Origin of the sequence: Nitrosomonas cryotolerans ATCC 49181 (assembly GCF_900143275.1) — a bacterium.
Classification (GTDB): domain Bacteria; phylum Pseudomonadota; class Gammaproteobacteria; order Burkholderiales; family Nitrosomonadaceae; genus Nitrosomonas; species Nitrosomonas cryotolerans.
The window spans coordinates 2,768,226-2,871,606 of sequence record NZ_FSRO01000001.1 but is presented as its reverse complement, the minus strand read 5'-3'; the positions used below and the strand labels follow the sequence as shown (position 1 = coordinate 2,871,606).

The following is a 103,381-nucleotide window of genomic DNA, read 5'->3' as shown; positions in this document are numbered from 1 at the left end:
TTATAGACATTCCAGTAGACAACATGACTAAGAATCCATAGCTGGTACAGGAATATGGAATAAATAAGTATAAAATAAACCGCCAGATCCAGCGCTTGAGAGTTTTTCTTCCGTATGTTTTATGGGGTTGTCTCGTAATAGAATTTTCCAAAATTTTAATTGTTAATAATTAATTTGTTGTATAGTAAAAGATGGATAAATTCCATATTACGAGACAGTTCCCTTATGTGATATCAAATTTCACAGAAATGAGCTTGTTGGTGGCGGCGAATAACCCAGATCATAGCAGGTGAAGTTATTGCTTATCTCAAACTAGAAATGGCATTAGTATGTCATGTTGACAGGGGGCAGATGGGTACGGCATATGGGAAAATATGATTCTTCGGTTTATGTTTTTAGCTTGAGTATTTCTATTATGCTGTTTGTTTCTGGCCTGACCCCGCGCCATAAAAAAAACGATTCAGCTGCTTGTTCAACCAGCATGCCAATCCCATCTGCCAGATATCGAACGCCTTGCTCTTTAGCAAACCTTAAGAAAGGGGTAGGTTCGTTGCTATACATCATGTCATAGGCTAATGATTCCTCTGTGAAGTTATTGGGAGATAATGGCGGTAATTTGTCATGTAAGCTGGCAGAAGTCGAATTAATAATAATGTCAAAACCCTGATCTGAAAAATCCGGATAGTCGCCAGATGCTATATTTCCATAGGTAATGAATTGTTGATGTAACCTGTTTGCTTTATGTTTCGTACGGTTGGCGATAACGAGTATGGCTGGTTTTTGTTCCAGCAATGGTAAAATCGTGCCACGCGCAGCCCCCCCTGCACCCATTAATAATATTCGTTTATTTGTAATGGGCATGCCTAGGTTGACTGCAATATCACGTACCAATCCAATGCCATCGGTATTGTCACCCAGAATTTCATTATTATCGAATTTAAGCGTATTAACTGCCCGAGCTAAGCTGGCTCGTTCAGTTAAGCGGGTCGGTAACTTGTATGCTTCTAGTTTAAAGGGGACGGTGATGTTTAAACCTTTTCCGTTTTGTTGATAGAAGTGTTTGACGGCTATCTCAAAGCCATCTAATGGTGCAAGAATTGTTTGATAATGCATCTCTTGACCGGTCTGGTGGGCAACTGGGTATGAATGAACGGTGATTTGCTATGAGAAACTGGATTGCCGATAACAGCATATGAATCGATCATGGGCCTAGGATTTTATGTGTTAAACAAGAACCAAATAAGCTAAAGCTTAGTGAGTATGTGATTAGAATTTATTAAATCGGCTGGTTGAAACCTTTGTAAAACCTCAATAGATGAAAATTAACTATTTACAATCAATAGGTTAAAATTTGTAGCGAGAGCTTTTGCAAAAGTCTCCATAAATGAAACCGAAGTTCTTTTATGATGCAATGCTGTAAAATCCCGTGAATCTTCTGAGACCTGATAGTAAACGGATTTACTTATACATTCAATCAACGGTAGCCGACTATTATTGGCTGAGTAATTGATCAGAGCGGGTAAATACCCAGGTACGTGTAATGTGCAGAATATCTGTATCATGGCTGATATCGGGTGGAAAAGATGCAAATCCGTTTTGGCCTGCAAGCCTCACGATACGTATAGCAGCCTCATCTAGAATTTGTTCTCCTGATGAGCGATTGATACAATTGATTCCAGGCTGCCATCGGATCGAATGCCAACGGTAAGCTGTAAGCTGCCATAAAGCTTGCCTTTTCTGGCTTCCTCAGGGTAATTGAGGTTGCCTATGCGTTCTACCTTAATACGCCAATCTTCAACATAACGTGCGAATCGATACTCTTTGGTATGTGCACCGATAAACTTTCGCTTTGGGCGTTTTTGATAGGTATCGTAATCTTGTGAGATTTGTGCCTTTAAGCGAGCAATATCAAGGCTGCGTTGGAGTAAATTGCTGGTATCCGATACATGATTTTTATCGGATGAGTTTGTCTGTGAATCGGGTTGATCAATATGCTGCATACTTTCTGTAGCCGTTATTAATTGCTTTGCTTTCTGCTCGAGTTGTTTAACTTTCTGCTGAGAAGTTACATTATCTATTAGAGGCTTGCTTTTAGGTAATGCCGGAAAAGGTGTTTTGGCACGACGATTATCATCAGTATTTCCACCGCCCTCTAAATTTTCTTGCGCAAGTATTTTAGTTTGGGTTGGTTCTGATGAGGACTTGTTATTAACCAGGATGACTTCTAAAGATGTGGCAGTTTTATTAAAGCTCGAGTCTGGGAATCGAAAAGCGACGCCAAATAATATAGCTGCATGCAGCAACAGCGAGAAAAATATTGCTACAAGCAAGCGATTCTTCTGTAAGCGCTGTTGATTATGAAATAAAGAAAATAAAGGCTTTAGTATATTGAGGATAGTTGCCAACGGATAACACCTTGAAAGTTAAATCTTGGAATATCTCATTATATTTATTAAGGATAGCAACTGGTTATTTGTTTCAAGGTTAATAGCCTGATTTCATGATTCTTGCTTGTGTAAAAATTGTGCATGCAGGCTACGTTCAAGTAAATCAATTTGAGATATTTTCAGTTTAACGTAGGTGCCGGGTAATATTTCCGGTAATGATGGAACACGAGCGACCAAGGGTAAATGATCGAATCTCACCAGGTTTTCTTTAATTACCTGCGCATCAATCGTGTGTACATTTTCCTGTAGCAGCCAACGTAAACACCAATAACGTTCCATTCCTCGCTGAAAATCACTGTAAATAGCATATGCTTGTTCAAAATCCCGCATGGGAATCAAGAGTGCATCACTTCCTTTAGTATAGGGAGGTGCTTCAGCACGTAGCAATGCAATTAACTGGCGTTGATTGATTAAGTCGACATATCGGCGTAGTGGTGAGCTGCTCCACGCATATTGAGAAACACCTAGACCCTGATGTGGCGCGGGAGAGGTGCTCATCTTTACTTTACCACCGCCTTGATTGCGATAAATTCCTGCAATGCTGGCGTCAGCCAATTGTTTACCCCACTCTGTGTTAACGTAAATCATCAATTCTGAGACCAACTTGTCTATTGGTGACCCCCGGCGCCGTTCACTAATGGTAACGCGATCATTTTTAATACTGAAGTTATAATCAATTTTCTCATTATTAAGATCGCTTGCTTTACCGCGCAGTATCTCCATTTTGCAAGAAAAATCCCATAATAGTCGTAATTCCTTACTAAATGGGTGATTCAAGTTGTTGTTTCTTAATGTGGTCTCATTAAAATATTCTTCTAGCGCCTCATGACGTAAATTAGTTGTAATCTTTATTCTTTCAATGCAACTCTCAGTGGAGACCACCGTAAAATCATCGGCTACATTCAGATAGAGGGAAAGCACTGGGCATAATCGTTCTTCACCTAGGGTATAGTGGTCAATTATGGTGGCTGGTAACATGGTAATTTTGTTGCCAGGTAAATAAACGGTGGAGAGTCGTTGTGCCGCTATTTTGTCCAATGATGATGCAGGCGTGATGCCAAGTGCAGGCGCAGCTATATGGATACCTATTCGGAAACTGCCCAATGTTAGTGGCGTAACTGAAAAGGCATCATCAATTTCTGTGGTTGTAGCATCGTCTATGCTAAATGCCGTAACATCTGAGATGGGTAAGTCTTGTAGATTGTCCCGGTTATTTTCTGGATTGACCTCATCAAAATCTATACCCTCTGGGAAATGCTCCCAAAGAAATTGATTTAAATGGTAGTCATGGGTAGATGGAATGGCACCACACTTCTCTAATAATTTCGATGGAGTAAGTTTTGTTGTAGCACAAGTGGCTTCGAGTGCCTTCCATTCGATGGAGTTTTTATCTGGGCTATAGAGTAAGCTTAATAATTGTGGTCTAAATGCCTCAGGTAAAGTAAATGCACTTAGTTGTGCTATATAAATCGCTTGTTGTTCTGCCTGACGCTGTTTTCTCTCCCGACTAGCCAAAGCTGCCTTAAGTGCTTCTGGCGGGGCAGCCTTATAGCGTCCTCGACCTTTTTTATAAAAATATATGGGTGCATCGTGCAGCATGATCAGGATTGCAGCTGCTTCTATTGGGCTGGGCGAGTGGCCAAAATAATCTGCTGCTAGAGTATTGCTGGCAAATTCAGTGTCGCTTTCACAGCATTCCCAAAGAAAGTCGGGATCTAACCGATCTGCTGTTTCCTGAGCATGGTTCATGAATTCGGATAAGGGTGGTGTGTCAAACCGGAGCAATACTGATGTCGCCTTAATTTTAGAGCGCTTGCCGTGCGAAGCTTCTATTTGCAAAGATGTGTTGTTGTCAATGAGTATCGAACCGACTTTGAATGCTCCTGCTTCTTCGTAAAAAACATTCATAAGATTGTTTTTATCGATATGGTCAGATGGTAAAACGAAAGTAGTTGAATTAAAGGAGAATTAGTTTTCATCAAAAGTATTCTTGGCTTTTATACGCAGGGCTGTGGTGAGCAAAAATTAATAACGTATGGAAGCATAAAAAAATTATATTATATACGAGCGGTCTGGCGAAGATGAAATATGGTTAGAATAAATTACTTGGTGCTTTGAAATGGAGTAGTGTTATGTTCTTTTATTGAAATAGTAAATCGGTGACTATTTGTAGTTGTTAGGAGTCCTCAATTAAGCTAATTTTTCATGCGTGCCTGGAAGGCACCGGCCTGTAAGATATAAGTTCCTTTTCGTGATAGCCCTTTATTTGTCGTGGAGTTTTCGTTGTTTTTCTAATAATAACTCGATAGCATGTCGGAGCACTGAATTAGGTAGTTTTTCGGCTAATTGGCTGAGATGTTTTATTCCCGCCTGGCTCATGAGTAATTTTTTTTTAGGAGTGCAATCGCTTGGAAAATTTGCTGTGTTCTTAGTAAAGTAATCTGCTTGCACAGTGATTTGAATTGCAGTAATCTGCCAATTGATTTTCTGTAATTTCAATAATAAGGATGGTGAAACTTGCTTCAGTTTTGTTGCGATTGATCCATTTGCGGTATATACAATTAGTGTTCCATTGGAGATTCGGCCTAACGTACATTGTTTTGCTAAGTAAGGCGGAACAACTGCCATAAAAATTTGCTGCATTTTGTTTAATTCATTGATTTTAGTAAATAAACCCTGATATTTAGGTGTTCTACCAAGAAGATTAAGGTAACTGTTTACTTTGCGCGTGGTCATAATTATATAAAACTAGCTAAAGCAAAAGGCAAAAGATGAACATTATTCTGATTTCTAATAAACTGGCGCGAACAAAGAGTTTGACTCTGACAGGTACGCATTTTTTATTGATAATCAGCGTTTTCTTTATCATAATCGTATTATCGTCATTAGGGTTGAATTATTTGTCATTGCGCTATGCAGATGGGATAAAATCTCCTCTTTTAAGAACATTGTTAGTTAATCCCCAAGAAGAAAGGCATCGTAAAATTCAGTTGCATCTACACAATAACCTGAATGTCATGGCGATTAAGCTCGGACAAATGCAAGCGCAGTTATTGCGATTAGACGCTTTGGGCGAACGATTAACGGAGTCATCGGGTATTCAGTCGCAAGAATCTTCGATTAACCATGTGCCTGGGCAAGGTGGCGGACATGCCGTCTTGCCTACTGAAGAGATAACTTTTAGTGAATTTAATCGGAAACTCCAAGCATTATCGTACGCGCTGGATGAACGGGCTGATAGACTAGGTGCATTAGATTCTTTATTCCGTTATGGTCGACTTGCGGAACGTGTACTGCCTTCTATTATGCCCGTTGATACAAAATGGTACTCCTCTGGCTATGGCTATAGAATTGATCCATTTTCGGGGAAGCGTGCTTTTCATAAAGGTGTTGATTTTGCAGTTAAAGCAGGAACCCCAATCAGAGCTAGCGCGGGTGGTGTGGTAGTCTATTCTGATCGTCATCCTGAATATGGTAATATGATTGAAATTGATCATGGAGATGAACTGATCAGTCGCTATGCCCACGCCTCCAAGCGTTTGGTTAAACTCGGGCAAGTGGTCTTGCGGGGACAGATAATTGCCAAGGTTGGCAGTACAGGTCGTTCTACTGGCCCGCACCTACATTTTGAAATTAGATATAAAGATGTACCGCAAAATCCATCGAGATTTTTAAAAATGTCTGGCTGAACTATATTAAAAATTTATCGTGGGGTGAGGTCAAAGATCTCACCCTTTGTTTTTTCCTGGTTGTTTCAACAAAAAATTTTCGAAACTTTATGCTAAATAATCTACTCAAAAAAGTCTTTGGTAGTCGTAATGACCGAATGATTAAGCAATATTTTCAGGTCGTTCGCGATATCAATGGATTAGAGTCAGGTATTGAAAAACTATCTGATGCTGATTTACGTGCGAAAACGGATGAATTCAAGCAACGGATTGCTAACGGAGAGACGTTGGATGCCTTACTGCCAGAAGCTTTTGCAGTTGTGCGAGAGGCAGGTAAGCGCGTACTGGAAATGCGCCATTTCGATGTTCAGCTCATAGGTGGCATGGTATTGAACGAAGGTAACATAGCCGAGATGCGTACGGGCGAAGGTAAAACACTGATGGCGACATTGCCTGCCTATCTCAATGCTTTGACAGGGAAGGGTGTTCACCTGATAACGGTGAATGATTATCTGGCCAAACGTGACGCTGCTTGGATGGGGAAGATTTATCAGTTTCTCGGTGTTAGTGTCGGCGTTATTTTTTCACAAATGGCGCATAGTGAAAAACAGGCGGCGTATGCTGCCGATATCACCTACGGTACCAACAATGAGTATGGTTTTGATTACTTGCGCGACAACATGGTGACGCATCCGTCTGAACGTGTGCAGCGCGTGCTTAATTATGCCATTGTTGATGAGGTGGATTCAATTCTGATTGATGAAGCGCGTACTCCCTTGATTATTTCTGGTCAGGCAGAGGGTGATACAGATATATATATTCGTATCAATGCATTGATTCCAAAGTTGATTCGTCAAGAAACAGAGGATAGCCCTGGCGACTTTAGTGTGGATGAAAAATCTCATCAGGTTTTATTGAGTGAATCAGGTTTTGAGCATGCAGAGAAATTGCTTGCTGAAGCTAAGCTTCTGGCACCTGGATCGAGTCTTTATGATCCAACTAATATTAATCTGATTCATCATCTTAATGCGGGCTTGCGCGCACATGCTTTGTATTTCCTGGATCAGCATTATGTGGTGCAGGATGATGAAATCGTTATTGTTGATGAATTTACTGGGCGGCTTATGTCAGGCCGGCGTTGGTCAGATGGATTGCATCAGGCGGTGGAGGCAAAGGAAGGTGTTGCTATTCAGAAGGAGAATCAAACGCTTGCTTCAATTACTTTCCAGAATTACTTTCGCATGTATCAAAAATTAAGTGGTATGACTGGCACTGCTGATACTGAAGCGGCTGAATTCCAGCAAATTTATGGGTTGGAGACGATCATTATTCCAACTCATCGGCCAATGATTCGTGATGATCGCATGGATCAGATATTTCGTACGATGAAAGAGAAAAATCAGGCTATTGTTGAAGGTGTTAAGGAATGTTACGAGCGGGGGCAGCCTGTTCTGGTTGGAACGACTTCGATTGAGAATAATGAATTATTATCCAGGTTATTAACGAAAGAAAAACTGCCCCATCAGGTTCTTAATGCAAAGCAACATGCCAGTGAAGCCGATATTATTGTACAGGCTGGGCAGCCTAAGATGGTTACCATTGCCACTAATATGGCAGGGCGAGGCACCGATATCGTGCTGGGTGGTAATCCAGAGCCTGAAATTCATCGTATTAGTCAGGATGAAAAATTGAGTGAGGAAGAGAAGGCTGCATGTATTGCTGAGCTGGATAAGCAATGGAAAATACGCCATGATGAGGTATTGAGTAAGGGGGGCTTGCACATTATTGGTACAGAGCGGCACGAATCACGGCGTGTTGATAATCAATTACGTGGACGTTCTGGAAGGCAAGGGGATGCTGGATCAAGTCGTTTCTATCTTTCTCTTGAAGATCCACTTTTGCGTATATTCGCATCTGATCGTGTGGCTAATATCATGACACGCCTTAAGATGCCAGAAGGTGAAGCCATAGAACACCCATGGGTGACACGGGCGATTGAGAATGCCCAACGCAAGGTAGAGGCACGAAATTTTGATATCCGTAAGCAACTGCTAGAGTACGATGATGTAGCGAATGATCAACGTAATGTGATTTATCAACAGCGTAATGAGTTGCTAGAAGCACCGCAAAACATTTCAGAAACAATTAGCGCAATTCGAGAAAGTGTACTGAGCACTCTTTTCAGTCTTCATGTTCCACCGCAAAGTGTAGAAGAACAATGGGACATCCCGGGTCTAGAGAAGGCGCTGGCGGTCGAATATCAATTACATTTACCGATACAGGAATGGTTAGAGAAAGATCCCGATTTACACGAAGAAAGCTTGCAAGAACGCATTATTAGTTTTGCGCGTGATCACTATCAAAGCAAGGTTGATCAGGTGGGTGTTGATGTGATGTATCAGTATGAGCGGGCCGTGATGTTACAAAGTGTGGACACGCACTGGCGAGAGCATTTGGCAGCACTAGATCACTTGCGTCAAGGGATTCATTTGCGTGGTTACGCGCAGCAAAATCCTAAGCAGGAATACAAGCGTGAAGCTTTTGAATTGTTTGGAAATATGCTGGAAGAAATCAAAAGTGAAGTAACTAAAATTTTGATGACAGTACAGATAAAAAATGAACAGCAAGTTGAAGCGGTGTCTGAAACATTGCGATCACCGACAAATATGCAATATCATCATGCGGCTTATGAAGAAACTTTGAATGAAAAATCGGTAGATGAGGAAACCCAAGAAGATAAGCCTCAGCCATTCGTGCGTGAAGGCGATAAAGTTGGCCGCAATCAGGCATGCCCCTGTGGATCTGGTAAGAAATATAAACAATGTCACGGTAAAATTCGCTAGTTATCGCCAGAAAATCCCGATGAAGCTTGGATTTTTATGGATGAATTAATTTTTTAGGTTGGCGTATAAAGGATTATGTCCAATATATTGGAGCATGGTTCAACTCATGTATGAAATATGGGAATAATGCATTATGGGTTGATGCTTTCCCATTTATTCTATAGACGAATGATGCCGATGTACGATGTGTAGCGTACTTTACACTATTACTATGAAAGAGTACTTTTGTGGTTTTAGCATATGGATGCTTGCTTGTGTATAGCACATTTTATGTAGACGGTTTTTGCATTTTTTTGATGAAAATTGGCTTACTTGCAGTATAAACTCGACTGAAATGTTTGAGCGTGTTGAGCGAACATGATTAGGGATGAGAGCGAGCATTTGTAATTATTGTGATTATATTTCAGGTAGATATGGTTTTTTCTGGAATGCTGTTTTGTGTTTATCAAATAGCGCGTAAAACTTCGTCCTTCAGGGCGGAGATATAAGCGCACAGGCGAAGCCTGTTTAATGCGGTCTTTGCTGTTGTTCAATATATTGCTTAATAATCGAGAGTGGTGCTCCACCACAACTACCCGCAAAATAGCTTGGACTCCAAAGCATATTACCCCAAAGCTTATTTTTAATTTCGGGATAATTCTTTTTGCGAATGAGTCGGCTTGAAACGCCTTTCAAACTATTTACCAAGTTAGAAATAGCAATTTTTGGTGGATAGTTAACTAAAAGGTGAATATGATCATGCTCACCGTTAAATTCCACCAATTCTGCTTCAAAATCCAAACACACGTTTTTAAATATTTCTTCCAAATCAATTAATACCCTTCCGGAGAAAACATCTCTACGGTATTTTGTTACAAAGACCAAATGAACATGAAGATTAAAAACGCAATGTCTTACTGTTCTTACATCGTTATTAACTTGCATAGACCAATTCCTTTTTGTATAATTATAACCATGAAGCAGATTATACGCAAAGCCTTTAAATCTCGACTCAATCCAAATTCTGACCAAGTACAGAAGATGGTTGAGTTTGCGGGTGCTAATCGGTTTGTTTGGAATAAAGCCTTAGCAATGAATCTGTTCAGATTAGAGCAGAAACAGCCATTGCTTTGGTACAACGAGTTGTCATTTTGGCTAAAGCTATGGAAATCCTCAGAAGATTATGGATTTCTAAAAACCGTTCATTCTCAACCGTTGCAACAAGCCTTAAAAAACTTAGAAAAAGCGTTCAAAGACGGTTTTGATAAACAGCCTTTAAAACGGATTCCAAAATTCAAGAAAAAAGGTTTGAATGACAGCTTTCGTTATCCACAAGGATTTAAGCTGGAGCAAGAGTCTAACAAAGTGTTCTTGCCTAAAATCGGTTGGGTGAAATATCGTAATTCACGCCAAGTCATTGGTGACGTTAAAAATATGACGATTTCCCGTAAAGGCGGTTATTGGTACGTGTCGATTCAGACTGAGTACGAGACCGAGCTAAAGCGTCATAGCTCAACCAGTATGATTGGTGTTGATATGGGCGTTACCCGCTTTGCAACCTTGTCAGACGGCTCATACGTAGAACCTTTAAACAGTTTCAGAAAGTTATCAAAGAAACTGGCTTTTGAACAGCGTAAGTTGTCTAAAAAAGTCCGTTTCTCTGCTAACTGGAAAAAGCAGAAACAAATCATTACCCGACTGTATGAGCGTATTGCCAATGCTCGTTTAGACTTCTTACACAAAACCTCAACCGAAATCAGCAAAAATCACGCAATGGTCGTAGTTGAGAATTTAAAGATAGGAAACATGTCTAAGAGTGCCAAGGGCAGTGTTGAAAAGCATGGTAAAAACGTCAAAGCGAAATCGGGTCTAAACAAATCCATTCTTGACCAAGGATGGGGAATGTTCGTTTCGTTTTTGGAGTATAAACAGGCTTGTTCAGGCGGGGATGTATTGAAGGTAAACCCTCAATACACCTCTCAAACCTGCCCTGGATGTCAACATGTTAGTCGTGACAATCGCAAAAGCCAAAGTGCTTTTGAATGTACAGAATGTGGATTTAAAGCCAATGCCGACTTGGTAGGTGCCTTGAATGTACTTGAGCGAGGACATCGCTTGTTAGCCTGTGGAGTTGAAACGTTAGTTTCGTCTAAGAAGCAGGAACCAGTAGGCAGTAGCAATACAAACCTACTCTTAACGGCTTAATAAGTCGCTAGGAATCCCCTTCGTTTAGGAAGGGGAGGATGTCAAGAAGATAAGATAAACAGGATCAGTTTTGTCACTAATTGATTTAAGGGGTTACCCTATTAAAGTTAAGGCTATGATATAATTTTAGTTCAAGTGAATTAAAACTTATAACTGCAAAAGGTAGGAAGGTTTATTAGAGTTACTTACTATTAATCAGATTTAAGCTATAATGACCGGCTTTTGCTTTTTACATGAAAAATAAAATCAGGCGGAATTGTGAGATATGACAGATAGCGATAGTGTCAGCAACAAAAATGAAATGAACAGCCGAAGACGGTTCTTGGTCGCTGCAACTTCTGTTGCGGGCGGTGTTGCTGGTGTTGCCATAGCAACACCTTTTATGTTGAGCATGATGCCTAGTGAGCGGGCCAAAGCGGCGGGAGCACCGGTTGAAGTTGATATTTCAAAACTTGAGCCGGGTATGTTGTTGATGGTGGAATGGCGTGGCCGGGTTGTGTGGGTGTTGAAACGCACTCCAGAAATGTTGGCGACTCTCAAAAAAGTTGAGGATGAATTGGCGGATCCGAATTCAGAAAAGGATCAACAACCAGAATATGCACGGAATGAGACGCGCTCCATTAAACCGGAAATTCTGGTGGCAGAGGGTATATGCACACATCTAGGTTGTTCTCCCGTGTTCAGGAAAGAAATTGCACCTGCAGATCTTGGTCCTGATTGGTTAGGCGGTTTTTTCTGTCCTTGTCATGGTTCTAAATTTGATCTGGCTGGCCGTGTTTATAAAAGTGTACCGGCTCCAACAAATTTGGTTGTTCCACCTCATACCTACTTGAGCGACAATCGTCTTTTAATTGGATCAGATAGCAAGGAATCTGCATAAAATGAGCAAGCGATTAAATTCAATAATTGAATGGGTTGATGAGCGTTTTCCATTGACTGCTAATTGGAGAGCGCATCTTTCTGAATATTACGCCCCAAAGAATTTTAATTTCTGGTACTACTTTGGTTCGTTAGCCATGCTAGTGCTGGTAAACCAGCTGATTACTGGAATTTTTCTTACCATGAACTACAAGCCGGATGCTAGTCTGGCTTTTGCTTCAGTTGAATATATTATGCGTGATGTGGATTACGGTTGGTTGATTCGCTACATGCATTCAACAGGGGCATCTATGTTTTTTGTGGTTGTATATCTGCACATGTTTCGTGGAATGATGTACGGCTCCTATCGTAAGCCACGTGAACTGCTGTGGTTGGTAGGTATGGCAATATTTTTTGTGTTAATGAGCTTGGCTTTTACTGGATATATACTGCCATGGGGACAGATGTCCTATTGGGGAGCACAAGTAATTGTCAGTATGTTTGGAGCAATTCCATTTATTGGTGAGACGCTTTCAAATTGGCTGTTAGGCGACTTTACGCTTTCAGATGCTGCGCTCAACCGTTTTTTTGCTTATCATGTGGTGACACTTCCTATCTTATTAGTGACCTTGGTGTTGGTACATATAATAGCGCTGCATGAGGTTGGATCGAATAATCCCGATGGTATTGAGATTAAGGCCAATCGTAATCCGGAAACTAAGATTCCCGTAGATGGAATCCCGTTTCATCCTTATTACAGCGTAAAAGATATCATGGGTGTCGTGGTATTTCTGATGGTGTTTTGCGGTATTATTTTCTTTGCGCCAGAGATGGGCGGCTACTTTTTGGAATATAATAATTTTGTTCCGGCTAATACACTACAGACCCCTGATCACATCGCACCAGTATGGTATTTTACGCCCTACTATTCAATGTTGAGGGCAGTGACTGTTAATTTTCTTTGGATAGATGCGAAGTTGTGGGGTGTGATACTAATGGCGGCTTCAGTAGTCGTATTCTGTTTCTTGCCTTGGCTGGATAAGAGCCCAGTAAAATCTATTCGTTATAAAGGACCTTATTTCAAATTTGCACTGACACTTTTTGTTATCAGCTTTTTTGTTTTAGGCTGGCTTGGAACAAAAGCGCCGACACCTTTATTTACCTTGTTAGCGCAAATATTTACAGTGATTTATTTTGCTTTTTTCATTCTGATGCCATGGTATAGCAAGATAGATAAGACTAAACCCGAGCCAAAAAGAGTAAAATGATGAATAAAATTAAGATCCTTTTGTTTATTCTGTGTATGGGTACACAGGCTGTATTTGCTGCAGAATCCGGTATGGAATTGGATAAGGCACCAATCGATTCAACTGATAATGATTCATTGCAGCGGGGTGCAGAGAGCTTTGTTAATTACTGTTTGACGTGCCATGGTGCTAGTTATATGCGATATAACCGGCATCGTGATATAGGACTTGGTAATGACGAAGTTCTGAATAGGCTTGTCTATACGGATCAGAAAGTGGGCGATCTTATGCTGACTGCTATGAGAAAGAAAGAGGCCGAGGAATGGTTTGGAGTAACGCCTCCGGATCTATCAGTAATTGCACGCTCTCGTGGTGCAGATTGGTTATATACTTATCTGCGTGCATTTTATCGTGATGATGCCACAGTTACAGGTTGGAATAATCTTGTATTTGATAGAGCTGCGATGCCTCACGTATTATACGAATTACAAGGAGAGCAGCGCCTGAGTATAGAAACGGTCAATACGGATGCAGGGGGCAAGCAGGTAATTAAGAAACTGGAAATTGACGTACCCGGCACACTTTCAAAAACGGAATATGATCGTTATGCCGCTGATTTGGTTAACTATCTTGTTTATCTGGGCGAGCCTGCCGCTAATGATCGCAGGAGCTTAGGTATTATCGTAATGATATTCTTGCTGGGCATGTTAGGCCTTACCTATGCATTGAAGCGTGAGTATTGGAGAGACATTCATTGACTACTTCATGCTGGCTATTAAATAAATGCATCGTGTATAAGTCAGACAGTAAATAGTTATGATGACATTATATTCAACCATCACGTGTCCATATAGTCATCGTTGCCGTATCGTTTTACACGAAAAGGACATGGATTTTCATATAATTGATGTTGATCCGAACAGCAAATCTGAAGATTTGGCTGTGATCAGTCCTTACGGTAGAGCACCTGTTTTGGTTGAGCGTGATTTGGTGTTATATGAATCAAATATTATCAATGAATATATTGATGATCGCTTTCCGCATCCGCAACTGATGCCGGCTGATCCGGTTATGCGTGCTCGCGCTAGATTATTGTTGTATCGATTTGAACAAGAATTATTTTGCCATATTGATGCGATTGAAGGTTCAGACCAGAAAATAGCAGACAAAGCACGGGCAGCTGTTTGTGATAATCTGACTGTGATTGCCCCAGTATTTGAGAAGCAAAAGTATATGCTGGGTGATGAATTTTCTATGCTGGATGTAGCAATTGCCCCCTTGTTATGGCGACTGGATCATTATGGTATTCGTCTGCCCAAGCAAGCAGCACCATTACTGAAATTTTCTGAGCGGCTTTTTAGTCGTCCATTGTTTATTGATGCGTTGTCTGCATCTGAAAAGATAATGCGGAAATGAATGTGAGTGCTACAAAACCTTATTTAATTCGTGCAATTTATGAATGGTGTATTGATAATGAATTCACGCCTTATATATCGGTAAATGTTGATTCCAGGACGCATGTTCCAACGGAATATATAAAAAACGGTGAAATCGTTCTTAATATAGGCCATAGCGCAGTGGAAGATCTTGTCATCGGTAATGATATGATCAACCTGATGGCTCGATTTAATGGTATTGCAAGAAAGATGGAAATACCGGTTGATGCAGTTAAAGGCATATTTGCGAAAGAAGTAAATGAGGGAATAACTTTTATTCAGGAAATTGAAAAAGCTATAGCTGAAAGTACGCGTGATGAAAATGAGAAGATATCAAGTTCTGATTCACCAAAGCCATTACCACCGAATAATAGTAAGCCCCAACTACGGATTATTAAATAATCGCTATTTTTACTGTTAATATTTTGCCGGCATAGCTCAGATGGTAGAGCAGCTGATTTGTAATCAGAAGGTCCCGAGTTCGATTCTTGGTGCCGGCACCATAAAAACAAGTAGTTATGCAACGATAATGCTAGCAGCAACTATCCGGTGCCACGGCATAAATAAAAATAAACAATAAAAAACCCGCCATTTGAATACAAATTAACGGGCCATACTTGCAACAGGTCTGACGGATATACTAAAGGGTAAACTCTGCATCTTTACCTAATACAGCTATAATCCTTTAATCGATGATTGTTGATTTAAATAAAAAAAGCCTAGGGTGTTTGCCTAAACTATTAAAAGATAATCGCTTATACGTTGATCTAATGAGCTTGTTTACTGCGCCCTAACTGTTTTTGGTTAGGATTAAGGATAAGAGTGATCAGAGCGGTACCAGTTATTCACTTCTCCAAAGATTTGCAGATTAGTACCAAAAATAACGGGAAGCGCTTGGTGCACCCTGCGAAAAGTCAAAGCGAAACATGGCAATACAGTATATTCATAATTAGAACGCTATTAACAAGCCTTTGCAAGTTGATTTAATGTCAAACGTTCTTCATTGCTAAAACGTAGCCCGTACTTATTCTTAACACGCTGCCACAATTTCCCATACTCACACCAAAATGATTTCATAGGTGGTAGCCATTCATGCGGCCCTTTGTCTGATTTGGCCTGATTGGTTGCATCATGAACCACGAGAAGGTTTTTAAAATCGTTTGCAAATGTTCGGCCGCTGCTTTCTCGTCCAGTTATCAGCACCGTGCCTGTGTGCATGTGCAAGCGGGACTATATGATCAATATCAACATCTGAAGCTTTGGTAAATTTTTGGCCGGTATAGACTCCATACCATTCACCATGTTTGACTGTGCAATTTTTTTCCTCCGTAAACTGCACTGGTACTTTACTCATAGCAATCAATAGTTCTTGTCTGGTATTTTGACAATCTCCGAGACTTTTGCAAAAGTCCTCGATAGAAGCTTTATACTATTGATTATAAATGGTTAATTTTTCAACTATTGGGGTTTTGCAAAGGTCTCTCTCTCCATCTCCATCTTCATCAATCCAATGTGGCCAATCTTTCCGGTTATAGACTCTGCTATGTGTGCCCGGTGCTTGTTCGTAAAGACCACTGCATAACTGTGTTTTCGAGCTTTTCTGATTACTTGCAGCATCGATAAATCAAACACTTAAAAATCTTGCCCAGCCCGAGATAACCAGTTATGCAGCGGTCTTGGTGGTTTTTCTAGCATGTATCAAGCCCCACCTTAATTTAAGTTTCTCTTATTGTTCTACTCTAAAAACTATATTCATTATTGGCTCACCTTGGTTTCTTTCCATAATTAAAATAGTGCTTTGACCCCCTATGCTTGAATTCCGGATATGAAAATTTATGCATAGGGCGGTACCTTCGGCTTGATGCTCTAAAGATTCAACCTAGGCGGGCAAACATGAGATAATTTATTTATTCATGAAGAGCTTTGTAAAACCCCAATAGTTGAAAAATTAACCCTTTATAATCAATAGCATAAAGCTTCTGGCGAAGGATTTTGCAAAAGTCTCAGCTTATAGATATAACCACTATTTAGTCACTGTTTACGCAGCATCCAGACTATTATCTTAAAAAACAGTAAATTTTTTGCATCAAGGCGCAAGTAATTTAATTACGTGACAGCCCCTTACAATATCGAGGTTAGTATGTATGACATACCCTGCCGATGAGTCAAATAAAGACAGTTCGAATTCAGTGGCAAAGAATAAGCAACTGCTGACAAGACTCGAACGCGTCACCGGCACGCTTAGAACCTTGAGCGCTGGCAACCACATTTTATTGCATGCCTCGGACGAGCAAGAGTTGCTGCATGACATGTGTCAAGTCATCGTGAAAAAAGGTGGTTACCGTATCGCTAGCGTCGCATATGCGCAACATGATAAAAGCAAGAGTCTCCAATGGATGGCAAGTATCGGTGTAGATAAAGCGTTTTTAGAAGCGCTTCATTTCACATGGACCGACGATACGGAAACAGGCCGTTCCGCAGCGGCCACCGTGATCCGCACCGGCCAGCCTTGCGTGGGTAGGCACATTCTTACTGATCCAGCCTATGCCGCTCCTGCTTATGCTCCCCTTCGCGAAAATGCAATCAAGTTCGACTATGCTGCAGTTACTGCGTTTCCACTTCATGTGAATGGACAAGTGCTCGGCGCCCTGGTGATGGGTGCGATCGAACCTGACGCTTTTGATGAAGAGGAAGTCAAATTGCTCAGCGAATTAGCTGATAATTTGGCTTATGGCATTTCTAACCTACGTATTCGCATCAAGCATCAGGCAGCCGAGGCTACCATTGCGCGTTTGGCTTATTATGATCCCCTAACCGAATTACCCAATCGCACCTTCATGCTTGAGCGCTTGAAAGATGCTATTCATACTGCAGATCAACGCCGCCACGCCCTTGCGCTCTTGTATCTGAATATTGGTCACTTGCGTGGAATCAATCAAGTCTTAGGTTATGACTCGGGTGATCAATTGTTGCAACAGCTAGCTCAGCGTTTGACAAGCAATCTGAAGGAAAGCGATTTCTTGGCGCGAGCGGGGGAAAGCGAGTTTGCCTTGCTTTTGCCTAGTGGAGGGGCGGACTATGCCATTCAAATTGCGCAACGGCTGGCCGCCGTCTTGCGTAATTCTGTGAAGGTGGCAGGTTTGATGATCGATCCGCGTGTCAGTATAGGCATTGCGTTTTATCCTGGGCATGCTGCTGAAGCTGAAACCTTGTTGCGGCGTGCCAATGCCGCTACGAATAATCTCTGTCCTGCTCGAGGAGGCTATGCTCTCTACACTGGGGGGCAGGAACAAGAATGCACTCGGCGCCTCTCCTTGATGGGAGATTTACGCAAAGCCATCGAACAAAATGAGTTATTGCTGTATTGCCAGCCCAAGGTCGACATTGCGTCGCGACGCGTGTGCGGAGCGGAAGCCTTGGTACGCTGGCAGCACCCGGTGCATGGCATGCTCGCAACTATGGAATTCATCAAACTCGCTGAGAATGCAGCTTTAATTACCCCTTTGACACATTGGATGCTCGACGCGGTTTTCAGTCAAAGCTATGCTTGGCGTGAAGCGGGGCAAGAGCGAGCCTTGTCAGTAAATTTGTCCGCGCATGATTTGTACGATCCTCTGCTCATCGACCGCGTTCAAGGATTGTTTTCCACTTGGGGTGTTAGACCGGAGCTAATCCAGTTTGAGTTGACCGAAAGTGCCTTAATGGAAGAACCATCGATGGCATTAGAAGCATTGACCAAGTTAAAGAAACTCGGTATCCGATTATTCATTGATGACTTTGGCACGGGGTACTCGAGCCTGAGTTATTTGCAAAAGTTGCCAGTAGATTCAATTAAGATTGATCAGTCGTTTGTCATGCCAATGGTGGAAAGCAATGATTCGGCTGTGATTGTGCGTTCGACCATTGAACTTGGACATAATCTAGATATGGAAGTAGTGGCGGAAGGGGTGGATAGTCAGGCTGTATGGGATCTCTTGGCAACATTGGAGTGCGATGTGGCACAAGGATATCTGATGAGTATGCCGATGCCGGCAGAGCAATTTAGCGATTGGGAAAGTGAATGGGAAGGACATTTGACGAAAGGGAAGTTATAGTCTGTTAAGTGATGTAATCACGAAATAAAAAAGGAATTTCAGATATAAAGGAGAGCAGTCGGCGACTAGATAATTAAGCCACTATGTTATAAACAGGACAGATATTAGTGCAAAATATGAAACCTTTAGCTCAGCTAATTTAGTACCGTATGACAGCTAAGAAGTGAGCGGGGTCGTTTCAGTGATATATTATTCTTCACCACTTACACTTTGTACTATGACTTATAATGCGCGTGTATATTATCAAATGCGAAACTCTGGGCTGACCCGCTTTATTTTATACTTGGTGATTTTCACGCTCAGTGGATGCTTTTCTGAAAAAAACTGGCATGTCAAAGAAGTGGTCGGACACCTGCCTGATCTGCAGTTTTCATTGACATCAGATAGCGAGCGACTGGTAACGGCAGAAATGTACAAAGGCTATGTATTACTAATGTACTTCGGGTTCACCAACTGCCAAGCTGAATGCCCGGTTTCAATGGCTAAATTAAGCCAAGTCATGCAGATTCTTGGGGACGATGCTGACCGCACACGCATTTTGTTTGTTACGCTTGACCCTGGGCAAGATAATCCGAAAGTCTTACGGCACTACATTGCGCAATTTGATCCTGAACACGTAGTCGGATTGACGGGCACAGCAAAAGATATCCAGAATTTAACAAAGCGTTATCGGGCTGCATACCGCCCTCGGTCAAAGAATACCGAGCAAAGCGGAATTGTTCATGGGGATGCTATCTATATTTTTGATTCACAGGGTCACGCCCGCCTTCTGGCAACTTCAACCGATTCAATAGCAGGCTTGGCGCAAGATATTCGACACCTATTGGACAGGGTCTATTAGTTGGCGCTGATTATGAAAGGCATTACTCGAAAAATCTAAAATCCTATAGCTGCGATTCTGTAACAGCGAAGTCTTATAGAGCCCAATTATGATGGATGTATTTTATTGGTTCACGCCTTGGGAAGAGTCGATTATAGTCGTGATTGCGATAAGTATCGTTGCTATTCTGTTCTTAAGAGGTTGCGTCAATAGTAAGCCATCATTTCCCCAAAAACTATATTTTTGGACTGGGCTTATCCTTATATACCTGGTTTCTCATACGCAGTTTGATTATTATTCCCAGCATCAATTCTTTATTCATAGACTTCAACATCTCGTATTGCATCATCTCGGACCTTTTTTAATCGTATTGAGTAGTCCGTTACCCATACTCCTTAGTGGCGTACCTAAAAAAGCAAGCCGTTTTGGTAAACTAGCAGTCCGCTGGAAGCCACTACAATTAGTAATCTCATTCCTATGTAATCCTATTTTGGCTGTTATGCTTTTCAGTGGCCTTATTGGCTTCTGGTTATTGCCTTCGATTCACTTTACAGTGATGATTGATTGGCGTTTATATCGTTTGATGAACTGGAGTATGCTCATCAACGGGTTGATTTTCTGGGGCCTTGTGTTAAATCCTACTGTTGGTTACCTAACACATTTATTACCTGGTACTCGCATTGCCATGATGCTTGCTGTCATACCGCCACAAATCGTTATAGGAGCAATGATTTTTTTTGCTTCGGAGGAACTCTATCCCATTTATACTGTTTGTGGTCGGGCAATAGGGGGGTTAAATGCTGTTGAAGACCAACAAATTGGTGGCATAATTCTCTGGATACATGGAGCAATGATGAGTGCAGCCGGGATTCTTATTGTAATACGAAAAGAATTGATGTCACATAATTCGTATACCAAGAGTCAAACGGGTTGAGTCATATTATCTAACAGAGAAATAGTCGAAAAGCATCAAAATATCAATGAATATTTCATGGCAAACGTTAGTTCTTGACACAACATTTCTGGCGCACTAATGACACTTCGCGTGGTGTGACCGGAGCCGCCGAATTGCCCCAGCTATTACGTACAAAAGTAAGCACATCAGCAATTTCACGATTAGAAAATTTCTTCGCAAAGCTTGGCATTTCTTTCGGTTTTGGTCCTGTTATTGTCAACGGCCCTTTGCCTCCTTCCAGCACAAGCCGAATTATGGAGCTGGCATTATCGGAGAGCACCATCGAATTTCCGCCAAGCCGTGGAATTTTTGGAGCTTTCCCTGTGCCACTATCGCCATGGCATTTAGCGCAAAATCCGGAATATAAGCCTGCACCAGGAAGTTCAAATTTATTGATTCCAATACTGACTACTCCAGGCAAGACCTTTTGATCCTGATTAACAGGAGGCTTGTAGGATGATTTATTCTTTTGGCCTGGAAGGGATTTAAGATAGTGCGCAATGGCGTCCAAATCTTCTTTACGTAAATGCTGGGTACTGTTCTCAATCACGGTCACCATGCTGCCAAATGCGACTTCATGCCCGCTATGCCCTGTTTTCAGAAACTCGGAAATTTCTGCTTTAGACCATCTGCCCAGACCAGATGCCTTGTTACCAGTCAGATTTGCGGAAAACCAATTATCCACCATAGCACCGCTCAAATAATTGGGCGAAGATTCTGAATATGTTTTCTCCTGGAAAGCCAGCCCCCTCGGCGTATGGCAAGCACCACAATGACCGAGGCCCTGCACCAGATAAGCGCCACGATTCCATTGGGCATCACGATCGGCACGCGGTTTATATGTTTCTTGGGTGGCAAACGCCGCATTCCAGAACATCAGCGTCCAGCGCTGATTAAACGGGAAAGGCAATTTGGTTTGAGGTGGTGTGTAATTGACTGCCTTTACCCCTTTCATAAAATAAACGTAGAGTGCCTCTATATCACTATCCAGTGTCGCTGCGAACGAGGCATAGGGCATTGCCGGATAAAGGTGTTTGCCATTTTTGGCAATGCCTTGCCTAAGTGCTCGGCTAAAATCATCATAACTATATTGTCCGATACCTGTGATCGGGTCGGGTGTAATATTAGTTGAGTAGATTATTCCAAATGGAGAATTGATTGGTAAACCACCAGCAAAAAGATCACGATCCGGCCCGGCAGTATGACAGCTTTCACAATCAGCAACCTTGGCAAGATATGCGCCACGAGCGATTAAGTCAGGATCAGCAGCGTGTATGTTTGCTGCAATCATCCATACTAAAATTATCCATGAATAATGTGTCGTTTTGCTTAGCTTCATATTTTTGCTTAGCTTCATATTACAGGCATTGATGAATAAAAGATTGCTACCATCTGAGTCAAGTCCAGGCACTGCAAGGCGATACTAATAAAACAGCACAAGTTGTAAATAATATTGCAACGATGAATATAAAGCTCGACATGACTCCCAGCATCGCTAGAAATTTTGTTTGCCCTTCATCATTTTTGACTTCCTTATTAGCATCGAACTGAGTAAATTTTCCCCATGCATTCCATGCGACATGTCCAGAAATCAAACCACCCGCTAGACAGATCAAGCTAATCGCAATGAGGATTGCAGATAAGTTAACCCAAAGTGGTGCAGAAAGTGGAACCTGATGCGGATAACAAGCATACGCCGCAAGTGGTTCGCTTAAAGACACCTGGATGAACCACGCCGAAGGTGCTCCAAATAATGCTAGCAATGTTTTAAATGTACTCATAGCATCAAAAAAATATTTTCCAGAAACACTCTTGAATAATGAGACTTATTTCAAATTCTAAAGATACGGAAATAGATACAAGGAAGCAAAAACAAATAACCAGACTACATCGACAAAATGCCAGTAAGCGCCTCCAATCGTTACGGCCGCATATCGTTTATCATTAAAATAATTAAGCGAGATCCAGACCAATAATAAAAACAAAATGGCCAATCCGATGATGACATGGAATAAATGAAATCCCGTAATCGTAAAATACAGCGACCCGTATAAATTCGAGGTGATATCAAAAGATTTTTCGCTCCACTCTATGAGTTGAATTTTTAAAAAACAAAAACCAAGCGCGACCGCCATTAGCATCCCACCAATACTCCAGTATTTTTTTTGATGTCGAATTCCATACTCGCTAACCCAAACAGAAACACTGCTTGCGAGTAAAATCGCTGTATTTATAGTTGGCATCAGCAAATTTGGCAACCCCTCTGGTGGCCATTGCTGTTCGGTCTGAGCTGACAAATAGAAATAGGCAAAGAGCAGAAATCCAAACAGGGATCCCTCGGTTACAATTAACGCTAAAATACCCCACCATCCCATTGAAAGTTTACCGTCACTGCCCACGGGTAAAGGCCGTTGCTCGAAGTGAATAGCTTTATTCATGGGCCCCCCGTCTGACATGAGCCGTTTCCGGAGTTATCCTCTGAACCAGCGTCTTTCGCGGCCACATCCATATCCCTAAAGTGATGCAGCATGCTACAGCTGTTATCCCCGTGAAATACCACCAATGCAGCAGCAATCCGACAAATAGTAATGAAACAAATAATCCGACAAAAAATGGTGCGAAAGAATCCCCCGGCATTTTAAGGATAGATACTGGTTTAGCATCAATGGGCGAAGTTCCGATGGTTTCATGACCTTCCATAAGTAAATATCCCTGCGTAAGACTAGAACGGTTGGAGTTTTCGTTAAGTCGATCTTCCCATAATGGGTGACGACTCGCGATAACGGGGATAACAGCAAAATTATAGGCCGGAGGTGGCGAAGACGTTGACCATTCGAGCGTCGCTGCATCCCATGGATTCGAACCAGCCAATGCACCTCGTTTGAGACTGATTAGAACATTAATCAGAAAAATCAGAATGCCAATAGCGAAAATGAAAGAACCAATAGACGTAATCATGTTGACACTATCCCATCCCATTCGGGATGAATACGTGTAAATGCGTCTCGGCATCCCCAGTAAGCCGGCTATATGCATAGGAAAAAAACCGATATTAAAGCCAATGAACATAACCCAAAAGCTCCATTTGCCTAATATTTCGCTCATCATGCGGCCAGTAAACTTAGGAAACCAATAATAGATACCACCAATGACTGGAAATACATTAATGCCTAGTAAAACATAATGAAGATGGGCGACAATAAAATAGGTTTCGTTAAGCTGCAGATCCAGCGACACAGCCGCTGTCATTACCCCTGACATGCCGCCTACCACGAATAAAAAGATAAACCCAGCGAAAAATAAAAATGCTGTTTTGAAAACAGGCCTGCCTAACCAGATGGTCGCGATCCAGGCAAATACAGCAACAGCACTCGGGACTGAAATGATCATGCTGGCAGCACCAAAAATTGATAAGGCAACGGTGGGCAAGCCCGTGGCAAACATATGATGAATCCATACTTGAAAACCAAGCAACATGGTTGCCATGGTAGCCAGCGCTACCGCCGTATAACCAACCAAAGGACGCCGGCAAAATGTTGGCAGTGCATCAGAGACAATACCCATTGCAGGAAGTACGATTGCATACACCCATGGATGACCGAAAATCCAAAACAAGTGTTGCCACAAAAGCGGTTTACCGCCATTAGCGACATCAAAAAATTGAGTACCCATCTGGCGATCTAGCCATAACAGAAAAAAAGCGAGACTGACCGCGGGAATGGCAATAAGATTAGCTACAGAGGCGGTGAGTGTGCCCCAGACAAGGATCGGCATCTTATTAATTGTCATGCCTGGCGCTCGCATTCTGAATAACGAGACGATAAAATTAATTGACCCGACAGTCGTTGAAATTCCTAAAAGAACCATTCCAAGGGCGAAGACGTCGATATTAGGACCGGTGTTGTAAATAAGCCCAGAAACAGGAACATAATTAAACCAGCCCGCATTCGGCGCTTGGCCAAACGGAAAACTCGCATACAAGAAAACACCTGCAAACAGGAATATCCAATACGAAAGTGCATTGAGGCGTGGAAAGGCCATGTCACGAGAGCCCAGCAACAATGGCCAAAGATAATTGGAAAAACCGGACAATATCGGCAAGGCATAAAGAAATATCATCGTCACGCCGTGCATCGTGAATAGTTGATTATATTGTTCCGGTGTCAGTAATGATTGTTCCGGCAGAGCGAGCTGTACACGCATGATCAGTGCTTCAACACCGCCTATCAACAAAAAAATAAATGCTGTAACGAGATATCGCAGACCAATTGTTTTATGATCCACGGTGGAAAACCAACCACGCCAGCCTGGCGTTGTTTCCCATATTTTCGTAAGCCGGATTTCGGCATCAGAACCTACGGGAGCATACCCAAAATCGGGTATGCGTTCCAAACGATCATCAGGGTGATTAGGTTTCGTGTCAGTGGAAGTCATGCTAGTCCAATGTTGATAAGAATAATGCGAGTGCTGAAGCTTCGCTCTCTGACAACTTAAAGCCAGGCATGCGTGATCCTGGCTTAAGTTGTTGTGCATTGCCGATCCATTTCATCAAATGATCAGGTGTATTGGTTAATACACCCGCTGCAAGACGGCGGCGCGAGTTCAGATGGGTTAGATCCGGGCCGTGCTCACCTTTAGCATCCGTACCACGCACAGTGTGGCAACCTGCGCAACGATCCATGAATAATTTGTAGCCTGTATCCTGTTCCGCCATGAAGGCCTGTTTTGCAGGTTGGCGCTGAGTATTTTGCCATTTCTCGAAATCTTCGGCACTCTCAGCAACTACTTCCAGATTCATATGTGCATGACCAGCGCCGCAAAATTGCGTGCATTGCCCAGTATAAACCCCGGGCATATCAGCCTGAATCCATTGTTGATTTATGAGGCCCGGAATCATTTGGGTTTTTCCGGCAAGCTTTGGTACCCAGAATGCATGAATCACATCCGCACTTTTCAATTTAATCAATACAGACTGACCCACAGGAATATGAATCTCATTTGCAGTGATAAAACGTTTCGCAGGATCATCGTGCTCGTATTCGGCTTTCCACCACCAGTCGTATCCAGTAACCGTCATGCTAATAGTTGGCGTCTGTGAAGGCTTGGCAACTTGATTCAGAACCATTAGCGAATAAATTACCAAACCGAATAAAATTACGGTGGAAATGCCTGTGCCGATATATACCCATTGAAGGCCTTTGCCTTCATTTTCAATTTTGTGTGGATTTGATGGATTTCGTCTGCGAAAAATTGCGGTCAATATCAATAGCGCAATGATGAGACAGATAACAACCGACAGTCCTGCAAGGAACCATCCTAAATACATGGTCGGTTTTGCTGCAGGGCCATAGCTATGCAAAAAATAATTCAGCGGTGCTTCAACAGCACCTGGCACTAATGTATTCAACACACCCAAGATGAATATATGATTCATGAGTACACCCTAGATTAAATGTTTAATCGTTTATTGCTGAATTTGTTTTTCGCTCATTGTCTTTCGATATTAATCCTCTGCTCGCTGGCGTTCAAGCTAAATTCGTGCTTGAATATCGCCCTGTACCCGATTGCAAAAATTGTGACAGCCAAAATAGTACTCTCTGATAGCGTTGATTATGCGGTGTAAAAACCCAATTGTCTTCCAATTAATCTTCCAATTAAATTAATTTCTCCAAAAATCCACGCCCGTGTTCCCATAAATTCATCGGCTTTCTTGAATGTCAGTGCAATTTCATAAGAATGTGTAAAATAAAGTGCTAATCCGCCTGCAGCCTAGATAAATTCTTAGCACCTATTTACGCATGGGTGTGCACAGCATCCTTAATATTAGGTCTTTCTAAGACAAGTGACTAATCAGGATGAATTATGGCAAATCACCAGATACTATTATCTCTGATGGTTTAAGCCTAATCACTATAAAAATAATCCGCGTCGCTGTTTTCTACTTAGTGATATGTTTAGCGGATTGATTAGGGTGTTCCAGTGTTAAGATTCACTATTATCCTGGAACGATTAATGATTATTCAGCCGATCAAGCGTACTCTCGATCACGTTTTTCAACTTATCGATAGCGCCTTGGACGGCTAGATTCAGGCTTTCCGCTTGGTGAGTAACCGCGATAGGTTGGCGACCTTCCAAACGAGCTTCCATCAAGCAACGTTTGTCATTCATGCCACCTTTGTCGCTGTTTTCGTCGCTGATATGTACTTCAACTCGGGTGACGTGTTTGCTGAAACGATTCAGCGCATCCTCTATCTTGGTTTTGACTTGACCGGAAAATTCCTCGTGACCCTCAACATTATGGCCGGTATTGACTTGTATCTGCATGATTTTCTCCTGTAATTGTGGCTAATTTGAAATATCAAGGATTTAAAGTCGTTCGGGTAGGCGAGTGCGCAATTCTTCAGGTCGGAGCGCCGTGTAATCTTTGTCTATTTCCAGGGACAGCAAAGAGCTGAGAGGGGTATTGAAGTTAGCCCGTAGCAGGCCAAGAAACGCGGGTGCCGCTACTACTACGAGGCGTTCAAATGCATTCTCCACGCGTCCTTGCTCAAGCCGATCAGCAATTAACTTGGCGAAACGAATCTGTTCCTGTTCCTTGGGTTCGACTTCAACCGCCATAGCATGGCGGCCTTCGCCGTGGCTATCGAAGCTGCGCCCCGCGCGATCACTGCTGAGTTCCATCTGTTTTGCGCGTGCGTGGGGATTATCAAAGTTCATTAATTCGGTCAAAGCTGCTGTCGGCGAGTCTGCGGTAAAGAGTGTAGCATTGCCGCTGTTCGCGGTGAGAACCCAGATCTTGGTCATAATGTTTATCCTCTAAATTTCACTTGAAAGTTAAATATATTATGGATTTGCAAAAAACCGACATGAAGTCAGTCATCATAAATTATTCTGAGATGAAAGACCAGATGCTTTGAAAAATCAAGCCATGATTACCGCAAATGGTGGAGATGAAGTGGCACCACAAAATTAGACAAGTCGTTAAGCTCTGGTACGAGATAAATAGAGAGCCACGAATATGAGTAAGTCAGCAGCAGGTTCGATTAAGCTGCCAGGACGAAGTGTCAAAGCCAAAGTGGGCTTCAACAAATCGATTCTCGATCAGGACTGGAGTGAATCCCGCCGCCAGCTGGAATACAAGCAAGCCGGACGTGTCCGGCCTGCGGCCATGTGTCCGCCGAGAATCGCGCAACGCAATCCAAGTTCGCGTGTGTCGAATGTGGGTACACAGAAAATGCAGACCTCAACGTGGCCATCAATATTCTAAGGGCAGGACATGTCCAGCTCGTCTGCCAAGTGAACGATGCGGTAATGTCGTCAGCAAAAAGAACTCACCGAAGTCATCTGCTTCATTCCGGGGTAGAGACAGCAGGAATCCCCTGTCTTTAGGCGGGGGAGGATGTCAATGTGACTTTCGTTGTCAGTAAGCATCAGAAACTCATAGATCGGGCTCATTAACTTATCTCAATAATCCTTCTACAATGAATCTCGGTTCTGGGTGGGGAGAGTGTTAAATGAATCAGGAGTGACGATAATGGATATAGAAGCAGGAAAACTAGAGGCGCTTAAATTTCTCACTAACACGTATGCTAAAAATGTATGGGTATCTACTGGTATACATCTTGTTGCATTAGGCTGGTTATTGTCTGTTGAACGAATACACACGCTGATAATAGAAGAAATATTCATTCAAATTGGCTTAACTTGCATTTTGTCATCACTAGAATGCCTTCGTTGGTTTTTAAACGCTTCGATTTACCGCCGAATAAGATTATTGGAAGTGGAGGTGGCTAAGAAAATTAATACAGCACTTGCAAATGCATATACGGTTAAGCCTTATAGGTTTATATGTAGCGAGCTCATCATTTCCTTGTTGACAGTCTTTTCCATCGTTTTTATATGGCTTTATCCGCATTTGTGAAAGAATAAAGCAGTTTTAGCCGGTCAATTGGGGGCAAATGAAGTTTTTTGTATGGTAAGTTAGCTGAGTAGAGTAGTTTGCAAGATTATCTGGTTTTGTCTGGCCTCGATAAATGGCCCTACACTCAAGGCGAGGAGTTATACCATGCTATTTGATAAACCATTATTACCCGTTGATTCATTACGTGCTGCAGTTCAAGCCGCTTACCTGCTGGATGAATCCACGTGTATTAAAGCGCGTTTACATGCTGCCGCATTGCCTGTTCAAATGCGTCAACGCGTCCAAGAGATTGGAACGAGTTTGTCTGAGGGTATTCGTGAGCGCTATCCGCATGCGGGCAGTCTTGATGCTTTTATGCATGAATATGATTTGGCGAGTCATGAGGGAGTGATGCTGATGTGCCTTGCAGAGGCATTATTGCGCATTCCAGATGCAAAGACGGCTGATTTGTTAATCGAGGATAAGCTTTTTCAGGCGAACTGGGCCGAGCACATGGGCGCATCTGACTCCTTACTTGTTAATGCATCAACTTGGGCATTGATGTTAACCGGGCGTATTGCAAAACCGCATGATCGTGATCAACAACCTGGCTTTGAAGCCACATTACAGAGTTTAGTGGCCCGAAGTGGTGAAGTCGTCGTGCGACAGGCGCTTGTGCAAGCCATGAAAATCATTGCCCGCGAGTTTGTTATGGGGCGTACGATCGAAGAAGCACTTGCCCGGGCAGAAGAATCTGAGCAACGGGGTTATCGATATTCTTACGATATGCTGGGTGAGTCCGCACATACCCAGGCTGAAGCTGAAGATTATTTTGAATCCTATATGCATGCGATTGAAGCGATTGGAAAATATTCGGATGGTCGCGGGCCGGTTCAAGGCCCGGGTATCTCGGTGAAGTTATCGGCATTGCACCCACGTTATGAATTCTCGCAGCGTGAACGTGTCATGGCGGAATTGGTACCAAGATTAAAAACACTGCTGTTCAGAGCACGAGATTATGATATCGGTTTGACCATAGATGCTGAAGAAACAGAACGCCTGGATTTGTCGTTGACGCTGGTAGAAGCCGTTTTTTCCGATTCCAGACTTGCCGGGTGGGCCGGATTCGGGTTAGCTGTGCAGGCTTATCAGAAACGCGCTTTACCCGTGATTGACTGGCTGGAAGGGCTAGCCAGGCGGTATGAGCGAAGATTAGCTGTGCGACTCGTTAAGGGTGCGTATTGGGATAGGGAAATTAAACAGGCACAGGCCTTGGGCCTTCCTGGCTACCCTGTCTTTACCCGCAAAGCAGCCACAGATGTTTCGTTTGTTGCCTGTATGAAACGTTTATTTTCTGCCTCGCATTATCTCTATCCCCAATTTGCGACCCATAATGCTCACACAGTAGCTTCTGTGCTGGCAGTCGCAGGTGATGAGCATACCGATTTTGAGTTTCAGCGTCTGCATGGCATGGGAGAGATGCTTTATGATCAGATTGTGGGCGAGAGTGATAATAAGCAGGCATGTCGCGTCTATGCGCCGGTTGGTAGTCATGAACATTTGTTACCTTATCTGGTAAGACGATTACTGGAAAATGGCGCCAATACTTCTTTTGTTAACCACGTGCTGGATAAACAACGATCGATTGCTGAGATTATCGCTGATCCTATCGCGAAAATGATGGACCTTGAGGAAAAGCCGCATCCGCATATTCCGTTACCGCAGGATCTTTATATGCCCGATCGGGAAAATTCAAAAGGAATCGACCTTACGGATCCCATGATGTTGCAGAATTTAATGCACGAGCTGCAATCGTTTACTTCGTTAGCACCATGGACAGCGAATCCCTTAATTAACGGTATTGTTGAAGCGGATGGTGATGAGCGGCCAATCTATAACCCGGCAGACCATCATGATACGGTTGGATTAGTCGTTGAAGCCAGCGTTGAGCATGCCAAGAAGGCGATTGGAATAGCACAGGAAGCCCAACATAAATGGGACGCCACCCCCGTAGATAAACGTGCCGCCTATTTGCAGCGTGCGGCTGACTTATTCGACTCTAATCGAGCTGAGTTGATGGCATTGTGTATGCGGGAAGGCGGTAAAACGGTCGATGATGCCGTTGCAGAGATACGTGAAGCGAGCGATTTTCTGCGTTATTATGCCATGATGGCTTGCCAGGGATTTGCACAACCATCGATATTTCGTGGTACTACCGGTGAATATAATGCCATGACACTACACGGGCGCGGTGTGTTTGTCTGCATCAGTCCGTGGAATTTTCCATTGGCAATTTTTACAGGTCAGATTGGAGCAGCACTGGCTTCGGGTAATGCGGTGATTGCAAAACCGGCTGAGCAAACACCGTTGATCGCAATGCGTGCAATACAACTTCTACATGCGGGCGGCATCCCGTTTGAGGTGCTGCATTTCTTGCCTGGATCAGGAAAAAGGGTGGGTACAGCACTGGTAAGTGACGCGCGCATTGCCGGTGTAGTTTTCACAGGTTCAACCGAAACGGCACGAGCAATCAATGGCGTATTAGCAAATAAGCCTGGACCCATTATCCCGTTAATCGCTGAAACAGGTGGCCAGAATGCCATGATTGTCGATTCTTCCGCTTTGACTGAGCAGGTAGTGCGCGATGTAATCAGTTCTGCCTTTCATAGTGCGGGGCAGCGTTGTTCAGCACTCCGTGTATTGTATTTACAGGAGGAAGTGGCTGACCGTATTATAGAAATGCTGACCGGCGCAATGGCTGAATTAAACATTGGTAATCCGTGCCTGCTATCAACGGATATCGGCCCTGTTATTGACAGTGTTGCGTTGGAAAAACTGAAATGCCATTATGAAATGATGTGTCATAACGCGCAGCTGCTTTGTCAATGTTCGCTTCCGGAAGGTACGGAAGAGGGGACTTTCTTTGCGCCCTGTGCCTTTGAGATCAAGGATATGAGTTTGCTGACGCACGAAGTATTTGGTCCAGTCCTACATATCATACGTTATGCTTCTCAAGAGCTGGATAACGTAATTGAAGCGATCAATAATACTGGCTATGGCCTGACGCTGGGTATTCATAGTCGTATTGACTCAAGGGCGGATTATATTCAGAAGCGGGTTAAAGTGGGTAATATCTATGTTAACCGTAACCAAATAGGAGCAATAGTTGGTGTGCAACCTTTTGGTGGTGAAGGGCTCTCGGGGACCGGTCCGAAGGCGGGTGGACCACATTATTTATATCGTTTTGTAACTGAACGAATGGTAACGATTGACACTACTGCGGCGGGAGGTAATACCACACTGGCAACGCTCTCTGATTGAGTCAATAGAGGATTTATCAAATAGCGCGTAAAACTTCGTCCTTCAGGGCGGAGATATAAGCGCACAGGCGAAGCCTGTTTAATGCGGTCTTTGCTGTTGTTCAATATATTGCTTAATAATCGAGAGTGGTGCTCCACCACAACTACCCGCAAAATAGCTTGGACTCCAAAGCATATTACCCCAAAGCTTATTTTTAATTTCGGGATAATTCTTTTTGCGAATAAGTCGGCTTGAAACGCCTTTCAAACTATTTACCAAGTTAGAAATAGCAATTTTTGGTGGATAGTTAACTAAAAGGTGAATATGATCATGCTCACCGTTAAATTCCACCAATTCTGCTTCAAAATCCAAACACACGTTTTTAAATATTTCTTCCAAATCAATTAATACCCTTCCGGAGAAAACATCTCTACGGTATTTTGTTACAAAGACCAAATGGACATGAAGATTAAAAACACAATGTCTTCCTGTTCTTACATCGTTATTAACTTGCATAGACCAATTCCTTTTTGTATAATTATAACCATGAAGCAGATTATACGCAAAGCCTTTAAATTTCGACTCAATCCAAATTCTGACCAAGCACAGAAGATGGTTGAGTTTGCGGGTGCTAATCGGTTTGTTTGGAATAAAGCCTTAGCAATGAATCTGTTCAGATTAGAGCAGAAACAGCCATTGCTTTGGTACAACGAGTTGTCATTTTGGCTAAAGCTATGGAAATCCTCAGAAGATTATGGATTTCTAAAAACCGTTCATTCTCAACCGTTGCAACAAGCCTTAAAAAACTTAGAAAAAGCGTTCAAAGACGGTTTTGATAAAAAACAGCCTTTAAAACGGATTCCAAAATTCAAGAAAAAAGGTTTGAGTGACAGCTTTCGTTATCCACAAGGATTTAAGCTGGAGCAAGAGTCTAGCAAAGTGTTCTTGCCTAAAATCGGTTGGGTGAAATATCGTAATTCACGCCAAGTCATTGGTGACGTTAAAAATATGACGATTTCCCGTAAAGGCGGTTATTGGTACGTGTCGATTCAGACTGAGTACGAGACCGAGCTAAAGCGTCATAGCTCAACCAGTATGATTGGTGTTGATATGGGCGTTACCCGCTTTGCAACCTTGTCAGACGGCTCATACGTAGAACCTTTAAACAGTTTCAGAAAGTTATCAAAGAAACTGGCTTTTGAACAGCGTAAGCTGTCTAAAAAAGTCCGTTTCTCTGCTAACTGGAAAAAGCAGAAACAAATCATTACCCGACTGCATGAGCGTATTGCCAATGCTCGTTTAGACTTCTTACACAAAACCTCAACCGAAATCAGCAAAAATCACGCAATGGTCGTAGTTGAGAATTTAAAGATAGGAAGCATGTCTAAGAGTGCCAAGGGCAGTGTTGAAAAGCATGGTAAAAACGTCAAAGCGAAATCGGGTCTAAACAAATCCATTCTTGACCAAGGATGGGGAATGTTCGTTTCGTTCTTGGAGTATAAACAGGCTTGTTCAGGCGGGGATGTATTGAAGGTAAACCCTCAATACACCTCTCAAACCTGCCCTGGATGTCAACATGTTAATCGTGACAATCGCAAAAGCCAAAGTGCTTTTGAATGTACAGAATGTGGATTTAAAGCCAATGCCGACTTGGTAGGTGCCTTGAATGTACTTGAGCGAGGACATCGCTTGTTAGCCTGTGGAGTTGAAACGTTAGTTTCGTCTAAGAAGCAGGAACCAGTGGCAGTAGCAATACAAACCTACTCTTAACGGCTTAATAAGTCGCTAGGAATCCCCTTCGTTTAGGAAGGGGAGGATGTCAACAGCGATAGCATAAAATCAGCTGAGACCTTTGCAAAACCCCCATAGTTGAAAAGTTAATTCTTTATAATCAATATTCTAAAACTTCCGGCGAGGGTTTTTGCAAAAGCCTCCTATCAGCGAAAAGGTTTATAAGAAGCAGGTGTTTTTACATAATCGACATACCAGCGTATTAAGAGATTTGGTATCCATAAATAAGACCGCTGCATAACTGGTTATCTCGGGCTGGGCAAGATTTTTAAGTGTTTGATTTATCAATGCTGCAAGTAATCAGAAAAGCTCAAAAATACAGTTATGCAGCGGTCTTTAAATCGCTTACTTAGACTTTTTTAGACTTTTTAAAATCACATCTTGCAAATTGCCATAAATAGACGCTCTGACTGACAATGCCCAAAGTGTCGAGTCAGCGAAATTGACACACTTTGCGGCTTCTTCTTCTGGCATGAGAACCGCTTCGGCATCGGGAAATTGGATATCCTGTCTGATAAACCGGTGGTGTTCAGAGAAGGCGTGGAGTTTGGCGTTTAGATTAATACGTCGTAGTTGATTTAAAAACCACGGGTAATGGTTTATACCGGCAACGGCATGTAATCGCTTATTCATAAATGTGGCGGGCGCAGCGTGAGAATCTGGATTTAATAGATTGTAGAACGTGTCACTAACCAATTTCATATTGAAAACAGGCGCCCAGCCGCGAGTATCAGCGTATCGTTTTCGCTCCTCATTTATAATTACGGCGTCCACATTGTGCAAGCGCTTGAGGCTTTCCCGCAATGGTCCTGCAGGCAGGATCAGGCCATTGCCAAAGCTTGCTTCACTGTAATTTATTACTATGATTTCAAGATCACGTTGTAGGCGATGATACTGTAGCCCACCCTCATTGATCAGTACATTGCAATCGGGATGTGCGGCTAGCAGTGCTTGCGCAACGATAACCGGGTCATGGCCTACCCATACCGGACAGATAGCGCCACATTGCTGCGCCAGTAACAATGATTTGCCGTTTACGATAGCCGGATCGCTGCTGGCAGTGACGGCCATGGGGGAGATGGGAGAATCGGTATCAGTATGACTCACAATCCCGGGTCGCATGCCTTGCGAATGTAACAGCCTAATCAGCCAAAGAATAAATGGTGTCCTGCTTTCATCGTTGATGGTCATACTATCGACCACGATAACAGGTACTGGCAGACTCACAGAAGGAAATAAATCCAGCCAATAGCCTAATCTTCTTAATGATATAAATGAGTTAAATAAGAGACTTAATGGCCACAACAAAATGTGCAGTGGTGTTATGCGATGCCAGTAAAGTTCAGATAATTTCATTGAGTACCTCTCAAAGATAACCGCAGTTTCTATTTTTATGCTCGCTGATTCTAGATTAGCAAATGAATACCTACTGTTCGCGAAAATAATATAAGGCTTTCACCATGGAAAGTCTGGTTAACTTAGGTGGCTTGTAGGTGCCTTATCTGGTTCCGGATGGCCTCTCAAGTTAGCGTATATGATAATGAAGTTCTGGATGAGTGGCGATGTCTGATTGAACATTTCTTTTTAAGGCAGATCAGTGCAATGATTCTATTTCGTTTTGCAGTTTCATTACTGGTTATTCTGCTATTATTTTTTGTTAGTCAGATATCAGCTGCGCCAGAAATGTATAAACTGAATCCAGCGCAGACACATTTACATTTTGCAGTAAGTTATCTGGGATTTTCTACTATATATGGCTGTTATTGAACCCAGATTTTCCATTAGGAATTTCCCAATAACGAAAAACTAATGGAATGAATAGCCTACATCAAAACAATCAGGAAGAAAAACTTGCAAATTAAAGCAACCATAATTTAGAGAATTCCAAATGTATTCAATAGGTTCTTCTAATGGCTTCCATTAGGAAATTCTCCTAATGGAAAATTTGGGTTGAAGGTAATCTTACCTTGCTCGGCATTACCCGACGATTAACCTTTACGATAACTGCTTTTGGATGCGGGATGAATTCGATAAACGGACAGATAATGTGTGGTATTGGTGCTACAGCGAATATGAAACGTTCAAGCTTTGGGATGAAGTATGCTTTGCCGATCGTGGGTGATGAAATAAAATTGATGATTGAAGCTACAGGCTATCAAGGATAGGCCGGATGCTATTTAATAATCGGGCATACTTGACGAGTTATCTGAAAGTTTCTGAATAGAAAAAATAAATAAATTAAGCGTATTAGAAAGGATCGCAATGCAAACTAAACGACTACTCCTTCCTGCATTTCCATATCAAGATAGCACTGAGAAAATACGTGGTATTGCTTATACTGACTGGGGTGATCCAGATAACGCTCATGTGGTGATCTGTGTGCACGGTCTCACACGGAATTGCCGCGATTTTGACTATCTAGCACGTGTATTAGAGAAGGATTGTCGGGTGATCTGTGTTGATGTCGTAGGGAGAGGTAAAAGTGACTGGCTCGATAATGCTGAGGACTATGATTGTTATCTGCTCTACATTGCTGATGCTCTATCACTGGTTACCCATATTCAAGCACAGTATACGACGCCCATTAAGCTGGATTGGGTCGGTATTTCGATGGGAGGGTTGATAGGTATGATGTTGGCAGTGCAGCCGGAAATATCCATACCTGTACATAGATTGGTCATGAGTGATATTGGTCCATTTATTCCGCTAGCAGCCTTATCCAGATTATCTGAATACGTGGGTAAAGATATCCGCTTTAATTCTTTTGATGTATTTCTGGCCTATTTGAAAAAAATATCTGCGACATTTGGTCCGCTGACCGATGCGCAATGGCATCATTTGGCCATACACAGTATTCGCAGGTATGCGGACGGGACTCTGGGCTTCTGCTATGACCCTAAAATAGAGATCAGTTTTGAAAAACATGTTCTTGAGGATATTAATCTATGGGAGTATTGGGATAAACTCAGGAGTCCTACGCTTGTATTGCGGGGCACCGAATCCGATATTTTACTTGCTGAAACAGCGGCAGAAATGCAGATACGCGGTGCTAAAGCTAAAGTAGTTGAGCTGCCTGGTATTGGCCATGCGCCCTTGCTGATGGATTGTGAACAGATTGAAATTGTAAAGGAATTCTTGCTGGCACCCGAATAATTGATAATTTCTTTTTGCTGGAAATGCTAGAAGCAAATTTGAATCAGAAAACAACGATGCTGATTGATGTGTCCTTTAGTGAGTACAGTAAGGAAGAAGGGCGCAGTCGAACTACGAATATGTTGAATGAAAGTGGCAATAAACGTCAGAAGATGCTGTTGAGAATCAGGGGTTTAGTTTGACAGCAAGGCCCAATGCCTTGATTTTTTCAGCAAATGACTGCATCCATGCTTCGCTGACTTTTGAAAGCATGGGTGCTTCTGGCTGCATTGATGGACGGGCAAGCCCATATAATAAAATACCTTTTATTGGTACGGCATCTTCTAATAAACGGGCAATAAATCTGAGATAAGCGTTGGATTCTTTGTCGGTGGGTGGTGTGCCATTTATTTGAAAAATACAGGTTTGTAACCAGGTTGGGCAGAGTGACGCAGCTATTCGTAAATGATTGTTTACCTGCTTCAGGCTAATGTGGGTATTATTGATACGTTGTCTCCCTTCAAGCGTGATACTGTCAAGCTTGAACCAGACTTCGCCATTCAATCTGGCCATGTGATGCAAACCAGCTTGTACAGTTGCTCGATTGATCAGGCTACCATTGGTGATGAGAACGAGTTTCAGGTCTTGCGGTAACTCAAGCTGGCTTTTTACATGAGCGATGAGCGCAATGACCTGTTCAAATTCTTTAGCACTGGTTGGTTCGCCGTTACCGGATAACGCAATGTCGTTGATACGTCTTGCCGCCAGAGGAACGTGTTTTTGCATGAAACTGCCATGCAGCAGCTCATGTAGCAACGTCTGCAATTCCAGTTCAAGCAGGGCTAGATCGATTTTAGGTGCTGTCCCCCGTTTAAGATCGGGCACCTGACAATAAATACATCGCCAGTTACAGGCATTATTAGGGTTGAGGTTAATACCGACGGATACCCCCCCGGCGCGACGTGAGACTACCGGATAAACGTAGGTCATACCGACGCTATCGCGACTATGATCAGTGATATTCAATAGGTTAGAGGTGGGTTGCAATGTTACAATCTCGCGGAAATAAATCGCAATGTTACAATTGTACACATGTTAATCACTCGTAGATTGGAATTTGATGCGGGTCACCGTATTTCAACTCATAATAGCCAATGTCGCCATTTGCATGGCCACCGTTATGTTATTGAGATTACTTTATCTGGTGAAGTAATCTGTGAAGAAGGCGTTGCCGAGCAGGGAATGGTGATGGATTTTTCAGAAGTAAAGCAGATTGCTAAAACAGCACTAGTTGATAAATGGGATCATGCATTTTTGGTTTATTCGGGAGATATACCTGTCGTGAAATTTCTACAGTCTCTCGAAGGCCATAAAACAGTCGTGTTGGATACACAACCCACGGCAGAAAATCTGGCGTTAGCTGCGTTTCGTGTTTTGGATGAAGCTTATCAGGATAATTATGGTAATCATCTAAGATTAGAGCAAGTACGTTTGTTTGAAACTCCGAATTGCTGGGCAGATGCAATTCGTGAAAGGGGCTAACTATTTTTTAATCATTCACATTTACGTTCGCTATGTTTATCGATTCTCATTGTCATCTGGACTTTCCTGATCTCGCCAGCAATCTTGATGAGTTGCTCTGTAAAATGCAGGAGAATAAAGTTACGCATGCACTTTGTGTCAGTGTCAACCTGGAGGATTTTCCACGTGTATTGGCGCTTGCACAAGCCCACCATAATCTTTTCGCATCAGTTGGCGTGCATCCTGATTATGAAAATCTGGCGGAGCCAAGTGCAGAACAACTGGTCATGCTTGCTGAGCATCCCAGGGTGATTGCCATTGGTGAAACAGGACTCGATTATTTTCGCCTTAAAGGTGATCTTGAATGGCAGCGGGAGCGTTTTCGGCAACATATCCGTGCGGCCCGGCAATGTAATAAGCCACTGATTATTCATACGCGTGCGGCTGCAGCAGATACATTGCGTATTATGGCAGAAGAGCATGCCGATGAAGTGGGGGGAGTAATGCACTGCTTTACCGAAAGCTGGGATGTGGCACAACAGGCAATTGCCATGAATTTTTATATCTCTTTCTCAGGTATCGTAACTTTCAAGAATGCGGTTAACCTGAAAGAAGTCGCTAGCAAGATTCGGCTGGATAGGATGCTGATAGAAACCGATTCACCCTATTTGGCACCAGTGCCGTACCGTGGCAAGCTTAATCAGCCCGCTTTTGTACGATATGTTGCGGAAGAAATCGCTAGTTTACGCGCAGTCAGTGTAGATGAAATTGCTGCGGCTACCACGAACAATTTCTTTGATTTATTTAAAGTTCCTAAAAATGAGATGCTTGCTAGTTAATCGCTGTGCGATCTTAATTCTGTTTCTTGTAACTACACTCTGTGCGTCCTTAAAGGTTTCTGCGGGCATTGAGGATGATTTTCTCTGGGCGGTAGAAGATAGCAATCTGACGGATGTCGCTAGTTTACTAGCCAAAGGAGCCAATCCCGATATTTTCAATAGACAGGGAGAAACGCCTCTAATGATCGCTGTTAAAACGAAGAATGACAAACTGATGCAATTGCTTTTGAATGCAGGCGCTAAACTTGATATACGTAACCGTTATGGCGAGACAGCGATTATGTTCGCTAGTTATAACGGTCAGACCGACATGGTTAGAAAACTTTATATCAAAGGGGCAGAAATTAACCACAGTGGGTGGAGTCCATTACTTTATGCCGCAACAAATGGTCATACATCAACGATTCGGTTGCTTTTAAATGGTGATGCAAAAATAAATGCAACCTCAGATAATGGCACAACGGCATTAATGATGGGGGTAAGAGGCAATCATATTGAGGCTGTCAAGCTGCTCTTGGATCGTGGTGCAGATCCGGGTATTAGAAATGAATTGGGTGATAATGCTTTGGACTGGGCTGTGAAGCGAGGTCATCAGGAAGTAATCACATTATTAAAAAATCATGGCGTACAGGAATAATTGGCAAATCTGTTGAATAATGAATGATATCCAGACAATGAACAAACTGCAGAATAAAGTTGCTATCGTTACGGGTGCCTCACGCGGTATTGGTGCAGAGATTGCACGTACATTAGCGTATGCGGGTGCCCAGGTTATTGTTAACTATGTCAAGAATCAACAGGCTGCAGATGATGTGTGTACGACTATTAGAAAGGCGGGAGGAGAATGCTTTGCAATCAGGGCAGATGTGGCTGATCCAGCTGCAGTTCGCCGACTTTTTGATGAAACGATAGTACGTTATGGCCATGTGGACATACTGATTAATAATGCCGGTATTCTGATTTTTAAAGAAATAGCGGATGTTCGCGACGATGAACTCGATCAAATAATCGATATTAATATCAAAGGTGTTTTTTATACATTGCGCGAAGCTGCTGCGCGCCTTTCGGATAATGGACGCATTGTTAATTTATCAAGTACTGTAACCCGGTTGATACTGCCACGATATGGGGTGTATGCAGCAACTAAAGGTGCGGTCGAGCAATTAACCCGTACTTTGGCTAAAGAAATGGGAGAAAGAGGTATCACAGTTAATACAGTTTCACCTGGACCTGTCGATACCGCATTTTTTAGAGCGGGAAAGACTGAAGCGGATATTAAACGTATGGCAAGTATGGCAGCATTAGATCGAATTGGAACTGTAGATGATATTGCACAAATAGTTTTATTTCTGGTCAGTGAACAGGCTAGGTGGATTACGGGGCAGGATATTGGTGCCAATGGCGGCATGGCATAGGTTTTGGCACTCATACTCACTGGGATGGAAATATTGATGTGATGCCGATAGATCATACAACCGCGACAGATGGGGCACAGGAAGCATGGCTGGAAATTGTATAGCAGTGAATTGAGTTGTTCGATCACGCTTAATATTAAAAATGGTTATTTCTATATTTAAGGATTTGCATGTTCATTGGTGTGCCTAAAGAAACCAAAACTCATGAGTATCGCGTCGGACTGACACCGGCTTCGGTACGTGAACTTATCATGCGTGGGCACCAGGTGATGGTGCAAAAGAGAGCAGGATTTGAGATTGATCTTAGCGACAATAAATATGAAGCCGTTGGAGCTGAGATCGTGGAAACGGCGGAAGAGATATTTGCCCGAGCTGAACTGATTGTAAAGGTGAAAGAATTACAAAAATCAGAGCTGGCTATGCTACGTGCAGGGCAGGTTTTATTTGCTTATCTGCATCTTGCTCCTGATCCTGCGCAGGCGAAGGAACTGATCGATTCGGATTGTGTTGCTATCGCCTACGAAACGGTTACTGGCGCGCAGGGTGGTTTGCCGCTACTTGTTCCGATGAGTGAGGTTGCTGGTCGTATGTCGATTCAGGCAGGTGCTAACGCGCTTGAAATGAACCAGGGGGGGCGTGGTGTATTGCTTGCCGGTGTGCCAGGCGTACCGGCAGCGCGAGTGGTAATCATTGGTGGGGGCGTCGTCGGCACCAATGCCGCTCGTATGGCAATGGGTATGGAAGCGCATGTGACTGTGCTGGATCAATCGCTTCACCGTTTACAGGAACTGGATTTGCAGTTTGGTTCCAAACTGAATACAGTGTTTGCAACAATGGATGCACTAGAAGAATATGTGCCGACAGCTGATCTTGTTATCGGTGCGGTACTCACGCCCGGAGCCGCTGCGCCAAAACTGGTCAATCGCGAGATGATTGGCGGGATGCGTCGCGGTTCTGTGCTGGTTGATGTTGCGATAGATCAGGGTGGTTGCTTTGCGACTTCACAACCGACTACGCTGGCTGATCCCATCTATACCGTTGACGGTGTGGTGCATTATTGTGTTTCTAATATGCCGGGTGCTGTTGCGCGTACTGCTACCTTTGCATTGAATAATGTCACACTGCCATTTGTTCTGGCGCTTGCCGACAAGGGCTATAAAAAAGCATTGCTGGATGATGTGCACTTACGCAACGGCCTTAATGTTTGTCGTGGTCAATTGACACATGCCGCAGTCGCGCATGATCTTGGTTTGCCCTATGTTGCCGCCATTGATGCATTGTAATGCTCAAAACAGCTTAGGTGCTTGGATAGATAACCAGTCTGAAACAAACTGCATAGTAGCAGGCTCATTATAGCAGGAAGGTATAGCCGATTTATCGTGTGAATCTGGATTTAATCCGCCACTCTTTGAGAGCGACGGATTAATATCGGATAAGTGATCTGTCGTCGTAGAACGCCGAGAAATCACAACCCGAATAGGACTTCAAATGATATCTACAATTGATATTCACTGTATTTTTATACATGGCAATCTGCATGTTAAAAAATAAAAATATTTCTCTCTTGTAGATTGTCAGGGATGCTTGTTACTGGACAACGTTTAAAGATCCAGACAGATGAATATTCTTAGGATGGAGTTGGCACCAGATAGTAAAGGCACCCGATTTATTAGCCACAAAGGTAATCGTTTTGGTTTCTCCTGCCTTCAGCACTTCCTGGATTTTGTAGGCATCGATAGAGAATCCTTCACTGATAGGTGATTTGTTTTCTACCTTGATGGATACTTTAGTTCCTTTTTGAACGGTCAGTGTTTCTGGTTCATTTAATACATTGAAGGCGCGAATATTCTTAACGGTTACACCTTCGACGTTGAGTTCTGGTATGTCGGTATCATAGGCGTTAATAACTACCGTAAAGCTTTGTTTTTTCTGTGCAGCGGCTTCTTCTGCTTGTACGGCGCTAACTGACAATCCAAGTACCAGGCTCAAAAATATAGCTTGAGTTAATTTCATTATTACCCTCCAATTAAGTTTACATTTAAGCGTAAGCATTCTTAAAAGAATGCATACATGGATACAATACCTTAACTGACAAAAAAATATTTTTCAGTCCTGAGGAAAGAAAAATCTTAATTGTCTATAGTATTATATCATTTTATATCAATACATTATAGGGTGAAAATAAGTATCTGGATTCTGGATGAGAAGCTCACCGAGACCAGTATAATTGCCTGAAAACAAGGGTAATGAATTCCGATACGGCGCCATCGATTGTTTAATGATCTCTGTCTGAGTGTGGTTTATTGTCTGGTTGTATTGGAGTAAGCCGTTTTTGGCATGCGCTGTTACAGCCAAGATCACATTTTAATCCAAGGCGTGCGAGTCCGCCACAACTGCCACCCAATGGTGGCCGTCCGTTTATGGCGCCGATTGCCATAGCGAGGATCGCGATTCCGATGATGGAGAAAGAAGCGATAAAAATCATCATGAAACTTTTTATACGATTCGGCTGAAAATCCCGGCTCATATGTTCTTCAAAAACACCATTACGGTTGATAATAAAAAGAACAGGTAGTCCCAATTGTTCCGCAACCCGCATTCCATGCTCGAAACCCAGAACCTGTAGTGCTGTAGCCCACGCATCGGCGTACATGCAGCTGTCGGTGATGACTGTCACGGAAGCCAATTGATTTTTTAGTGGCCAACCCGTGACCGGATCGATTGTATGAATATAGCGTTGGCCTGCGATTTCGAAGAAATTACGATAATCGCCTGAAGTGGCCAGCGCCGTATTTTCTAGTGTGAGTACTTTTTGTAAAGAACGGGTTTCCACTAGCGGTTTTTCGATTCCAATGTGCCAGGGTGCTTCTTGTGCATTATGACCCTGTACACGTATTTCTCCTCCGATTTCAATCATGTAGTGCTGGATGTCGTGGGATTGCAACAATTCAGCGACCTGGTCTACTGCGTAGCCTTTGGCAATACCGGAAAGATCAATCACTATGTCAGTGTGAGTTTTACGTATGGCGGGTAACGTTTCATGCAGTATTAACTTGTTTTGACCGGTTTGTTCACGTGCCGCCATGATTTCTACTTCGCTTGGGATGCGTCTTGGATGTATTTCAGGCCCAAAGCCCCAAAGATTGACTAATGGACCAACTGTAATATCAAAGGCGCCTTTACTTTTTTTGTGAACTTCAGAGGCTGCTGTCAGTACGGTGAAAAGTGAGGGCGTGACAGAAATCCAGTCTGTTGTTTTGGCACGGTTAAAACGTGACAGTTCCGAGTCAGGATCATAAGTGGACATCACGTGATTAATAGCGACAAGCAATGTTTCTATCTGGTTATGCAGTGTCTCAGGTGGTACCACTTCAAGGTTGTATCGATACTTCACACTGTAGCTGGTTCCCATAGTGTGCCCGCTAAGATGAGACAATGTGAGTGGCGCTTCAGAAAAAACCTGGTAGATGATCACGATAAGAAAAATGATCATGGACAGGATAAGAAAGAGGCGGTGTTGTGAGAAGTATTTGGTTGGCATAAGTTAAGTGGTGGTCATATTTAACTGCCGAAGTCGTCGAACAGGATATTTTCAGGTTCAACACCTAAGTCAAGGAGCATGGCTATTACAGCTTTGCTCATCATGGGAGGGCCACATAAGTAGAATTCGCAATCCTCTGGTGAAGGATGTTTGGCTAAATATTCTTCATATAATACGTTATGAATAAAACCGGTATGGCCTTGCCAGTGATCTTCCGGCAATGCATTAGACAGAGCAACATGCCATTGGAAATTATCATTTTCTTCAGCCAATTTATCGAAATCTTCAACATAGAACATTTCGTTTTTGGAACGCGCACCATACCAGAAAGAAATCTTGCGCCCACTTTTGATGCGACACAGCTGATCCAGAATATGTGATCGCATGGGTGCCATGCCTGCGCCGCCACCAATAAAAATCATTTCATTAGTGGTGTCGCGGGCAAAAAAATCACCAAATGGGCCGAGAATATTGACCTGATCGCCCGGTTTGAGTGCAAAAATATAGGATGAAGCTTGTCCTGGCGGAGCGCCTTCAGGCTGTGGCGGCGGTGTTGAAATGCGTACATTGAGCACGATAATACCTTGTTCTTCCGGATAATTGGCCATTGAGTAGGCACGTATGACCGTTTCTTCAACTTTAGATGTATACCGCCAGAGATTGAAGTGATCCCAGTCTTTGCGGAAGCGTGTTTCAATGTCGAAATCCTTAAAGGTGCAGGCATAAGGTGGGCATTCAATCTGAATATAGCCACCCGCCCGAAACTCGAGGTTCTCTCCAGCGGGCAGTTCCAGTACCAGTTCTTTAATGAAGGTAGCCACATTATGATTGGAACGAACGGTGCATTGCCATTGCTTGACGCCAAAAACCTCTTCAGGAACGGTGATTTTCATATCCTGCTTAACGGCTACCTGGCAAGATAAACGATAACCTGCGCGCGCATCACGCTTGTTGATGTGAGTGGTTTCAGTGGGCAGGATAGCGCCGCCTCCCTCAAAGATTTTGACTCGACACTGACCACAGGTACCGCTGCCACCGCATGGTGAGCTTACAAAGAGCTCGGCATCGGCAAGTGCGCCGAGTAGTTTGCCGCCTACGGGAACTTTGAGGGTGCGTTCATTATTCACAATCAACTTGACATTGCCGCTTGCCAACAGTACAGAACGTGCCCCCAGAATCATCAGTACTAATGCAATGACAATCGCGGTAAAAAAGAGGACGCCCAGAGTAATTTCTACCATGCGTAATTTTCCGTTAGGTCATAGTCGTATGCCGGCAAAAGCCATAAAACCCAATGCCATCAGACCCGCACTGATAAAGGTAATACCCAGTCCCTGCAGGCCATCAGGAATATCCGAGTATTTCAGTTTTTCGCGTACACCGGCCATTGCGGTAATGGCCAATGCCCAGCCAAAACCAGAGCCGAATCCATAGGTAATACTTTCCGCAAAATTATAATCCCGCTCTACCATGAATAAAGTGCCGCCCAGAATGGCACAGTTGACGGTGATCAGCGGTAGGAAAATGCCGAGTGCGTTATAAAGAAAAGGCACAAAGCGATCCAGGAACATTTCGAGGATTTGTACCATCGCGGCAATGACACTGATATAACTGACAAAACCCAGAAAACTGAGATCAACATCGGATAATCCCGCCCAATCTAAGGCCCCATCGCGCAGGAAATACTGGAAGATCAGATTATTGATGGGAACCGTTAATGTTTGTACAACAATGACTGCAATACCCAACCCGAATGCGGTTTCGATTTTTTTTGAAACGGCTAGGAAGGTGCACATCCCGAGGAAAAAAGAGAGTGCCAGATTTTCTACAAAAACGGCGGTAATGAATAGGTTGACGAGTGCTTCCATTAGGTAACCTCTGAATGACGATGTGCCTCGTGGATGCGATATTCGGCTTTCTCAACCTGTGTTTTTTTCCAGGAACGCACTCCCCAGATAATAAATCCGATCAAAAAGAAAGCGCTGGGGGGTAATAGCAAGAGCCCATTGGGAACATACCAGCCGCCGTCCTTTGCCAGGGGGAAAATCATATAGCCAAACAGGGAGCCCGAACCAAACAATTCCCGGACCGTTCCGACCGTGAGTAAGATAGCACTGAATCCCAGACCGTTGCCGAGTCCATCGAGAAAGCTGGGCCAGGGTGGATTCTTCATGGCAAATGCTTCAGCGCGTCCCATTACAATACAGTTGGTGATAATTAAGCCAACAAATACTGAGAGCTCCTTGCTGATCTCGTAAGCAAAAGCACGCAGGAATTGATCCACCACGATTACTAACGACGCGATAATAATCATTTGTATAATAATCCGGATATTAGTGGGGATATGATGGCGAATGAGGCTAATCAGGGTGTTGGAACAGGCAACAACCAGTGTGAGCGCAATACCCATGGTGATTGCAGTGGATAGTTGGGTTGTTACGGCCAATGCAGAGCAGATACCCAGCACCTGAAGCGTAATAGGATTGTTGTCTACTATTGGCGTAAATAGAATTTTACGAATTGCATGAGTCATGTAGTTTAACTCCTTTCTTTGCGTAAACGATTCAGATAGGGACCGAAACCCTCTTTGCCCAGCCAGAAATTCAGCAGGTTTTCTACGCCACGCGTAGTTAATGTTGCGCCGGCCAAACCATCCACCTTATGTCGTGCGGCGGCAGTATCCGTTTCGGTCTCGCCACGTATCGCTGATGTTGTGCCGGCCAAGCCATTAGCCTTGTATTGTGCCTCGGTGGCAGTCGTCCTGGTTCTGCCTTGAATGAGCTTGGCATACGGCTGCCAGTTCTCATCAAGAATAATTTTTCCCTTCCATAAAGCAAGCCATTGCGGATTATCGATTTCTCCACCGAGTCCGGGCGTTTCGGCGTGCTGATAAAATTTTAATCCTTGCACGGTGCGCAGGTCACCTTCAAGGGCTAAAAAACCATATAACGTGGACCATAATCCATAACCATAAACAGGCAAAATCAACGTTTTTATTCCCCCGGATGCATCATTGACCTGATAAACAGGTAAATATTTAGGTTTTCTTCTGATCTGGGCAAGATCCGCTTCCCGTTCAATCGGGGTGGATAAATCGATATCTTTTGTAGCTTTTACAATATCAAAGTTTTCCGCATCATTGATATCGATTGTCTTACCGCTACTCAGTTCCACCATATCAATATTTAGTTTTTGGTAGGCCTGGTCAATACTGATTCCAGGTGTTATCAATTCCGCAATTTCCACGATGATTCGTTTACGCTCGGCGCTCTGATTGGCTGTCTGAATGGGTTTGAGAAGCACGGTAGTACCAGCAACGATTAGTGAGCAAACCAGGCAGACACTCAATGCAACGAGTAATGTTTTACTATTGCTATTGTTAGGTGATGATGAATTAGATTTGGCCATGGCGTTTCAGTCTGCGTCGGATATTGATTTGCATTACAGCATAATCAATGAGTGGTGCAAAAATATTGGCAAATAGAATGGCGAGCATAATGCCTTCAGGAAAAGCCGGGTTACTCACACGAATCAGTATCGTCATGCATCCGATCAGAATGCCGAATATCCAGCGTCCTGCAGTCGTCATGGCAGCTGAGACTGGATCAGTTGCCATAAAGACCATGCCAAAAGCAAATCCACCGAGAACAAAGTGCCAGTGCCAGGGCATGGCTGCCATCAGGTTAGTGTCACTGCCAACTATATTGAATAGGAGGGTAGTGCCGATCATTCCCAGAAAAACACCCACTATGATGCGCCACGAAGCGACCTTGGTGTAGATGAGAAAGGCGGCGCCTATTAAACAAGCGAGCGTAGAGGTTTCACCCAAAGAACCGGGCATCAGACCGATAAAGGCATTCCACCAGTTATAACCATTGGCGCTGATGGCTTCCATGCCGCCAATAACGCCCAGGCTTAGCGGCGTTGCTGCAGAATAGCCATCTATGGCAACCCATACCTGGTCACCAGAAATGTCAGCCGGATAAGCAAAATAAAGAAAAGCGCGTCCAACCAAGGCAGGATTCAGGAAATTCTTGCCCGTGCCACCAAAAATCTCTTTGCCAACCACGATACCGAAACTAATACCCAGGGCGACCATCCATAGTGGCATATCTGGAGGCAGGGTCAAGGCATATAACAGGGAGGTCACTAAAAAACCTTCATTGACCTCGTGTTTACGTATGATGGCAAATAGGACTTCCCAGAAACCACCCGCTATCAGGGTAATGAAATAGATCGGTAGAAAATAAAGGAATCCATATGCCATATTGGCCAGAATGCTATCAGGGCTAAAACCAATATCGAGTGTATAGAGTAAGGTTGCGCGCCAGTCTGTTGGTGTTGTTCCAAGCTCGAAAAGCGCCAGATTAGCCTGATAGCCGGTATTAAACCAGCTCCATAAGATACAGGGAACGAGCGCGATGACAACGTAGCTCATCAAGCGTTTCAGATCGACTCCATCCCGGACATGAGGCGCGCTTCGGGTGGGAATGGGCGAGGTATACAAGAAGGTATCAATCATCTCGTATAAGGCATGGTATTTCTCGAGCCGGCCGCCTTTGGTGAATGTGGGGCGTATGCGTTCAAGGAAACGCTGTATTCCGAGCATTAGCCTTCCTTTTCTATTTGTCTTAAGTTCTCTCGTAATATAGTGCCGTAATCATGTTTGCCTACACATGTAAAAGAGCATAACGCGAGGTCTTCTTCATCCAGTTCAAGACAACCCAGTTTTTGGGCCATATCAGTATCACCAACAACCAGATAGCGTAAAAGTTGTGTAGGTAGAATATCAAGAGGCATAACTGCTTCAAAACTACCCGTAGGTATCATGGCTCGAGGGTCCCCGTTTTGACTGGTAGTGAATGCATAGGTTTCGCCTCGATTGCGAAAGAAGCTCGATAACATGACATTTAGTTGGGAATATTTTCTGCGGCCGGGTGCGAGCCAACCCATGAATTTTCGTTCAATTTCTTCCTTAAGTACGGATATCTGTAGATGGTAGCGTCCTAAATAAGCTGACCAGTCAGCTGCACGACGACCGGACCAAACTGATCCTGAGATGATTCGGTTTTCTGCGGATTGCAGGTGTTCGCCAGAAAGTAATTCGTCAAGGGAGGCGCCCAGGCGTGTTTGCAGTAATCTGGGGCGTTTGATTTGTGGGCCTCCCAGTGCAATGATGCGTTGTGTCCAGAGCCGGCCGCTCACAAACAATTTGCCGATTGCAATGACATCCTGATAGTTCAGATGCCAGACAGTTTTATGCGCGTTGACAGGCGCTATGAAGTGGATATGTGTCCCGACCAACCCGGCTGGATGAGGTCCCTCAAAATGGGCTAATTGCAATCGATTTAAATTGTCAGGCAAAGGGAATTCAGCTTCCGATGACTTGCATACCCATAATGAATCGGTGGTGAGTTGTGCCAGCACACGCAAACCATGCCCAAAGGATTCCGCTTCTGCCGTAATGATCGGAGCAGGGTCGGCAGCCAGTGGATTGCTATCGATGGCTGTGACGAAAATGGCGGATGGGCGGGTATCTGGATCGGGAGTTTTACTGTAAGGACGGGTGCGCAATGCTGTCCATAAACCGGATAGCAAGAGATTTTCTATAATTTGATCTGCTGTCAGATCAGAAAGCTGATCGGGCGAATATGCAGCGAATACTTCTTCCGCTTCAGTTTCATCCAGGCGAATAACAATGGATTGAAGTGTGCGCTGGGCGCCACGATGAATCGCAATGATTTCCCCCGCACCTGGCGCCGTAAAACAAATATCGGGCAGTTTTTTGCTCTTGCATAATGTTTGCCCAAGTTTAACCACGTCTCCTTCAGCGACCAACATGGTAGGTTTTAGATCAATATAATCTGCGCCTACCATGGCAACGTGGCGTATGGCCGGGGCACGCTCCACTTGCTGTTTTGGCTTGCCGCTAATGGGCAGATCCAAGCCTTTTTGAATCTTGATAAGCATAGGGCCTCGCGTGATTTTTTACTTGTGGCGTATCTTGATCACCTATCATCGAAGAATAAAAACGTAATGTTGTCAGCTGGAGCAAGTAAGCATGCTAGCGATGTCTTTCGATTAATCAATAAATAACACCATCAATACTGGCTTTCAGTATTGCTGCACGCCAAATGAGTCCAGCCGCTATATTTTGTCTTATTCAGGTGTGTCGTAAATATAGCGTTCAAGCTGATGGATGATAAACTCATGCTGTGAAATGGTATCTTTAACCAGATCACCGATGGAAATGATTCCGATCAGCTGCTCATCGTCTAATACAGGCAGATGGCGTATCCGCATTTCAGTAATCAGTGCCATGCAATCTTCATTCGTATAATCTGGACTAACGTAAGCTACCTGCTGTGTCATAATATCCTTCACCAGAATATCCTTCATCGGTTTATTCAGCAAATAGGATTTACGAGAAAAATCCCTTTCTGTCACAATACCAATTAGCTTGCTGTTTTTCAGTACGAGCAGCGCGCCAATATTATCAGCTGCCATCAGCTGCATGGCATCGATTATAGATTCATCCGGCCCGATACTGGCAACACCGTGTCCTTTTTCCCGCAACAATTGTTTTACAGTTTTCATAGTACTACCTCCTTTGTTGAGCTCAAAATTGCTATTCTTTTTTCATGAGTCTTTGTGTCTATAGTATAGCAACGTGGAAAGTGGGTAACCTTAAATCGTAGTGAGTTTTTATCAAATAGCGCGTAAAACTTCGTCCTTCAGGGCGGAGATATAAGCGCACAGGCGAAGCCTGTTTAATGCGGTCTTTGCTGTTGTTCAATATATTGCTTAATAATCGAGAGTGGTGCTCCACCACAACTACCCGCAAAATAGCTTGGACTCCAAAGCATATTACCCCAAAGCTTATTTTTAATTTCGGGATAATTCTTTTTGCGAATAAGTCGGCTTGAAACGCCTTTCAAACTATTTACCAAGTTAGAAATAGCAATTTTTGGTGGATAGTTAACTAAAAGGTGAATATGATCATGCTCACCGTTAAATTCCACCAATTCTGCTTCAAAATCCAAACACACGTTTTTAAATATTTCTTCCAAATCAATTAATACCCTTCCGGAGAAAACATCTCTACGGTATTTTGTTACAAAGACCAAATGAACATGAAGATTAAAAACACAATTTCTTCCTGTTCTTACATCGTTATTAACTTGCATAGACCAATTCCTTTTTGTATAATTATAACCATGAAGCAGATTATACGCAAAGCCTTTAAATCTCGACTCAATCCAAATTCTGACCAAGTACAGAAGATGGTTGAGTTTGCAGGTGCTAATCGGTTTGTTTGGAATAAAGCCTTAGCAATGAATCTGTTCAGATTAGAGCAGAAACAGCCATTGCTTTGGTACAACGAGTTGTCATTTTGGCTAAAGCTATGGAAATCCTCAGAAGATTATGGATTTCTAAAAACCGTTCATTCTCAACCGTTGCAACAAGCCTTAAAAAACTTAGAAAAAGCGTTCAAAGACGGTTTTGATAAAAAACAGCCTTTAAAACGGATTCCAAAATTCAAGAAAAAAGGTTTGAGTGACAGCTTTCGTTATCCACAAGGATTTAAGCTGGAGCAAGAGTCTAGCAAAGTGTTCTTGCCTAAAATCGGTTGGGTGAAATATCGTAATTCACGCCAAGTCATTGGTGACGTTAAAAATATGACGATTTCCCGTAAAGGCAGTTATTGGTACGTGTCGATTCAGACTGAGTACGAGACCGAGCTAAAGCGTCATAGCTCAACCAGTATGATTGGTGTTGATATGGGCGTTACCCGCTTTGCAACCTTGTCAGACGGCTCATACGTAGAACCTTTAAACAGTTTCAGAAAGTTATCAAAGAAACTGGCTTTTGAACAGCGTAAGCTGTCTAAAAGAGTCCGTTTCTCTGCTAACTGGAAAAAGCAGAAACAAATCATTACCCGACTGCATGAGCGTATTGCCAATGCTCGTTTAGACTTCTTACACAAAACCTCAACCGAAATCAGCAAAAATCACGCAATGGTCGTAGTTGAGAATTTAAAGATAGGAAACATGTCTAAGAGTGCCAAGGGCAGTGTTGAAAAGCATGGTAAAAACGTCAAAGCGAAATCGGGTCTAAACAAATCCATTCTTGACCAAGGATGGGGAATGTTCGTTTCGTTCTTGGAGTATAAACAGGCTTGTTCAGGCGGGGATGTATTGAAGGTAAACCCTCAATACACCTCTCAAACCTGCCCTAGATGTCAACATGTTAGTCGTGACAATCGCAAAAGCCAAAGTGCTTTTGAATGTACAGAATGTGGATTTAAAGCCAATGCCGACTTGGTAGGTGCCTTGAATGTACTTGAGCGAGGACATCGCTTGTTAGCCTGTGGAGTTGAAACGTTAGTTTCGTCTAAGAAGCAGGAACCAGTAGGCAGTAGCAATACAAACCTACTCTTAACGGCTTAATAAGTCGCTAGGAATCCCCTTCGTTTAGGAAGGGGAGGATGTCAATTCTAAAAAAGACCGAGATGCGTTGCGCTGATTGTTGATTATCCGTGTGCTATAAAGGATTAATCGGAATCAAGTAAATGAGTTATCCCCATCGTATCAGAGGCATTTTCGGAGCGCAGCGGTGCTGTAAGCGGGATCGCTTCTGCTACAGATATGGGATTGAGGAAGAGCGAAAAGGTGGTTTACGGTATTAAAAAAAGGATGGCCACATTATAAATGAAGGGTGCCTTGAAATTGACCATATCGATAATACTTTAAGCAACTTGTCTTAGTTGAAAATGACACGCAAAGTATATGTCAATCGATGACAGCATTTATTTGTTAAGGCATGGTTCGGCTTTAAAAGCGATCAATGTAGGCCTGTATGGGACTGTCTCGTAATAGAATTTCCCAAAATTTTAGTTGTAATAATCAATAAGTTGAATAGTAAAAAATGGATAGATCCTATATTACGAGACAGTCCCTGTATGTAAAGATAACCAAAATGGACCCATTTGGTTTAATAATACGCCGCAAGCGTGTCAGCTATTGCCGGTTGAAGGAGTCGGCTGGCAACATCCCACTCGCAGGGTTGGAAAAAGCGTATTATCATTTCAATGGCAATGCCTCGGGTATCACAACTTGACTCAAACCGCAGCGCTTCTGGGAAGCTTGGTGTGGTTTATGCTTTCTAATTAAACGGAGAAATAATGTATCATTTTCGCTATTCAATCATGGTCACCATTCTTTGCCTGGGGCTTGCTTCATGGTGGGGCTATAGCCAGGGGGGGGTCAGTGGGATCTGGCCAGCCCTGAGTATTGCTATTATCTTAGGTATCATGGAGGTGAGTTTATCTTTCGATAACGCAGTGGTGAATGCATCTGTTCTAAAAGAAATGGATGCTAAATGGCGACAACTTTTCCTAACGGTGGGAATTTTGATTGCTGTTTTTGGAATGCGTCTTGTTTTTCCCATTGTCATTGTGGCTGTGGCAACGGGTCAGGGTATGATTGAAGTTTCCCGAATGGCGATCAATCAGCCGGATGTTTACTCTGATCACTTGTATTCCAGTCATACTGCTATTGCTGCTTTTGGCGGCACCTTCTTATTCATGGTGTTTCTGAGTTTTTTGTTTGATGAAGGTAAAGAATTGCACTGGTTAGGTGTTATCGAAGAAAAGCTGGGTCAGCTGGGGAAAATAGAATCAATCGAAATCATTATTGCGCTTCTGGTTCTTTGGGGCTTGCAGCATTATCTGCCATTAACACCGGATGATAAGATGACCTTGCTGCTCTCAGGCCTGGGGGGGCTGATCCTTTATGTACTTGTTGACAGCCTTAGCAGCTTTTTTGAAACGAAGGAAGAAGGCGAAGCAATTGCAGAAACGGTAAAACGCAATGGTTTGATGGGATTTATTTATCTGGAAATCCTGGATGCTTCCTTCTCTTTCGATGGTGTAATTGGCGCATTTGCAATCACTAGAGATGTGGTCATCATTATGCTTGGCTTGGCTATTGGTGCGATGTTTATCCGCTCTATGACGGTCTATTTGGTTAACGAGGGAACGCTGGATGAATATGTTTATCTGGAGCACGGTGCGCACTACGCCATCGGCATATTGGCGCTCATCATGTTCTACTCCATTCATGCGCCAGTGCCTGAACTCTTCACCGGCCTTGTCGGTGTTGGCTTTATCGTTGCTGCCGTTATTTCTTCGCTCATCTACAAGAAGAAACATCTGCAATGATTAGGTGGTCTAATGGGGAAGCGCTTTATCAACGTCTAGATAACCTACATCTGCTGTAAACGATGATTAATATAAAGGACTTCTCAGGTTGCTAGAGCTATATGCGACGCTAAATATCGCCTGCTTTGATCAGCTGTTACGCTTTAGTCTAAAATAAGGCGAATGAGGCAGGCGAGACAAGATTCTCAAATTGCGGTGCCTGAGAGGGGAAAAACAGAATAATGGGAGATATGCAAGACCGAAATAATATATCCAGCGTATTTGATTTGTAATATATATTGGGAAATCGCAAAGGTGTTCATTCTGCCTGCCAACCGATGCTTATTGCGATACAGAATCCGCCTGATGTTTTTTTAATCCGTACGCAATCCAGGTATTTGTTATAACTATGGGTATTCCTAGTGATAGCTTAGTATAGTGTCTTTCTGTAAACGATTCTGGGTACGGTAATCGGATCTATTCAGAAAAATATTTTATTCAACTATGGAGGCACGGCAAAAGAATCTGAACAAGTGAATGAAATCGAATAACAACGGTCGCTTTCATCAAGATAAAGATGTGATGAGTGTGTTCTGTCGGGAGTATGACTGGATGAGAACGAGTTTAGGCAGAGAAACGTCTGACTTAAGCCCATGCGGGAAATATTTCGAGAAAAATGGGTAATTGTCAGACCGTGTCTGAGCTACTACAATTTATACAAATAAATCTGAGGAGAATCTTATATGTTGTCAAATTTTTTACAACAAGCGCGTAGCAAACTGAGTGAATTAAAGAATGATGCCCTCAAGTACAAATCGAAAGAGTTTTTAAATGCGGCATTAGGTGGCAGTGCGCTGGTTATTCTGGCTGATGGGAAAATTGATCCACAAGAAAAAGTAAAGATGATGGCATTTATTGAAAATCATGAAGCATTATCTATTTATGATACTTCTGAAGTGGTCAAAACATGGAAAGATTATATCGATACGCTGGAAATGGATGCCGATATCGGGGGTGCTAAGGCAATGGCCGCGCTGGGTAAAATTAAAGGAAAAGATGATCAGGCCCGTTTAGTGCTACGTATGGTCTGTGCAATTGGCGCTGCGGATGGTGATTTTGATGCTGATGAGCGCAGAGTCGCGGCGAAAATTGCTTTAGAGCTTGGTTTGGATCCAGCCGAATTTGATTTGAAATGATTGGAGATGAAGCTTGCACTGTTTGATTTTGATGAAACACTGATCCGGGAAAATTCCTTGAGTTATTTATTTAAAGAGACGTCTAACTTACGTTTTTTATTCCCGGCAGCGTTGTCACTGGCTTTAGATTTTGACACCTATCGTCATGGAATCAAACGAGCGATCAAACGGCGTTTGTATAAACGCTGTCTTGCTGGTGTGACGGAGAGCGATATCTATCAGGCGGGTAAAAATGTGGCCCATAAGCTACATCCATTAACTGAGGTTGCAGATAAACTGCATCAACTTGCCGCACAAAATCACACGGTCTGGGTCGTGACTGCGACACCCACCCTGTTTGTTCAAGGAGTGGTTGAGCAATGGGGCTGGCCTGTGGCTAAAGTAATCGGCACTGAATTGCATCTGCGTGATCAGGTCTATACCGGTGAATTTTCTGAAGAATGTCTGGCGCAAGAAAAGGTCAGGCGTATTCAAGCAATGCTGAGTCGCGACAATCTGAAATCGACCATAGAAGTTGCTTACGGCAATTTGCCTGTCGATCAGCCGATGATGTCACTGGCGAATAAAAGCTATGCAGTTGTTGGTAGAAAAATTATTACATTTCATTAAATTAGGAGAAGGATTCATGGCTGTAAACCTCAGTAAAGGCGGGCGCATTAATCTTGAAAAAGAAGCTCCTGGTTTGCAAAGCGTGTTGCTGGGTCTGGGATGGGACGTAAAAAAAACTGATGGCATTGATTTTGATTTGGATGCTTCTGTCTTGATGCTGGACGCAAACGACAAGGCGATCGGTGAAGGTGGCTTCATTTTTTACAATAGCCCGACCAGCACATGCGGTTCTGTTATTCACCAGGGTGATAATCGTTCGGGTGCGGGCGATGGCGATGATGAAACGATTACTGTTGAATTCTCAAAGATACCTGAGAATGTGATGAAAATGATGATCGCTGTTACTATTCATGATGCTGATTCGCGTAATCAGAATTTCGGTCAGGTAGACAATGCATTTATTCGTGTTGCTAATCATAAGAGTAACGAAGATATTGCACGTTATGACCTGACCGAAGACTATTCCACTGAGACGTCACTCATTTTTGGCGAATTATATCGTAAAGATGGGGAATGGCGCTTCGCGGCGAAGGGTGATGGGTTTGCAGGTGGGTTAAGCGCCTATCTTGCAATATTTGGTATTGAATCATAATAAATTTTTTTATAACATAAGGAGTGAATCATGGGCGTATCTTTACAGAAAGGCGGTAATGTTAGTTTAGAAAAAGCAGCACCCGGTATGACAAAAATCCGCGTGGGTTTGGGTTGGGATGAACGGGCAACGGATGGTTCCGAATTTGATCTGGATGCCAGTATTTTTCTGCTGAATGAGGCGGGAAAAGTCCGCAGCGACAGCGACTTCATTTTTTATAACAACCTTGCATCGCAATGTGGTTCTGTTGTTCATCAAGGTGATAATAGAACCGGTGAAGGTGATGGTGACGATGAGTCGGTAAAAATTGATCTGACAAAAGTACCTGCTGATGTCAGCAAGATCTCGGCAACGGTTACGATTCATGATGCACAGGCACGGAATCAGAATTTTGGTCAGGTCACGAATGCATTTATTCGTATCATCAATGACGAATCAAATGAAGAAGTCGCTCGTTACGACCTGTCTGAGGATTATTCTATTGAAACCGCGATGATCTTTGGTGAACTTTATCGTCATAACGGTGAATGGAAATTCAAGGCAGTGGGGCAGGGTTTTGAAGGCGGCCTGAGTGCACTGGCGGCTGGTTTTGGTATTAATATGGGTTGATTTAAATTAACCTCGTATGATTAAACACATTCAGGCAGGCTCTCTGGCCATTGACTGTTCTTTTGGCGCAGCCCGCCTGGATGAGTTGATTGATTTTGCCAGTCGAGAAAACCAAAAGCGTGGATTTCTATTTGTCAGCAAGGTGCTGGGTAAGCATATTCCCGTTAAGCCTTCTGTGATGCGTGGTATTTATAACGAGCTTGCAGAACAATGTGCCATTAACCGCAATACATTGGTTATCGGGATGGCAGAAACAGCGACCGGTTTAGGTGCTGGCGTCGCGGACAGCCTTGCAAGAAACAATCCTGACTTGAACGTGTTTTATCAACATACGACACGTCACCATCTTGCGTGTCCTGTCTGGTTTACGCTGAATGAAAGACATTCACACGCGGTTGATCATATTGTGTATCGGCCCAATGATGCCATTTATGCCGATATCCAGGCCTGTGACAGGCTAGTGCTCGTGGATGATGAAATGACAACAGGCAGCACTTTGTTACAGCTTGCTGAAGGTGTACTTGCACGTGTGCCTGCAATCAAAGAGCTGATTATTGTGACATTAGTGAGTTGGTTAAAAAAAGATCGCGTGGCGGCATTTGAAGCGCTGGCTATTCCGGTCAGGTTTGTACAACTCATGAAGGGCGAATTTTCATTTACTGCGAATCCGGCCTTTTCTGCCGTTCTGCCGGAAAATATCGATGATGGTCTATGCTATGCATCATCCCGTGATGATTTAGGCCGCACTGGTTTAAAAATGCCCTATGAATTAACCGCTGCTGATGGTCGTCTTGAACTTGAAGCCAGAGCCACAGCTGCCGTTGTTGTAGGTACCGGTGAGCATTTATATCAACCGTTTTTATTAGCGGAGCAGCTGGAAAAGACGGCCGATGTATTGTTTCAATCCACGACCCGCTCTCCCATTCTAAAAGGGGATGCCATCAAAACCAGGACTCGTTTTACCGTGACCGACGGTAAGTATAATTTTATCTATAATCAGCCGGAGATGCGGCAGCAGTTTATTTTATGCGAAAGTGAAAGTTTATCCCGTCAAAGTGGCCTGCTGAATGGGCAACAACAAGAGATATAGTGTGCCGGATATTTTGAATCAGCGTTCCCGTGGTCATATTTTTATTTTTACAGATCTGGACGATACGCTGATACAAACGCAACACAAGGTGCCTGCTAATGCGCGGACCGAGCTGGGCGCAACAGATCGCCTGGGACAACCGCTTTCTTATTTTACCCAGTCGCAGAAATTGATGCTGGATATGTTCGCTAATATCGGTGCTCAGATTATTCCTGTGACCGGACGAAATACGGAAGCCCTGAATCGTGTGGAATACGACTTCCAGGGATTGCGGGTGGTGTCCCACGGTGCGGTGATATTAACTCGCGATAATCGTATTTGTCAGGACTGGTTAAGTGAAATTGCTCCGTTATTACAGGATTGGCCTGATTTACTAACTCGTTGTAATGCTGAAGTGAATGACATTATCAAGACCCAGAAGCTGGATGCCCGCTCGCGCGTCATTATTGATCAGGATATTCCTGCTTATATATCGATTAAGGGTGAGACGGCTGATTTAGCGCAGATCCGGCAGCTTAATACGTTGGATTCGCAATTCGCCTGCCATGAAAATGGTCGTAATATCGCCCTGTTAGCACCGTATGCCAGTAAGAAGAAAGCGGTTGAATTCATAAAGAAACAGCTTGAATTAAGCGTGAATGATCTGGTTATCGGCATTGGTGATAGCTTGTCGGATCTTGCATTTATGAGTAGTTGCCAGTTTTCGATGTTGCCGAGCAACAGCCAGATTGCAAGAGAATTGATTCATGCCTGAGGCGCAGGCAGTCGCTGCTCCCAGAACAGCGCTGTTGGGCAGCTATGCGGCAAGAGATTGCCTATTCCTGCTTAAGCCGATCGTCGCTCAATACCAGAGCATCGCTCATAAAGAACAATTGATTCAGTCGGGCCAGATGCATTACTCGGAAGTCGTGCATCAGGAAACCGCGCCTACTGCAGCGTACAGTCAGCTTTTTCTGCAAATGACCGCGCAGTATAAAACGCGTCTGGCGAACGAGATCATGCGCCTCGCGCAACTGATTGCTGAGCAGCGCACTGGACGGATCACGCTGCTTTCATTGGCAAGGGCGGGCACTCCGATGGGTGTATTATTGCAGCGCGCCTTAACCCATTTCCTGAAACGCCAATCCACGCATTATTCAATTTCGATTATTCGTGATCGTGGTCTCGATAATAATGCGCTTGATTATGTGTTAGCACAGGGTCATGCGCCTGAGAGCATTGTTTTTGTCGACGGCTGGACCGCAAAAGGTGTCATCACGCGAGAGTTGCATCAAGCGGTATCTGCGTACAATAAATCCAGGGGAGTGGCGGTGCCATCTGCATTATTTGTGGTCTCCGATATCGGTGGCACTGCCGATGTACAGGCAACCTTTGATGATTACACCATTCCCAGCGCATTAATGAATTCAACCGTATCGGGTCTGGTTTCACGTTCAATATTGAATGCGCAGGTGGGGCCCGCAGACTTTCATGGTTGTGTTCAATATACTCATCTGCATCAATATGATCGCTCTAATTGGTTCGTAGATGAGGTCTTTCAAGCGATGCGGCCAGGCATCATGTCTGAAATGAGCCATGAATCCAAGGCAACAAGGCAGGCCATGACTCAATCCTTTATCACGCACATTCAGGCGGAATATGCAGTATCTGATATCAACCGTATCAAGCCCGGCATCGCGGAGGCTACGCGCGTATTATTGCGTCGCATACCCGATCAGGTGCTTATTCGTCAGAAAGGGCATACGGATACCCGACATCTGGAGCGTCTGGCATTTGAAAAATCCGTGGCTGTAAAAGAATTTCCGGGCATGCCTTTTGGTGCATGCGCATTAATTAAGGATGTACTTTAAGAAGGATAGAGCAATGCGAGAACCTGTGAGTTATTTTGATTTGGGTGCGACGCTGTACACCCCTTGCACAAATGACAAGCTATCAACGGTGTTGAAGGCCAGCCCGGCAATGGCGCGTTCTATGGTGTTATGCCTTGAAGATGCGGTAAAAGAAAATGAGCTTGCGTTGGCCCTGACTAACCTGAAAAATGCATTGAAAACATTTTCTCCCAACAGTGGGGTTAAGCGTTTTATCCGACCGAGAAATCCACTTGTGCTGGCTGAAATTCTAGACTATCAGAATATCGATAAGATCGATGGATTTGTATTGCCCAAATTTGATTTGAATACCATCAACCTATACAAGCGAGTGATTGAGGAGCAGGGGAAAGCAGATTTCTCTTATATGCCGATACTGGAAACCGCGCAGGTTTTTGATAACAGTGCTATGGTGCGATTACGTACCTTGCTCAAACTATGGGGCAATAAGATATCCTGCTTGCGCATTGGTGGTAATGACCTGATGAATCTGCTGGGCATTAAGCGGATGAAAGGGATAACTGCCTACGAAACGCCCCTGCGCAGTATTATTGATCAACTGGTTATTCAGTTTAGACCCGAAGGATTTGAGCTTTCTGCACCGGTGTTTGATATCACCGAAGACCTGGAAACTTTGAAACGCGAAGTCACCATGGATCTGGCTTATGGCTTTTTTGCAAAAACAGCCATTCATCCCACTCAGGTTACGGTGATAGAAAATGCTTTTGCGCAGTTTTCGGCGGGTCATCAGGCGCAAGCCGAAAAAGTGCTGGATGAGGATGCATCGGCTGTCTTTACATTCAATGGACAAATGATGGAACGGACCTGCCATCAGCGCTGGGCAACAAGAACTCGACAATTTGCAATACGCTACAGTTAGCGAAAGATCCGCTTCATCAGTGTTTGGTAAATATCACCAACCAATTATTATTTTTTTAAAGGAGTGTAACCATGGCAATATCATTGCAAAAAGGACAACGGATTAATCTGGAGAAAGATGGTGGCGGCGAACTGTCACAGATGTGTGTAGGTGTTAACTGGGGAGCAATTGAAGGAAAAGGGCTCTTTGGTGGAAAAAAGAAAGAAGCAGTGGATCTGGATGCCAGCTGCGTCACGTTTGATGCTAATAAACAAGCCCTTGAAATCGTTTATTTTGGTCAATTACGTGGCCAGGGTATTCATCATTCCGGTGATGATCGAACAGGTGATATGGATGGTGATGACGGCCTGGATAATGAAGTGATTATGGTCAACCTGAATGAGGTTTCACCTGCCGTCGAGCAGATTATATTTGTATTGAATTCCTTTCAGGGGCACGACTTTAAAACGATTCCCTTTGCTTCTATCCGTCTGTATGAAGGGACCCCTTCACGTGTTGATAACATACACGCGAAATTTGATATCGCAAACGACCCGCAATTTGCCGGTTCTGTCTCAATGGTGTTGGGTAAGTTGTATAAAAATAATGGCAAGTGGAAATTTACGGCTATTGGAGAGACAACCCGAGACAGAGAGCTTAAGAACACAATACAGACGGTTCAAACGCAATTCCTGTAACTGTTTCTGCATAGCAAAAAACTACCGGATAACAATGCGTCCGGTAGTCCGTGTTTTGTCAACTAGCGTCTGCTCTGGTTACCTCAGGCCAGATCATAGTTTCAGATGTGTATTCTGATTGGGATACGTTTTTGAGCGGGCATTAATCTTTGCTGCCCTGAGTCCAGCGAAACCCCCAATTGAAAGCCTGATCCATTTCTCGATGACCATCGAAGTAGCGATTGACGCGCACCACGTCGATGGCGTTATTTTGGTTAAGGAGGCGCGCGATTGCGCACATGCGTGCGTTGCTGTCGCCTTCAGTCAAACGGGTCTCAATCGGTGCCTGATCGGGAATATAGAGTGAGACCACGCCATCGGTACCGTCCCAGTTTGGGGCACCTTGATAGATGAAAGCGAATATCAGCACTTCTTCAATTTCTTTCCAACAAGCGCCGTTAATATCCAGCCATTCTCCATCGGTTACGGCACCAGTGCGATCATCGCCTTGTAATCTCACATAGGGGAAAGCATCAAACTGGCCAAAGTTCTCACCCAGTGCTTGAATGACGTATTTCCTGCCGTCTTTAGCGCGGACAAATGCCCCTAGATCGAGATCAATACCTTTAGATCCGCCAAACAGATTGCCGAACATACCCTTATCTTCTTTTCCTTGCTGCCAATTCAGGTTAATTCTAATTTTTCCAAAATTAGTTTGCTTGGCCAAACTGATGCGTGGTTTTTCCTTGGTCAGGGATACTTTGCTCAGATTAATTGATTTTGTTGGAATCGGTATTTTGGGCGGAGTCGGGGCGGGGGCCGGCTGGTCGTCATCGACTTCCACGCCAAAGTGTTCAGCCAGTGGCTTGAGGCCCCCATTAAAACCTTGCGAGATGAAACGAAACTTCCATTCACTATTACGACGATACAATTCACCGAGAATCAAGGCTGCTTCCGTTCGCCCTGTCAGATCGACCACGCCTTTGACCAGAACGGTACCTGCCCGCTCGACCTGAATAGATAACGAGCCCAATGTGGCAACCGTTTTGCCCGCATCGCAAACAGTCGTAAATGCCACCTTATGAATATCCTGGGGCAGGGCTGGTAAATCAATATTAAACAGGCTGTCGCCATCCCCTTCCGTCAGTATCACCAGGCCACCTTTACTTTGTTTTTGGCCGTAGAACACCATATCATTGTCGCCTGATACCTTGTCGTTGGTATAAAGAAGAAAAGCGCTGATATCGGATGCGCCCGCCGATTGAATCCTGACGGTTAACGGGGATGTGGCAACCGGTGCATTACCTCCAGCAATTAAGTCCATTTGTCCATTACCTTATCAATAGTTTTAAATATGTGGCCCGCTTTACGTATTCTAATGACAGTGAATGCGTATCCGGGTTCGTGATGTGTGTCTCTATCTAATTCATATACATTACACAACTTTGTTTTTAACCCAGATATTCATCATGGGTCAAGGAATAAGGAATAAGGCTCTGCTTGCCGATAATAGTGTGCGGCAGCTGGTGGCGGGTGACGCCACAAACAGGATAATATTGAGTAGAATTCCGAATTTATTGACATGAATCTGGTCGCTGGTGATTAGATGACTTTTGTTCTCATTGTAACTATTTGAAAGATAATTATATATGGCTATCATTCTACCCTCGCTTCATTCCAAAAATCTGAAATTGACTCCGGGGGAGAGGCGTTTTGGTACCAGCCTGCTACGTAATCTGGAAGATGATTATCATTGCTGGGTTGATGTGCCAGTGGGGCCCCGGCAACGCCGTCCTGATTTCATCATTCTGCATCCCGGTCGGGGTATTCTGGTGTTGGAAGTAAAGGATTGGAAGCTGCCAACGATTCACCGCATGGATCGATTGACGGCTGAAATAGAAACGGGTCAGGGTGTCAAGACAGTAGTCAATCCGTTAGAGCAGGCGCGTGCTTATGCCATCGAGATCAAGGAACTGCTCGAACGTGATCCACTGCTGGTACAACAGGAACAGGGCCGTTATCACGGACATTTGCTATTACCCTGGGGCTTCGGTGTGGTGTTTGCCAATATCACCCGCAAGCAGTTTCAGGCAGCGGAACTGGATCAGGCCATTGCGGGCGACAAAGTGATTTGTCAAGATGAAATGAGCGAGACTGTAGCGGTTGACGCGTTTCAGGAACGCCTCTGGAATATGTTCACTTACAGTTTTGGCGGCATTCTTTCATTAGCGCGGATTGATCGGGTACGCTGGCATCTGTTTCCTGAAGTACGCATTCAGCAGGGTCATTTGTTTGATACCGTTGAGCATGAAGCCGATGCGCAGCAAATAATTACACAGGTATTGCCTGACATGATTAAAGTCATGGACAAAGAGCAGGAGAAACTGACGCGTAACCTGGGCCATGGGCATCGTATCATTCATGGTGTTGCCGGCTCCGGCAAGACATTGATTCTGGCGCATCGGGCGTTATATCTGGACAAGCTGGGCCTTGCTAAACCGGTCTTGATGCTTTGCTACAATAAGACATTGGCGGCCAGACTTAAACAATTATTGATTGAGCGGAACGCGGGAAATCAGGTGCAGGTGCGCCATTTTCACGGTTGGTGCAAGGAAATGTGTACGCTTTATCAGCTGGATCTATCGGATGCACCTGGTCAGGAAATCTGGGAACGGCAGGTTGCTGCGGTCATTGCCGGTTGTGAAAAAGGTCGGGTGCCTCGTGCGCAGTATGCAGCAGTCCTCATTGATGAAGGTCATGATTTCAAGCCGGAATGGTTTAGATTGCTGGTACAGATGATCGATCCGGAAACGAATGCGCTTTTGCTGATGTACGATGACGCGCAGAATATTTATGGCGGTAGCCAACGACGCACTTTCAACTGGTCCGGTGTGGGTATCAATGCAAGAGGGCGCAGTACGATTCTGAGAGTAAATTACCGAAATACGGTGGAAGTCCTCGATTTCGCTTACCAGTTCGCCGCTGCTTATCTCGACCAGAACGAGAGTAATGAAGAAACCCCGTTGGTGCATCCTGAATTTGGCGGTAGAAAGGGCGCAAGACCAGAAGTGCAGCGTCTGAATAATAGTGCAGAGGAACTGAATTATATCGCTGCCTGGCTAAAAAATCGCTCAGAAGCGGGGGTTCCTTTAAATCAGATGGCGGTATTGTGCCGCTTTAATGCGCAGATAACCCGAATCAGCCGGGAGCTGGCCAGCAAAGGATTAGCCGTAGAGTGTGCGCAGGGCGATGGTGTTTTCAACCCCACCAAAAATACGATTAAGATGTTGACGATGCATTCGAGCAAAGGATTGGAATTCAGCAGTGTTGTCATCCCTGATCTGGGCTGCATGCCCTATGCAAAAGCGACGCATGAAGCAGAAGCGCGTTTACTTTATGTCGCGCTTACGCGCTCAACGGAAAATATGCTAGTGACTTACCATAAGGAGAGCTTATTTACGCAGCACTGCGAAAGACTGCAACATACGCCTTCTCAGCCAGTACAATAGTTGTGTGCAGTTAAAACAGATTAGCCAGGATTCAGAGTGACGCTCACGACGTTATCTGAGCCAGCCGTGAATTGATGTTGACTGCTGACCGCCTATGCCCTGACTGGCTGTATGACATCGAAGTTGTGCCCGCGGAGGCACCTGTCTCGGCTAATGGGCGAGCACAAAATGCGCATAAGCGACGTCATCCGTGAAACCGGCCTGAGCCGCAACACCGTCAATCCTGATGTACAAAGAAACCGCGCAAAAGGTGGATTTAGAAGCGCTAACTCTGTACGCTGTTTGATTGCGAGTTAGGCGACTTACTCGAACGCATTCCAAAATAAAATAACGATAAGAAATGTCATGAAATTCAACGAAGATTCTCGTGTAAAAATCCCTGCCATCCTCCATTTGATAAGACTGGGTTACAACTATCTGTCACTCAAGGCCCAAACTTGGGATTTGGATACTAATTTTTTGTTGAACGACTATGGCGTACAGTCTAATCCGAACACGAATATACTCGGGAATTCAGCAATCTAAAGAAGGTAAGGAAAAGTTTAAATGTTTGGTTCAACTGGTGCAATCAGGAACGTTTTCATCAAAATCTTGGTGATTTAACACGAGATGAAGCTTACCGTCAGAAATATGCAATTTCCCCAAGCTGCCTGAGTTTGATTGACCAGCCATGTTAGAGCTTAATTTATCTTCAGATTGTCTAGTTAAAGGGGGCCACTTCACTGGGGAGGGAGTATGAGTGGTGGCCAAACCAAGAACGCAGCATTAACCACAGCCCTGGCATTCCACTATCAGATGCTAATTGGCTTGGATAAGTGCTTTTCGCTAGACGAAGGCCAAGCGGTTTACTTTGAAAAGGATGGCGACGTTAGTTTGCTAGGCGAGAATGCGGAGCAATCATCCCAAACCGAAGTGAAAGATTACGCTAGTCCTTTAACTGATCACCACGAAAACCTGTGGAAGACACTTAAAAACTGGCTATCTCCTGAGTTTGAGCATGGTCAGTACGGTGTCTTGGTGCTGCACACCACACAGGCCTTCGGCGCGAAAACCCGCTTAAAAAATTGGAATACGCAAACAGCTGATCAGCGCTTGGAAGTGCTGAATGATATTTATAGAGAACGTATTGAAGGACAACTTAACGCGGAAAAGCCATCGGGGATCATCAAACTGCAAAAAGCAGTAATGGCGGCTAAATTGCCATTACTTATGAATGTGTTAGAAAAGGTAACTTTGTTTACCGAAGCTGATGATGCACAAACACTGGAAAAACACATTCTTGCTAGGCTTGCTGGTATTCCAAAAAGTAACTTACGGAGCTACTTAGGTGGTCTTATCGGTTTTGTATATGCTCAAGCAGGCCAATTATCTTGGAGTATCAATTGCAAAGACTTTTATGCGAAATGTGAAGAATTGACCTCGCAACTGTGCAAAAAGGAGTTCACTTTTCCACCGTTTACTGGTTATGAAGCCTCCGAGCTGGAAGTTGAATCGCATCAAGACAAATTGTTTGTGCAGAAAATAACTGAAATTGCGCATCACGATATGATAGCTGATGCAGTAGGCAATTGGATAGAACTGCAGAACTCACTGCTTGAACAGTTGGATGAGTACCCTCTTTATGCTGATAAAACTAAGTCCTATCAAGATAAATTGGTTAAAAGGTTCAAGCTCGCTTACTCCAGCGCTCAACTTGAAGTGGTAGACTCGTTGAAAAGTTCAAAGCTACTTTACAACAATACCATAGCCGAGCAACCGCTTAATTTGAGCAATGACACACCTCCAATCGAATATAAAAATGGCCTAATCCATGACGCTATGGACGATGAAGAGCGGAACTTAAAATGGAGGATGGAGCCATGAGCAGTATTGTCGATGCCCTTTATGAACTGAAGTACAATCCATTTAAATATGGTGAATATATCGCCTCGTTTTACTCTGCTATTAGTGATGTGGATAATAATTTATTACTCGCGCAACTGGTAATACCACTTTGCAGTCATCCGGTATTTGCTTGTAAGCTGAGTAACGCAAATATCAAAAGTTCAATATGGTCAATTTTTGGTGACCGAACCAAGCTCTACGACCTACAAGAGCGAATTGATGAGTTTCAAAACCTAACTGAGCAATCTATTCAATACTGCTTGGTGAATGATTGGTTGTCTGTAGAAGAAGACAGCTTAGCCCTTAGCTTTAGTGCCAACCCTGAAATTCCTTTGGCAATACAAAAAAATGCAGAAAAATTGGGGCGGATATTTAGTGGTCACTCGGTGGTCGAAATTTATGAGCATTTAGGAGTGAAACCGCGATGAAAACACTGATTCATGAAATTGGCGTTATTGATAGATTGGGTAAGAAGCACCCGGTAGCATTTAAAAAAGGACTGAATGTTGTTACCGGTAAGTCGTCTACCGGTAAAAGTGCGTTGATTGAGATCTTTGACTATTGCTTCGGTAGTAGTGAAAACACCATTCCCAAAGGTGTTATTACGGCTAGTGCAGAAATTTATTACGTTGCGCTTGCCGTTAATGAGCAAGATATGGTGATTGCCCGAAACCCTGACCCGAGTAGTGGAGCCTTTCTCCGTCAAGTAGACGTGTTTAATTCGGACGATATTCAACGAGATTACTTTGAAAGGAATTACTTCAAGCCACTGAACAAGTTTAAAAAACATCTTCGTAAGTTTTTCTTAGATATTGACAATGTAGATGAGTCATTAGCGGCAAGAGCCAACCGAAAATCTAACCGCAAATCTGCTACGCCTTCTATTCGTAGTTTTACATCTTTTATCCTTCAACATCAGAATCTTGTTGCGAACAAGCACGCGCTTTTTTACCGATTTGATGAAAAGGAAAAACGGGATCAAGCCATTGCCCATACAAAGATCTTTTTAGGTTTGGTTGATCAAGAATATTTTCATCTTTCGCAAGAACATGAGCGGTTGACCGGTGAAGTTAATCGTTTGAAACGCCAACAAGAAACAAGTAAGCAAGCATCTGAGACTTACAAAGAGAGAGTCGGACCAGTGTTGAGCCAACTCTATGCAATGATGGGGTTTAAGGAAGAGCCGTTATCTCTGTTAGCGGTGCTGCGGGATCTTCAAGATGCTAAAGACCAGCTCGACAAGATTATTGTACCGGAAAAGATTAACCATCATTCGGATGCGGTAACGCAAAGGTATAGCCAGCTGAAGAAAACGCGTACGTTTAAAACGTCGGAGCTGAGAAAGCTACAACGCCAAGCAGCATCTATAACCAAACACATCGATGAAGAAGTGCGCTTTGTTGACAATGTGCGCCAATTTGAGTCACCTGAGAATGTGCATATTTCTGCAACGGTATGCCCTTTTTGTCATACGGAAAAAGAAAGCTTACGGGAGAGCGCCGAAAAATTAAAGCGGGCCATCATCAAAGTGTCGGGGAATCTTGCCCAAGCTCGCCCGATGAAAGCGGAGTTTGAGTCGCTCTTGGTTGATGTAAAGCGCAATATTGGAACATTTAATAAAGAGATCACGGATTTAAATCAGCAAATTATCGAAATAGAGAAAACAGAAAAGCAGTTAGCTGAACAAAAGAGTCTGTATGAAAGCATACTGATGGAAAAGGCTAAACTATTTATGCTGCTAGACACCCTGAATTTGGCCGATGACGTTGAGCTTGAGAAGAAAATTGAAGCTTTGGGAAAGCAGCTGAAGGTCATGAACAAAAAGCTAAAGAGGGAGTACGGTCATGTTCAAAATAAGTTAAAAAAAGCGGCGGAGAAGGTTAACGAGTATATGGCTGAGATCGGTAACCATTTTGAGTTCGAAGACAGTTACAAACCGATCAATCTTCACTTTTCCTTTGAAACGTTTGATCTCTACCATTTAACACCAGAGCCTGCATCAGAGAAAATATATTTAAGATCTATGGGGAGTGGTGCAAACTGGCTTTATAGTCACGTTACTCTATTTTTAGCCTTGCATAAGTACTTTGCTGAATTGGGCGACAAATGCTCGATCCCTTCAATTATATTCTTTGACCAACCTACGCAAGTATATTTTCCGAATTTCAAACGAGATAACGCTGAGACGTTTGACGAACAAAAGGTTCAAGAAGCTGAACAGCGCAAGGATTTAGAAGGCGAGCGAGCTGTTGATGAAGATATTAAGGCAGTAGGAAACTTATTTAGCCAACTATCTATTTATTGCAACGAGATCGAGCAGCGAAACAGCTTTTGCCCACAGATTATCGTGACGGATCATGCTGATGACCTAACCTTGACAAATGGAGTTTCGTTTGAGTCATTGGTAAATGGAAATAGATGGCGTACGCGAGGGTTAATTGAACCTGTACCAAAATGAAGTACTGGTCACCGAAATCGATAACGCGATTCGTTATACCAAGAAAGCGGATTGGGTAGGCGACTATTTCAAAGAGCGTGAAATTGCCAATGCTGTGCGTGAAAAAACTGTCGGTTACGAAGTGAATATCGAGCGCGTTATGGCGCTTGCCAAAGCTCAGAAGGACTATCAATGGGTTGGAGTAGGTATTAATGGCCTTGCTACAGATTGGCATGATTGAGATTCAATTGGATCGCAAACCGATTAAAAATTTGTACATTAAGGTGCTGCCGCCCGATGGTCGGGTGTGTGTTTCTGCTCCCAGAATGATGACGGATACGGCCATTCGTATGGCAGTGATCAGCCGCATTCCGTGGATCAAAAAACAACAAAATAATCTTGCCAGACAACCACGGCAATCTGATCGAGAAATGATTAGTGGTGAATGTCATTATCTATGGGGTAAGCAATACCGATTAAACGTGATTGAGCGAAGCGGTCGCCACGAGGTAAAAATAGAATAATGGGGTCAGGTCGATAATGAAGAAAGTGTATGTGTAATATGAACCATGACAAGATCACTCTGTTTAGAATTTCCGAATGCGCTTTACACGTCATATCGCGTGAAGATCGACACAAAAACATTTTTGAAGATGATGAGACGACTGATTGCGGTTCTTAGAAACCCTTGGAACGGTTGTGTCTGATTATAACTGGCTGTGTCATGGCTACTGTTTGATGGGCAGCCATTATCATCTCATCATTGAAACGCTTGACGACAATTATTGCAGCCTACAAAACAGGTGCATACAGCCAACGGGAAATCGGAGAGTAGTATCAATTACCCAACGACAATTGGGGCTATTCTTCGTAGGAGCAAGAATTCTTGATTCTGGACCTGACACCTTTTTTAGTTGGAAGGATTATCAATGAGTTGGAGTAGGCATTAATGGCCTTGCTACAGATTGGCATGATTGAGATGCAATTGGATCGTAAGCCGATTAAAAATCTGTACATTAAGGTGCTGCCGCCCGATGGTCGGGTGTGTGTTTCTGCTCCCAGAATGATGACGGATACGGCCATTCGCATGGCGGTGATCAGCCGCATTCCGTGGATCAAAAAACAACAAAATAATCTTGCCAGACAACCACGGCAATCTGATCGAGAAATGGTTAGTGGTGAATGTCATTATCTATGGGGTAAACAATACCGATTAAACGTGATTGAGCGAGGCGGGCGCCACGAGGTAAAAATAGAGCGAGAAGAAATAAATTTGTACGTGAATCCCGGTACATTGGTCGAAAACAAAGCGCTGGTTTTGACCGAATATTATCGTGTGGATTTAAAAACCCGTATCGAGATGTCTATCAGCCATTGGCAGGATAAGATTGGGGTCACTGCGAATGGGTGGGGTGTTAAAAAAATGAAAACCAGATGGGGAAGCTGCAATATCGGGGCGAAGCGTATCTGGTTGAATCTTGAGTTGGTAAAAAAACCACCCGAATGTCTGGAGTATGTTCTGGTGCATGAACTGGTCCATCTTCTAGAGCGCAGGCATAACAAGCGATTTAAGGCGTATATGGATAAATACTTGCCTGATTGGCGAGAGCGGCGGGAACGGCTGAACCGAATGCCGCTTGCCGCTGGCCTATGATGAGTGGGTGTACTGATCTGTATTGGTTCAGAGGCCGAGTCTGAGATCTGGCTTAAAAAAAGCGGAGGCTACCGGTTCTGATAGTGGTGTACTGTTTTATTAAAATCAGAAGGCGGTGGCTCCATGATTTGTGCTAATGAGGGAGCGCCTTAACTATCTATACTTAAAGTCTTTTCTGTAAGTGTTTGAACAGATCAAAAGATTATTCGATGTTTTGTACCTGTTCGCGCATTTGTTCAACCAGTACTTTGATCTCCATTGAAATTTTCGAAACTTCGATATCAACCGATTTTGATCCGATGGTATTTGCTTCGCGGTTAAGCTCCTGCATTAGAAAATCCAGTCGTTTACCGACGGCCCCTCCTTGAGACAGAATACGTTCTACTTCATCCAGATGTGCCTGTAAGCGGGATAGTTCTTCATCGATATCAATTTTTCCAGAGAAAAGGGAAATTTCCTGACGAATACGGTCATCTTCATGGTTGACCATGGCTTCTTGTAATCTGAATTTGAGCCGTTGTTGAAATGCCACCAGTAAGGCGGGAATCAGCGGGGATGCGGTTGCCAGCAGCTGACGTATCTGGTTGACGCGTTCTAGTAATATTGCTTTCAGCTTCTCACCCTCGCGTGCCCGTGTGGCCTTGAATTCATCCAGAGCGGTGCAGAGTAAGGTCATGGCAGTTTTACCTAAGTCCTGGGTGGGTGGTGTGCTGTTTTTTAATATGCCGGGCCAGTGCAGCACATCAATGACACTTAAGTTTCGCGCTTCGGGCAGTGCTGATTTGATGGTGTGATTGAGTACGCCTAATTTCTCTAATAACTCGGTATTCAGTTGTTGCGGGTATTCTGTGCTTGAAAGCAGAGAGAAGCTTAAGCGGCAATCAATTTTTCCGCGATTCAATTGGGTTGTCAACAGCTCACGCATGGCGGGTTCCAGCATGCGAAGCTCGTCAGGAACACGAAACTGAATATCCAGGTAGCGATTATTGACCGATCGTAATTCCAGGCTAAACGATCCGTAAGGTAGCTCATTGGTTATTGCGGCATAGCCCGTCATGCTGTAAATCATGGTTTGTTTATCCGTATTGAATTAGTTGCAAAAAGGCGCTTCTTTGGCGGCCAGATATGCATTGGTATGAATTCCTGAAAACGTGAGCGGCCACGTGACAGCCGCCTGCATGGAATTAAGATGCATTGTTTACCGTTATAGTTCATTGTTAGAAAATGGGGTATTTTTCTGTTGAACTATTTCGGGAATAGATGAAACCGAATGCCATTATGAGCTATTAAGTGATCTTTATTGTGCGAATATTTGCGATTGATTCTTACGTCATAGGGATGCTGTCCGAAATCCACTGAGAATATGCTGTCAGAACAGCTACGACCGCGTGACTGATATCGATGTCAGTTGGATTGCTTAGGCAGTCATGTGTGTTTGGAACACGAGTCCGGCATGTTCCCGTAACTTATGGAATTGTATTCGTTTCCAGTTTTCTTCCGCGACGCTTAATTCAGCCCCGAACGAGGCCAGAAAGGTCGGCGCATCCACGGCATCATAGGCAATCCGATGCGCATTGGCCTCGATAAAGCGTTGCAGTTCGCGCGGGTCATCGGATGTGACCCAGCGGGCCAACTGGTATTTCGCAGGGGCAATGCGGGCAGGCACACCGTATTCATGTTTGAGTCGATGTGTGACAACTTCAAATTGCAAGGCGCCCACTGCTCCCAATAATAACGTATTGCCAATATGTGGTCTGAAAACCTGAATGGCACCTTCTTCACCTAATTGGGTCAATCCCAGTTTGAGTTGTTTGCTGCGCAGTGGATCCGCAATTTCAACCGTTTGAAATATTTCCGGTGCAAAGAAAGGCAGGCCGGTAAATTGCAGGGCTTCACCTTCGGTCAGGGTATCTCCCAACTGGAGGGTGCCATGATTGGGAATGCCGATAATATCGCCGGGATAGGCGGTTTCGAGTATTTCCCGTCGTTGGGAAAGAAAGGAAACGACCGTGCTGGTGCGCACATCCTTGCCGCTGCGAACAACTCTCAGGCTCATGCCACGTTTAAATTGCCCTGAGCAGATGCGCGCAAAGGCGATACGATCCCGGTGAGCGGGATTCATGTTGGCTTGAATTTTGAATACCACACCAGAAAATTTCGTTTCGTTTGGGCGTACTTCGCGCTGCATGGCTTGACGTGAATCGGGTGAGGGTGCCAGATCAACCAGTGCATCGAGGATCTCGCGTACACCAAAGTTATTAATGGCTGAGCCAAAGAAAACAGGTGTCTGCTGACCTGCAAGGAAGGCTTCGCGGTCAAATTCAGGTGAGGCGCCCTTGATCAGATCAATTTCTTGTTGTGCATAAGCGAGGTTTTCCCCAAAACGAGCCTGAATAGCGGGATCATCCAGCTGGGTAATCACTTCATCATCAGTGCCTGCACGATCTGCGCCGGGTTGAAATACCCGCATGCAGGCCTGTTGCAAGTCATATACCCCATGAAAATGGCGACCCATGCCCACCGGCCAGGTAAATGGCGCGGTTGCCATACCCAGGGTACGCTCTATTTCGTCAATGAGATCGAGTGGATCACGCACCTCGCGATCCATTTTATTGATAAAAGTGAGAATCGGAGTGTTGCGTGCACGGCATACTTCAAGTAACCGCAAGGTCTGCGTTTCAACCCCATTGGCGGCATCAATGACCATGAGCGCGGCATCGACCGCAGTCAGTACCCGGTAGGTATCCTCGGAAAAGTCCTGGTGACCGGGTGTATCCAGTAAGTTGATCACACACCCCCGATATTCCATCTGCATGACCGAGCTGGCTACGGATATACCCCGTTGTTTTTCGATCTCCATCCAGTCAGAAGTGGCGTGACGGCTTGCTTTTCGTGCTTTAACACTGCCTGCGATGTGAATCGCACCAGCATACATGAGTAATTTTTCGGTCAGCGTTGTTTTGCCGGCATCCGGATGGGAAATAATGGCAAAAGTGCGGCGTCTTGCCACTTCGTTATTAATGGTCATGATTTAAAGAACCGGGTTCCTGTGGATAAAGATAACAATGTACTGCATGAGTTGCGCTGATGGTGCTGCTTTGCGGATAAATCTGGCGGCAAACCGGCATCACGTAAGGACAGCGGGGATGAAAGTGGCAACCAGTCGGCGGCGCTGCAGGTGATGGTAGTTCTCCTTTCAAATGTATAACGGCGCGTCTTGATTGCTGCTCGATCTGAGGAACGGCTGATAATAGTGCCTGAGTATAGGGATGCTTCGGGTGGCCTAATACTTCATTCATCTGTCCTCGCTCTACAATTCTGCCCAGGTACATCACAGCGACATCATCGGCGAGATATTCTACAACTGAGATATTATGCGTGATAAATAAATAGGCAAGCCCCAGATTTCTCTGCAACGACTGCAATAAATTCAAAATCTGCGCTTGTACTGAGACATCCAGCGCACTGGTTGGTTCATCGCAAATCAACAACTTGGGCTTAACTGCTAAAGCCCGCGCAATCGCAATACGCTGGCGCTGACCACCCGAAAACTCATGTGGGTAGCGCCATTTCATTTCTGCTGATAGCCCTACTTGCAGTAATAGTGTATCAATTTCTTTTTCTCTTGGGAAAGGGAGTTTGGATTTTTTATAATAGGCCTGGTTATCGCCGCTGATATCCAGTGCGTCCATACCTTCCTGGATTATTTCTATAATCCGCAGCTTGGGGTTAAGAGAGGAATAGGGGTCCTGAAAGATAATCTGGAGATCTGCGCGTACCTGACGTAGCCGTCTACGCTCTAATCCGACCAGGTCGAGTCCGTTGTAGCGTACATGACCTGCGGTCGGTTTGATTAATTGCAGAATGCTCTTCCCGACGGTTGTCTTGCCGCATCCGGATTCACCCACTAATGCCAGTGTTTTTCCCGGTGCGACCGTGAGCGATACGCCATCAACGGCCATGACGTGTCCTGTAACACGTTTGAATAAGCCTTGATGGATGGGGAAGTGCACTTTGAGGTGAGTAACCTCAAGTAACTCAGTCGTATTGATTGGCGCCGCATGAAGGGAAATCGATTCAGCTGTCTCCTCATTTCTGACGGCTTCCGAAACCGGAGTAGCGATATCGGGTTCGGGTGTACCCTGAAAAAGATGGCATCGGACCTGATGATGCTCGGTTACGTCATACCATTGTGGTACGGATTGATGGCATAAATCCCATGCACGATTACAGCGATCTGCAAAGCGGCAGCCTGTGAATGATTGCGACAGTAACGGTACGCTGCCATCAATGACAGCGAGTCCCTGATCCCGTTTTTGTTTGCCGGGCAATGAAGCAAATAGTTGCTGTGAGTAAGGATGCGCCGGATTCTGGAAAAAATCTGCGCAGGGCGCGGTTTCGATGATTTCCCCTGCGTACATAACGGCGACCCGTTGTGCGGTTTCGGCAACGACGCCGAGATCGTGTGTAATCAGCAAAATCGCCATTTTATTGCGTTGCTGTAATTCACGCATCAGATCCAGTACCTGGGCCTGAATAGTGACATCCAGCGCGGTTGTGGGTTCGTCCGCGATGAGTAGTTCCGGCTCTCCGGCTAATGCCATGGCGATCATGACGCGCTGTTTCATTCCACCGGAAAATTGGAAGGGATATTCATGCATACGATGAGCGGCATCGGGAATTCCGACCTGGTTCAATATGGCCAGAATACGTGTCTGCGTCATTTTTCGGTTGAGTTTGAAGTGTCGTTGCAGTACTTCACCGATTTGTTCGGCGACCGTGAGAACCGGATTCAGGCTGAGCATGGGTTCCTGGAAGATCATGCTGATCCGCTTGCCACGCACATTACGCATGTCAGCTTCGGATAACTGCAGAATATCCAGGCCATTTACTTTAATACTACCGGCGACAATTTCGCCTGCATCGGGTAATAAGCGCATAATGGATCGTGCAGTCATGGATTTGCCACAACCGGATTCTCCCAGTAAGGCAAAGATTTCTCCCTTGGAGATGTGGAGTGTGAGCCCATCCACCGCCCATATGGGATCTGAACCCGTATAAAGCACCGTTTCGAGATTTTCAATTTGCAGTAGGGGGTTCATCAAAATCTCCGAGAAATCCCAACCCGCAGGTTGGAGAGGTGAGGAGACGGTTTGGGTTTGTTGCCTCGGTCGGTTTCTATATTACAGCGCATGATTGCATCGTGTGAAATGTGGATATTAAACGTGTTTTCAGGTTCTGGTTTTACCCAGTTAAAGCTCAGACCATTTTGCTTGCGAATAGGTTGGGTTGTGTGCATTTTGTCTGTCACGATAGGTTGCGTTCGCACATGGATGCTTATTATCAATGGCAGGAGTAGATTAGCTGTCACGTAACCGCCCGCCGGTCGACTGAACTAAAGAAATAGCTTGCGTACCCGTGGCTGTAGCATGGCTGCACCCTGATCGGCATTGCCCCTTGTTTTGTTGCGCTAAAGCGCTGTTCGGGCTGTGGCCACCTGGTGGGGAAGATGTCGTTAAATGTACGTGAATGGAGATATCCTGCGTGCGGGCTAATCCGTGAGCGTAACGTCAACGCTGCGTTGAATTTTTTAATCGTCGGGCTGGCTGGATTAGCCCTTGTAAATGGCATCAAGCTTGTTTGCATTTGGGTGCTCTCGGGTTGCAGTCATTGAATTGGCATCTTCTCCCTTTATGGGGAGGTAATCAAAAAGATGCTGTGCCAGGTGTTTACGTATGACCACCGTGGTCGTTGGATGCGGGACGGTTGATCGAGACCGCCTGTTTTTTGTGATGACGGGAAATAGCTATTTTACTGGGTGATGTTCTGGTGCGCGGATCAAATGCATTCTGAACGGCATCGGCAAATAGGTTGGCACAGAGTACGAGTGTAAACATAAAACTAAATGCGGCGAACAGAGCCCACCATACCATGGGTTCACGCGCCATTTCCAGGCGTGCGGCATTAATCATGTTACCGAAGCTGGTCATAGAAGGGTCGACACCGACGCCGACATAAGACAACACGGCTTCTGCCAGAATCAATCCACTGAAATCCATGACGGTAACAATTAATACAATATGCATCACATTGGGAAGAATATGACGACTGATAATGCGCCAGTGGGAAACACCAAATGCGTGCGCGGCCTGGATATATTCCATTTCACGTAATTTCAAGGTTTCGCCGCGTAATAAACGGCATAGGCCGGTCCAACTGGTGATGCCCAGTATGACACAAAGAAATAACAACCGTAAATCGGCTCGCGCTGCACTGGTATCGAATAGATCCGGATGGGTTTCGATGTATACCTGCATAATGAGTACGGCAGCTGCAATCAGCAAAACGCTGGGGATTGAGCCCAGGGTCGTGTAGGTATACTGAATCACGTCATCTATCCAGCCTCGGAAATAACCCGCCGTAATCCCCAGTAGTAATGCGAAGGGCAGCATAATGAGGGTAGTGAGTGTCCCGATGACTAATCCGGTACGGATGCTCTTGAGCGCTTGATAGAGCGTATCCTGTCCCACCTTATCGGTTCCAAGAACATGATAATGTGTGGATAACAGCGATGCCGCCCCCGCAAGCGAGAGTATGATGGCCAGCGTAATCAATATGGCTCGCCAGGGTATTTCTGTGGCACCCCGTCCGATAGCAGATAATGATTGCAACAGGCTCTGGGCATTTCGACGGGCCAATATGATACTGAGGCAGAGAGTCAGTCCGGCCCATATTAGCAATCCCAGTCCGATACCTTTTGCCGTCCGCCATAAAATATCTGTTTTATGTTGTGTTTCAGGGTGTTGCAAATGTGCGCCGCCAAATTCCAAACGGGTAAATTCCCGTGTGCGTTTGCCATCTGGCAGATCCACGTTTTCTTTTGTGTACAGGTGTGTGGCCAGAGGTGCTGAATAAGTTTTTTCTACACGGGTACGCAGAGGGGTGACTATGACATCGAAAAGGCTGAGTACTTCAACGCTATACACTATTTCACCCTGATGATCCCTGTTTTCAAGTGCTGGCCTGAAATGCAGCGTATCCAATAAGCCAATAGTGATAAAGAAGCATAAAACCGTCAATGAAACCATACCGCTGGTACTATGGCAAACACGCTGCCAGGAATCCAAAAGGTGTTTGTTTTTCCGCGCAGACCAGGCAAAAGCGATGACTATGATGACTAACAGATAGATCAAGGCATCGGTCCACAGAATAACGGGGCTAATAGGCATAGTGATCGTTATTTAAGAGATGGTGGTAGCAAATGAAAATCTGGTTTTAAATAAAATAAATGTGAAATGCCGGTAGCAGCGACATTAACCCGCTTATTCAGCGTGATGGTTAAGCGAGCACTCGTATTATTATGCATCATCTTATGATGAATTGTGGTATTGCATATTTTCTGGTCAGGCATGACTGTAACAGAAGCGTTGATGGATACGATAAATTTGATTGTGGTTGCCTGTCTTTGATAGTTATCAAAGATCACCGATGAAATAAAAATATTCTCATGATCGATATGGAGCGATGCATACCTTCTGTCTTGCATCCTACTGTTAATTAACTGCGAAGTTAGGTAATATCTATTACGGACAGTAGCTTATTTGTGAGGCAGGTTTGTTTTATTCTTACCATTGATAATGACATGATGATTGATTCGATACGATTGCTCTGCCGGGTCGGCAAAACGGTTTTTTTGTTATCGTTAATGCTCGTTGTTAGCGTATGGACAGCCGAAGCTAAGACACTACATAGCCAACTGACCCAATTCTCCGTGATTGCGTCTGTTGATATGAGTCTGCCAGATGTGCACCGGTTTTATTCTGCGCGGGAATATCAACCTGTCTGGGTAGAATCTAATCAACCGTTATCACGGCTTGATGATGCGCTTGCCTTTATTGAAACAGCCGATGCTGAGGGACTGAATAGCGCCGACTACCGATTGCAGCGGTTGCGACAGCTTCGGTCGCAGATTGATCATACAGCCAATGCATTATTTGAACTGGAGTTGGGAACAACACAGGCACTGTTGATGCTGGCGCGAGATTTGAAAAGTGGTTATTTGCCCGCATCCATAGCCGATCCTGACTGGCATATTCCACAGCAGCTCTTTGATCCGGTTCCTTTCTTGCTGGAAGCGCTAGCTGCGGATAGTCTGTCAAGTGCACTGGTGAGCTTGTCACCAGCGTCTCCGAGCTATCAATTACTGAAAAAGGCATTGGCGCGTTATAGAAAATGGGTAACTAACCAAACCGCCTGGACTCAGCTGCCCGATGTTTCACTCATCAGGCCGAACGGCATTCATGCGGTGATCCCGTTAATCCGGAATCGAATAGCAGAAGCATACAAATTGTATGATATTGCGGCATACAACATTAAGCAGGATCAGAGTAAACACTATGATGATGCGCTGGTGAACGCGATCAAAGTATTTCAGGCACAGCATGGATTGAATGCAGATGGGGTTATTGGAAAAAAGACAGTGCGTGCGCTGAATATGACGCCTGAAGGGAAGATTCGTCAGTTGCGTCTTAATCTGGAACGCCTTCGCTGGCTGCCCGCGCATTTAGGCGAACGCTATTTATTGGTTAATATAGCGGGTTTTAGATTGACGGCCGTAGAGCGGGGCGAACCTGCGCTGGATATGCGTATCATCGTGGGACATGATTATCGTTCGACACCGAGCTTCAGTAGCCGCGTTACACACCTGATTATCAACCCATTCTGGAATATTCCGGCGAGTATTGCCCGTCAGGATTTATTGCCGAAGCAGCAGCGTGATCCTGGATTCTTCGAAAAACAAGGGATCAAGGTCTATCAGAATTATGATTATAATTCTGAGCCGTTGGATCCGGATAGTATTGATTGGCAAGCCATAAGAAAGGGTTTTCCTTATATCCTGCGTCAGGACCCGGGTGTTAAGAATGCACTGGGCACTATTAAATTTATGCTGCCTAATCCATTTAGTATCTATTTGCATGATACTCCTTCGAAATCATTGTTTCAGCGTGATGTTCGGACATTCAGCTCAGGCTGTATCCGGTTGGAAAAACCAATGGCATTGGCGGGCATTGCGCTCAATAAAACAGGTGTCGTGCCCGATCTGGTTGCTAAAATGCGGGAAGGAAAAACGACTACAGTCAACTTGTCCAAGCCGTTGCCTATATACATTGTGTACATGACAGCCTGGGTGGATGAAAAAAGCAGCGTACATTACTCGCCGGATATTTACGGGCGAGATGCGCGGGCGCTAAATTTTGCGCGCTGGTAGCCTGAGTTTCTACAGATTACTGCTAACGTGATGGCAGAACTGTGCTACAGTAACCTCACCATTTGGAGGGGTAAGGATGTTTACACAAGAATCTGCTGATTATAATCAACAACAAACGATTAAATCCAATCTGAATCGTCGTCATTTTTTAAAAGCTGGCCTGGGTGCCTGCGCATTAATCGCATTACCTACAGCACAAGCGAAGATACTCAATATATCAGAGCGAAGGCTTTCTTTTCTGAATTTACACACCGGCGAGCGTGTCCAATCAACGTACTGGGCTGAAGGTCAATATATACCGGAAGCGTTGCAGGCGATTGAGATGGTATTACGCGATCATCGTACTGATGAGCGGTGTGCTATCGATCCAAATCTACTTAATGTGTTGCAGCTACTGCGTAGTGAGATTGGGACAACTCAGGAATTTCATGTGATCTCGGGATATCGATCAGCCAGCACGAATGCCATGCTAATGGCAAGTAGTGGCGGTGTAGCCAAGAAAAGTTTGCATATGCAGGGCAAAGCCATTGATATCCGGTTGCCGGGGCAGATGTTGTCTACCTTGCGTAAGGCGGCTTTATCTCTGGAAGCAGGGGGCGTCGGATATTATCCAGCATCCGATTTTTTACACATTGATACGGGCCGGATACGCGCCTGGTAAGCATGCAATACCTTCACTTCATCTAACTAGAACAAGCTGTCATTGAAATTTCATTGTGAATCTGCTTCGGACGATCAACACGGCTATCAGATTCAATCAGTACGGTTATCAAACTCATGTGGCGCTAATGCTGTCTTTACATCACTTCGGTTTACCTGCCTGTCTGTTGTAGAAATTGAGTGATCGCGATAAATAAACAAGAGCGATACTTTTATGAAGAAAATAATAAGATCAACGATAGTTTTATTTGCTTTTTTTATGCTGCATCCGGTCGTAACCTATGCGGAATCCGTTGCTGTTGCCGGTGACAAGATTTTCATAGCGGATGGCGGACTGATTGTCAGAAATCTTCTGAATGGTCAGATCAGTCAGTGTGCCGACCCCTTGCTGGATCCCGCAGGGAATCTGCTGGCTAATGATTTGCTGGCAACTGCAACCGATGTGGTAATTGAAGCAGATTATGCTGTTGTTACCATCCATCCGTTTTCTGAAACCGGTCCAATAGTAGACGCGGTCGCAGTTGATGTATCAAGCTGTCTGGTTCCTAAAGCAGTGATCAGTGTCGGAGAATGTATTTCTACGGTCAACCTGGATGATGGTATCTTGATCATTCCCTGCGTTGAAATTAATGGTGTGGTGAATACGGTTCATATGCAACGTCGGGGCAAGTCATCGAATTGGGAAGTTTCTTTCCTGGGTGATAATCCTGCATTGGCTCACTATCATCATCACGATCACGATCACGATCACGATCACGATCACGATCATGATGACGATGACTAGCCGTCGCAACTAAGTGAATGCAGTTCTATTCTGATCGCAAGGCTTCGACGGGATTTAATTTGGCCGCACGCATCGCCGGGATGACCCCGGCAGCCAAACCAATGAATACGGACAAGCCCAATGCACCCAGCACATAATCCCAGGGTGTACTGACAGGCAGGTTATCTACCCAAATTTTAAGTAGCCAGGCAATCCCGCTTCCGATGGCTAATCCAGCGAGACCGCCGAGTGTGGAAAGTATGATGGATTCCATTAAGAATAAAAGGCGAATACGTGCCCGGGTTGCACCCAATGCCGCCAGCAGGCCGATTTCAGAAATCCGTTCGGTGACCGCGATATGCATCAAGGTTATCATGCCGACAGCGCCGACTAATAAAGAAATGCTGCCTAATGCGGCGACCGCAAATTGCAATACATTTAACACAGTATTGAGTGTGGTTAGCATCTGTTGTTGAGGTGTGAGCGTGAAATCCTCACGTCCGTGACGTGCTATCAGAATGCGGCGAGCGTCCGCCATTATTGCGGGTAGTGGCGCATCCGGTGGATAGGCCATATTGATTTCCATTAAACCTTCCCGATTGAAGACTTCCAATGCTCGTGTCGTTGGAATATAAACGGTATCATCCAGATCGAACCCCAGTACCTGTCCTTTAGATGCCATGACCCCGATGATACGAAAGCGGGATGAACCTACCTGCAAAATACTGCCCAGAGGGTTGGCCTGGCCAAATAATTCTGTTCGTACCTTGGAACCCAGTACAGCGTAAGCACGTGGATTTCGTGGGTCATCAGCAGGTAAAAATTGGCCAGTTGCTACCGTCATGTTGAAAACATGGAGAAAATCAGGACTTTGTCCATAGACAGTGACACGCCGACTGCGCCCCTGAGCACGGACCTCTGCATTACCCATTACACTGGCATTGATATATCGGGCATAATGGGAATGTTTGAGTGCAATAGCGTCTTCGATAGTCAGCAATCGCGCACTGCCAATTGCACCTAGCGATCCGCCATGTGTATTAATTTTACCGGGTGTGATATTCAGGATATTGGTGCCAAACTGGGTAAATTCCGACAGTACAAATTGCTGTATTCCTTCACCAATCGAAGTTAGTAGAATGACTGCTGCAATGCCTATTGCAATACCCGTTGTAGATAAAAAGGTACGTAAACGGTGTGCCGTCAAAGAGCGAAATGCAAAATGGAATGTATCGGCGAGATTCATTTTTTATTGAGCGCCGTTACCGCATCAAGCCGAGCTGCCCGCCTGGCCGGGAACAAGCTGGCGAGAATGCCGGTGAGCAAGGCAACAGAAATGCCGGCTAAACTCGCCCAGACAGGTGCCCAGGCTGGTAGTTGGGGATAGGCCAGCCGCAACGCCAGGCTGCCTAGTTGGCCTAATAAAAAGCCAATGGATGCACCCGCCAGGGATAACCAGAGTGCTTCGGCAAAAAACAGGTGACGAATATCAGCAGCACTGGCGCCAATTGCTTTGAGTAAGCCAATTTCTGATGTGCGCTGACTGACTGCTACCAGCATGACATTCATGACTAAAATACCGGCAACAGCCAGACTGATGGCGGCGATACCTGCAACAGCCAGGGTCAGAGCACGCAGAATACGATCAAAGGTCTTGAGCACGGCATCTTGTGTGATGACGGTAATATCATCTTCACCATCATGGCTTTGCTTCAGGGTTGCCTGTATGGCTTGTTTTGCAGACTGAATATCCAGACTGCTTTTCGCCTCAATCAGAATACGAAACAGCGATGACGTATTGAATAAGGCCTGTGCGTGTTCAATGGGAATAATAACAATTTCATCGGTGTTATAACCCATGCTTTCACCTTGTGAAGCCAATACACCTGAAACAAGAAAACGTCGCTCCCCCAGTCGAACGCGTTGACCGATGGCCTGGCTGCGGGGAAAGAATTCATGCGCTAATTTGGCCCCGAGCACGATTTGTGCGCTGTGTTCTGAACCTTGAGAAAGAAAATGACCCTGGGCCAGATTCATATGTCGTATGGGTATCAAATCAGCGGTACTGCCGAGTACAGTGACTTCACGTAAGCGATTGGCCGCGCTCAATTCTATTGCACCCACATTGAGTGGCGCGTAGCGTCTGATTTGCGGCAGACGACCGAGCAGTTGAGCATCCTTCAGCGTTAAATCGCGGGGTGTTTGTCCCAATGCGGCGCCGAGAAATGCACCTGAAGTCTCTGCGCGTCCGGGCATGACAATAATCAGATTGGTTCCGATTGATGAGAACTGGTTTGCTACATATTGTCGCGCACCATCGCCTAGTGCGGTTAGCATGATCACCGCCGCAACCCCGAGCGCCATTGCCAGGATAATCAGCAATGAACGAGTACGGTAACTCGTAATGGCTTTAAAGGATAGAGAGAGCGTGTCATAGAGTGTCATGGCTCATCTGCCACAATTTTTCCATCGCGCATGGCAATATGGCGATGTGCACGTGCACCCAGTTCACGGTCATGGGTCACGATGATAAGCGTTGTCCCGGCTTGGTGCAGGTTTTCCAGCAGCAGCATGACTTCTGCTCCGATATGATGATCCAGATTACCGGTTGGTTCATCTGCCAGTATCGCAGCTGGACGTAAAATGGTAGCGCGGGCGATAGCGACACGCTGCCGTTGACCACCGGATAATTCGGCTGGTCGATGCCGGGCACGGGATTTGAGATCAAAGGCGTGTAATGCTTCATCGACCCGCGATTTGCGTTCGTCTGGCGAAATTCCGCCCAGTATTAAGGGTAATTCAATGTTTTCCGCAGCTGTTAAGCGGGGCACCAAATGAAATGATTGAAACACAAATCCAATTTTCTCTCGCCGTATTCTTGCCTGTTCGGTCTCAGTCAGATGGGTTACATCTTGACCATCAAGCTCGTAGTGGCCGCTATCGGGTCGATCGAGCAAGCCGATAATATTAAGTAGTGTCGATTTGCCGGAACCGGATGCCCCCATGATAGAAACGTATTCACCTGATGCAATATCCAGATTAATTTGATTCAGTGCATATACGGCTTGATCACCCATATGAAACATGCGTGTAATGGCAGAGAAATGAATCATGGTTCACTATTCTTTGGTTGTACGTGAAGGCCTGCCTGAATATCGCCCTGATCGAATGATGACACGACTTGATCACCGGCTTTAAGACCGCTAAGTATTTCTGTAAATCCCCAGTTAGCTAGCCCGGTTTCGAGGCTGCGTTCCTCCAGCTTATTATTGGCATCCACTACCAGTACCTTGTTATTTTGCCGAATAGTCTGAGTGGGCACACGTAATACGTTGTCATGTTTCTCGATAATGGCTTCCACATCAGCGCTATATCCTACCAGCAAAGGATATTTCGGAATCTGTGCAAAATCGACTTCAATATCAACGGTACGGGCTTGTTTCTCGATTTCGGTAACATAAGGCGCAATCCGGCGTACTCGTCCATCAAAAATCCGTCCTGGCATCGCATCTAGTGTGATGCGGGCCGGCTGCCCAATTTTGATTTTGGGGGCATCCACTTCATCCATGGGCGCACTGACATAAAGGCAGCTGTCATCAATCAGATCAATTGTCGGTGGTGTAGGAATACCGGGAGGTGAAGGTGTGGTGTATTCACCCAGCTCACCCGTAATGCGTGCGATGATACCTGCAAAAGGTGCCGTCAGAATGGTGCGTTCTAATCCGGCTTCTATGACTTGAATTTGAGCTTGTGCGCGCTTGATGTCAGATGTGGCTGCATCACAACTGGCCTGATGAGCTTGCGCATTAGCATCCGCGTCTTCAGCTCGTTGTGAACTGACAAAATGCTTATCAACGAGTTGTTGCGTACGTACTGATTCGCGCCGTGCGTTCTCAGCAATAATGCAGGCCTCGCGACTCCGTTTTCTGGCAATGGAAAGTTGACGCCGCGCCAATTCGCGCTGGGCAACCAGATCAGCGTTCCACAATTCCAGTAGGGCCTGATTCTTTTCAACGCGCTGGCCTTCATGTACCCACAGTCTGGCAATTTGACCGCCCGATACCGGTGCCAGGTTAGCGCGTCGACACGCCTTGATGGTGCCTGCGCGGGTGTTAACTATGGTTGCTTCTACTGTGCCCCGTGTAACAGTGACCAAATCAACGGCTGTAGGCTCAGGCCGTGTGGCATACCAGCCTGCAAAAACCAGAACGATAATAGCGGCGATAATGATTGCAAAACGAAAAGATGTTTTTGTGGCTGGCATAATGGCAAGTGGAATTCGTATGAGTAGCAATATAACATTTTGTTTTGTTCAGGCGGAAAACGTTATTGGATAAACTCAAACATAATGCGCCAGTGATTGATTGATCAATTGAATGATTAATAGTTTTATTCCTGCCAGGGAATCATCCCCGCTTGAATTTCATTTCAGATGGGCATATTCTGTGCTTTCAAGGAAGATTCTGGAGATTACTTCGGAAAATTTCAAATTGAGTGTTCTTGTTTTGTCAGTGACTGATATCATGATCCGGAGAATTCAGAAATAGGATGTCGAGGCGGTTGACAGCAATCCAATGCATCTCATATCGTTATTATGTATCGGGAGACAGTTAAACAACACCAGTGCTGTTTCTCTTTATCAAATAGCGCGTAAAACTTCGTCCTTCAGGGCGGAGATATAAGCGCACAGGCGAAGCCTGTTTAATGCGGTCTTTGCTGTTGTTCAATATATTGCTTAATAATCGAGAGTGGTGCTCCACCACAACTACCCGCAAAATAGCTTGGACTCCAAAGCATATTACCCCAAAGCTTATTTTTAATTTCGGGATAATTCTTTTTGCGAATAAGTCGGCTTGAAACGCCTTTCAAACTATTTACCAAGTTAGAAATAGCAATTTTTGGTGGATAGTTAACTAAAAGGTGAATATGATCATGCTCACCGTTAAATTCCACCAATTCTGCTTCAAAATCCAAACACACGTTTTTAAATATTTCTTCCAAATCAATTAATACCCTTCCGGAGAAAACATCTCTACGGTATTTTGTTACAAAGATCAAATGAATATGAAGATTAAAAACGCAATGTCTTCCTGTTCTTACATCGTTATTAACTTGCATAGACCAATTCTTTTTTGTATAATTATAACCATGAAGCAGATTATACGCAAAGCCTTTAAATCTCGACTCAATCCAAATTCTGACCAAGTACAGAAGATGGTTGAGTTTGCGGGTGCTAATCGGTTTGTTTGGAATAAAGCCTTAGCAATGAATCTGTTCAGATTAGAGCAGAAACAGCCATTGCTTTGGTACAACGAGTTGTCATTTTGGCTAAAGCTATGGAAATCCTCAGAAGATTATGGATTTCTAAAAACCGTTCATTCTCAACCGTTGCAACAAGCCTTAAAAAACTTAGAAAAAGCGTTCAAAGACGGTTTTGATAAAAAACAGCCTTTAAAACGGATTCCAAAATTCAAGAAAAAAGGTTTGAGTGACAGCTTTCGTTATCCACAAGGATTTAAGCTGGAGCAAGAGTCTAGCAAAGTGTTCTTGCCTAAAATCGGTTGGGTGAAATATCGTAATTCACGCCAAGTCATTGGTGACGTTAAAAATATGACGATTTCCCGTAAAGGCAGTTATTGGTACGTGTCGATTCAGACTGAGTACGAGACCGAGCTAAAGCGTCATAGCTCAACCAGTATGATTGGTGTTGATATGGGCGTTACCCGCTTTGCAACCTTGTCAGACGGCTCATACGTAGAACCTTTAAACAGTTTCAGAAAGTTATCAAAGAAACTGGCTTTTGAACAGCGTAAGCTGTCTAAAAAAGTCCGTTTCTCTGCTAACTGGAAAAAGCAGAAACAAATCATTACCCGACTGCATGAGCGTATTGCCAATGCTCGTTTAGACTTCTTACACAAAACCTCAACCGAAATCAGCAAAAATCACGCAATGGTCGTAGTTGAGAATTTAAAGATAGGAAACATGTCTAAGAGTGCCAAGGGCAGTGTTGAAAAGCATGGTAAAAACGTCAAAGCGAAATCGGGTCTAAACAAATCCATTCTTGACCAAGGATGGGGAATGTTCGTTTCGTTCTTGGAGTATAAACAGGCTTGTTCAGGCGGGGATGTATTGAAGGTAAACCCTCAATACACCTCTCAAACCTGCCCTAGATGTCAACATGTTAGTCGTGACAATCGCAAAAGCCAAAGTGCTTTTGAATGTACAGAATGTGGATTTAAAGCCAATGCCGACTTGGTAGGTGCCTTGAATGTACTTGAGCGAGGACATCGCTTGTTAGCCTGTGGAGTTGAAACGTTAGTTTCGTCTAAGAAGCAGGAACCAGTAGGCAGTAGCAATACAAACCTACTCTTAACGGCTTAATAAGTCGCTAGGAATCCCCTTCGTTTAGGAAGGGGAGGATGTCAATGATTGCGAATACGAAACTAGATTGGTGTCATCAGTGCAATCATTGTATTTGGAGGAAACGCATTCTTGTCGGTTTATGGATGATCGGCGGAATTAAGTTGTTTTTACCAGTCGGAATCTGTTGAGAGGATGAGTGCAAAAGCGATTAGAATGCGGCAGGAATAGGCGTTCTCTGGAATAGTGCGGTGATCAATCCAGCGATGCGTGATAAATGAAAAGCGACCAGTAGAGAAATCCATGAATATATCGACTAAATCTGCGTCAATATGGCACCACTCCTTAATCCTGTCGAGTGGGGCCCAACCGGCCAACATATCGGCTATGCGGCCAATAGATAGTGATTATGGCGCGCTGGATCCCAGAACTTTTGATGCGATGGAGGTCGATGCACTGTTTGATGTGATTAATCTGACACAAACGCATATGGGTCATCTGATTCTTTATCGTTCATTGGCACGCCCGATTAGTGATGCTCAGGCGCTGATAGAAAAACAGGCAGCGGTGCGTGAGCTCGAATCAAATCCTGAAATGCACGGTATTCTAAAGCATTTTATCGAAAATATGGCCGTGGGTGAAAAGGCGCTTTATCCGTTGCTTTATGGTGAATTTATAGGAGGCTTGTCTAGCGACGAGCCACTCAGTGATTCGAACAAACTAACGTTTGGTGGCTATGGATATCGTCAATATATTAATGGGACCCGATTTGTAGTGGATCTGGTTGAAGCGGTCAATGCATTTCCCCAGCCACAAACGCCGTATCTGCATAGCCTGTTTGGTGCTATTCGTGATTTCGGGCGGTCTCGCATCTATGCTTTAATGCGCGGACCGGTTTACCTGGTGGATGGAAAGTTCAAAACACAGCAGGAAAAACCCCGCTTTTGGCCTATACCTCGTTTTCGTCCCTCTATGATTAAGCCGGTTCCAATGCTCATTTTTATGGCAGCAATCAGCGGTATTCTGTATGCTTTTCAGATGATGCTGCCGGAATTAGGTGCCTCTTATATGGGTTATGGGATTTTGGCCCTGATTATAATAGCGATTCCAATTATCCTGCTTGCGATCAGGGTTTCTGATCGTGATTCGATTATTTATCCGTTGCGTAAACAGTTTCGGCAAAGCCAGGATCTGGCTAAAGCGCTGGAAGCGATGGGCATGATTGATGAATTGTTGTCTTTTCGTCGCTATGCCTTATCGACTGATGGTGTGGTCACATTACCCGACATACTGGATGCACAACACCACGTGCTGAACGTGACGGCAGCACGGAACCCATTGCTGGACAAAGTTTCTCCGGATTTTGTTCCGAATGATATTGCATTGGATCAATCGGAGCGATTGCTGATTATCACGGGGCCGAACAGCGGTGGTAAAACAGCCTACTGCAAAACGGTCGTTCAGGTTCAGTTGCTCGGTCAAATTGGTTGTTACATTCCAGCTTCACGTGCGCAACTGGTACCGGTGGAGCATTTTTTCTATCAGGTGCCCGATCCCGGTCGCCTGGATGCTGAAATAGGGCGTTTTGGCCATGAATTAAAGCAAACTCGCGAGATTTTTTTTAATGCCACGTCGCGGAGTCTTGCCGTGCTGGATGAGCTTTCAGAAGGGACTACTTTTGAAGAAAAAATGACGCTGTCCGAGTATATTCTGAAGGGCTTTTATAAGCTTGGAACCAGTACGTTATTGGTCACGCATAATCATGAATTATGTGAGCGTTTACAGGGTGAAGGGATTGGTAAGTATTTACAGGTTGCGTTTGCAGCACATGGTCCAACGCATCAACTGATTCCTGGGATTTCTCGAGTCAGTCATGCTGAGCACGTTGCAACCAGAATCGGCTTTAGCAAGGAAGATGTAGAAAAACATCTGGCTGCCCGTCGCTCACCATCTAATTTACCCGATGAACCTGTAACATAAAATCGTTATATCATGCCCGTCTTTAGGTGGGGAGGATGTCTCAATCAATCCAGAATGTGCTTTCATGTTGAAGCATACGCCATTTGTGTGTCGCGTGATTACGGCACATGCCGTAACGGAATGAGGGTGGTAGTACAGGTAAGCTAAAACGTAAATCAAAAAACCAGACGCAAGTCTCATCTGTTTTGTGTTGAATACGTTCGAGTGCCGGGAATACTGAAAATCGCCTGAAATCAGCCAAGTCGGGTTGATACCAGGCTGTACGCGCCAGCGTGGTATCAGCAGAAGGTTTGCCCAGTAACGAGTAATATTGCCAATGTGCCATCGTAGTATGCTGGTAGGCGGTCATAAATTTTTGTAACAAATTCACATCAGAAGTGTGTGTAATTGTGTCTTGAGTATGGCCTAGATTGATCAATGCAACATGATAGTGTTGTTCATGATTCACAATTACTTTCCAATGCAAAGGTGAAAAAGGTTGTGGCAATACATTGATTTTAGTATGCGGATATCCCTGTGCTTCCGCAAAAGCCTGGCCTGTATTGATGGCGCGTTCCTGTAGTATCCATAGAGATAGAACATATCCGAAAAGGCCGATGAATGCCGGTATAGCTACGATCTTCTGTCGTGGAAAAATGAAGGCACTAATGAGCCCCGCAATGATGAATAAACTAAACCATAAATCAACGACGAAAACCAGTGGTAAAGAAAAGCGCTGAAGCGTCAGTGGTGCAAAGAGCATGATTCCATATGCGGTAATGAAGTCACCTGCGATGTGAATCGCTATGCCAAGACAAGCCGGAATAAAAAAAGTTCTCCAGCTATAGCGTTTTCGTGTGATTCTGGAAAATAGCTGAGCCAGCAGGTAGGCCCATATAGGCAGCATAAGCAACGAATGGGTGGGACCCTGATGCCAATTCAGATAAGTTAACGTGTTTATAGCCCGCAGTACAAAATCCAGATCAGGAAAAGCAGCGGCGGCAAACCCGGCTGCCATTTGTATTCGTAAAGGCAGTCCATCCGTTTTGGATGTGGATCGGCTAGCCGTATATACAAGTAAAGCGCCACTTAAAGCGTGGGTAAGGGTATCCATATGAGCCGGATGAATTAACGCACTGTTTCGTCAGAAGCTGAGATGGCTGAGTGTGTCTTGTCAGATTGATGACATCGGTGATCATAAATGGTATGGTCCAGCCATTTGGCCAGACTTAAATGATCATCAAGAAATGTTCGCGTATGCCGCGAATCTTTCGAGGAATCACGCATCCAATAATAGAATGTCATCAGATAGAGTGTAGTCAGTGCAGTTTCTTCCAGCGCACGACGTATAGAAGTCGCATCCCGTTGTGCTGCCTCGCGTATCCACTGTACGGTACGACTGATGCGCATTAAGCCTGGAATCTGGATATGTAAATGTCCAGGTTCCAGCTTGCCGCAGATCATTTGCTTTGTCACCTGACGGTGGGGAGCGAGTGCGTCAAGCCAGGCCATGATGAGGCAATGTAAGCGCTGTTGTGTTGAAAGATTCAGGAAATGAGTCGAATGGGCTGTTTTAAGCATCAGGCTATCAGCACGATCAAACCAGGCATCAACCAGATCTTCCTTTTCTCGAAAATGAAGACGTATTTCATCCAGAGAGATATTCAATTCAGCGGCTATATCATAAAGGCGCACTGCTTCCCATGAAGAAAGTGATCCGAGCATGAGTGCGGTATCGATAATTGCTTCACGAAAATGATTGTTGTCGGGCATTGGATTATCCTCCTGCGTGAATTGGGCGTACGATAAGTCAGAAGTTTCGTATTGGCTATTTCTTAATGCGCTCCTGAGCCAATTTTCTGCGATAACTTGATGATCCGATTTCAAGTCATATGGTCGATAATGTGATTAATTTACCCTTATTAAGCTAATGGTCAATAGGGCGGAGTTAATTGCTTATTAATTTCTTTAATTTTGGAAATAAGTTTATAATTTGCGGCTCATTATATTGTGACAAGTGGCGTGCTATCCAGGGCATTTTCATCCGTTATCTTGCTAAAAGCGAGCCATGGGGAACAATCAAAATAAAAAAAGAAATTCTTTAGAAATAGGGGAATGTGGTTAATATGAAAAATGGATTAAGGTGTTTCGTGTTGTCTTTTTGTCTGCTTTTAGGAAATAGCAGCCTTGTTTTAGCCGATACGAACAGTGATATTGAGACTATTTTTAATTGGGCTGAGAATCATTACCCGGAGCTCTTCGTAGATCATCAGGTTACACAAAGTGTTGAGCCCTGGCGCTTCCGGTATTACCCTGCAACCGATATTTATGTCGGTATGAAAGATAACGAAATTTTTGTGTTAGGGGGACCTTGGGGACATGAGCATCCAACCTTCATTGAGACCACTGCAAGTTTATTAAGTCATATATCAACTACCGGAGAAAATGGCAGTATTGCTGGATGTAACACGACCGATGTCCCTGCGGGCATGGTATTTAGCCAGAATGGTGATGTGGTACAGGTTACAACGAATGGCCAGTGCATTGCACTTCCGGATGATGCTAATAGTAACCTTTGTGCGGTTCCATCTTCACCTGCAAGAACAGGTATTTCTGTGCTGGGAAGTAACCGTATGACTTCATCTGAAATCAAGGGAATCTCAATTGATATGCCAGGCATGCCGAATCCGGCCGGAGCGCTGCAGGATTCTTTTGCAGGTACGTACTGTACTATGAATGCGCCGGAACAAACCGCCAATCTAATTGTTAACATGGATGTCTGCTACGATATGACAACACAGTTCGAATCTTTTCAGGATATTCCCGGAATGATTACAATTAATCCACCCGTTACCTTTTCTTTTGCAGGCACGGCTACCAGCCAAGTGGTGGGTGATTGTTTTGCAACCAATGCTACCGCTATTTTTGATGCTTTTACTGAGGAAAGCTGGTTCCGTCAGGCCGATGGGAGTTTTGCTCAGATCCGTTAAATTTGTCTGTTTTGTCAGACAGGAGTGGTTGGATCAAGTTGTATGCGCTATAGATAAAATCGGTCAGGCTTTGCTGTTTGTTTTGCTACTGTCTAAACAAACAGCATGAGCGTTGTTATGTTGGCACGGATACAGCTGAATAGTCATTGTATCTTTATTGTGAGGCCGCCACTCTGAGCCTGAAAGCTTATGGACAATATTGGCGGTTGATATTGAGGATGAAGAGGGGGCTATCAATAATTTATTGTGTTCTTCATCCATACGATATGTTATGCGACTCGATCAGTTTCTATAACGAACCATGATGGCTATCTGATCTTCCCTTTGTGCCGTTTATCTGCGCGCTCGTTTGCCCATTGCTCTGCTCGGCAGCCATTTTATAGTGATAAGTAGCCTTATCCTGATGAGCAGTTGCTATTTTCTCGTATTGATGAATCCGGTGCGCAACCCGCGATTTGATTTTCTGACCAGTTCTACCATAATAACTGCCACGGGGTTTATTCTTCAGAATGTCTTCTTGTTCTTTTATTTGTGCTTGCATTTTTCTGGCTGAATTTTCGTGTTGTTTTGCCAAAATATCATGATCGAGTTCATTGCTGTTATCTTGAACTGATGCAAACAGACTCATCGGTGCAAAAGCAAGTAATACAACCAATACTGATAAAACCTTAGAATATTTTCCTGTTTTCATGATAATGACTCCGGGTGATTTGACTGTTAATCAGTTTAGTGAATCGACACCCAGGTGTATATTAGGGAAACTATTGTTTTTTAATGGAGGAAACCATTGCTTTTGAGTGAGGGAAACCATTAGGTCGTATTTTCGTAGCTAGCTTATTGACAAACAGCCGTAAGGAGAATGGCTCGGATAGGTTCTCAGATTAAATCATCAGACTCATTGCAGCAAGAAAATATTTCTTCAGACTTTTACAAAAATCCTTGCCTGAAGTTTCAGGGTATTGTCTTAGGATATTGATTATAAAAGGTTAATTTTAAAACTGTTGGGGTTTTGCAAAGGTCTCTTCTTGATTTTATGTGCGTAAAGAAGGCCCTTAGTGTCCTTCTGAAATCCAGCGTGTAGCATAACGTATCAAATCGGCGCCATCTTTCAGATTCAATTTGGTCCGGATATTAAAACGATGGGTTTCAATTGTTTTAATACTGCGGTTAAGCAGCTTGGCAATGTCCTGACTGCTGTGGCCCGATCCAATCAAATGCAGTACTTCAAATTCACTGGGTGTCAGGGTGTTGATCAATTCTTCAGGCTCTGGATTGCCAGTTGCAATTCGATTCAGCAGCTTGGCATGCATTTTTTTGCTCAGATAAACATTCCCTTTTAATACTTCCCGGATAGCCATTACCAGTACTTCACCAGGTTCCTGTTTCATGACATAACCCCGTGCACCGGCCCGTAAAGCCCGTTCAGCATAAACCATTTCGTCATGCATAGAAACAAAAAGTACGGGTAGCGTGGGAATCAAAGTATGTATTTTTTTTATCACTTCGAAACCGGAAACGGTCTTGAGTGTCACAGCTAACAAAACAATATCGACAGCACTGTTCTGCTTGAGTATTGCCAGCGCTTCGCTACCATCACCAGCCTCAGCAAATACTTCCATATCCGGTTCCATATTGACGAGCATTGCAATACCGTGTCGCAACATGGCATGACCATCCACTAACATGACTTGTGCTTTTGAAGTTGGCATGCTAATCCATTCGCATTTCTAAGCGTACTGTTGTACCACCTTCGGCGCGCGGCAGGAATTCCAGTTGGGCACCCAGCTGCTTTGCACGATATTGCATAATCCTAATACCCATGCCTTGTATCGTCTCCTGTTTTGTATTGTTATCCGCAAAGCCGCAACCATCGTCACATATTGATAAACAGAGCATTTTTTCCTCAGTAGTCAACGATATTACCAGATGTTGTGCATGACCGTGACGTATTGCGTTATTGGCCGCCTCCTGGGCAATTCGATAAAGATTCAGCGCGATATTGTTATCATGAATAATAAATGTATTTTTATATGAAAAATCGCAGGTAATATTATAAGTCGTGGTTATACGCGCTGCCAATGTTTGCAATGCGGGTATCAAGCCATTGGCTTCAAGCTCAAATGGCAGCAATCCCTGTGCGAGCTGTTTAATTTGTATGACTATCGTTTGTGCCTGTGTTGCAATAGAAGCAGCGACTGCTGCCATATCTTCATTTCCGGTAGCAAATATCTTTTTCTCTAACGCTCTGACTTGATAGCCAATGGCGGCCACCTGCTGCCCAAGATTATCGTGCAGTTCCTGCCCGATCGTATGTTGTTGTTTTTCCGCGATAGAAACAAGTGCTCGCTCTAAATGCTTGCGTTCAAGCCAACTTCCCAGATCACTTGCGATGGTGTCAATGAGTTGTTGTTCTTCTTGCAATAGGAGTGGCTTGTCTTCAGGATAGAATACACTTAATTGACCCGATGCCTTTCCGTTGATGTTGATCTCTGATCGCAGCTCATGCGTTAAGGTTTGGTTATGATGCATAGAAGTGATTCGTCTCCCATCGATTTCGATCACGATAAATACATTTTCCGGATATTGCAATGCGGGTATCAGGTGCTTGAAAATCTGTTGACAGACGCTGTCTATCGTCAATTCCATTCCTATGCTACGGCGAATATCATAGAGACAGGTGATTTCCTTCAAGCGTTCTTGTAACTCAGATTCCTTATGACTTAGCTGTATAGAAAACTGTTTGGTTTTCGCTTTAGCGCGCCGTGTTTCCCGCCTCGATTTAATCAGTTTGCGTACAAACCAATTTAATAGCAGTATCTCGGCGATGATTAATCCAGCAAGATACAGTACGATAGTTTTTAACTTTTCAGTCGCCGGTCTGAGTAATTCTTCTTCGTCCAGTTTCAGTACCATGCCCAGTCCGATAACGGGTAATGGTGCATAGGCTTCAATTACCCGTATCCGACGGTAGTCTTTTACAGTCATCACGCCATTTTTTCCTTCCAGTGCATAATTCATTGGCACTGCCTCATCTTCGACCAGGTACGACAAGTGTTTAAATTTTACACCATCGATCTGACTCATCAGGCATGCAACTTCCTTTTCACTGTCTTCCGGTGGCGCACATAAAATAAATTCTCCCGTTTTGCCGATTTCTCTGATTTCATCAAAACTGCGGGTTAATTGCGGTAACGGGCTTTCCGTTATGATGCTGCCAATGCTGTGGCCGTTTCTATCCAGCACATCCTTGCGAGTACGCAGGATAAACTGTCCATTCCATAGCAAGGCTGTATGCATGTACTGATTCAATGGCAGTGATGGTATCTGGTTTCCCGAGAAATGACCTGCTTGTGACAATACGTTACCGTGTGTATCGTAAACGATTGCAGCGGAGAAACCAGCCTGTAGTAATGAATGGACTTTTTCTGTTAAGTCGTGCAGCGCGCGGGTGCTATTTGGTTGCACATTGAGTTGCTGTATTGATTGAGCCAGAAAAGGGGGGGTAGTCAATGTGCGTGTATTAGCCAAACCTCTTTCGATTTGGCTCTCAAGAAAATGTGCCTTGCTTTGTAATGCAACGCTAAGTCCTCTGCCGAGAGTAGATTCGAGTTGTTGTCGCATGACATCATAAACTGCGATACTCTTTGCCAGGGTTAATCCCATTAGCAGTAAACCACCAATAACGATGATCTTGTAATGACTATGAGTTAAAGACAAACGCAACGCTCCTTTTAAACAGATGGATTCATTAAAAAAGTATCCGAGAAACCTCGGCCCTCAGACTGGGGAGATAAGGATAGGGTTCCGGTTTTATCCAATTCAAGAATGGGAAGTGATACTTAGGAGTATGATTGGTTATTGTGCGCCCGTCCGAAAACGACCAAACTTACGATAGCCACCGTCATCAGGAATGTAGCAGAGCGGTATTTCATTTCCCTGTTGTGCGACGATGTGGTTCCAATAGAGCCGAAAGTGGCAGGTGTTATCGTTATCGGTATAGACGCTGAATTGACATGCTGTGCGACCCTCTCGGCAAGTAAAAGATGTTGCCAGGCGCCATTCATTCCGAGATTTTTGTAAAATCTCTTACCATAAGTTTTATGCTATGGATTATAAAGGGTTAATTTTTTGGCCATGGGGATTTTGCAAAGACCTCGAAGATTGTTCTGACCGGTCATCATGACATCGCTTTCTTAAGTTCTTCTAAAATCCATCGCGTGGCATAACGTACCAGATCGGCGCTGTCTTTTAGGTTTAATTTGGTCCGGATATTAAAACGATGGGTTTCAATTGTTTTGATGCTGCGGCCAAGCAATTTAGCTATTTCCTGACTACTATGCCCGGTTCCGATCAAATGCAATACTTCAAACTCACTGGGCGTCAGGCTGTTGATTAACTGCTTGGGTTCTGAGCGCCCCGTTGTAATTTGATTCAGCAGCTTGGTGTGCATTTGTTTGCTCAGATAGATATTTCCTTTTAATACTTCTCGGATAGCCGTTACCAATACCTCGCCCGGCTCCTGCTTCATGACATAACCCCGTGCGCCGGCTCGTAAGGCCCGTTCAGCATAAACCGTCTCGTCATACATGGAAACAAAGAGCACCGGTAGTGAGGGAAAATAGGTATGTAAATTTTTGATGACTTCCAAGCCGGAAACAGTCTTGAGTGTTACATCTAGCAAAACGATATCGACAGGATGGTTCTGTTTAAGTATGGCCAGTGCCTCGCTGCCATCCCCTGCTTCAGCGAATACTTCCATATCCGGCTCCATATTAACGAGCATTGCAATACCGTGTCGCAGCATGGCATGGTCATCTACCAGCATAACTTGTGCTTTTGAATTTGACATGTTAACCCCTGCGCCTTTTTAAACGCACTGCTGTGTCGTCTCCTGCCTGGATCGTAACATCTTTATCAAATAGCGCGTAAAATTTCGTCCTTCAGGGCGGAGATATAAGCGCACAGGCGAAGCCTGTTTAATGCGGTCTTTGCTGTTGTTCAATATATTGCTTAATAATCGAGAGTGGTGCTCCACCACAACTACCCGCAAAATAGCTTGGACTCCAAAGCATATTACCCCAAAGCTTATTTTTAATTTCGGGATAATTCTTTTTGCGAATAAGTCGGCTTGAAACGCCTTTCAAACTATTTACCAAGTTAGAAATAGCAATTTTTGGTGGATAGTTAACTAAAAGGTGAATATGATCATGCTCACCGTTAAATTCCACCAATTCTGCTTCAAAATCCAAACACACGTTTTTAAATATTTCTTCCAAATCAATTAATACCTTTCCGGAGAAAACATCTCTACGGTATTTTGTTACAAAGACCAAATGAACATGAAGATTAAAAACACAATGTCTTCCTGTTCTTACATCGTTATTAACTTGCATAGACCAATTTTTTTTGTATAATTATAACCATGAAGCAGATTATACGCAAAGCCTTTAAATCTCGACTCAATCCAAATTCTGACCAAGTACAGAAGATGGTTGAGTTTGCGGGTGCTAATCGGTTTGTTTGGAATAAAGCCTTAGCAATGAATCTGTTCAGATTAGAGCAGAAACAGCCATTGCTTTGGTACAACGAGTTGTCATTTTGGCTAAAGCTATGGAAATCCTCAGAAGATTATGGATTTCTAAAAACCGTTCATTCTCAACCGTTGCAACAAGCCTTAAAAAACTTAGAAAAAGCGTTCAAAGACGGTTTTGATAAAAAACAGCCTTTAAAACGGATTCCAAAATTCAAGAAAAAAGGTTTGAGTGACAGCTTTCGTTATCCACAAGGATTTAAGCTGGAGCAAGAGTCTAACAAAGTGTTCTTGCCTAAAATCGGTTGGGTGAAATATCGTAATTCACGCCAAGTCATTGGTGACGTTAAAAATATGACGATTTCCCGTAAAGGCGGTTATTGGTACGTGTCGATTCAGACTGAGTACGAGACCGAGCTAAAGCGTCATAGCTCAACCAGTATGATTGGTGTTGATATGGGCGTTACCCGCTTTGTAACCTTGTCAGACGGCTCATACGTAGAACCTTTAAACAGTTTCAGAAAGTTATCAAAGAAACGGGTTTTTGAACAGCGTAAGCTGTCTAAAAAAGTCCGTTTCTCTGCTAACTGGAAAAAGCAGAAACAAATCATTACCCGACTGTATGAGCGTATTGCCAATGCTCGTTTAGACCTCTTACACAAAACCTCAACCGAAATCAGCAAAAATCACGCAATGGTCGTAGTTGAGAATTTAAAGATAGGAAGCATGTCTAAGAGTGCCAAGGGCAGTGTTGAAAAGCATGGTAAAAACGTCAAAGCGAAATCGGGTCTAAACAAATCCATTCTTGACCAAGGATGGGGAATGTTCGTTTCGTTTTTGGAGTATAAACAGGCTTGTTCAGGCGGGGATGTATTGAAGGTAAACCCTCAATACACCTCTCAAACCTGCCCTGGATGTCAACATGTTAGTCGTGACAATCGCAAAAGCCAAAGTGCTTTTGAATGTACAGAATGTGGATTTAAAGCCAATGCCGACTTGGTAGGTGCCTTGAATGTACTTGAGCGAGGACATCGCTTGTTAGCCTGTGGAGTTGAAACGTTAGTTTCGTCTAAGAAGCAGGAACCAGTAGACAGTAGCAATACAAACCTACTCTTAACGGCTTAATAAGTCGCTAGGAATCCCCTTCGTTTAGGAAGGGGAGGATGTCAAACCTGTGGTTATTAACGTGTCTTGGTTGATAAAGCATTTTTATCGTGAGAGATTAGGTGCTTGGCCGTTCTCTGGGTCATCTGATAATGATCATGCGGCATGTTATTTATCTTCCAGGAAGCCCAGGAACCCGCCCGATTGATGATTCCATAATTGGGCATAGAGCTGATTGTTCGCGATTAATTTGGCATGGCTGCCTTGTTCTACTATGCGTCCTTTATCAAACACGACGAGACGATCCATGGCTGCGATAGTGGATAAACGATGCGCGATGGCAATCACTGTTTTTCCTTCCATCAGTTGGTACAGGCTTTGCTGAATACTGATTTCTACTTCTGAATCCAGCGCAGATGTTGCCTCATCCAATACCAGTATAGGGGCATTTTTGAGTAGTACGCGCGCAATTGCAATCCGTTGACGCTGGCCGCCTGAAAGCGTGATACCGCGCTCGCCTACGTGGGCATCATACCCTTTCCGGCCTTTGCTATCAGTCAGTGCCTGAATGAACTCATGTGCTTGGGCTTGTTGGGCAGCCTGGATCATCTGCGCTTCTGTGGCATCGGGCTTACCAAATAATATATTATCGCGCACTGAACGATGTAAAAGTGAAATATCCTGTGCCACCATGGCGATATTGGCGCGCAAACTGTCTTGACTGACTTGGCGAATATCTTGCCCATCAATGCTGATGCTGCCTTGTTGAACATCATAGAATCGTAGCAACAGGCTAACAAATGTTGATTTTCCGGCTCCCGAGCGACCGACAATACCGATCTTTTCGCCAGCACCAATCTGTAGATTAAGGTCATCAAAGATTTGAATATTTTTCGGCTGATCCGGCTTATCGGCTTCTAGTGCATATGAGAAACCGACGTGGTTAAAGTGAATCGCGCCTCGTTTTATTTGTAAATCATGTGCATTCGGTGTATCCGTAATGCTTTGTGGATTTGATAAGGTATTGATGCCATCCTGGACGGTACCGATATTCTCAAATAAGTTGCTAACTTCCCACATAACCCAGTGCGACATACCCGTAAGACGAATTGCCAGACTCAAGACGATGGCAATAGCTCCAGGACCCATGGCATCATTGATCCATAAATAAATACCCAGCGTGCCCGTAATAAATATCAGCAGCATATTAATAGTCCAGACACATATTTTCAGCCATGTGACCAGGCGCATTTGCGGATGCACGGTAGCCATGAATTCTTGCATTCCTGCCTGTGCATAGGCTGATTCTCGCTGATTCTGGGAGAAAAGTTTGAGTGTGATGATATTGGTGTAGCTGTCGACGATGCGGCCGGTCATAAGTGATCGAGCATCTGCCTGTAAAGTAGAAATATGCTTTAATTGAGGAATAAAATGAAACAAAATAATAAGATATGCAACCAGCCAGGCCAGTAAGGGTAAGCACAAACGAAGGTCTGCATTGGCAACGAGTACCAGTGTTGTAGCCAGATATACGGTTACAAAGAGTATGACATCCAGTAGCTTCATCACGGTTTCACGGACAGCCAATGCTGTTTGTAACACCTTGGTAGCGATGCGGCCACTGAAGTCGTGCTGAAAAAATGCATAACTTTGATTGAGTAGGTAGCGATGAGATAACCAACGCACCATCATTGGGAAATTACCCATTAAGGTTTGGTGTGTTACCAGTGCATGCATTAACACTAGGATTGGTATGAATATCAGTATGAACAATGACATGGCGAGTAAGGTTTGCCATTCATCTTGTAGGAAATTCTGTGAATCTTTTGTGGCCAACCAATCGACCATTTGTCCCAGAATGCCATAGAGCAAGGCTTCACTGATGGCAAGGCCCGTAGTCAATATTGCCATCAATAAGAGATAGGGCTCAATTCCGCGAGTATAGTGGCGGCAAAACAGGTATAAGCCCTTGGGTGGTTCGGTCGGATGTTCAGGTGGAAAAGGGTTGGTAAGACGTTCAAAGAAACTAAACATGGCTTTATACGCTGATCTTTGTTTTATTACTCATCAAATGAGCCATTTTAATTTATTTCGCCGGATACCAAGGCTATGTTTGAGCGGTATCTTTATTTGATTAGCCTCCACCTAATCGCTCAAATATTCTAAAACCAGCAACATAAGTACCAATGGCAGAACCAATTGTGGATAGCAGGAAGATAAGTAATATGCGTGTCACTTGATTATTCCACCAGCCTTTTAAACTGGTTGTGTCGCTGCGGAGTCGATTAAAGTCAGCAATTTTAGGTTTACGTAAATAAGTTTCAACTGCCGCAACCACCATGCCGGCGCCAATTGTCGGATTTAACGAGGTGATCGGTGCGGCAATAAATGCAGTCATAATGGTGAGTGGATGAGCAAAGGCAATGGCTGCGCCTAGTGCGGAAAGCCCTCCGTTTATCAGCACCCAGTCAATCAGCATCGCTGTCCCAATTTCAGAGCTACGTGTAAAGCCAATTGCAAAACCAGTTAGAACCAATGCGACTACTAACCAGGGTAAATATTTAGACCAATTGGATGATTTGGGAATGATGTCTAGTTTCGCGATGCTTTCATCTGGATTATTGATGGTGTTGGACTGGAGTAGTTGGCTCATGCCATGCATATGTCCAGCACCGATGATCGCGAGTATATGCCGATAATTATTTTCTTTACTTTCTTTTAAAAGACGTGCTGACATATATTCATCTCGCTCGCTAATGAGGGGTTGAAATAAATCTTTTTCATTCTCAGAAAATTGCGAGAAGGTACTTTCGAGCATATCTCCTTCTTTTAGTTTTTCAATTTCAGCTGCGCTAATCTTTTCTTGAGTCAGAATGCTTGCAATCAGACCGCCAAATAAATTAAAACGTTTCCACCAGGGAACATTACGATAAATTCGTTTGAGCGTTATGCCGATTTCTCTGTCGATTAATACGACGGGTAATTTAGCTTCTGTTGCATCTTTAATGGCAACCCGCATTTCACCGCCTGGTTCAATACCAAATTGCTCAGCCATTCGCTGTTGGTAAGCACCTAATGCGAGACTTGCAGTGACCATGCTGGCCTGACCTTGTTTGATCACCTGGAACAAATCCATTTTAGCTAATAAATCCGGGTTTACGATTGCATTATGGCGACTGGGGCACAGTTCGACAGCGACTGCATCGAATTTTCCCGTGGCAATGAGTTCCTGGACTTTATCAGCACTGGCCTTTGAAACGTGCGCAGTACCCAGAAGCGTAATATCACAGCCATCTAGCTTGATTATTCTAAGTGGTTCATCGATCGTTTTTTCTTCTTCGGATAGTCCGGTATCGTTTTGGTTTAATTCGGTCATGGGGGTTATATTTTTATTGGCGTGTAGGTCGATGAAGTTCGGGTTAATGAATGGTCATTCGAACGGTGCTCATTATTTGATATGAATCGGATACTTGATGCATTAACTTATTTATAAATGGCCCGCTGCTACCTTACGATGCAATTATGGAATCAGCCAGGTTAACAGTTATAATAGCCTCCATAGGCGTATAAG

The 103,381-nt window shown here is 44.2% G+C and carries 95 protein-coding genes, 1 tRNA gene and 1 pseudogene; 51 read left to right on the top strand and 46 right to left on the bottom strand.

Annotated elements, in window-relative coordinates; all coding sequences use genetic code 11:
* Window positions 1–387 precede the first annotated feature (387 nt).
* From aroE to BUQ89_RS12850, 4 genes and pseudogenes are all read right to left on the bottom strand, one after another.
* Window positions 388–1,205 (bottom strand): annotated as a pseudogene (gene aroE, locus BUQ89_RS12865) (shikimate dehydrogenase).
* Window positions 1,206–1,634: 429 nt separating this feature from the next.
* Window positions 1,635–2,405 (bottom strand): energy transducer TonB, encoded by a 771-nt coding sequence (locus BUQ89_RS12860; RefSeq protein WP_342742994.1) that lies wholly within the window; start codon window positions 2,403–2,405, stop codon window positions 1,635–1,637.
* 93 nt (window positions 2,406–2,498) lie between these two features.
* Window positions 2,499–4,355, bottom strand: a complete 1,857-nt coding sequence (locus tag BUQ89_RS12855) for a ribonuclease catalytic domain-containing protein (RefSeq protein ID WP_028461016.1) — start codon at window positions 4,353–4,355, stop codon at window positions 2,499–2,501.
* Between the two features lie 354 nt (window positions 4,356–4,709).
* On the bottom strand, window positions 4,710–5,183 hold the full coding sequence (locus tag BUQ89_RS12850) for a DciA family protein (protein ID WP_028461015.1): 474 nt from the start codon (window positions 5,181–5,183) through the stop codon (window positions 4,710–4,712).
* Window positions 5,184–5,218: 35 nt separating this feature from the next.
* Here BUQ89_RS12850 and BUQ89_RS12845 point away from each other — a divergent pair, with 35 nt between their 5' ends.
* Both BUQ89_RS12845 and secA read left to right on the top strand, forming a co-directional pair.
* On the top strand, window positions 5,219–6,136 hold the full coding sequence (locus BUQ89_RS12845; RefSeq protein ID WP_028461014.1) for a M23 family metallopeptidase: 918 nt from the start codon (window positions 5,219–5,221) through the stop codon (window positions 6,134–6,136).
* 89 nt (window positions 6,137–6,225) lie between these two features.
* Window positions 6,226–8,958 carry a preprotein translocase subunit SecA gene (gene secA, locus BUQ89_RS12840; RefSeq protein ID WP_028461013.1) on the top strand — a complete coding sequence of 911 codons (2,733 nt, stop codon included), beginning with the start codon at window positions 6,226–6,228 and terminating at the stop codon, window positions 8,956–8,958.
* Between the two features lie 507 nt (window positions 8,959–9,465).
* Here the strand turns inward: secA and tnpA (BUQ89_RS12835) are convergent.
* Window positions 9,466–9,882 carry an IS200/IS605 family transposase gene (gene tnpA, locus BUQ89_RS12835; RefSeq protein ID WP_074202490.1) on the bottom strand — a complete coding sequence of 139 codons (417 nt, stop codon included), beginning with the start codon at window positions 9,880–9,882 and terminating at the stop codon, window positions 9,466–9,468.
* Between the two features lie 30 nt (window positions 9,883–9,912).
* Here tnpA (BUQ89_RS12835) and BUQ89_RS12830 point away from each other — a divergent pair, with 30 nt between their 5' ends.
* From BUQ89_RS12830 to BUQ89_RS12800, 7 genes are all read left to right on the top strand, one after another.
* On the top strand, window positions 9,913–11,142 hold the full coding sequence (locus BUQ89_RS12830; RefSeq protein WP_074202633.1) for an RNA-guided endonuclease InsQ/TnpB family protein: 1,230 nt from the start codon (window positions 9,913–9,915) through the stop codon (window positions 11,140–11,142).
* Between the two features lie 265 nt (window positions 11,143–11,407).
* Window positions 11,408–12,022, top strand: a complete 615-nt coding sequence (gene petA, locus BUQ89_RS12825; RefSeq protein WP_028462240.1) for a ubiquinol-cytochrome c reductase iron-sulfur subunit — start codon at window positions 11,408–11,410, stop codon at window positions 12,020–12,022.
* Between the two features lies 1 nt (window position 12,023).
* Window positions 12,024–13,268: a cytochrome b gene (locus BUQ89_RS12820; protein WP_028462241.1), complete on the top strand. Its 1,245-nt coding sequence runs from the start codon at window positions 12,024–12,026 to the stop codon at window positions 13,266–13,268.
* Window positions 13,268–14,005, top strand: a complete 738-nt coding sequence (locus BUQ89_RS12815; RefSeq protein ID WP_028462242.1) for a cytochrome c1 — start codon at window positions 13,268–13,270, stop codon at window positions 14,003–14,005. Before BUQ89_RS12820 ends, BUQ89_RS12815 begins: the two co-directional genes overlap by 1 nt.
* 58 nt (window positions 14,006–14,063) lie before the next feature.
* Window positions 14,064–14,663 (top strand): glutathione S-transferase N-terminal domain-containing protein, encoded by a 600-nt coding sequence (locus BUQ89_RS12810; protein ID WP_028462243.1) that lies wholly within the window; start codon window positions 14,064–14,066, stop codon window positions 14,661–14,663.
* A complete protein-coding gene (locus BUQ89_RS12805) occupies window positions 14,660–15,085 on the top strand; it encodes a ClpXP protease specificity-enhancing factor (RefSeq protein ID WP_028462244.1) in 426 nt (141 codons plus the stop codon). The genes BUQ89_RS12810 and BUQ89_RS12805 overlap by 4 nt, the downstream gene beginning before the upstream one ends.
* Before the next feature lie 25 nt (window positions 15,086–15,110).
* Window positions 15,111–15,186 (top strand) — tRNA-Thr (locus tag BUQ89_RS12800).
* Window positions 15,187–15,643: 457 nt separating this feature from the next.
* On the opposite strand, the gene BUQ89_RS12795 is transcribed toward BUQ89_RS12800, so the two are convergent.
* Window positions 15,644–15,901, bottom strand: coding sequence for a hypothetical protein (locus BUQ89_RS12795; RefSeq protein ID WP_074202632.1), 258 nt, complete (start codon window positions 15,899–15,901; stop codon window positions 15,644–15,646).
* Window positions 15,902–16,932: 1,031 nt separating this feature from the next.
* Here BUQ89_RS12795 and BUQ89_RS12790 point away from each other — a divergent pair.
* From BUQ89_RS12790 to BUQ89_RS12780, 3 genes are all read left to right on the top strand, one after another.
* Complete coding sequence (locus BUQ89_RS12790; protein WP_028462246.1) at window positions 16,933–18,777, top strand: putative bifunctional diguanylate cyclase/phosphodiesterase; 1,845 nt, start codon at window positions 16,933–16,935, stop codon at window positions 18,775–18,777.
* Window positions 18,778–19,024: 247 nt separating this feature from the next.
* Entirely contained in the window at window positions 19,025–19,618 is a 594-nt protein-coding gene (locus tag BUQ89_RS12785) for an SCO family protein (RefSeq protein WP_051537696.1), read from the top strand.
* An 88-nt stretch (window positions 19,619–19,706) separates the two neighbouring features.
* Window positions 19,707–20,531, top strand: a complete 825-nt coding sequence (locus BUQ89_RS12780) for a cytochrome c oxidase assembly protein (protein WP_245813021.1) — start codon at window positions 19,707–19,709, stop codon at window positions 20,529–20,531.
* 67 nt (window positions 20,532–20,598) lie between these two features.
* On the opposite strand, the gene BUQ89_RS12775 is transcribed toward BUQ89_RS12780, so the two are convergent.
* The 7 genes from BUQ89_RS12775 to BUQ89_RS12745 all read right to left on the bottom strand — a co-directional run bounded on the left by BUQ89_RS12775 (window position 20,599) and on the right by BUQ89_RS12745 (window position 27,356).
* On the bottom strand, window positions 20,599–21,891 hold the full coding sequence (locus BUQ89_RS12775) for a c-type cytochrome (protein WP_036573772.1): 1,293 nt from the start codon (window positions 21,889–21,891) through the stop codon (window positions 20,599–20,601).
* Between the two features lie 58 nt (window positions 21,892–21,949).
* Window positions 21,950–22,333 carry a hypothetical protein gene (locus BUQ89_RS12770; protein ID WP_036573775.1) on the bottom strand — a complete coding sequence of 128 codons (384 nt, stop codon included), beginning with the start codon at window positions 22,331–22,333 and terminating at the stop codon, window positions 21,950–21,952.
* Window positions 22,334–22,390: 57 nt separating this feature from the next.
* Window positions 22,391–22,990, bottom strand: coding sequence for a cytochrome c oxidase subunit 3 (locus BUQ89_RS12765; protein WP_028462248.1), 600 nt, complete (start codon window positions 22,988–22,990; stop codon window positions 22,391–22,393).
* A complete protein-coding gene (gene ctaD / locus BUQ89_RS12760; protein WP_028462249.1) occupies window positions 22,983–24,986 on the bottom strand; it encodes a cytochrome c oxidase subunit I in 2,004 nt (667 codons plus the stop codon). Before ctaD ends, BUQ89_RS12765 begins: the two co-directional genes overlap by 8 nt.
* A gap of 1 nt (window position 24,987) precedes the next feature.
* Window positions 24,988–25,986, bottom strand: a complete 999-nt coding sequence (gene coxB, locus BUQ89_RS12755) for a cytochrome c oxidase subunit II (protein ID WP_051537693.1) — start codon at window positions 25,984–25,986, stop codon at window positions 24,988–24,990.
* Window positions 25,987–26,561: 575 nt separating this feature from the next.
* Entirely contained in the window at window positions 26,562–26,876 is a 315-nt protein-coding gene (locus tag BUQ89_RS12750; RefSeq protein ID WP_028462251.1) for an HPF/RaiA family ribosome-associated protein, read from the bottom strand.
* A 42-nt stretch (window positions 26,877–26,918) separates the two neighbouring features.
* On the bottom strand, window positions 26,919–27,356 hold the full coding sequence (locus tag BUQ89_RS12745) for a host attachment protein (RefSeq protein ID WP_028462252.1): 438 nt from the start codon (window positions 27,354–27,356) through the stop codon (window positions 26,919–26,921).
* A gap of 214 nt (window positions 27,357–27,570) precedes the next feature.
* Here BUQ89_RS12745 and BUQ89_RS13330 point away from each other — a divergent pair, with 214 nt between their 5' ends.
* The 4 genes from BUQ89_RS13330 (at window position 27,571) to putA (ending at window position 31,773) form a co-directional block, all read left to right on the top strand.
* On the top strand, window positions 27,571–27,819 hold the full coding sequence (locus BUQ89_RS13330) for a hypothetical protein (protein ID WP_028462253.1): 249 nt from the start codon (window positions 27,571–27,573) through the stop codon (window positions 27,817–27,819).
* Window positions 27,723–27,941: a zinc ribbon domain-containing protein gene (locus tag BUQ89_RS14030; protein ID WP_074202631.1), complete on the top strand. Its 219-nt coding sequence runs from the start codon at window positions 27,723–27,725 to the stop codon at window positions 27,939–27,941. The genes BUQ89_RS13330 and BUQ89_RS14030 overlap by 97 nt, the downstream gene beginning before the upstream one ends.
* 145 nt (window positions 27,942–28,086) lie before the next feature.
* The gene (locus BUQ89_RS12735) at window positions 28,087–28,473 is read left to right on the top strand and encodes a hypothetical protein (RefSeq protein ID WP_028462254.1); all 387 of its coding nucleotides are present in this window, start codon (window positions 28,087–28,089) and stop codon (window positions 28,471–28,473) included.
* A gap of 144 nt (window positions 28,474–28,617) precedes the next feature.
* Window positions 28,618–31,773 carry a bifunctional proline dehydrogenase/L-glutamate gamma-semialdehyde dehydrogenase PutA gene (putA, locus tag BUQ89_RS12730; protein WP_028462255.1) on the top strand — a complete coding sequence of 1,052 codons (3,156 nt, stop codon included), beginning with the start codon at window positions 28,618–28,620 and terminating at the stop codon, window positions 31,771–31,773.
* A gap of 78 nt (window positions 31,774–31,851) precedes the next feature.
* Here putA and tnpA (BUQ89_RS12725) read toward each other — a convergent pair whose 3' ends face one another.
* Complete coding sequence (gene tnpA / locus BUQ89_RS12725) at window positions 31,852–32,268, bottom strand: IS200/IS605 family transposase (protein WP_074202473.1); 417 nt, start codon at window positions 32,266–32,268, stop codon at window positions 31,852–31,854.
* A gap of 30 nt (window positions 32,269–32,298) precedes the next feature.
* On the opposite strand from tnpA (BUQ89_RS12725), the gene BUQ89_RS12720 reads away from it, so the two are divergent.
* The gene (locus tag BUQ89_RS12720) at window positions 32,299–33,522 is read left to right on the top strand and encodes an RNA-guided endonuclease InsQ/TnpB family protein (RefSeq protein WP_074202630.1); all 1,224 of its coding nucleotides are present in this window, start codon (window positions 32,299–32,301) and stop codon (window positions 33,520–33,522) included.
* 366 nt (window positions 33,523–33,888) lie between these two features.
* Here the strand turns inward: BUQ89_RS12720 and lpxK are convergent, their stop codons facing one another.
* The gene (lpxK, locus tag BUQ89_RS12715) at window positions 33,889–34,899 is read right to left on the bottom strand and encodes a tetraacyldisaccharide 4'-kinase (protein ID WP_036573870.1); all 1,011 of its coding nucleotides are present in this window, start codon (window positions 34,897–34,899) and stop codon (window positions 33,889–33,891) included.
* A 587-nt stretch (window positions 34,900–35,486) separates the two neighbouring features.
* Between lpxK and BUQ89_RS12705 the strand changes: the two genes are divergently transcribed.
* Entirely contained in the window at window positions 35,487–35,708 is a 222-nt protein-coding gene (locus BUQ89_RS12705) for a YceI family protein (RefSeq protein ID WP_083399563.1), read from the top strand.
* 97 nt (window positions 35,709–35,805) lie between these two features.
* Window positions 35,806–36,696 carry an alpha/beta fold hydrolase gene (locus BUQ89_RS12700; RefSeq protein ID WP_051537718.1) on the top strand — a complete coding sequence of 297 codons (891 nt, stop codon included), beginning with the start codon at window positions 35,806–35,808 and terminating at the stop codon, window positions 36,694–36,696.
* A gap of 165 nt (window positions 36,697–36,861) precedes the next feature.
* On the opposite strand, the gene BUQ89_RS12695 is transcribed toward BUQ89_RS12700, so the two are convergent.
* Entirely contained in the window at window positions 36,862–37,722 is an 861-nt protein-coding gene (locus tag BUQ89_RS12695; protein WP_028462317.1) for a radical SAM protein, read from the bottom strand.
* 45 nt (window positions 37,723–37,767) lie between these two features.
* Between BUQ89_RS12695 and queD the strand changes: the two genes are divergently transcribed.
* From queD to ald, 5 genes are all read left to right on the top strand, one after another.
* Entirely contained in the window at window positions 37,768–38,217 is a 450-nt protein-coding gene (queD, locus tag BUQ89_RS12690) for a 6-carboxytetrahydropterin synthase QueD (protein WP_028462316.1), read from the top strand.
* A gap of 32 nt (window positions 38,218–38,249) precedes the next feature.
* Window positions 38,250–39,035: a TatD family hydrolase gene (locus BUQ89_RS12685; RefSeq protein ID WP_028462315.1), complete on the top strand. Its 786-nt coding sequence runs from the start codon at window positions 38,250–38,252 to the stop codon at window positions 39,033–39,035.
* Window positions 39,025–39,672, top strand: coding sequence for an ankyrin repeat domain-containing protein (locus tag BUQ89_RS12680; RefSeq protein ID WP_425434874.1), 648 nt, complete (start codon window positions 39,025–39,027; stop codon window positions 39,670–39,672). The genes BUQ89_RS12685 and BUQ89_RS12680 overlap by 11 nt, the downstream gene beginning before the upstream one ends.
* A 37-nt stretch (window positions 39,673–39,709) precedes the next feature.
* Window positions 39,710–40,450, top strand: a complete 741-nt coding sequence (locus BUQ89_RS12675) for an SDR family oxidoreductase (RefSeq protein ID WP_028462313.1) — start codon at window positions 39,710–39,712, stop codon at window positions 40,448–40,450.
* A gap of 170 nt (window positions 40,451–40,620) precedes the next feature.
* A complete protein-coding gene (gene ald, locus BUQ89_RS12670) occupies window positions 40,621–41,733 on the top strand; it encodes an alanine dehydrogenase (RefSeq protein WP_028462312.1) in 1,113 nt (370 codons plus the stop codon).
* 304 nt (window positions 41,734–42,037) lie between these two features.
* Here ald and BUQ89_RS12665 read toward each other — a convergent pair whose 3' ends face one another.
* From BUQ89_RS12665 to tnpA (BUQ89_RS12620), 10 genes are all read right to left on the bottom strand, one after another.
* Entirely contained in the window at window positions 42,038–42,463 is a 426-nt protein-coding gene (locus tag BUQ89_RS12665) for a nitrosocyanin (RefSeq protein WP_028462311.1), read from the bottom strand.
* 262 nt (window positions 42,464–42,725) lie between these two features.
* Window positions 42,726–43,943: an FAD:protein FMN transferase gene (locus tag BUQ89_RS12660; protein WP_143071283.1), complete on the bottom strand. Its 1,218-nt coding sequence runs from the start codon at window positions 43,941–43,943 to the stop codon at window positions 42,726–42,728.
* A gap of 68 nt (window positions 43,944–44,011) precedes the next feature.
* Window positions 44,012–45,232 carry an NADH:ubiquinone reductase (Na(+)-transporting) subunit F gene (gene nqrF / locus BUQ89_RS12655; protein ID WP_028462310.1) on the bottom strand — a complete coding sequence of 407 codons (1,221 nt, stop codon included), beginning with the start codon at window positions 45,230–45,232 and terminating at the stop codon, window positions 44,012–44,014.
* 18 nt (window positions 45,233–45,250) lie between these two features.
* The gene (nqrE, locus tag BUQ89_RS12650) at window positions 45,251–45,859 is read right to left on the bottom strand and encodes an NADH:ubiquinone reductase (Na(+)-transporting) subunit E (RefSeq protein WP_028462309.1); all 609 of its coding nucleotides are present in this window, start codon (window positions 45,857–45,859) and stop codon (window positions 45,251–45,253) included.
* Window positions 45,859–46,524 carry an NADH:ubiquinone reductase (Na(+)-transporting) subunit D gene (locus tag BUQ89_RS12645; protein ID WP_028462308.1) on the bottom strand — a complete coding sequence of 222 codons (666 nt, stop codon included), beginning with the start codon at window positions 46,522–46,524 and terminating at the stop codon, window positions 45,859–45,861. The genes nqrE and BUQ89_RS12645 overlap by 1 nt, the downstream gene beginning before the upstream one ends.
* Before the next feature lie 5 nt (window positions 46,525–46,529).
* Window positions 46,530–47,399 carry a Na(+)-translocating NADH-quinone reductase subunit C gene (locus BUQ89_RS12640; protein WP_028462307.1) on the bottom strand — a complete coding sequence of 290 codons (870 nt, stop codon included), beginning with the start codon at window positions 47,397–47,399 and terminating at the stop codon, window positions 46,530–46,532.
* Window positions 47,386–48,600, bottom strand: coding sequence for an NADH:ubiquinone reductase (Na(+)-transporting) subunit B (locus BUQ89_RS12635; RefSeq protein ID WP_028462306.1), 1,215 nt, complete (start codon window positions 48,598–48,600; stop codon window positions 47,386–47,388). The genes BUQ89_RS12640 and BUQ89_RS12635 overlap by 14 nt, the downstream gene beginning before the upstream one ends.
* On the bottom strand, window positions 48,600–49,961 hold the full coding sequence (locus tag BUQ89_RS12630) for a Na(+)-translocating NADH-quinone reductase subunit A (protein ID WP_028462305.1): 1,362 nt from the start codon (window positions 49,959–49,961) through the stop codon (window positions 48,600–48,602). The genes BUQ89_RS12635 and BUQ89_RS12630 overlap by 1 nt, the downstream gene beginning before the upstream one ends.
* A 189-nt stretch (window positions 49,962–50,150) precedes the next feature.
* Entirely contained in the window at window positions 50,151–50,588 is a 438-nt protein-coding gene (locus BUQ89_RS12625; RefSeq protein ID WP_028462304.1) for a CBS domain-containing protein, read from the bottom strand.
* Window positions 50,589–50,761: 173 nt separating this feature from the next.
* The gene (gene tnpA / locus BUQ89_RS12620) at window positions 50,762–51,178 is read right to left on the bottom strand and encodes an IS200/IS605 family transposase (protein ID WP_074202627.1); all 417 of its coding nucleotides are present in this window, start codon (window positions 51,176–51,178) and stop codon (window positions 50,762–50,764) included.
* 30 nt (window positions 51,179–51,208) lie between these two features.
* On the opposite strand from tnpA (BUQ89_RS12620), the gene BUQ89_RS12615 reads away from it, so the two are divergent.
* The 11 genes from BUQ89_RS12615 (at window position 51,209) to BUQ89_RS12565 (ending at window position 61,713) form a co-directional block, all read left to right on the top strand.
* Window positions 51,209–52,441, top strand: coding sequence for an RNA-guided endonuclease InsQ/TnpB family protein (locus BUQ89_RS12615; RefSeq protein WP_074202626.1), 1,233 nt, complete (start codon window positions 51,209–51,211; stop codon window positions 52,439–52,441).
* Window positions 52,442–53,175: 734 nt separating this feature from the next.
* Window positions 53,176–54,213: a DUF475 domain-containing protein gene (locus BUQ89_RS12610; RefSeq protein WP_028461935.1), complete on the top strand. Its 1,038-nt coding sequence runs from the start codon at window positions 53,176–53,178 to the stop codon at window positions 54,211–54,213.
* Window positions 54,214–54,935: 722 nt separating this feature from the next.
* Window positions 54,936–55,388 carry a tellurite resistance TerB family protein gene (locus tag BUQ89_RS12605; RefSeq protein ID WP_028461934.1) on the top strand — a complete coding sequence of 151 codons (453 nt, stop codon included), beginning with the start codon at window positions 54,936–54,938 and terminating at the stop codon, window positions 55,386–55,388.
* A gap of 6 nt (window positions 55,389–55,394) precedes the next feature.
* Window positions 55,395–55,997: an HAD family hydrolase gene (locus tag BUQ89_RS12600; protein WP_028461933.1), complete on the top strand. Its 603-nt coding sequence runs from the start codon at window positions 55,395–55,397 to the stop codon at window positions 55,995–55,997.
* Window positions 55,998–56,013: 16 nt separating this feature from the next.
* Entirely contained in the window at window positions 56,014–56,589 is a 576-nt protein-coding gene (locus BUQ89_RS12595) for a TerD family protein (RefSeq protein WP_028461932.1), read from the top strand.
* A gap of 30 nt (window positions 56,590–56,619) precedes the next feature.
* Complete coding sequence (locus tag BUQ89_RS12590; RefSeq protein ID WP_028461931.1) at window positions 56,620–57,198, top strand: TerD family protein; 579 nt, start codon at window positions 56,620–56,622, stop codon at window positions 57,196–57,198.
* 16 nt (window positions 57,199–57,214) lie between these two features.
* Window positions 57,215–58,288: a phosphoribosyltransferase domain-containing protein gene (locus BUQ89_RS12585; RefSeq protein ID WP_036573396.1), complete on the top strand. Its 1,074-nt coding sequence runs from the start codon at window positions 57,215–57,217 to the stop codon at window positions 58,286–58,288.
* A 1-nt stretch (window position 58,289) separates the two neighbouring features.
* Complete coding sequence (locus tag BUQ89_RS12580) at window positions 58,290–59,042, top strand: HAD family hydrolase (RefSeq protein WP_051537634.1); 753 nt, start codon at window positions 58,290–58,292, stop codon at window positions 59,040–59,042.
* Window positions 59,035–60,138, top strand: coding sequence for a cysteine protease StiP family protein (locus tag BUQ89_RS12575; RefSeq protein WP_028461928.1), 1,104 nt, complete (start codon window positions 59,035–59,037; stop codon window positions 60,136–60,138). The genes BUQ89_RS12580 and BUQ89_RS12575 overlap by 8 nt, the downstream gene beginning before the upstream one ends.
* A 13-nt stretch (window positions 60,139–60,151) precedes the next feature.
* Window positions 60,152–61,036 carry an HpcH/HpaI aldolase/citrate lyase family protein gene (locus tag BUQ89_RS12570; RefSeq protein WP_051537633.1) on the top strand — a complete coding sequence of 295 codons (885 nt, stop codon included), beginning with the start codon at window positions 60,152–60,154 and terminating at the stop codon, window positions 61,034–61,036.
* Window positions 61,037–61,107: 71 nt separating this feature from the next.
* On the top strand, window positions 61,108–61,713 hold the full coding sequence (locus tag BUQ89_RS12565) for a TerD family protein (protein ID WP_028461927.1): 606 nt from the start codon (window positions 61,108–61,110) through the stop codon (window positions 61,711–61,713).
* A gap of 142 nt (window positions 61,714–61,855) precedes the next feature.
* On the opposite strand, the gene BUQ89_RS12560 is transcribed toward BUQ89_RS12565, so the two are convergent.
* Window positions 61,856–63,016, bottom strand: coding sequence for a TerD family protein (locus BUQ89_RS12560; RefSeq protein ID WP_028461926.1), 1,161 nt, complete (start codon window positions 63,014–63,016; stop codon window positions 61,856–61,858).
* 325 nt (window positions 63,017–63,341) lie between these two features.
* On the opposite strand from BUQ89_RS12560, the gene BUQ89_RS12555 reads away from it, so the two are divergent.
* The 8 genes from BUQ89_RS12555 to BUQ89_RS12520 all read left to right on the top strand — a co-directional run bounded on the left by BUQ89_RS12555 (window position 63,342) and on the right by BUQ89_RS12520 (window position 71,176).
* Entirely contained in the window at window positions 63,342–65,201 is a 1,860-nt protein-coding gene (locus BUQ89_RS12555) for a DEAD/DEAH box helicase (protein ID WP_028461925.1), read from the top strand.
* Window positions 65,202–65,312: 111 nt separating this feature from the next.
* Window positions 65,313–65,498: a helix-turn-helix domain-containing protein gene (locus BUQ89_RS14465; RefSeq protein ID WP_425434873.1), complete on the top strand. Its 186-nt coding sequence runs from the start codon at window positions 65,313–65,315 to the stop codon at window positions 65,496–65,498.
* A gap of 438 nt (window positions 65,499–65,936) precedes the next feature.
* Window positions 65,937–67,064, top strand: coding sequence for a hypothetical protein (locus tag BUQ89_RS12545; protein ID WP_028461923.1), 1,128 nt, complete (start codon window positions 65,937–65,939; stop codon window positions 67,062–67,064).
* Window positions 67,061–67,513, top strand: coding sequence for a three component ABC system middle component (locus tag BUQ89_RS12540; protein ID WP_028461922.1), 453 nt, complete (start codon window positions 67,061–67,063; stop codon window positions 67,511–67,513). Before BUQ89_RS12545 ends, BUQ89_RS12540 begins: the two co-directional genes overlap by 4 nt.
* Complete coding sequence (locus BUQ89_RS12535) at window positions 67,510–69,543, top strand: DUF3732 domain-containing protein (protein WP_028461921.1); 2,034 nt, start codon at window positions 67,510–67,512, stop codon at window positions 69,541–69,543. Before BUQ89_RS12540 ends, BUQ89_RS12535 begins: the two co-directional genes overlap by 4 nt.
* Window positions 69,524–69,763: a hypothetical protein gene (locus BUQ89_RS12530; protein ID WP_028461920.1), complete on the top strand. Its 240-nt coding sequence runs from the start codon at window positions 69,524–69,526 to the stop codon at window positions 69,761–69,763. The genes BUQ89_RS12535 and BUQ89_RS12530 overlap by 20 nt, the downstream gene beginning before the upstream one ends.
* The gene (locus BUQ89_RS12525) at window positions 69,735–70,046 is read left to right on the top strand and encodes a YgjP-like metallopeptidase domain-containing protein (protein ID WP_083399542.1); all 312 of its coding nucleotides are present in this window, start codon (window positions 69,735–69,737) and stop codon (window positions 70,044–70,046) included. The genes BUQ89_RS12530 and BUQ89_RS12525 overlap by 29 nt, the downstream gene beginning before the upstream one ends.
* Window positions 70,047–70,471: 425 nt before the next feature.
* Window positions 70,472–71,176, top strand: coding sequence for a M48 family metallopeptidase (locus BUQ89_RS12520; protein WP_218146751.1), 705 nt, complete (start codon window positions 70,472–70,474; stop codon window positions 71,174–71,176).
* 202 nt (window positions 71,177–71,378) lie between these two features.
* Here the strand turns inward: BUQ89_RS12520 and BUQ89_RS12515 are convergent, their stop codons facing one another.
* The 3 genes from BUQ89_RS12515 to BUQ89_RS12505 all read right to left on the bottom strand — a co-directional run bounded on the left by BUQ89_RS12515 (window position 71,379) and on the right by BUQ89_RS12505 (window position 76,278).
* Entirely contained in the window at window positions 71,379–72,245 is an 867-nt protein-coding gene (locus BUQ89_RS12515; protein ID WP_028461919.1) for a YicC/YloC family endoribonuclease, read from the bottom strand.
* A 348-nt stretch (window positions 72,246–72,593) separates the two neighbouring features.
* Window positions 72,594–74,204, bottom strand: coding sequence for a peptide chain release factor 3 (locus BUQ89_RS12510; RefSeq protein ID WP_028461918.1), 1,611 nt, complete (start codon window positions 74,202–74,204; stop codon window positions 72,594–72,596).
* Window positions 74,194–76,278 carry an ABC transporter ATP-binding protein gene (locus BUQ89_RS12505; protein ID WP_028461917.1) on the bottom strand — a complete coding sequence of 695 codons (2,085 nt, stop codon included), beginning with the start codon at window positions 76,276–76,278 and terminating at the stop codon, window positions 74,194–74,196. Before BUQ89_RS12505 ends, BUQ89_RS12510 begins: the two co-directional genes overlap by 11 nt.
* 338 nt (window positions 76,279–76,616) lie before the next feature.
* On the opposite strand from BUQ89_RS12505, the gene BUQ89_RS14680 reads away from it, so the two are divergent.
* On the top strand, window positions 76,617–76,850 hold the full coding sequence (locus tag BUQ89_RS14680; RefSeq protein ID WP_074202624.1) for a zinc ribbon domain-containing protein: 234 nt from the start codon (window positions 76,617–76,619) through the stop codon (window positions 76,848–76,850).
* 55 nt (window positions 76,851–76,905) lie between these two features.
* Here the strand turns inward: BUQ89_RS14680 and BUQ89_RS12495 are convergent, their stop codons facing one another.
* Both BUQ89_RS12495 and BUQ89_RS12490 read right to left on the bottom strand, forming a co-directional pair.
* Window positions 76,906–78,405: an ABC transporter permease gene (locus BUQ89_RS12495; protein WP_028461916.1), complete on the bottom strand. Its 1,500-nt coding sequence runs from the start codon at window positions 78,403–78,405 to the stop codon at window positions 76,906–76,908.
* Window positions 78,406–78,413: 8 nt separating this feature from the next.
* Window positions 78,414–78,722 (bottom strand): hypothetical protein, encoded by a 309-nt coding sequence (locus tag BUQ89_RS12490; RefSeq protein WP_028461915.1) that lies wholly within the window; start codon window positions 78,720–78,722, stop codon window positions 78,414–78,416.
* Window positions 78,723–78,881: 159 nt separating this feature from the next.
* Between BUQ89_RS12490 and BUQ89_RS12485 the strand changes: the two genes are divergently transcribed.
* The 3 genes from BUQ89_RS12485 (at window position 78,882) to BUQ89_RS12475 (ending at window position 81,888) form a co-directional block, all read left to right on the top strand.
* On the top strand, window positions 78,882–80,444 hold the full coding sequence (locus BUQ89_RS12485) for a L,D-transpeptidase family protein (protein ID WP_178377647.1): 1,563 nt from the start codon (window positions 78,882–78,884) through the stop codon (window positions 80,442–80,444).
* A gap of 76 nt (window positions 80,445–80,520) precedes the next feature.
* Window positions 80,521–81,105: a peptidoglycan L,D-endopeptidase MepK gene (gene mepK, locus BUQ89_RS12480; protein ID WP_051537632.1), complete on the top strand. Its 585-nt coding sequence runs from the start codon at window positions 80,521–80,523 to the stop codon at window positions 81,103–81,105.
* 213 nt (window positions 81,106–81,318) lie between these two features.
* Window positions 81,319–81,888: a hypothetical protein gene (locus tag BUQ89_RS12475; protein ID WP_028461913.1), complete on the top strand. Its 570-nt coding sequence runs from the start codon at window positions 81,319–81,321 to the stop codon at window positions 81,886–81,888.
* A gap of 25 nt (window positions 81,889–81,913) precedes the next feature.
* Here BUQ89_RS12475 and BUQ89_RS12470 read toward each other — a convergent pair whose 3' ends face one another.
* The 5 genes from BUQ89_RS12470 to tnpA (BUQ89_RS12450) form a co-directional block, all read right to left on the bottom strand.
* Window positions 81,914–83,113, bottom strand: a complete 1,200-nt coding sequence (locus BUQ89_RS12470) for an ABC transporter permease (RefSeq protein WP_028461912.1) — start codon at window positions 83,111–83,113, stop codon at window positions 81,914–81,916.
* Entirely contained in the window at window positions 83,110–84,312 is a 1,203-nt protein-coding gene (locus tag BUQ89_RS12465; protein ID WP_028461911.1) for an ABC transporter permease, read from the bottom strand. Before BUQ89_RS12465 ends, BUQ89_RS12470 begins: the two co-directional genes overlap by 4 nt.
* Window positions 84,309–84,980 (bottom strand): ABC transporter ATP-binding protein, encoded by a 672-nt coding sequence (locus BUQ89_RS12460; RefSeq protein ID WP_028461910.1) that lies wholly within the window; start codon window positions 84,978–84,980, stop codon window positions 84,309–84,311. Before BUQ89_RS12460 ends, BUQ89_RS12465 begins: the two co-directional genes overlap by 4 nt.
* Window positions 84,977–86,131, bottom strand: coding sequence for an efflux RND transporter periplasmic adaptor subunit (locus BUQ89_RS12455; protein ID WP_028461909.1), 1,155 nt, complete (start codon window positions 86,129–86,131; stop codon window positions 84,977–84,979). Before BUQ89_RS12455 ends, BUQ89_RS12460 begins: the two co-directional genes overlap by 4 nt.
* Before the next feature lie 437 nt (window positions 86,132–86,568).
* A complete protein-coding gene (tnpA, locus tag BUQ89_RS12450; RefSeq protein ID WP_074202623.1) occupies window positions 86,569–86,985 on the bottom strand; it encodes an IS200/IS605 family transposase in 417 nt (138 codons plus the stop codon).
* Between the two features lie 30 nt (window positions 86,986–87,015).
* Between tnpA (BUQ89_RS12450) and BUQ89_RS12445 the strand changes: the two genes are divergently transcribed.
* Together BUQ89_RS12445 and BUQ89_RS12440 are read left to right on the top strand one after the other, a co-directional pair.
* Entirely contained in the window at window positions 87,016–88,248 is a 1,233-nt protein-coding gene (locus tag BUQ89_RS12445) for an RNA-guided endonuclease InsQ/TnpB family protein (RefSeq protein ID WP_074202524.1), read from the top strand.
* A gap of 282 nt (window positions 88,249–88,530) precedes the next feature.
* The gene (locus BUQ89_RS12440) at window positions 88,531–90,207 is read left to right on the top strand and encodes a MutS-related protein (RefSeq protein ID WP_051537753.1); all 1,677 of its coding nucleotides are present in this window, start codon (window positions 88,531–88,533) and stop codon (window positions 90,205–90,207) included.
* Window positions 90,208–90,247: 40 nt separating this feature from the next.
* Here BUQ89_RS12440 and BUQ89_RS12435 read toward each other — a convergent pair whose 3' ends face one another.
* Both BUQ89_RS12435 and BUQ89_RS12430 read right to left on the bottom strand, forming a co-directional pair.
* A complete protein-coding gene (locus BUQ89_RS12435) occupies window positions 90,248–91,300 on the bottom strand; it encodes a metal-dependent hydrolase (protein WP_028462443.1) in 1,053 nt (350 codons plus the stop codon).
* A gap of 14 nt (window positions 91,301–91,314) precedes the next feature.
* On the bottom strand, window positions 91,315–91,959 hold the full coding sequence (locus BUQ89_RS12430; protein WP_028462444.1) for a TetR/AcrR family transcriptional regulator: 645 nt from the start codon (window positions 91,957–91,959) through the stop codon (window positions 91,315–91,317).
* 377 nt (window positions 91,960–92,336) lie between these two features.
* Between BUQ89_RS12430 and BUQ89_RS12425 the strand changes: the two genes are divergently transcribed.
* Window positions 92,337–93,176: a hypothetical protein gene (locus tag BUQ89_RS12425; protein ID WP_245813058.1), complete on the top strand. Its 840-nt coding sequence runs from the start codon at window positions 92,337–92,339 to the stop codon at window positions 93,174–93,176.
* Between the two features lie 289 nt (window positions 93,177–93,465).
* Here BUQ89_RS12425 and BUQ89_RS12420 read toward each other — a convergent pair whose 3' ends face one another.
* From BUQ89_RS12420 to tnpA (BUQ89_RS12400), 5 genes are all read right to left on the bottom strand, one after another.
* Complete coding sequence (locus tag BUQ89_RS12420) at window positions 93,466–93,867, bottom strand: hypothetical protein (RefSeq protein WP_028462446.1); 402 nt, start codon at window positions 93,865–93,867, stop codon at window positions 93,466–93,468.
* Window positions 93,868–94,228: 361 nt separating this feature from the next.
* A complete protein-coding gene (locus BUQ89_RS12415) occupies window positions 94,229–94,885 on the bottom strand; it encodes a response regulator (protein ID WP_028462447.1) in 657 nt (218 codons plus the stop codon).
* Window position 94,886: 1 nt separating this feature from the next.
* Complete coding sequence (locus BUQ89_RS12410; RefSeq protein ID WP_051537755.1) at window positions 94,887–96,893, bottom strand: sensor histidine kinase; 2,007 nt, start codon at window positions 96,891–96,893, stop codon at window positions 94,887–94,889.
* A 460-nt stretch (window positions 96,894–97,353) separates the two neighbouring features.
* Complete coding sequence (locus BUQ89_RS12405) at window positions 97,354–98,025, bottom strand: response regulator (protein WP_028462448.1); 672 nt, start codon at window positions 98,023–98,025, stop codon at window positions 97,354–97,356.
* A gap of 127 nt (window positions 98,026–98,152) precedes the next feature.
* Entirely contained in the window at window positions 98,153–98,569 is a 417-nt protein-coding gene (gene tnpA / locus BUQ89_RS12400) for an IS200/IS605 family transposase (protein ID WP_074202622.1), read from the bottom strand.
* 29 nt (window positions 98,570–98,598) lie between these two features.
* Between tnpA (BUQ89_RS12400) and BUQ89_RS12395 the strand changes: the two genes are divergently transcribed.
* On the top strand, window positions 98,599–99,831 hold the full coding sequence (locus BUQ89_RS12395) for an RNA-guided endonuclease InsQ/TnpB family protein (RefSeq protein ID WP_074202621.1): 1,233 nt from the start codon (window positions 98,599–98,601) through the stop codon (window positions 99,829–99,831).
* A gap of 147 nt (window positions 99,832–99,978) precedes the next feature.
* Here the strand turns inward: BUQ89_RS12395 and BUQ89_RS12390 are convergent, their stop codons facing one another.
* A complete protein-coding gene (locus tag BUQ89_RS12390) occupies window positions 99,979–101,844 on the bottom strand; it encodes an ABC transporter ATP-binding protein (protein ID WP_028462516.1) in 1,866 nt (621 codons plus the stop codon).
* 100 nt (window positions 101,845–101,944) lie between these two features.
* Window positions 101,945–103,186 (bottom strand): TraB/GumN family protein, encoded by a 1,242-nt coding sequence (locus BUQ89_RS12385; RefSeq protein WP_036574183.1) that lies wholly within the window; start codon window positions 103,184–103,186, stop codon window positions 101,945–101,947.
* Between the last annotated feature and the right edge of the window lie 195 nt (window positions 103,187–103,381).

Excerpts from the sequence above, each read along its gene's own strand:
- BUQ89_RS12855 (WP_028461016.1), bottom strand. The coding sequence starts at position 4,355 with ATGAATGTTTTTTACGAAGAAGCAGGAGCATTCAAAGTCGGTTCGATA.
- BUQ89_RS12850 (WP_028461015.1), bottom strand. The coding sequence starts at position 5,183 with ATGACCACGCGCAAAGTAAACAGTTACCTTAATCTTCTTGGTAGAACA.
- BUQ89_RS12845 (WP_028461014.1), top strand. The coding sequence starts at position 5,219 with ATGAACATTATTCTGATTTCTAATAAACTGGCGCGAACAAAGAGTTTG.
- secA (WP_028461013.1), top strand. The coding sequence starts at position 6,226 with ATGCTAAATAATCTACTCAAAAAAGTCTTTGGTAGTCGTAATGACCGA.
- tnpA (WP_074202490.1), bottom strand. The coding sequence starts at position 9,882 with ATGCAAGTTAATAACGATGTAAGAACAGTAAGACATTGCGTTTTTAAT.
- BUQ89_RS12830 (WP_074202633.1), top strand. The coding sequence starts at position 9,913 with ATGAAGCAGATTATACGCAAAGCCTTTAAATCTCGACTCAATCCAAAT.
- petA (WP_028462240.1), top strand. The coding sequence starts at position 11,408 with ATGACAGATAGCGATAGTGTCAGCAACAAAAATGAAATGAACAGCCGA.
- BUQ89_RS12820 (WP_028462241.1), top strand. The coding sequence starts at position 12,024 with ATGAGCAAGCGATTAAATTCAATAATTGAATGGGTTGATGAGCGTTTT.
- BUQ89_RS12815 (WP_028462242.1), top strand. The coding sequence starts at position 13,268 with ATGAATAAAATTAAGATCCTTTTGTTTATTCTGTGTATGGGTACACAG.
- BUQ89_RS12810 (WP_028462243.1), top strand. The coding sequence starts at position 14,064 with ATGATGACATTATATTCAACCATCACGTGTCCATATAGTCATCGTTGC.
- BUQ89_RS12805 (WP_028462244.1), top strand. The coding sequence starts at position 14,660 with ATGAATGTGAGTGCTACAAAACCTTATTTAATTCGTGCAATTTATGAA.
- BUQ89_RS12795 (WP_074202632.1), bottom strand. The coding sequence starts at position 15,901 with ATGCACACAGGCACGGTGCTGATAACTGGACGAGAAAGCAGCGGCCGA.
- BUQ89_RS12785 (WP_051537696.1), top strand. The coding sequence starts at position 19,025 with ATGCGAAACTCTGGGCTGACCCGCTTTATTTTATACTTGGTGATTTTC.
- BUQ89_RS12780 (WP_245813021.1), top strand. The coding sequence starts at position 19,707 with ATGATGGATGTATTTTATTGGTTCACGCCTTGGGAAGAGTCGATTATA.
- BUQ89_RS12775 (WP_036573772.1), bottom strand. The coding sequence starts at position 21,891 with ATGAAGCTAAGCAAAACGACACATTATTCATGGATAATTTTAGTATGG.
- BUQ89_RS12770 (WP_036573775.1), bottom strand. The coding sequence starts at position 22,333 with ATGAGTACATTTAAAACATTGCTAGCATTATTTGGAGCACCTTCGGCG.
- BUQ89_RS12765 (WP_028462248.1), bottom strand. The coding sequence starts at position 22,990 with ATGAATAAAGCTATTCACTTCGAGCAACGGCCTTTACCCGTGGGCAGT.
- ctaD (WP_028462249.1), bottom strand. The coding sequence starts at position 24,986 with ATGACTTCCACTGACACGAAACCTAATCACCCTGATGATCGTTTGGAA.
- coxB (WP_051537693.1), bottom strand. The coding sequence starts at position 25,986 with ATGAATCATATATTCATCTTGGGTGTGTTGAATACATTAGTGCCAGGT.
- BUQ89_RS12750 (WP_028462251.1), bottom strand. The coding sequence starts at position 26,876 with ATGCAGATACAAGTCAATACCGGCCATAATGTTGAGGGTCACGAGGAA.
- BUQ89_RS12745 (WP_028462252.1), bottom strand. The coding sequence starts at position 27,356 with ATGACCAAGATCTGGGTTCTCACCGCGAACAGCGGCAATGCTACACTC.
- BUQ89_RS13330 (WP_028462253.1), top strand. The coding sequence starts at position 27,571 with ATGAGTAAGTCAGCAGCAGGTTCGATTAAGCTGCCAGGACGAAGTGTC.
- BUQ89_RS12735 (WP_028462254.1), top strand. The coding sequence starts at position 28,087 with ATGGATATAGAAGCAGGAAAACTAGAGGCGCTTAAATTTCTCACTAAC.
- putA (WP_028462255.1), top strand. The coding sequence starts at position 28,618 with ATGCTATTTGATAAACCATTATTACCCGTTGATTCATTACGTGCTGCA.
- tnpA (WP_074202473.1), bottom strand. The coding sequence starts at position 32,268 with ATGCAAGTTAATAACGATGTAAGAACAGGAAGACATTGTGTTTTTAAT.
- BUQ89_RS12720 (WP_074202630.1), top strand. The coding sequence starts at position 32,299 with ATGAAGCAGATTATACGCAAAGCCTTTAAATTTCGACTCAATCCAAAT.
- lpxK (WP_036573870.1), bottom strand. The coding sequence starts at position 34,899 with ATGAAATTATCTGAACTTTACTGGCATCGCATAACACCACTGCACATT.
- BUQ89_RS12700 (WP_051537718.1), top strand. The coding sequence starts at position 35,806 with ATGCAAACTAAACGACTACTCCTTCCTGCATTTCCATATCAAGATAGC.
- queD (WP_028462316.1), top strand. The coding sequence starts at position 37,768 with ATGTTAATCACTCGTAGATTGGAATTTGATGCGGGTCACCGTATTTCA.
- BUQ89_RS12685 (WP_028462315.1), top strand. The coding sequence starts at position 38,250 with ATGTTTATCGATTCTCATTGTCATCTGGACTTTCCTGATCTCGCCAGC.
- BUQ89_RS12675 (WP_028462313.1), top strand. The coding sequence starts at position 39,710 with ATGAACAAACTGCAGAATAAAGTTGCTATCGTTACGGGTGCCTCACGC.
- ald (WP_028462312.1), top strand. The coding sequence starts at position 40,621 with ATGTTCATTGGTGTGCCTAAAGAAACCAAAACTCATGAGTATCGCGTC.
- BUQ89_RS12665 (WP_028462311.1), bottom strand. The coding sequence starts at position 42,463 with ATGAAATTAACTCAAGCTATATTTTTGAGCCTGGTACTTGGATTGTCA.
- BUQ89_RS12660 (WP_143071283.1), bottom strand. The coding sequence starts at position 43,943 with ATGATCATTTTTCTTATCGTGATCATCTACCAGGTTTTTTCTGAAGCG.
- nqrF (WP_028462310.1), bottom strand. The coding sequence starts at position 45,232 with ATGGTAGAAATTACTCTGGGCGTCCTCTTTTTTACCGCGATTGTCATT.
- nqrE (WP_028462309.1), bottom strand. The coding sequence starts at position 45,859 with ATGGAAGCACTCGTCAACCTATTCATTACCGCCGTTTTTGTAGAAAAT.
- BUQ89_RS12645 (WP_028462308.1), bottom strand. The coding sequence starts at position 46,524 with ATGACTCATGCAATTCGTAAAATTCTATTTACGCCAATAGTAGACAAC.
- BUQ89_RS12640 (WP_028462307.1), bottom strand. The coding sequence starts at position 47,399 with ATGGCCAAATCTAATTCATCATCACCTAACAATAGCAATAGTAAAACA.
- BUQ89_RS12635 (WP_028462306.1), bottom strand. The coding sequence starts at position 48,600 with ATGCTCGGAATACAGCGTTTCCTTGAACGCATACGCCCCACATTCACC.
- BUQ89_RS12630 (WP_028462305.1), bottom strand. The coding sequence starts at position 49,961 with ATGCTTATCAAGATTCAAAAAGGCTTGGATCTGCCCATTAGCGGCAAG.
- BUQ89_RS12625 (WP_028462304.1), bottom strand. The coding sequence starts at position 50,588 with ATGAAAACTGTAAAACAATTGTTGCGGGAAAAAGGACACGGTGTTGCC.
- tnpA (WP_074202627.1), bottom strand. The coding sequence starts at position 51,178 with ATGCAAGTTAATAACGATGTAAGAACAGGAAGAAATTGTGTTTTTAAT.
- BUQ89_RS12615 (WP_074202626.1), top strand. The coding sequence starts at position 51,209 with ATGAAGCAGATTATACGCAAAGCCTTTAAATCTCGACTCAATCCAAAT.
- BUQ89_RS12610 (WP_028461935.1), top strand. The coding sequence starts at position 53,176 with ATGTATCATTTTCGCTATTCAATCATGGTCACCATTCTTTGCCTGGGG.
- BUQ89_RS12605 (WP_028461934.1), top strand. The coding sequence starts at position 54,936 with ATGTTGTCAAATTTTTTACAACAAGCGCGTAGCAAACTGAGTGAATTA.
- BUQ89_RS12600 (WP_028461933.1), top strand. The coding sequence starts at position 55,395 with ATGAAGCTTGCACTGTTTGATTTTGATGAAACACTGATCCGGGAAAAT.
- BUQ89_RS12595 (WP_028461932.1), top strand. The coding sequence starts at position 56,014 with ATGGCTGTAAACCTCAGTAAAGGCGGGCGCATTAATCTTGAAAAAGAA.
- BUQ89_RS12590 (WP_028461931.1), top strand. The coding sequence starts at position 56,620 with ATGGGCGTATCTTTACAGAAAGGCGGTAATGTTAGTTTAGAAAAAGCA.
- BUQ89_RS12585 (WP_036573396.1), top strand. The coding sequence starts at position 57,215 with ATGATTAAACACATTCAGGCAGGCTCTCTGGCCATTGACTGTTCTTTT.
- BUQ89_RS12575 (WP_028461928.1), top strand. The coding sequence starts at position 59,035 with ATGCCTGAGGCGCAGGCAGTCGCTGCTCCCAGAACAGCGCTGTTGGGC.
- BUQ89_RS12570 (WP_051537633.1), top strand. The coding sequence starts at position 60,152 with ATGCGAGAACCTGTGAGTTATTTTGATTTGGGTGCGACGCTGTACACC.
- BUQ89_RS12565 (WP_028461927.1), top strand. The coding sequence starts at position 61,108 with ATGGCAATATCATTGCAAAAAGGACAACGGATTAATCTGGAGAAAGAT.
- BUQ89_RS12560 (WP_028461926.1), bottom strand. The coding sequence starts at position 63,016 with ATGGACTTAATTGCTGGAGGTAATGCACCGGTTGCCACATCCCCGTTA.
- BUQ89_RS12555 (WP_028461925.1), top strand. The coding sequence starts at position 63,342 with ATGGCTATCATTCTACCCTCGCTTCATTCCAAAAATCTGAAATTGACT.
- BUQ89_RS14465 (WP_425434873.1), top strand. The coding sequence starts at position 65,313 with ATGACATCGAAGTTGTGCCCGCGGAGGCACCTGTCTCGGCTAATGGGC.
- BUQ89_RS12545 (WP_028461923.1), top strand. The coding sequence starts at position 65,937 with ATGAGTGGTGGCCAAACCAAGAACGCAGCATTAACCACAGCCCTGGCA.
- BUQ89_RS12540 (WP_028461922.1), top strand. The coding sequence starts at position 67,061 with ATGAGCAGTATTGTCGATGCCCTTTATGAACTGAAGTACAATCCATTT.
- BUQ89_RS12535 (WP_028461921.1), top strand. The coding sequence starts at position 67,510 with ATGAAAACACTGATTCATGAAATTGGCGTTATTGATAGATTGGGTAAG.
- BUQ89_RS12525 (WP_083399542.1), top strand. The coding sequence starts at position 69,735 with ATGGCCTTGCTACAGATTGGCATGATTGAGATTCAATTGGATCGCAAA.
- BUQ89_RS12520 (WP_218146751.1), top strand. The coding sequence starts at position 70,472 with ATGGCCTTGCTACAGATTGGCATGATTGAGATGCAATTGGATCGTAAG.
- BUQ89_RS12515 (WP_028461919.1), bottom strand. The coding sequence starts at position 72,245 with ATGATTTACAGCATGACGGGCTATGCCGCAATAACCAATGAGCTACCT.
- BUQ89_RS12510 (WP_028461918.1), bottom strand. The coding sequence starts at position 74,204 with ATGACCATTAATAACGAAGTGGCAAGACGCCGCACTTTTGCCATTATT.
- BUQ89_RS12505 (WP_028461917.1), bottom strand. The coding sequence starts at position 76,278 with ATGAACCCCCTACTGCAAATTGAAAATCTCGAAACGGTGCTTTATACG.
- BUQ89_RS12495 (WP_028461916.1), bottom strand. The coding sequence starts at position 78,405 with ATGCCTATTAGCCCCGTTATTCTGTGGACCGATGCCTTGATCTATCTG.
- BUQ89_RS12490 (WP_028461915.1), bottom strand. The coding sequence starts at position 78,722 with ATGCAAGACAGAAGGTATGCATCGCTCCATATCGATCATGAGAATATT.
- BUQ89_RS12485 (WP_178377647.1), top strand. The coding sequence starts at position 78,882 with ATGCTCGTTGTTAGCGTATGGACAGCCGAAGCTAAGACACTACATAGC.
- mepK (WP_051537632.1), top strand. The coding sequence starts at position 80,521 with ATGTTTACACAAGAATCTGCTGATTATAATCAACAACAAACGATTAAA.
- BUQ89_RS12475 (WP_028461913.1), top strand. The coding sequence starts at position 81,319 with ATGAAGAAAATAATAAGATCAACGATAGTTTTATTTGCTTTTTTTATG.
- BUQ89_RS12470 (WP_028461912.1), bottom strand. The coding sequence starts at position 83,113 with ATGAATCTCGCCGATACATTCCATTTTGCATTTCGCTCTTTGACGGCA.
- BUQ89_RS12465 (WP_028461911.1), bottom strand. The coding sequence starts at position 84,312 with ATGACACTCTATGACACGCTCTCTCTATCCTTTAAAGCCATTACGAGT.
- BUQ89_RS12460 (WP_028461910.1), bottom strand. The coding sequence starts at position 84,980 with ATGATTCATTTCTCTGCCATTACACGCATGTTTCATATGGGTGATCAA.
- BUQ89_RS12455 (WP_028461909.1), bottom strand. The coding sequence starts at position 86,131 with ATGCCAGCCACAAAAACATCTTTTCGTTTTGCAATCATTATCGCCGCT.
- tnpA (WP_074202623.1), bottom strand. The coding sequence starts at position 86,985 with ATGCAAGTTAATAACGATGTAAGAACAGGAAGACATTGCGTTTTTAAT.
- BUQ89_RS12445 (WP_074202524.1), top strand. The coding sequence starts at position 87,016 with ATGAAGCAGATTATACGCAAAGCCTTTAAATCTCGACTCAATCCAAAT.
- BUQ89_RS12440 (WP_051537753.1), top strand. The coding sequence starts at position 88,531 with ATGAATATATCGACTAAATCTGCGTCAATATGGCACCACTCCTTAATC.
- BUQ89_RS12435 (WP_028462443.1), bottom strand. The coding sequence starts at position 91,300 with ATGGATACCCTTACCCACGCTTTAAGTGGCGCTTTACTTGTATATACG.
- BUQ89_RS12430 (WP_028462444.1), bottom strand. The coding sequence starts at position 91,959 with ATGCCCGACAACAATCATTTTCGTGAAGCAATTATCGATACCGCACTC.
- BUQ89_RS12420 (WP_028462446.1), bottom strand. The coding sequence starts at position 93,867 with ATGAAAACAGGAAAATATTCTAAGGTTTTATCAGTATTGGTTGTATTA.
- BUQ89_RS12415 (WP_028462447.1), bottom strand. The coding sequence starts at position 94,885 with ATGCCAACTTCAAAAGCACAAGTCATGTTAGTGGATGGTCATGCCATG.
- BUQ89_RS12405 (WP_028462448.1), bottom strand. The coding sequence starts at position 98,025 with ATGTCAAATTCAAAAGCACAAGTTATGCTGGTAGATGACCATGCCATG.
- tnpA (WP_074202622.1), bottom strand. The coding sequence starts at position 98,569 with ATGCAAGTTAATAACGATGTAAGAACAGGAAGACATTGTGTTTTTAAT.
- BUQ89_RS12395 (WP_074202621.1), top strand. The coding sequence starts at position 98,599 with ATGAAGCAGATTATACGCAAAGCCTTTAAATCTCGACTCAATCCAAAT.
- BUQ89_RS12390 (WP_028462516.1), bottom strand. The coding sequence starts at position 101,844 with ATGTTTAGTTTCTTTGAACGTCTTACCAACCCTTTTCCACCTGAACAT.
- BUQ89_RS12385 (WP_036574183.1), bottom strand. The coding sequence starts at position 103,186 with ATGACCGAATTAAACCAAAACGATACCGGACTATCCGAAGAAGAAAAA.